The 115,343-nt window shown below is 38.2% G+C and carries 122 protein-coding genes and 1 riboswitch (1 of these 123 running past the window's edge); of the genes, 28 read left to right on the top strand and 94 right to left on the bottom strand.

Annotated elements, in window-relative coordinates:
• From U8D43_RS10335 to U8D43_RS10310, 6 genes are all read right to left on the bottom strand, one after another.
• A protein-coding gene (locus U8D43_RS10335; protein ID WP_335871103.1) for a hypothetical protein crosses the window boundary here: on the bottom strand, positions 1-177 show its 5' portion. The gene continues 24 nt to the left of window position 1, outside the view; only the first 177 of its 201 coding nucleotides appear in the window; it begins with the start codon at positions 175-177; its stop codon lies beyond the left edge, outside the window.
• Between the two features lie 167 nt (positions 178-344).
• Entirely contained in the window at positions 345-1,364 is a 1,020-nt protein-coding gene (locus U8D43_RS10330) for an SMEK domain-containing protein (RefSeq protein WP_335871102.1), read from the bottom strand.
• Between the two features lie 196 nt (positions 1,365-1,560).
• On the bottom strand, positions 1,561-2,559 hold the full coding sequence (locus U8D43_RS10325; RefSeq protein WP_335871101.1) for a hypothetical protein: 999 nt from the start codon (positions 2,557-2,559) through the stop codon (positions 1,561-1,563).
• A gap of 151 nt (positions 2,560-2,710) precedes the next feature.
• Positions 2,711-3,727 carry a hypothetical protein gene (locus U8D43_RS10320; RefSeq protein ID WP_335871100.1) on the bottom strand — a complete coding sequence of 339 codons (1,017 nt, stop codon included), beginning with the start codon at positions 3,725-3,727 and terminating at the stop codon, positions 2,711-2,713.
• A gap of 66 nt (positions 3,728-3,793) precedes the next feature.
• Positions 3,794-4,777 carry an HNH endonuclease gene (locus U8D43_RS10315; RefSeq protein WP_335871099.1) on the bottom strand — a complete coding sequence of 328 codons (984 nt, stop codon included), beginning with the start codon at positions 4,775-4,777 and terminating at the stop codon, positions 3,794-3,796.
• A gap of 282 nt (positions 4,778-5,059) precedes the next feature.
• Complete coding sequence (locus U8D43_RS10310; protein WP_335871098.1) at positions 5,060-5,824, bottom strand: DUF2089 family protein; 765 nt, start codon at positions 5,822-5,824, stop codon at positions 5,060-5,062.
• A 271-nt stretch (positions 5,825-6,095) separates the two neighbouring features.
• On the opposite strand from U8D43_RS10310, the gene U8D43_RS10305 reads away from it, so the two are divergent.
• The gene (locus U8D43_RS10305; protein ID WP_335871097.1) at positions 6,096-6,611 is read left to right on the top strand and encodes a hypothetical protein; all 516 of its coding nucleotides are present in this window, start codon (positions 6,096-6,098) and stop codon (positions 6,609-6,611) included.
• Positions 6,612-7,976: a hypothetical protein gene (locus U8D43_RS10300; RefSeq protein WP_335871096.1), complete on the top strand. Its 1,365-nt coding sequence runs from the start codon at positions 6,612-6,614 to the stop codon at positions 7,974-7,976. It abuts the gene before it with no gap.
• Positions 7,977-8,036: 60 nt separating this feature from the next.
• Here the strand turns inward: U8D43_RS10300 and U8D43_RS10295 are convergent, their stop codons facing one another.
• From U8D43_RS10295 to U8D43_RS10095, 41 genes are all read right to left on the bottom strand, one after another.
• Entirely contained in the window at positions 8,037-9,404 is a 1,368-nt protein-coding gene (locus U8D43_RS10295) for a recombinase family protein (protein WP_442893592.1), read from the bottom strand.
• Positions 9,313-10,596 (bottom strand): recombinase family protein, encoded by a 1,284-nt coding sequence (locus U8D43_RS10290; protein WP_335871095.1) that lies wholly within the window; start codon positions 10,594-10,596, stop codon positions 9,313-9,315. The genes U8D43_RS10295 and U8D43_RS10290 overlap by 92 nt, the downstream gene beginning before the upstream one ends.
• 77 nt (positions 10,597-10,673) lie before the next feature.
• Entirely contained in the window at positions 10,674-11,657 is a 984-nt protein-coding gene (locus tag U8D43_RS10285) for an N-acetylmuramoyl-L-alanine amidase (protein ID WP_335871094.1), read from the bottom strand.
• Positions 11,641-12,066 carry a phage holin family protein gene (locus U8D43_RS10280; protein ID WP_335871093.1) on the bottom strand — a complete coding sequence of 142 codons (426 nt, stop codon included), beginning with the start codon at positions 12,064-12,066 and terminating at the stop codon, positions 11,641-11,643. Before U8D43_RS10280 ends, U8D43_RS10285 begins: the two co-directional genes overlap by 17 nt.
• A gap of 76 nt (positions 12,067-12,142) precedes the next feature.
• Entirely contained in the window at positions 12,143-13,204 is a 1,062-nt protein-coding gene (locus U8D43_RS10275; RefSeq protein WP_335871092.1) for a hypothetical protein, read from the bottom strand.
• A gap of 2 nt (positions 13,205-13,206) precedes the next feature.
• The gene (locus U8D43_RS10270) at positions 13,207-14,361 is read right to left on the bottom strand and encodes a phage tail spike protein (RefSeq protein WP_335871091.1); all 1,155 of its coding nucleotides are present in this window, start codon (positions 14,359-14,361) and stop codon (positions 13,207-13,209) included.
• Positions 14,358-16,958, bottom strand: coding sequence for a phage tail tape measure protein (locus U8D43_RS10265; RefSeq protein WP_335871090.1), 2,601 nt, complete (start codon positions 16,956-16,958; stop codon positions 14,358-14,360). The genes U8D43_RS10270 and U8D43_RS10265 overlap by 4 nt, the downstream gene beginning before the upstream one ends.
• 57 nt (positions 16,959-17,015) lie before the next feature.
• Positions 17,016-17,192, bottom strand: a complete 177-nt coding sequence (locus tag U8D43_RS10260) for a hypothetical protein (RefSeq protein WP_335871089.1) — start codon at positions 17,190-17,192, stop codon at positions 17,016-17,018.
• 11 nt (positions 17,193-17,203) lie between these two features.
• On the bottom strand, positions 17,204-17,620 hold the full coding sequence (locus U8D43_RS10255) for a hypothetical protein (protein WP_335871088.1): 417 nt from the start codon (positions 17,618-17,620) through the stop codon (positions 17,204-17,206).
• Positions 17,621-17,637: 17 nt separating this feature from the next.
• Entirely contained in the window at positions 17,638-18,519 is an 882-nt protein-coding gene (locus U8D43_RS10250) for a major tail protein (protein WP_442893588.1), read from the bottom strand.
• Complete coding sequence (locus U8D43_RS10245) at positions 18,520-18,864, bottom strand: hypothetical protein (RefSeq protein ID WP_335871087.1); 345 nt, start codon at positions 18,862-18,864, stop codon at positions 18,520-18,522.
• Entirely contained in the window at positions 18,861-19,295 is a 435-nt protein-coding gene (locus tag U8D43_RS10240) for an HK97-gp10 family putative phage morphogenesis protein (protein ID WP_335871086.1), read from the bottom strand. The genes U8D43_RS10245 and U8D43_RS10240 overlap by 4 nt, the downstream gene beginning before the upstream one ends.
• 4 nt (positions 19,296-19,299) lie before the next feature.
• A complete protein-coding gene (locus U8D43_RS10235) occupies positions 19,300-19,635 on the bottom strand; it encodes a phage head closure protein (protein ID WP_335871085.1) in 336 nt (111 codons plus the stop codon).
• Positions 19,632-19,943: a head-tail connector protein gene (locus tag U8D43_RS10230; RefSeq protein WP_335871084.1), complete on the bottom strand. Its 312-nt coding sequence runs from the start codon at positions 19,941-19,943 to the stop codon at positions 19,632-19,634. Before U8D43_RS10230 ends, U8D43_RS10235 begins: the two co-directional genes overlap by 4 nt.
• 14 nt (positions 19,944-19,957) lie before the next feature.
• Positions 19,958-20,179, bottom strand: a complete 222-nt coding sequence (locus U8D43_RS10225; protein ID WP_335871083.1) for a head fiber protein — start codon at positions 20,177-20,179, stop codon at positions 19,958-19,960.
• A gap of 10 nt (positions 20,180-20,189) precedes the next feature.
• Positions 20,190-21,383, bottom strand: a complete 1,194-nt coding sequence (locus U8D43_RS10220; RefSeq protein WP_335871082.1) for a phage major capsid protein — start codon at positions 21,381-21,383, stop codon at positions 20,190-20,192.
• 13 nt (positions 21,384-21,396) lie between these two features.
• Complete coding sequence (locus U8D43_RS10215; protein WP_335871081.1) at positions 21,397-22,080, bottom strand: head maturation protease, ClpP-related; 684 nt, start codon at positions 22,078-22,080, stop codon at positions 21,397-21,399.
• Between the two features lie 3 nt (positions 22,081-22,083).
• Positions 22,084-23,301, bottom strand: coding sequence for a phage portal protein (locus U8D43_RS10210; RefSeq protein WP_335871107.1), 1,218 nt, complete (start codon positions 23,299-23,301; stop codon positions 22,084-22,086).
• 71 nt (positions 23,302-23,372) lie between these two features.
• On the bottom strand, positions 23,373-24,077 hold the full coding sequence (locus U8D43_RS10205; protein ID WP_335871080.1) for a hypothetical protein: 705 nt from the start codon (positions 24,075-24,077) through the stop codon (positions 23,373-23,375).
• 104 nt (positions 24,078-24,181) lie between these two features.
• On the bottom strand, positions 24,182-25,774 hold the full coding sequence (locus tag U8D43_RS10200) for a terminase large subunit (protein ID WP_335871079.1): 1,593 nt from the start codon (positions 25,772-25,774) through the stop codon (positions 24,182-24,184).
• Positions 25,719-26,201 carry a phage terminase small subunit P27 family gene (locus U8D43_RS10195; RefSeq protein WP_335871078.1) on the bottom strand — a complete coding sequence of 161 codons (483 nt, stop codon included), beginning with the start codon at positions 26,199-26,201 and terminating at the stop codon, positions 25,719-25,721. The genes U8D43_RS10200 and U8D43_RS10195 overlap by 56 nt, the downstream gene beginning before the upstream one ends.
• Before the next feature lie 73 nt (positions 26,202-26,274).
• Positions 26,275-26,490, bottom strand: a complete 216-nt coding sequence (locus tag U8D43_RS10190) for a hypothetical protein (protein ID WP_335871077.1) — start codon at positions 26,488-26,490, stop codon at positions 26,275-26,277.
• 62 nt (positions 26,491-26,552) lie between these two features.
• On the bottom strand, positions 26,553-26,765 hold the full coding sequence (locus U8D43_RS10185; RefSeq protein WP_335871076.1) for a hypothetical protein: 213 nt from the start codon (positions 26,763-26,765) through the stop codon (positions 26,553-26,555).
• A complete protein-coding gene (locus tag U8D43_RS10180; RefSeq protein ID WP_335871075.1) occupies positions 26,758-26,997 on the bottom strand; it encodes a hypothetical protein in 240 nt (79 codons plus the stop codon). The genes U8D43_RS10185 and U8D43_RS10180 overlap by 8 nt, the downstream gene beginning before the upstream one ends.
• Positions 26,990-27,742 carry a hypothetical protein gene (locus U8D43_RS10175; RefSeq protein ID WP_335871074.1) on the bottom strand — a complete coding sequence of 251 codons (753 nt, stop codon included), beginning with the start codon at positions 27,740-27,742 and terminating at the stop codon, positions 26,990-26,992. Before U8D43_RS10175 ends, U8D43_RS10180 begins: the two co-directional genes overlap by 8 nt.
• A 124-nt stretch (positions 27,743-27,866) precedes the next feature.
• Positions 27,867-28,181, bottom strand: coding sequence for a DUF6329 domain-containing protein (locus U8D43_RS10170; protein WP_335871073.1), 315 nt, complete (start codon positions 28,179-28,181; stop codon positions 27,867-27,869).
• A gap of 6 nt (positions 28,182-28,187) precedes the next feature.
• On the bottom strand, positions 28,188-28,385 hold the full coding sequence (locus tag U8D43_RS10165; RefSeq protein ID WP_079525441.1) for a hypothetical protein: 198 nt from the start codon (positions 28,383-28,385) through the stop codon (positions 28,188-28,190).
• Between the two features lie 71 nt (positions 28,386-28,456).
• A complete protein-coding gene (locus U8D43_RS10160) occupies positions 28,457-29,701 on the bottom strand; it encodes a site-specific DNA-methyltransferase (RefSeq protein WP_335871072.1) in 1,245 nt (414 codons plus the stop codon).
• Positions 29,691-30,128, bottom strand: a complete 438-nt coding sequence (locus U8D43_RS10155; protein ID WP_335871071.1) for a helix-turn-helix domain-containing protein — start codon at positions 30,126-30,128, stop codon at positions 29,691-29,693. The genes U8D43_RS10160 and U8D43_RS10155 overlap by 11 nt, the downstream gene beginning before the upstream one ends.
• Before the next feature lie 348 nt (positions 30,129-30,476).
• Positions 30,477-30,830 (bottom strand): HNH endonuclease, encoded by a 354-nt coding sequence (locus U8D43_RS10150; protein WP_335871070.1) that lies wholly within the window; start codon positions 30,828-30,830, stop codon positions 30,477-30,479.
• A 195-nt stretch (positions 30,831-31,025) separates the two neighbouring features.
• Positions 31,026-31,457: a DUF1492 domain-containing protein gene (locus U8D43_RS10145; protein ID WP_335871069.1), complete on the bottom strand. Its 432-nt coding sequence runs from the start codon at positions 31,455-31,457 to the stop codon at positions 31,026-31,028.
• An 18-nt stretch (positions 31,458-31,475) separates the two neighbouring features.
• Positions 31,476-32,858 (bottom strand): SNF2-related protein, encoded by a 1,383-nt coding sequence (locus tag U8D43_RS10140; RefSeq protein WP_335871068.1) that lies wholly within the window; start codon positions 32,856-32,858, stop codon positions 31,476-31,478.
• Positions 32,855-33,133 carry a PDDEXK family nuclease gene (locus U8D43_RS10135; protein ID WP_335871067.1) on the bottom strand — a complete coding sequence of 93 codons (279 nt, stop codon included), beginning with the start codon at positions 33,131-33,133 and terminating at the stop codon, positions 32,855-32,857. Before U8D43_RS10135 ends, U8D43_RS10140 begins: the two co-directional genes overlap by 4 nt.
• Positions 33,134-33,377: 244 nt before the next feature.
• A complete protein-coding gene (locus U8D43_RS10130; RefSeq protein WP_442893591.1) occupies positions 33,378-35,789 on the bottom strand; it encodes a virulence-associated E family protein in 2,412 nt (803 codons plus the stop codon).
• 179 nt (positions 35,790-35,968) lie between these two features.
• Positions 35,969-36,766, bottom strand: coding sequence for a phage antirepressor (locus U8D43_RS10125; RefSeq protein ID WP_335871065.1), 798 nt, complete (start codon positions 36,764-36,766; stop codon positions 35,969-35,971).
• A gap of 22 nt (positions 36,767-36,788) precedes the next feature.
• Complete coding sequence (locus U8D43_RS10120; protein ID WP_335871064.1) at positions 36,789-38,738, bottom strand: DNA polymerase; 1,950 nt, start codon at positions 38,736-38,738, stop codon at positions 36,789-36,791.
• 5 nt (positions 38,739-38,743) lie between these two features.
• Positions 38,744-39,289: a DUF2815 family protein gene (locus U8D43_RS10115; protein ID WP_335871063.1), complete on the bottom strand. Its 546-nt coding sequence runs from the start codon at positions 39,287-39,289 to the stop codon at positions 38,744-38,746.
• A 17-nt stretch (positions 39,290-39,306) separates the two neighbouring features.
• Positions 39,307-40,470 carry a DUF2800 domain-containing protein gene (locus U8D43_RS10110; RefSeq protein ID WP_335871062.1) on the bottom strand — a complete coding sequence of 388 codons (1,164 nt, stop codon included), beginning with the start codon at positions 40,468-40,470 and terminating at the stop codon, positions 39,307-39,309.
• A 51-nt stretch (positions 40,471-40,521) separates the two neighbouring features.
• The gene (locus U8D43_RS10105; RefSeq protein WP_335871061.1) at positions 40,522-40,851 is read right to left on the bottom strand and encodes an rRNA biogenesis protein rrp5; all 330 of its coding nucleotides are present in this window, start codon (positions 40,849-40,851) and stop codon (positions 40,522-40,524) included.
• On the bottom strand, positions 40,826-41,014 hold the full coding sequence (locus tag U8D43_RS10100; RefSeq protein WP_335871060.1) for a hypothetical protein: 189 nt from the start codon (positions 41,012-41,014) through the stop codon (positions 40,826-40,828). The genes U8D43_RS10105 and U8D43_RS10100 overlap by 26 nt, the downstream gene beginning before the upstream one ends.
• Positions 41,015-41,221: 207 nt before the next feature.
• Positions 41,222-41,479 carry a hypothetical protein gene (locus U8D43_RS10095; RefSeq protein ID WP_335871059.1) on the bottom strand — a complete coding sequence of 86 codons (258 nt, stop codon included), beginning with the start codon at positions 41,477-41,479 and terminating at the stop codon, positions 41,222-41,224.
• A 158-nt stretch (positions 41,480-41,637) separates the two neighbouring features.
• Here U8D43_RS10095 and U8D43_RS10090 point away from each other — a divergent pair, with 158 nt between their 5' ends.
• The 3 genes from U8D43_RS10090 to U8D43_RS10080 are packed head-to-tail and all read left to right on the top strand — an operon-like array spanning position 41,638 to position 43,499.
• On the top strand, positions 41,638-42,003 hold the full coding sequence (locus U8D43_RS10090; protein WP_335871058.1) for a helix-turn-helix domain-containing protein: 366 nt from the start codon (positions 41,638-41,640) through the stop codon (positions 42,001-42,003).
• Positions 42,000-43,055 (top strand): ImmA/IrrE family metallo-endopeptidase, encoded by a 1,056-nt coding sequence (locus U8D43_RS10085; protein ID WP_335871057.1) that lies wholly within the window; start codon positions 42,000-42,002, stop codon positions 43,053-43,055. The genes U8D43_RS10090 and U8D43_RS10085 overlap by 4 nt, the downstream gene beginning before the upstream one ends.
• Before the next feature lie 51 nt (positions 43,056-43,106).
• Complete coding sequence (locus U8D43_RS10080) at positions 43,107-43,499, top strand: hypothetical protein (RefSeq protein ID WP_335871056.1); 393 nt, start codon at positions 43,107-43,109, stop codon at positions 43,497-43,499.
• Positions 43,500-43,644: 145 nt separating this feature from the next.
• Here U8D43_RS10080 and U8D43_RS10075 read toward each other — a convergent pair whose 3' ends face one another.
• The 17 genes from U8D43_RS10075 to U8D43_RS09995 form a co-directional block, all read right to left on the bottom strand.
• Entirely contained in the window at positions 43,645-44,178 is a 534-nt protein-coding gene (locus tag U8D43_RS10075; RefSeq protein WP_335871055.1) for a hypothetical protein, read from the bottom strand.
• Between the two features lie 69 nt (positions 44,179-44,247).
• Positions 44,248-44,493 (bottom strand): hypothetical protein, encoded by a 246-nt coding sequence (locus tag U8D43_RS10070; RefSeq protein WP_335871054.1) that lies wholly within the window; start codon positions 44,491-44,493, stop codon positions 44,248-44,250.
• Between the two features lie 29 nt (positions 44,494-44,522).
• Complete coding sequence (locus tag U8D43_RS10065; protein ID WP_335871053.1) at positions 44,523-44,738, bottom strand: YdbC family protein; 216 nt, start codon at positions 44,736-44,738, stop codon at positions 44,523-44,525.
• A 15-nt stretch (positions 44,739-44,753) separates the two neighbouring features.
• Positions 44,754-45,467 (bottom strand): hypothetical protein, encoded by a 714-nt coding sequence (locus tag U8D43_RS10060; RefSeq protein ID WP_335871052.1) that lies wholly within the window; start codon positions 45,465-45,467, stop codon positions 44,754-44,756.
• Between the two features lie 53 nt (positions 45,468-45,520).
• Positions 45,521-48,769: a type I restriction endonuclease subunit R gene (locus U8D43_RS10055; RefSeq protein WP_335871051.1), complete on the bottom strand. Its 3,249-nt coding sequence runs from the start codon at positions 48,767-48,769 to the stop codon at positions 45,521-45,523.
• 25 nt (positions 48,770-48,794) lie between these two features.
• The gene (locus U8D43_RS10050; RefSeq protein ID WP_335871050.1) at positions 48,795-48,998 is read right to left on the bottom strand and encodes a hypothetical protein; all 204 of its coding nucleotides are present in this window, start codon (positions 48,996-48,998) and stop codon (positions 48,795-48,797) included.
• 12 nt (positions 48,999-49,010) lie between these two features.
• Positions 49,011-50,348 (bottom strand): restriction endonuclease subunit S, encoded by a 1,338-nt coding sequence (locus tag U8D43_RS10045; RefSeq protein WP_335871049.1) that lies wholly within the window; start codon positions 50,346-50,348, stop codon positions 49,011-49,013.
• Complete coding sequence (locus tag U8D43_RS10040) at positions 50,338-51,855, bottom strand: class I SAM-dependent DNA methyltransferase (protein ID WP_335871048.1); 1,518 nt, start codon at positions 51,853-51,855, stop codon at positions 50,338-50,340. Before U8D43_RS10040 ends, U8D43_RS10045 begins: the two co-directional genes overlap by 11 nt.
• A 17-nt stretch (positions 51,856-51,872) precedes the next feature.
• On the bottom strand, positions 51,873-52,466 hold the full coding sequence (locus tag U8D43_RS10035; RefSeq protein ID WP_079288972.1) for a helix-turn-helix domain-containing protein: 594 nt from the start codon (positions 52,464-52,466) through the stop codon (positions 51,873-51,875).
• Positions 52,467-52,715: 249 nt separating this feature from the next.
• Positions 52,716-54,098, bottom strand: a complete 1,383-nt coding sequence (gene rlmD, locus U8D43_RS10030; protein WP_335871047.1) for a 23S rRNA (uracil(1939)-C(5))-methyltransferase RlmD — start codon at positions 54,096-54,098, stop codon at positions 52,716-52,718.
• Positions 54,095-54,580: a DNA-3-methyladenine glycosylase family protein gene (locus tag U8D43_RS10025; protein WP_335871046.1), complete on the bottom strand. Its 486-nt coding sequence runs from the start codon at positions 54,578-54,580 to the stop codon at positions 54,095-54,097. The genes rlmD and U8D43_RS10025 overlap by 4 nt, the downstream gene beginning before the upstream one ends.
• Positions 54,581-54,589: 9 nt before the next feature.
• Complete coding sequence (locus U8D43_RS10020) at positions 54,590-54,757, bottom strand: hypothetical protein (protein WP_335871045.1); 168 nt, start codon at positions 54,755-54,757, stop codon at positions 54,590-54,592.
• Positions 54,758-55,356: 599 nt separating this feature from the next.
• On the bottom strand, positions 55,357-56,148 hold the full coding sequence (gene pdaA, locus U8D43_RS10015; RefSeq protein WP_335871044.1) for a delta-lactam-biosynthetic de-N-acetylase: 792 nt from the start codon (positions 56,146-56,148) through the stop codon (positions 55,357-55,359).
• Between the two features lie 96 nt (positions 56,149-56,244).
• Positions 56,245-56,553, bottom strand: a complete 309-nt coding sequence (locus tag U8D43_RS10010; RefSeq protein ID WP_335871043.1) for a hypothetical protein — start codon at positions 56,551-56,553, stop codon at positions 56,245-56,247.
• Positions 56,554-57,096: an SDR family oxidoreductase gene (locus U8D43_RS10005; protein WP_335871042.1), complete on the bottom strand. Its 543-nt coding sequence runs from the start codon at positions 57,094-57,096 to the stop codon at positions 56,554-56,556.
• 107 nt (positions 57,097-57,203) lie between these two features.
• Positions 57,204-58,739 carry a fumarate hydratase gene (locus tag U8D43_RS10000; RefSeq protein ID WP_335871041.1) on the bottom strand — a complete coding sequence of 512 codons (1,536 nt, stop codon included), beginning with the start codon at positions 58,737-58,739 and terminating at the stop codon, positions 57,204-57,206.
• 499 nt (positions 58,740-59,238) lie between these two features.
• The gene (locus U8D43_RS09995) at positions 59,239-59,418 is read right to left on the bottom strand and encodes an SE1561 family protein (protein WP_335871040.1); all 180 of its coding nucleotides are present in this window, start codon (positions 59,416-59,418) and stop codon (positions 59,239-59,241) included.
• Positions 59,419-59,530: 112 nt separating this feature from the next.
• Between U8D43_RS09995 and yfkAB the strand changes: the two genes are divergently transcribed.
• Positions 59,531-60,649, top strand: coding sequence for a radical SAM/CxCxxxxC motif protein YfkAB (gene yfkAB / locus U8D43_RS09990; RefSeq protein ID WP_335871039.1), 1,119 nt, complete (start codon positions 59,531-59,533; stop codon positions 60,647-60,649).
• Positions 60,650-60,701: 52 nt separating this feature from the next.
• Here yfkAB and U8D43_RS09985 read toward each other — a convergent pair whose 3' ends face one another.
• A complete protein-coding gene (locus tag U8D43_RS09985; RefSeq protein ID WP_335871038.1) occupies positions 60,702-61,502 on the bottom strand; it encodes a YfkD famly protein in 801 nt (266 codons plus the stop codon).
• Between the two features lie 420 nt (positions 61,503-61,922).
• On the bottom strand, positions 61,923-62,981 hold the full coding sequence (gene cax / locus U8D43_RS09980) for a calcium/proton exchanger (protein WP_335871037.1): 1,059 nt from the start codon (positions 62,979-62,981) through the stop codon (positions 61,923-61,925).
• Positions 62,982-63,064: 83 nt separating this feature from the next.
• Between cax and U8D43_RS09975 the strand changes: the two genes are divergently transcribed.
• Positions 63,065-63,487, top strand: a complete 423-nt coding sequence (locus U8D43_RS09975; protein WP_335871036.1) for a pyridoxamine 5'-phosphate oxidase family protein — start codon at positions 63,065-63,067, stop codon at positions 63,485-63,487.
• 10 nt (positions 63,488-63,497) lie between these two features.
• On the opposite strand, the gene U8D43_RS09970 is transcribed toward U8D43_RS09975, so the two are convergent.
• Positions 63,498-63,887: an OsmC family protein gene (locus U8D43_RS09970; protein ID WP_335871035.1), complete on the bottom strand. Its 390-nt coding sequence runs from the start codon at positions 63,885-63,887 to the stop codon at positions 63,498-63,500.
• A gap of 378 nt (positions 63,888-64,265) precedes the next feature.
• On the opposite strand from U8D43_RS09970, the gene U8D43_RS09965 reads away from it, so the two are divergent.
• On the top strand, positions 64,266-65,459 hold the full coding sequence (locus U8D43_RS09965) for an MFS transporter (protein ID WP_335871034.1): 1,194 nt from the start codon (positions 64,266-64,268) through the stop codon (positions 65,457-65,459).
• A 287-nt stretch (positions 65,460-65,746) separates the two neighbouring features.
• Here U8D43_RS09965 and U8D43_RS09960 read toward each other — a convergent pair whose 3' ends face one another.
• Positions 65,747-66,688, bottom strand: a complete 942-nt coding sequence (locus tag U8D43_RS09960; protein WP_335871033.1) for a DMT family transporter — start codon at positions 66,686-66,688, stop codon at positions 65,747-65,749.
• 246 nt (positions 66,689-66,934) lie between these two features.
• Here U8D43_RS09960 and U8D43_RS09955 point away from each other — a divergent pair, with 246 nt between their 5' ends.
• The 3 genes from U8D43_RS09955 to U8D43_RS09945 all read left to right on the top strand — a co-directional run bounded on the left by U8D43_RS09955 (position 66,935) and on the right by U8D43_RS09945 (position 69,282).
• Positions 66,935-67,087, top strand: coding sequence for a hypothetical protein (locus U8D43_RS09955; RefSeq protein WP_335871032.1), 153 nt, complete (start codon positions 66,935-66,937; stop codon positions 67,085-67,087).
• A gap of 11 nt (positions 67,088-67,098) precedes the next feature.
• Positions 67,099-67,287 carry a hypothetical protein gene (locus U8D43_RS09950; protein ID WP_335871031.1) on the top strand — a complete coding sequence of 63 codons (189 nt, stop codon included), beginning with the start codon at positions 67,099-67,101 and terminating at the stop codon, positions 67,285-67,287.
• 69 nt (positions 67,288-67,356) lie between these two features.
• Positions 67,357-69,282, top strand: a complete 1,926-nt coding sequence (locus U8D43_RS09945; RefSeq protein ID WP_335871030.1) for a heavy metal translocating P-type ATPase — start codon at positions 67,357-67,359, stop codon at positions 69,280-69,282.
• A 207-nt stretch (positions 69,283-69,489) separates the two neighbouring features.
• Here the strand turns inward: U8D43_RS09945 and U8D43_RS09940 are convergent, their stop codons facing one another.
• Positions 69,490-70,302, bottom strand: coding sequence for a YihY/virulence factor BrkB family protein (locus U8D43_RS09940; protein WP_335871029.1), 813 nt, complete (start codon positions 70,300-70,302; stop codon positions 69,490-69,492).
• 17 nt (positions 70,303-70,319) lie between these two features.
• Positions 70,320-70,790, bottom strand: coding sequence for a YtxH domain-containing protein (locus tag U8D43_RS09935; RefSeq protein WP_335871028.1), 471 nt, complete (start codon positions 70,788-70,790; stop codon positions 70,320-70,322).
• A gap of 295 nt (positions 70,791-71,085) precedes the next feature.
• On the opposite strand from U8D43_RS09935, the gene U8D43_RS09930 reads away from it, so the two are divergent.
• Positions 71,086-71,307, top strand: a complete 222-nt coding sequence (locus tag U8D43_RS09930; RefSeq protein ID WP_335871027.1) for a DUF1128 domain-containing protein — start codon at positions 71,086-71,088, stop codon at positions 71,305-71,307.
• Between the two features lie 152 nt (positions 71,308-71,459).
• On the top strand, positions 71,460-71,615 hold the full coding sequence (locus tag U8D43_RS09925) for a hypothetical protein (RefSeq protein WP_335871026.1): 156 nt from the start codon (positions 71,460-71,462) through the stop codon (positions 71,613-71,615).
• A 664-nt stretch (positions 71,616-72,279) separates the two neighbouring features.
• Here the strand turns inward: U8D43_RS09925 and U8D43_RS09920 are convergent.
• Together U8D43_RS09920 and U8D43_RS09915 are read right to left on the bottom strand one after the other, a co-directional pair.
• Positions 72,280-73,200: a pseudouridine-5'-phosphate glycosidase gene (locus U8D43_RS09920; RefSeq protein ID WP_335871025.1), complete on the bottom strand. Its 921-nt coding sequence runs from the start codon at positions 73,198-73,200 to the stop codon at positions 72,280-72,282.
• 11 nt (positions 73,201-73,211) lie between these two features.
• Positions 73,212-74,306 (bottom strand): carbohydrate kinase, encoded by a 1,095-nt coding sequence (locus tag U8D43_RS09915; RefSeq protein WP_335871024.1) that lies wholly within the window; start codon positions 74,304-74,306, stop codon positions 73,212-73,214.
• 191 nt (positions 74,307-74,497) lie between these two features.
• Between U8D43_RS09915 and U8D43_RS09910 the strand changes: the two genes are divergently transcribed.
• Entirely contained in the window at positions 74,498-75,967 is a 1,470-nt protein-coding gene (locus tag U8D43_RS09910) for a methyl-accepting chemotaxis protein (protein WP_335871023.1), read from the top strand.
• A gap of 35 nt (positions 75,968-76,002) precedes the next feature.
• On the opposite strand, the gene U8D43_RS09905 is transcribed toward U8D43_RS09910, so the two are convergent.
• Positions 76,003-77,322: an FAD-binding domain-containing protein gene (locus U8D43_RS09905; RefSeq protein WP_335871022.1), complete on the bottom strand. Its 1,320-nt coding sequence runs from the start codon at positions 77,320-77,322 to the stop codon at positions 76,003-76,005.
• A 976-nt stretch (positions 77,323-78,298) separates the two neighbouring features.
• On the opposite strand from U8D43_RS09905, the gene U8D43_RS09900 reads away from it, so the two are divergent.
• Positions 78,299-78,454 carry a hypothetical protein gene (locus U8D43_RS09900; RefSeq protein WP_335871021.1) on the top strand — a complete coding sequence of 52 codons (156 nt, stop codon included), beginning with the start codon at positions 78,299-78,301 and terminating at the stop codon, positions 78,452-78,454.
• 389 nt (positions 78,455-78,843) lie between these two features.
• On the opposite strand, the gene U8D43_RS09895 is transcribed toward U8D43_RS09900, so the two are convergent.
• The 3 genes from U8D43_RS09895 to U8D43_RS09885 all read right to left on the bottom strand — a co-directional run bounded on the left by U8D43_RS09895 (position 78,844) and on the right by U8D43_RS09885 (position 81,392).
• Positions 78,844-79,227 (bottom strand): hypothetical protein, encoded by a 384-nt coding sequence (locus U8D43_RS09895; RefSeq protein ID WP_335871020.1) that lies wholly within the window; start codon positions 79,225-79,227, stop codon positions 78,844-78,846.
• A gap of 81 nt (positions 79,228-79,308) precedes the next feature.
• Entirely contained in the window at positions 79,309-80,979 is a 1,671-nt protein-coding gene (locus U8D43_RS09890; RefSeq protein WP_335871019.1) for an acyl-CoA dehydrogenase family protein, read from the bottom strand.
• Between the two features lie 53 nt (positions 80,980-81,032).
• Positions 81,033-81,392, bottom strand: coding sequence for a MerR family transcriptional regulator (locus U8D43_RS09885; protein WP_335871018.1), 360 nt, complete (start codon positions 81,390-81,392; stop codon positions 81,033-81,035).
• Positions 81,393-81,690: 298 nt separating this feature from the next.
• Between U8D43_RS09885 and U8D43_RS09880 the strand changes: the two genes are divergently transcribed.
• The 7 genes from U8D43_RS09880 (at position 81,691) to U8D43_RS09850 (ending at position 87,249) form a co-directional block, all read left to right on the top strand.
• On the top strand, positions 81,691-82,920 hold the full coding sequence (locus U8D43_RS09880; protein WP_335871017.1) for an aminopeptidase: 1,230 nt from the start codon (positions 81,691-81,693) through the stop codon (positions 82,918-82,920).
• A 322-nt stretch (positions 82,921-83,242) separates the two neighbouring features.
• Complete coding sequence (locus U8D43_RS09875) at positions 83,243-84,124, top strand: BMP family lipoprotein (RefSeq protein WP_335871106.1); 882 nt, start codon at positions 83,243-83,245, stop codon at positions 84,122-84,124.
• Between the two features lie 13 nt (positions 84,125-84,137).
• Positions 84,138-84,524, top strand: a complete 387-nt coding sequence (locus U8D43_RS09870; RefSeq protein WP_335871016.1) for a hypothetical protein — start codon at positions 84,138-84,140, stop codon at positions 84,522-84,524.
• A 36-nt stretch (positions 84,525-84,560) separates the two neighbouring features.
• Positions 84,561-85,265 carry a methyl-accepting chemotaxis protein gene (locus U8D43_RS09865; protein WP_335871015.1) on the top strand — a complete coding sequence of 235 codons (705 nt, stop codon included), beginning with the start codon at positions 84,561-84,563 and terminating at the stop codon, positions 85,263-85,265.
• A complete protein-coding gene (locus U8D43_RS09860) occupies positions 85,204-85,695 on the top strand; it encodes a methyl-accepting chemotaxis protein (RefSeq protein WP_335871014.1) in 492 nt (163 codons plus the stop codon). Before U8D43_RS09865 ends, U8D43_RS09860 begins: the two co-directional genes overlap by 62 nt.
• A 323-nt stretch (positions 85,696-86,018) precedes the next feature.
• Positions 86,019-87,026, top strand: a complete 1,008-nt coding sequence (gene mreBH, locus U8D43_RS09855; RefSeq protein ID WP_335871013.1) for a rod-share determining protein MreBH — start codon at positions 86,019-86,021, stop codon at positions 87,024-87,026.
• Positions 87,027-87,084: 58 nt separating this feature from the next.
• Positions 87,085-87,249, top strand: coding sequence for a hypothetical protein (locus U8D43_RS09850; protein WP_335871012.1), 165 nt, complete (start codon positions 87,085-87,087; stop codon positions 87,247-87,249).
• Between the two features lie 1,358 nt (positions 87,250-88,607).
• Here the strand turns inward: U8D43_RS09850 and U8D43_RS09845 are convergent.
• From U8D43_RS09845 to U8D43_RS09830, 4 genes are all read right to left on the bottom strand, one after another.
• Complete coding sequence (locus U8D43_RS09845; RefSeq protein WP_335871011.1) at positions 88,608-89,282, bottom strand: ABC transporter ATP-binding protein; 675 nt, start codon at positions 89,280-89,282, stop codon at positions 88,608-88,610.
• Between the two features lies 1 nt (position 89,283).
• Complete coding sequence (locus U8D43_RS09840) at positions 89,284-90,318, bottom strand: ABC transporter permease (RefSeq protein WP_335871010.1); 1,035 nt, start codon at positions 90,316-90,318, stop codon at positions 89,284-89,286.
• Positions 90,319-90,551: 233 nt separating this feature from the next.
• Complete coding sequence (locus U8D43_RS09835; RefSeq protein WP_335871009.1) at positions 90,552-91,922, bottom strand: sensor histidine kinase; 1,371 nt, start codon at positions 91,920-91,922, stop codon at positions 90,552-90,554.
• Complete coding sequence (locus U8D43_RS09830; protein WP_335871008.1) at positions 91,919-92,593, bottom strand: response regulator transcription factor; 675 nt, start codon at positions 92,591-92,593, stop codon at positions 91,919-91,921. Before U8D43_RS09830 ends, U8D43_RS09835 begins: the two co-directional genes overlap by 4 nt.
• 73 nt (positions 92,594-92,666) lie before the next feature.
• On the opposite strand from U8D43_RS09830, the gene U8D43_RS20975 reads away from it, so the two are divergent.
• The 3 genes from U8D43_RS20975 to U8D43_RS09820 all read left to right on the top strand — a co-directional run bounded on the left by U8D43_RS20975 (position 92,667) and on the right by U8D43_RS09820 (position 94,107).
• Positions 92,667-92,906 carry an L-lactate permease gene (locus U8D43_RS20975; protein ID WP_442893590.1) on the top strand — a complete coding sequence of 80 codons (240 nt, stop codon included), beginning with the start codon at positions 92,667-92,669 and terminating at the stop codon, positions 92,904-92,906.
• Between the two features lie 325 nt (positions 92,907-93,231).
• Complete coding sequence (locus U8D43_RS20970; protein WP_442893589.1) at positions 93,232-93,561, top strand: L-lactate permease; 330 nt, start codon at positions 93,232-93,234, stop codon at positions 93,559-93,561.
• Positions 93,562-93,855: 294 nt separating this feature from the next.
• On the top strand, positions 93,856-94,107 hold the full coding sequence (locus tag U8D43_RS09820; RefSeq protein WP_335871007.1) for a hypothetical protein: 252 nt from the start codon (positions 93,856-93,858) through the stop codon (positions 94,105-94,107).
• Between the two features lie 880 nt (positions 94,108-94,987).
• On the opposite strand, the gene U8D43_RS09815 is transcribed toward U8D43_RS09820, so the two are convergent.
• The 8 genes from U8D43_RS09815 to queF form a co-directional block, all read right to left on the bottom strand.
• A complete protein-coding gene (locus U8D43_RS09815; RefSeq protein ID WP_335871006.1) occupies positions 94,988-95,428 on the bottom strand; it encodes an SRPBCC domain-containing protein in 441 nt (146 codons plus the stop codon).
• 15 nt (positions 95,429-95,443) lie between these two features.
• Entirely contained in the window at positions 95,444-96,529 is a 1,086-nt protein-coding gene (locus U8D43_RS09810; protein ID WP_335871105.1) for a nitric oxide synthase oxygenase, read from the bottom strand.
• Positions 96,530-96,736: 207 nt separating this feature from the next.
• Positions 96,737-98,263 carry a flotillin lipid rafts scaffold protein FloT gene (floT, locus tag U8D43_RS09805; protein ID WP_335871005.1) on the bottom strand — a complete coding sequence of 509 codons (1,527 nt, stop codon included), beginning with the start codon at positions 98,261-98,263 and terminating at the stop codon, positions 96,737-96,739.
• 10 nt (positions 98,264-98,273) lie between these two features.
• A complete protein-coding gene (locus U8D43_RS09800) occupies positions 98,274-98,810 on the bottom strand; it encodes an NfeD family membrane protein (protein WP_335871004.1) in 537 nt (178 codons plus the stop codon).
• Between the two features lie 19 nt (positions 98,811-98,829).
• Positions 98,830-99,498: a PspA/IM30 family protein gene (locus U8D43_RS09795; RefSeq protein ID WP_335871003.1), complete on the bottom strand. Its 669-nt coding sequence runs from the start codon at positions 99,496-99,498 to the stop codon at positions 98,830-98,832.
• Positions 99,499-100,180: 682 nt separating this feature from the next.
• Positions 100,181-102,058, bottom strand: a complete 1,878-nt coding sequence (gene abc-f, locus U8D43_RS09790) for a ribosomal protection-like ABC-F family protein (RefSeq protein WP_335871002.1) — start codon at positions 102,056-102,058, stop codon at positions 100,181-100,183.
• 191 nt (positions 102,059-102,249) lie between these two features.
• Entirely contained in the window at positions 102,250-102,381 is a 132-nt protein-coding gene (locus U8D43_RS09785) for an RAxF-45 family protein (RefSeq protein ID WP_335871001.1), read from the bottom strand.
• A gap of 408 nt (positions 102,382-102,789) precedes the next feature.
• Positions 102,790-103,287, bottom strand: a complete 498-nt coding sequence (queF, locus tag U8D43_RS09780) for a preQ(1) synthase (protein ID WP_335871000.1) — start codon at positions 103,285-103,287, stop codon at positions 102,790-102,792.
• Positions 103,288-103,361: 74 nt separating this feature from the next.
• Positions 103,362-103,408, bottom strand: a riboswitch (PreQ1 riboswitch).
• Positions 103,409-103,677: 269 nt separating this feature from the next.
• Here queF and U8D43_RS09775 point away from each other — a divergent pair.
• Entirely contained in the window at positions 103,678-104,253 is a 576-nt protein-coding gene (locus tag U8D43_RS09775; protein WP_335870999.1) for a beta-class carbonic anhydrase, read from the top strand.
• A 48-nt stretch (positions 104,254-104,301) separates the two neighbouring features.
• Here the strand turns inward: U8D43_RS09775 and U8D43_RS09770 are convergent, their stop codons facing one another.
• The 3 genes from U8D43_RS09770 to U8D43_RS09760 form a co-directional block, all read right to left on the bottom strand.
• Positions 104,302-105,714 carry a DUF4179 domain-containing protein gene (locus U8D43_RS09770; RefSeq protein ID WP_335870998.1) on the bottom strand — a complete coding sequence of 471 codons (1,413 nt, stop codon included), beginning with the start codon at positions 105,712-105,714 and terminating at the stop codon, positions 104,302-104,304.
• The gene (locus tag U8D43_RS09765; RefSeq protein WP_335870997.1) at positions 105,692-106,231 is read right to left on the bottom strand and encodes a sigma-70 family RNA polymerase sigma factor; all 540 of its coding nucleotides are present in this window, start codon (positions 106,229-106,231) and stop codon (positions 105,692-105,694) included. The genes U8D43_RS09770 and U8D43_RS09765 overlap by 23 nt, the downstream gene beginning before the upstream one ends.
• A 248-nt stretch (positions 106,232-106,479) precedes the next feature.
• The gene (locus U8D43_RS09760) at positions 106,480-106,926 is read right to left on the bottom strand and encodes a GyrI-like domain-containing protein (RefSeq protein ID WP_335870996.1); all 447 of its coding nucleotides are present in this window, start codon (positions 106,924-106,926) and stop codon (positions 106,480-106,482) included.
• An 858-nt stretch (positions 106,927-107,784) separates the two neighbouring features.
• Between U8D43_RS09760 and U8D43_RS09755 the strand changes: the two genes are divergently transcribed.
• Entirely contained in the window at positions 107,785-108,528 is a 744-nt protein-coding gene (locus U8D43_RS09755) for a methyl-accepting chemotaxis protein (RefSeq protein ID WP_335870995.1), read from the top strand.
• Here the strand turns inward: U8D43_RS09755 and U8D43_RS09750 are convergent.
• The 3 genes from U8D43_RS09750 to U8D43_RS09740 form a co-directional block, all read right to left on the bottom strand.
• Positions 108,491-109,606, bottom strand: a complete 1,116-nt coding sequence (locus U8D43_RS09750; protein ID WP_335870994.1) for a hypothetical protein — start codon at positions 109,604-109,606, stop codon at positions 108,491-108,493. The genes U8D43_RS09755 and U8D43_RS09750 overlap by 38 nt on opposite strands.
• Before the next feature lie 795 nt (positions 109,607-110,401).
• Positions 110,402-112,366, bottom strand: a complete 1,965-nt coding sequence (locus U8D43_RS09745) for a beta-propeller fold lactonase family protein (RefSeq protein ID WP_335870993.1) — start codon at positions 112,364-112,366, stop codon at positions 110,402-110,404.
• A gap of 14 nt (positions 112,367-112,380) precedes the next feature.
• On the bottom strand, positions 112,381-114,474 hold the full coding sequence (locus U8D43_RS09740; RefSeq protein WP_335870992.1) for a hypothetical protein: 2,094 nt from the start codon (positions 114,472-114,474) through the stop codon (positions 112,381-112,383).
• 254 nt (positions 114,475-114,728) lie between these two features.
• Here U8D43_RS09740 and U8D43_RS09735 point away from each other — a divergent pair, with 254 nt between their 5' ends.
• Positions 114,729-115,025 carry a hypothetical protein gene (locus U8D43_RS09735; RefSeq protein ID WP_335870991.1) on the top strand — a complete coding sequence of 99 codons (297 nt, stop codon included), beginning with the start codon at positions 114,729-114,731 and terminating at the stop codon, positions 115,023-115,025.
• The last annotated feature ends 318 nt before the right edge of the window (positions 115,026-115,343 follow it).

Raw genomic sequence — 115,343 nt, 5'->3', positions numbered from 1 at the left:
AAACTTATCATCTTCATCTTGATTTAACACTAAATCCGTTGCACGGCCATCAAGTCCATGCCTTTTACAATAACCTCTAATGGCATCACGAGACATTCCCATGGATGCAGCTATCTTCTTATAACCTATACCTTGATACCTCATAATCTTAATCAGTTTTCTTTGCTCATCATTCATGTTTACAACACCCCTTAACAAACAGTAGCCTAGTAATCACTCGGAACAAGCTATTTGTCAATGAGTTTGAGAAATATTGTTACTTTTTATATTTGTAGTTATCCCTCACATTAGACCAGCAAAGAACAGCATAATTAAGACCTCCAAAATATGATGAACTTAAATTCCTAATTTAGTTGTCTAAAGTTAACGTTTAAAATTAAATCTTTTAAGGACCTACCATGTTGTTGACAGAAATTATATAGGTCTTTCATCGTTTCATTTCCTTCGGAATCTATATATTCAAGGATAAGGATTTCATTATATTCCAAACTAGTTTTATCAATTAATTGTGAACGACGAAGAATATCAATTTCTTCTTGTAGTTGCTTGTTATCTAAACATAACCTTCCCTTTAATAAAGCTACATTAACCTCTATTCCGGATGTATTCGATTCTCCTTCATTAGCTTGCATTGCGTAGTATAAAAACCTAAGAGTATTTTCAGGTAATCCCTTAAGAACTTCTGCAAGGTTTTCTAAATCTTTTTTGAATTGTTTTCGTGCACTTATATCAACATTACAATAAGTTATAAAGGTGTTAGCTGTAAATTTATCTACTGTTCCAGGTTCAAAGCTATAAAGTGGCTGTTTAACCTTCTCAATAAATTTATTAATATTTTCATCTATATATCTATGTATTCGAGTTAGATCATCACTTTCTTTTTCGTTAATGATGAGAAGTAGATCATATATATCTTGAATGATGATTTGGTATTTGTGCTTACCTATAGTGACATCAGCATAATACGTATTATAAACACCTTTTTCAAACTGGTATGGGTCCTTTTTCCCTGGAAAGAAGTGTTTTTCTCCAACAACAAAGTGCAATAGAGTGCTATATTTTTTAAACAATTTCTCTTTTTCAAATTCATATATAGTGTGCTTAAGCTTTTGCTTAGTACCGTCAGAGGTAATCTGTACTGAGTATTCATTGGATTTATCAGCTAGATCAATACCAGGAAAATTACCTTTTAAGATTTTCAAATTCAAATTGAAAATAATATTAAACAATTCAGCAAAGAATGGCTCACATACCTTATTTACATGATGCCAGCCTAGTTTATTAGAGCTAAACTTTATATAATATTGAAGCAGGGACAATCCTTTCATAATGTCCTCTATTTCCCTTTGCCTTTTAATTATCAACTTCTTCCCTTCTTTCCCCTATTTAATATACGACGCTCCTTTCGCAGTATCGCACTAGTTTATAAATTTGATGGCTTCTTTTTTATTTTTTCGATTAATTGAACTACTTTATTCATATGCACATTAACTCTTCTTTTTATACGAGCAAATCTTCTAATCTTTTAACCTTTAGTTTTAATTACAACAAATGATTATGTCACCTTGGGGTATGAGTAGAAATTATTTGATTCCTCGCATTCACCTGAATTTTCTTCATAATATCTATTAAAGAGTCTTCCATAATATCTATATACATATTGGGCTTTACATAAATCTCTGCAAGACACGAATATAGGAAATCACTTTTCCTTACTATACGCAAGGGAAAAGGTAACAATTTCAATCTTGTTTTTGCCAGAGTATCATCAATCTCCTTTATTCTATCAATCAACGCGTCCACCAAATTTTCTTCTGCTTTAAATTCTTCAGTTTGTATAAGATTTTCGTTTGTAGCTTTGATTAGTGGATCCCTAATTATGAAGAGTAACACCGCTGGAAATTCCTTTAAGTACACATGAAATTCAATGTGATTTCTTAATCTATTTTCAGGATTTTTGATGGACAACATATTTAATTCCGAAGTAATAAAATCTCTCCACCTCCTCTTCGTTTGTATGTATTTGTCATAATTGAGGGATTTTATTCCGTTTTTTCTATAAGTCGTTACATAGCCGACCATTTGAGGAGCGTTAAACATAATAGCACTTACAGTACGATGCGTAGCACCTGAAAAATAAATATCATCCTCTAAAAAATGATCAAATTTTGGAAGGCCATCTCTTAAAAGCGGCTCTTTAGTGGAGTCAATATAAAAATGGTGTTGATATGCAATACCATTATTTATTAGGCTATTTAGGTTTTCTTGTATACGTCCGCCATGAAGAGATTCCCGTTCAATCCGAAGCTCTCCTGTGACAGAAAAAAACAACTCGTATATCGATCTATTAGCAGTATGCCAGCCAGTGTTAATACCCCCAATTTTACTGACATCCACATCTCTAAGTTTTCGTGACGCATCATCTGTATCTACCCTGTCATAAATTAAAGAGTACTTTTTATGACTCTGTAAGATTCGGTCCTTCATAGACTCTACATAAGTAATAGTAATTCCTTGCTTACTCATATCGTTTATCCATTTGCTAATAATTTCCCCCATTAATTTTCTCTCCTAACTGCAATATGATGCAAAGCTATAAGTGCTATGTACAAAGATGTTGATCTCTGCTATCCATCAAAAGACGGTTGCTACATCATCAATTTCACTTATACTTGCCTTGGGATTATGTCGGTTATCCTCAGTCCCTTTACTATTGTAGTAAACCACGGTTTTGATAGGAAATTACCTTTTCCTTCAGCATGTTTATCCATTTTGTTTTCACAGTAGCCAACGTCTCAGATGGGTTATTAGCAATGCATAAATGCATAAAATTTAAAAATTGTTTAATTAACAATCGAGTAGTGTTTTCTAATTCCTCACGTTCCACTTTCGTGATATTTGAAAAATCGCCATCATGCAATGACTCTGACCTAAATTTGTAAAAATCTTTCATCTTTGTATAAGCAGATATAACATCAGTATCAGTGTTATATAACGCAACAGCTGTCCGTTTAGATAAACGTTGTTTTTTATTCCGACAATTTTTTTCGAGCATTAACATTTCCAAAGAGGTTGTAAATTGTTCAAATGCTGTTGCTGCATCAATTTGCTTAAGACCGAAACAAAACTCATCAATAATATTTTTGGAAAGATTAAAGCAGCAGTCATACTTAATTGAAAAATTATTATAATCCTTAGCTTCATCTTCGCTTAAGACATATTTTTGTGGATTAATTGTATTAGCATCTTTAATCAAAATGGTGTTAGTGAACGTATTATTACCTATAAAATTGTACTTGTATTTAAAATAAACCTTATGAATTCCTATATTACCCGCCTTAAACACTTGGAGTTTTGAAATAGTTTTATTTATATGCTCAAATTCATTATCCATATATTTCTGAATATCATTATTAAAAAATGGCTCAGTTGTAATACTTATTTTGTTCCCTTCCACATTTCTTTGAGCAACAAAATTATCAGTCTTCTTAAAACACATAAAATATATTGGTTCATCTTCACAAGATTCGTCTATTAATCTGGAATTATAATAATCGGTACTCAATTTATTTTGTCCATCAACTATATCCTTAAAATATATAAAGTCTTCGAGTTTTATTTTTTCTATTGAGTATCCGTTACCAATATTTACGTGAGAAATACTCTCATCAGTAGTCAATAAAATACCATCAACTGTAACATCTACATTAGTAGAATAGCTATTCATTTAGACCCCTCCCTATATAAAAAAATTCATAGACATTACTCTTAATCAGCAATAGCTAAAAGAATTTTAATAATAAGTCAACAACTTTTCGAATGTTATTTCTATGCCAACTTGTTTAAGTAGATCTTTCCTTTGTTCATATAGCCTTTTCAGTACACCTTCAATATTAACCCCGTAGTGCAGAAGGTTATGACAATGGCTGCATAAGGAAACTATATTTTCTTCAACATCTAGTGAATACGGGAAATCAGAATGACAACTTAATGGAATCAAGTGATGAGGCTCTGTATATGGATTTCCGTCTCTTTTCCTTATAAAAGTTGGATGTTCACTGTTATATTCACATTTAAAATTCGCAATCTTAAGTGAATTAACTGCAACATTTAAATTCCTAGGATAAGAATTGCCACCCTTAGAATTAGACTTCAATTCAGCCTTTTCTTTCGGTTCTCCATTATATGTAGTTGTGTCATTATTACTTATCTCTAAATCTTTGATGCTTTCTATTAATTCAGTATCATCAAGAAATTGCATTTCGTCAGCATCTAAAAGCCCAAATTGTTCTCTTAATCTATTTATATGATTTTTGTCACTTTTATCTTCCTGAACTAATTCTGTCTGTTTAAGTAGGTAGGTTGTCAATTCTTTATTTAATGCAAACAAATATCCAGTGTTCCCTCTACCAAGTGAATTAAAAGGGGCGTTATGGTTAGGCTGCAGCTCCATTATTTTAATTCGATGATCTGATGTTATAATTGGACTTTTAATCTCAAAGTAATCACTATCTACTCTCCAACCTTCATCTTCCCATAATTTTTCTTCTTGTAACTCTTCAGGCTGTAAAGCAGAATAAACATCGGAACTAGCTATGCTTACAGCAATAACTTTTTTATTAAAACTATGAATTATTAAATCCCCTTTCCTGACCTCTTCCATACGGTCCCAATGTGACACTCTACCGCCATTCTTATTTCTTTTGGGTGCCCACAAGTAACCACCTGTTTTTTCTTTTAAATAGCTTTTATTTTGAAACACAAAAAAATAGTTCATTACTACCTCCGTAAATAATATTTTTAATAGAGACATCATTCTCGGCATGTTAATGTTTTTTTATTATTGCATACAACCACTCTTCCTCGCCTCTACCTTTCCTTACATCAGGAGTAACCGAAATTTCAATAATCTCTAATTGGTGAAAAGGCTCTAATAATAAATTCAAACTTTCCTCAGTTAAATTAGTAAAATACCTACCGTATCTTTTACCGTTACTTTCCCTTCAAAGTCTCCATATTTAAAAGAAACGCAAAAAGTATCCATCAGACTTCGATCTTACTATCTCATTTCCTCTAAGAATTCTGGATTTATTGACAGATAGCCACGTTCATTTTTACAAATATCTGCCCAATCTAAAACTGCTGCAATTACAAACCCAGGGCCGAAAGCAGTTTCACCTTCCTCTACACCATGAACTTTGTGAGCAATATATCCTTCGACTGAATTTAAAGAAAGATCATCACTTCCAAGTTTCGCTCCTGAACGAGCCTTACCTTTCACTGCTTTACCGCCATTCTGAATAACAACTTCAACTGCAGCATCAAAAGCTTCCCAGACCAGCTGATTTGCTGGTGGAATTTTTGGAGAAATCAGCCCCTTCCCACTAACGTCAAACCATATTTCGCAAGGATCTCCCTGTAACAATTTGATTGTAGTTCTTCCACCACAGGCATTCAGCTTTTCTTTAATTCTAGTAATTATCAAGCTGTCACTAGATTCCACTTGTAAAGAGCTTACGGTAGGCATATCATTCCCCATCTCCTTTTCATCTTTTTTATCTTCAATTCCTAATTTCTTCACAATCTCAGACATTCTCCTCTTAACAGCTGGATAGGACATACTTTTTTCTTTCTGAACAGCCTTAAAGTTACCATGGTACTTTAGAAAAGTTACTACAAAATCAAATTCATCCACAGAAAGATAATCAAATTTACTAAGCCCAAAATTCCCCGTTAACTCTACATCACAATCTTTACATACGAGGCGTGCTGCAATTAAATTATTTCTACATCTTGGGCAATGGGTCACTATATCTTTTTCCATATTATCCCTCCATTTATGTCCATTATATTTTAAAAATTTAAAATTCTCAATGTAGTTAACAATATTATTTATTACTACTTTCATTTTTTTATTTACTAAATAGTGTTGTGATACCTTTTCAAATGAGTCAGCTTTAAATCAAAGAAAACATTAAATTGGTAACAATGAACTACCTTGCTATAATAAAATTGCATATTATAGGCAATTTTTGTTTTATAGATCTCATTTTAAACTTCATTATTTAAAAATTTCATAAAAGGGGGTAAGGTAAATGAACTTTAAGTCCATAGATTCACTTCAACCAATCGTAAATGTAGTAAATGAAGCGGGGGCTGCGGTACATGATAAAAGCAGAACCATTTTTAATAGCCCATTAGGTGAAGTCGTGTCAGGCGCTTTAGGTGCCGGAATCGGTGGTGCTGCTTCTTTTGCAGCGCTGTATAGATTAGGTACGGTTGGACTCAGTGCAGATGGTATTAAATCGGGTCTAGCAGCAGCTGGCGGTATTGTTGGTGGCGAAAGGGTAGCTGGATTTTTTGTGTTGGCTACTCCCGTAGCTATTTTAGCAGGTGGAGGAGTGGTTCTAAACTCCCAACTGAAAAAGAAAAAATTGAAAGAAGAAAAAGAGCGTTTATATCAAGAGACTATTCGGAAGAATAATGCGATCATTATAGCCTTAAAAGAGGAAGTTAATGCAACAAAAGAAAGGGCAGATTATTTAAACGGATTAAATATTTTGTTACAGCAAGCGCTTAAAGAACAAAAGGCCGATTTGGGAGGAGTATAAATGGAGAAATTCAAGTACTCAGAATCTGAAAAGGATATGAACAAGGTCTTAAAACATCATCATGACATACTAAAAAGTACCCCTTCGCTCGAAGCGGCTCAAACCAAAATGAATGATAGTATTGTATCAAGCGAATCACTACTAAAGGAATTAGGGTTCGGAGATCGACTTGAGCATTTAAAAAACAATCCACCCCAGTCAACCAAACAAAAGCAGGTTGTCCGTATGCCATCTTGGGAAGAAATAGTAAACGATGCAAGAAACTCTGTTCCTGAAGAGGTTGATTTACGTTCATTTTTCACAGAAGAAGAAATAAAATCCAATGAGCGATACTTACAACAACTAAGAGAGGAATTTAACAATATTCATAGATTAGACCCCATCGATTACTCTATCTGCATTACCGCTGGTATTTTAGCTGCTGCAGTAGATATTTTTTTAGTTGGCATTCCTGAAAAAACAAAAGGTGGAATAAGCTCTGGTCCATTATCTAACTTTATTCGGCAAAAATTTGATGAGGCAATTCCGGCCGATAAAATAAAACAGTTGGAGAAACAGTTTAAAGTCCCGTATGACGCATCAACTAACTATAATTTAAATGAATACGTTGATGGCTTAAGCAGCTGGTTTCATCGCTATCATTCTCTGGGACATGATCCAATTTTAGGTTTTATTTTTGGAGTCTTTGATATTATGACAGGTAGATTCACAGCAATAGATCGGAACGGAAAAGTAATTTCTCAAATTGTCAGAGACGTTCCTGAGGGCATGACCATATTTAAGGCAATTAGCCAAGTCTTTGGGCATATGAAATCCGATGTTAACACTTCAATGGGACTACCAGTGCCAATGATGACGCTATTTAACAAGCTACATTTTGGATCGATTGGAAAAGAGGGTCTGACAATGGCGGAAATGGCAAGAGGAATGTATGCGGAAGGCTATGATTTCAAACATTTTTGTTCTATGTCAATTCCAACTATGATTATTGAGGTTATTGTTAGAAATTCTTACTTTATAAAAAGATTAAAAGAAGGTCATTCCATAAAAGAATCCATACCGGTAAATGGTATTCGGAGAAAAAAGCCAAAACTTCAAACGATGCTTTTTATTTCACATACAATATGTACTGCTGCCAATGGAGGAAAAGTATACTTTACCGAAAACCCTTTAGCTATTAACTATACTGAATGGATGAATTTTACAAAGTATTCTTTATCTCAGCTTAAATGGACACTCTATGAAAAGCCTAACCTTCGAAATGATTATGTAGATGGAAAACTAAATGAAGAATGGGATAGCCTCCAATCCATGATTAATGATACCTGGGATACTATGAATCAGGATTATATTGTTATAAGGTAAATGAAGATATGAAGTAACCATCTTTCCAGATATTTGGCTTGATGGTTACTTTTTTCAATCTTATTCAATCTGGCACTCAACTTCTGTTCCATCTAGCAAAGTCACAATCACCTTTTCTTCCTTGTAGACTGTCATCTTTTCCACTAGTTTAAAGAATAAATTCATATCAAAATTTTCAAGTGGTTTGGCCTTTGTTATGATTCCAATAAACTGCTTGGCTTTATATTTCTCGAGTTGATTCTCGCTTGTTTTCTTTTCCTCCCACTTTTGAATAAAATACTCGCTGTTTTCTAAGATAGCATTAAAAACATTAATGAAAATTTGGTAGAGTACTTTATCTTCAATGTGCGTGTTGTTGCAGCTCTTTTTCCCTTTCTCTGCATACTTCTTGTTACATCTCCACACTTTCCTTCTAAATCGATCATCATTGGAGTTCCAAATCTTTCTGCCAAATGCGCTGCTGCAATCTCCGCATATCACTTTTCCTGCAAATGGGTTATCGCTGGTTCCATAATCCACTCTTTTAAATCTATGTTTCTCAGCAAATTTCTTTTTTCTTTCCATTTCAAGCTGGACAGCTTCCCACATGTCTTTATCAATAATCGCAGGGTGATTGTCTTCCACATAATATCGTGGTACTTGACCGGTGTTCTCTACCCTTTTCTTGGTTAAATAATCAACGGTGTAGGTCTTTTGAAGAAGGGCATCGCCTTTATATTTTTCATTACTCAACATCTTTCTAATACTACCTTCATACCATTTGGCTGTTCCATTCCAGTTTGGAACATGCTCTTCCTCAAGCTCTCTAGCAATTCGATTTGGCCCTTTCCCATCAAGGTAGTCTTTAAATATCCTTCTAACAATCTTCGCTTGTGGCTCGTTAATGATCAAATTGCCATCTTCATCTTTGTCATACCCTAGAAATTTTGTATGGTTGATGGCGACTTTTCCCTGCTCAAATCGTCGCCTGATTCCCCAGGTAGAGTTCTCTGAAATAGATCTACTCTCGTCTTGGGCTAGGCTGGAAAGGATACTTAATAATACTTCACCCTTCGCATCTAATGTGTTTATGTTCTCTTTCTCGAAAATAACGCCAATTCCTAAATCCTTTAACTGCCTCACAAAATTCAAGCAGTCCAATGTGTTTCTCGCGAACCTTGATATGGATTTCGTGATGATCATGTCAATCTTTCGATTCTTACAATCCTCTATCATTTTGTTAAATTGCTCGCGCTTTTTCGTATTGGTTCCTGAAATCCCCTCATCTGCGTAAATTCCTGCCAGTTCATAATCGGGATGGTTTGAAATGTAGGTTGTATAATAATCGACTTGGGCCTCATAACTTGATAACTGTTCTAATTGGTCGGTTGACACTCGGCAGTATGCTGCCATTTTCTTTTTCTGGGGTTCGAACTGTTCTGAACTGATCTGGATGTTTGAGCTTGCTGGTATAACGGTAATGTTTTTTGCCATTCCTCAAGACCTCCTGTACAAGCGTTTCTTCTTTTATATTGAGCTCTCCAACAACTTCATCATCAATCTTTGTTCCTGGACAGGCATTTTTTCCATTCTTTATATAGTTACTACATTGCCAGACTACTTTTTTGCATGGAAGTTTGCTATTCCAAGTCCTTCGTTTCAAAGTTGACCCGCACTTTCCGCAGAAAAGCATTCCTGTTAGGGGATATCTATTTTGATACTTGCTTTTATCTCCTGTATTTCCCTTTGCTTCTGCCCGGACTTTCATTTCTGTTTGAACTCTATCCCAAGTTTGATTTGGAATAATCGGTGGGTGATTCTTTTCGATATAGAAACTTTCAACTTTCCCATCATTTCTGACAGTGCCTTGCTTTAGATGATGGGGTGTATAATATTTCTGTAGGATGGCATCCCCCTTGTACTTTTCATTTTTTAGTATGTTTAAGATTGTGCTCTCTTGCCAGTTGCCACCTGCAACAGTCGGTAGCCCATCGGCATTTAATTCTTTGGCAATCGTGAATGCTCCTTTGCCCTCCAAGTATTGATCAAATATCCGTTTGATAATTTCTGCTTCATCCTCATTAATAACTAAATTCCCTTGTTCATCTTTGTCGTAGCCGAGAAACCGATTTGTGTTTATCATCAGTTCGCCTCGTTCGAACTTCTTTTTAATTCTCCACTTCACATTTTCACTAATGTTTTTGCTTTCTTCTTGGGCAAAAGATGAGAGGACGGTAAGCATCAACTCGCCGTCCCCTGATAATGTGTTAATATTCTCTTTTTCAAATCGCACTTCAACACTTAGATCCTTCAGTTCCCTGACCTTTTGAAGTACCACTGTTGTGTTTCTTGCAAATCTTGAAATGGATTTTGTGATAATTAAATCAATCCCACCTTGCTTTGCGAGTTCTATCATTTTTTTGAATTCTGGGCGTTTGTCAGTAGTCCCGCTTATACCGCGATCTGCAAACACTCCCACAAATTCATACTCCGGGTTTGTTCCAATCAATCTTTCATAATAATTAATCTGGTTTTCTAAAGATTCACCTTGCTTTTCATGATCAGTTGATACCCTAGCATAAGCATATACTCTTTTCTTTGTGTCTTTCACAATGGTTGGTTCTATAATTCTAACTCGCAATGAAGGCCATCCTTTCTATCAATTTGGTACTACCATATATCACTCTAAAGGCCTAAATAATCAAGTTAATAGAACCGTTATTCAAACTTAATAAAGCCATCAAATCCTGCTTCTCTTAGCTTTTTAAGTATCGCCTCTGCATTGTCTTTCTTAGAAAAGGCACCCACCTGTACTCGATAATACTTATTTCCTTTTGACGGTTTTTCTGTTTTAGTAGATGAATTAATTAGCGTTAGAGCATCCTTTTCAATCCAACTCATGATTCCAGCAGATTCTTTGCCATTGTTCTTACCAATGGTTTTTCCAAGTAGAACACAAGGCTTCCCACCTTTAATAACTGGTTTTCCATTTGAAACTATCTGGGTCACTTTGTGATACGAACCTGTTTTTACCCATGATGGAATTCTTGCTCCACCAGGGAAATACTTAGCTGTTGATGATTTTACTTCCACTACATCACCAACCTTAATGCTAGATGATGTTTCCGGATCAGGATTTGTTTCATTTAAAGCTGCTTTCACCGCTGTACGAAAAGTATCCATATTCTCACCATGCTTAGGGAACCAATGCATCACATCAGAGTGATTACTTGCAATCCCCTTCTTGTGCCCTTCTGAATGACAAAGTATATCTCGTTCAGTGAGATTATAAGTTCTACACAACTGAACACAAAGCTCTACGGCATTTTCCCAGGCTTTTCTAAAGTAGCTCTCATTCTTTTTGACGTCATAGCCAACCATCGCAGATCCTCTACCATAAGAAAATCCACCTGGTTCACAAATTTCAATTCCGATATGCGTGTTGTTAGCCCTGCCACCAGAATGCCATCCCCGATGGTTCCAAGGAAGGTACTGCCAAACTTCTTTATCATCAACGAAGGCATGAACTGCAACTTGCCTACTCGTTTCTCCCGCTTGGTATGATTTATTCCATCGGCTAAACCAATCCGCAGCCATTACACCAGGTGTTGCTGTGGAATGAATCATAATCCCTTGAGGTGAAATCTTTCTCCCTGCTTTATAACAGTCGTTTTTGGTCATGAATCTAGTATTTAGTTTCATCTTTACCATCTCCCTTTTTTGCTTTCAACTGAGCCAAGATATCCTTGAGTTTTTCAGGAACAGGCAACCCAATTCTAGAGGCATTTTCGATAATGCTAATCCCCTCATTTGAAAGATAAAAAAAGATGACCGCTGTGCGTATGGCACTACCGTCACCAATAATCTGACTATCTATGATATGAGCCACTCCTACTAAGAAGAAAATCAGCACTTTCTTAAAGATACCTTTTGCTCCGATTTCACTTGAAAGGCGCTTTTCTATGATTGCACTCATAAGGCCAGTAATATAATCAATTACTACGAAAGCAATAAGTGCGTACAAAAAACCATCTAAGCCACCAAGTGCCCACCCAAACCAACCACCAAAAGATACAACTACAACTTGTAAATATGCCCATAATTCTTTCATTCTCAAATTCCCTCCCCACTACCTAACTTCCAATCTATTTAAAAAAGAACCCCACAAGGTTCTTGAGTTTTCCATTTTAATACTGTGCATAGTAAACATAGCCACTAGCCTTCACATAGAACCCATCGCCAGGAACATAGATTGCACCACCAAATGTATCGTAAGTCGATGTTGTAAATCCCGGTTGCTCAACACCTTCCCAAGTCAAACCATCAACAGATACATAAAGCATACTCTCATTAAACAGAGCAAACTTACCCCAGTCGGACATCCAAATGATATTCTGCGGATTCGGTATATTATTATTGGCAAGATCCCCAACATGAGAAAGGTTCGTTTCCGTTATCTCAGTGGCACTGTCATTCATTACACATAGTTTTACATCATAGATCCCATTTACATAACGGTATTTCATGACAAACAACTTGTCGTTTACAGATCGGATAAACATATAAGATGTTTCATTTAAATCTTCTGGAATGGTAGTTGTCCATGAACCCGGACTAGCAGAGCTTGCAATAGCAATTGATTTGTCTCCGCCTACAATCCCGACAAAGTTCCCTTTATGAGTCGTAAGGTATTTAAAGAAAGGGACCGATGACCCATCTGAACCTACCAACGTCCAGGCTGTTCTTTCCGTTAGTGAATCAAAGCTGTAATAAACCGGCGACTTGTAATACCACCAACTGACAACTCCAGACCCTCTGGCCATATCATATGCACCAGTTGTCATGGCATTCTGTGCATTTTGACAGTATCCCCCGTTATGCCAAGTGATGCCATCAAATGAAGCCATTATATTAGCAAACCCCGTAATCTTGGCTAAAAATACACCTCCACCGGAATAGAGGATTTCTGGTTCACCGTAACTCCACCAAGATACATCTACTACTGTCCATTGGCCGGTTGTTTTGTTGTAATAGGACATATAGGGTGTTTTGGCATGGTAGACGGCAATCTGTGCGTTGCCATTATCGTACACATTGATTTGCTTTTCACTTCCATACTGTGTATAACCAAAACTACTATAGGTTTTCTTTGTCCAATTCAAGGTGGGTATAGGAAGAAGGAGGCCACCCCGGCCACCAAATGCAGTCCAGATGGCTAATGTATTATTAAAATTTCGATCGTAGCTCATCCTTATCCCACCACCTTATTAATTGCTGTAATCCTTCCACTGCTATCAGTTGTGTAGTTGTAACTTGCTGTTTCTCCATCTACATACGTTACTTCAAACCTTGCTGCATCCACTAGTAATGTAGAAACCTCTTTGAGTAAAAGCTCTGAAAAAATATCATCCAAAGTGATACTTGTTATTCGCCCACCAGTATCCGTAGCGTAACTGTATTTCGCATGATATTGATGGGTGTCTCCCTTCTCTACTTCATAGGTCACATTAATAAAACCGGCATCTATAGATAGACTTTTAACTACTGTATAGGAAACTCCCAAATCATTTACTTGAGTCTGAAGCCCATCTACTGAACTACCAACCTGCGTTAAAGAAGTTTCTACAGAATTCATCGAGCTTCCAATTCGGTAAAATGTATCAGAAATACTTGGTCTGTATCGACCAACTTCTACCCGAATGTCATACCGATAGAAAGGGTTATATTCCAGTGATATAATTCTCGTTTTCACATCAATGCCTAGCGGTCTAAAAACAATGTGAACATTATCCCCTACAGAGAGGCTTAAGAGCTTAAAGAAGGAAATGTGGTAGGAGGATGCGTTCTCCCTTGAATCATGGGAAACAGAAACATCAGTAACGTTTTTGCTATCCATGACCACTTTGTATTCACTGCTCCCCCGATGACTTTTAATGTTAATTTGATAACCATCGTACTCGATTTCCCCACCCAAGATGGCAATGTACTGCATAAGAGCAGACCTTCTTGTCACCTCTTGGTTAATCTTCATGGTACAACTTTCACTAAACTCTACAATCCCAGCTGAAAAAGGAGTCCCAGACAATAACTGGTTTAATCCAGCTGTCGGGTTTCCTGTAAAATCAAATGTATCAATTTTATAGATCTCATCATTTAAGATGTACGACACATGCTCGCAAGTTACGGAACAAACAGGAAGACTGCCTTGCAGTGACTTTGTTATTTGGACGATTTCAAAATACTGATCATTTAGTTTGGCTAGCTGCTTCGTCTTTAAAGCAAGGGCAGATTTGGCCAGCACCGTAAACGATAGTATAAATTCACCTTCCAGTGCTTCTCGCAAATTGGCGGACATCACTTTTCGGATGGTTTGTATTAATGTAGATCCTGCATAAATTTCTATCATGACCCTGCAACCCCTAAATTTCTCACCGTTACAGTATTTTGATTCCACTGTAGCTGGGCAATAATCCGAGTTAAAACAGTCCCATCAATGGTAAGTGGAATCGTAACATCTAATAAAGATCCATTACCTCCATTAGCCGAGGCATTGATTTGACTGTTTAAATCCATGTCAAAATCGGTTGGAATAGCTCCTTCCATATCTTTTTCCACACCTCTCATGGCATCGGTGAAACCAATACCAATTCCAGCACCCATGTTTTCACCGATACCAGCAAAGACTTTTGAAGGAGAACGAATACCAAGAACACCTTTCACGTTGCTTACAATCCCACCAACAAAGTTACTAACCTTATCTCTTATCCAACCAATCATCGAGGATATTCCGTTCCAAAGTCCTCGAACAATATTTACACCAACCTCACCTATCGAATAGACCGATTTTCCAAGGCCAACTACGAGAGCAGAAATAATCTGTGGCAATTGTGCCACTAACTGCGGAATGGCCTGAATTAGCCCCGCTGCTAACTGAATAATTAACTTAATTCCCATTTCAACTATTTTAGGAAGGTTACTCGTTATAAAGTTGATAATCGTCGATATGATTGTAGGAAGAGCTTCTATTAATCTAGGTAATGCATTTAATAGCCCTATTGCTAAACCTTCAATAATTTTAAAAGCTACATCCAACACCAATCCGAGGTTGTCTATAAGCGTTTGTACAATTAAAATGACTGCTTGAACAATCGATGGGATAAGGTTTGGCAGGGCCTCAGCAATACCAGTGGCAAGAGTAACAATCATCGTTAGAGCCGCTTCAATCAATGCTGGAAGGTTAGCAATAATGCCATCGACCAAAGTTAAAACCAGATAAAGTGCACCTTCTGTGATTTGAGGTAAAGCCTCAATCAATCCCTGAAGAAGAGTGGTTACAATCTGCATGGCTGAATCAATAATGGTAGGCAGATTATCTATTATGGCACCAGCAATAGACATTACAATTTGAAGGCCTAGAGTAACCAATTGAGGGAGTTGTTCTGCAATGATTTCTGTAATCCCAGCAACTGTCTCCCCAATGACTTCTGAAATTTTATCGAAATCTCCATCAGCCGCATTTATACCATTTGATAGATTTGAAAATAGATCCGTAATCCCTGATGAGACTTCACCTACTGCTGGTAAAAACACACCTTGCAAGGAACGTTTCACACCTTCAATTCCATCGGTTAAGTTGTCGTATTTCACTTCAGTTATTTGGGCTAATGCATCACCACTAGCTAAAGTACTGTCTTTCATGTTGGAGAGAACAGGTAGAACATTTGCCTCTAAATCTTCAAACTGAGTACCAAATAACTGCACACCAACCGTATTTTTCAGGAGCGGATCCTCAATTTCCTGAAGTCTTTGAACAACACTGTAAAAAGCATCATTGGCAACTTCTCCACCCTGAGCAAACTTACTGGTCATTTCTTCAGCATTTAGGCCTAAAGCAGTGAAAGCTTCCATGCTCGTTTTGCTTCCGTCTTTTGCCCGGATATTGAACTCTTTAACGGCATCCCCGACCTTATCGATACTAAACGCTCCACTTTCTGCACCGTTTACTAAACTAGCAATGAACTCATCGGCGCTAAGCCCAAGAGCAGAATATTGAACAGAGTATTCATTAAGCGTATCTAAAAGATCTCCATTTTTATCAGCACCATTTTGAGCACCTGTTGCAATAATGTTATAGGCTTCCTCTGATGAGATACCGAAGTTTTTCATTAGAGCACTTGCTGCCCTGGCTGACTCCTGTATTTCAAAGCCAAAGGTATCCCTTAGAGCAAAACCGGACTCAGTGGCTTTTTCTAATTCTTCACCCATGAGCCCGGTAACTTTTTTCACTTCAGAGATACCTCCAGCAACCTCTTCCAAGTTTTCACCGAAATTATGCTTGTACACGTTTTGGGCAATCTCACCTAACTCTTCCAGTTCAGCACCTGTTGCTCCAGTTGAAGCAGAGATCTGATTAACCGCCATATTATACTCATCACCAAGCTTGATAAGGCTAGCCCCAGTTGCAACAGCAGCTGTTCCAATAGCAGTTACTGCAGCACCTATCGTCACTCCAATTCCCTTTAGCACACCACCTACTTTTTCAAAGCGGTTAGCTGCGTCTTCTGTTTGCTTTGCAGCATTCTCAACTTCATTAGCAAACTCTTCTACTTCACCCTCTGCGGCATTAGCACTATCGCCCATTTCATCAATCGATTGATTAGTTTTATCTAATTCCCGCTCCATCTTGATCAGGTCAGACTTAGCATTATTAAGTTGGATCTGCCAGTTTTGAGTTCGTTTATCTGTTTCTCCAAAGGAGTCTGCAGCATTTTTTAGAGCCTTTTCTAAAGTACCGATTTTGTCTTTCTGGGCATCAACTTTCTTGTTTAGCACATCACTTCTAGCCGTTAGTGCCTCCATCGACTGGTCCTGCTTATCAAACTGTGAAGTTACTAGATTCATTTCGCTTCCTAAAACTTTGAAACTGCGGTTAATATCTCTTAGGGAATTCTTAAATTCCTTCTCACCTTCAACACCGATTTTTAGACCAAAATTATCTGCCACGTTTCCACCTCCCTTCCCCCAAAAATAAAAAGACACCCATTCGCTGAGTGCCTTCTTCTATATTCCAATCGGTATTACATCATCAATAGATACATCTTTTCTTGGTTTTGCTATTCCGTTAAACTGCTTGTGACATTCCCATAAATCCATCAAGTACCCTAAAGGCATCAACCACACTTCATTTTCTCTACGGTTTAATAATGCCGTTCCATAATAAATAAGTCGGATAAACAACTCCTCATCGCTTACCCGACTTCCACGTTTTTTGATGGTTCACTCTCGATATGACGTTTTGTACCTTTCATCATGCTAGCCATAATCGCATTCTTATACTCTGCTAATTCAAATGGAGTGGTTAATAGTTCGATTTCTTCTTCCGTCAGCAGGTCTTGCTTCGCATCCCGATTCCTCAAGTTATGAATCAAAATTGATTGATTAGCCAACAAAGTGATCAGCCAAACTACTTCATCTAAAGCCAGTTCAAAGTCCTTTGTATTCATCAGTTTGTTCCCTAGATTTTCAAGACCACCATATCTCTTCGCAATTTCTTTTGTAGCCTTGGTTGTCAAAATTAACTTATAGTCTTGTCCACCTATTTCTATCACAGCACTTCGTTCATCAGCTGCAGGATCAATATCCAAAGGTGTTGTTTCATTTCCCATCATTAATCCTCCTTAGTTTAAGATACAGTTACTGTAGCCACAGTCGTAGTAACATCAGAAGCACCCGTTGAGCTCAGCACACAGTAGTAATAGTATGTTCCAGCAATAAGAGTTGTCGGAATATCAAAGCTTGCTGATGTTTCACCATTGATAACCGTACCGCTTGTAGCACTATCTACTGTGTTTTCATACCATTGATAGGTCACTGGATAGCTTGTATTTGTATCCGCTACAACAGATAAACTTCCAGAAATGCTACCTTCCGTTACATTTGTTAAATTAGCTGGTTGTGTCGTAATCGTAATGGTCGGTGTTACTGGTGTAAAATCCGGCTCATAAACAGTGCTAAACCAGTTAGTAATGGTATCTTGAGCAACGCCATTATCACCTTCTGTGACTTCAGCTTTCCAAGGATGTTTACTTTCTGCATCCAGCTTATTTCGTCTAAACACTGTTCCTTCTATGGTGGGACTACTAAAGGTAATCGAATCACCTTTCGTTGCAAGACTCGTTGTAGGAATACTAAAAATAACTCGATATAACCAAAAATAGCGGTACTTTCCATTCGACTTTTTAGCACGAAAGCCAATCGCAACTGGATTCCCTCCATCCTCACTTCTTGATACGACAACATTGTTGCTATCAATCTTTGAACCTGTTAAATCCTGCGCCACGATTGAGCCAATATCATCAATCCCAAGGCTTAATGTTCCACTCTTAAATTCCTTTACCACTTCAGATGCGCCATCATCGGCATATAGAATTGCTTCAATGAGCTCAACACTTAATTCAGCTGTCATGGCTTTAGCTAATATTTTAGGTGTTCCATAACTTTCAACACCATTTGTATCTTCGGTGATTTGGGCATAATATAATTGATCAAGTCCTATTGTAGCCAACTAAATCCCCTCCGTTTCATATTCTTTCATTACGTCAATAGCGTAATGGTGATATTTTGTATCATTCTCAAAACCGATATATTGTCGATCTGTAATCGTAATTTCTCCTGATAAAATTGCTCTAGTCAGTTGTTCCTTAAGAGCTAAATAATTTTTCTTTGAAAATAGGGATAATCTTGCTTCAGCGATAACCGTATGCGCTTGGTTATCCGCATAGAATTCTAATCTATCTGCCATAGGTGTAATGACTACATATTCATCAGGTGGTCTTCCTGAGAACGCACCTGTTTCAATCGGAATGCCGATGGGTTCTAGTATGCTATTTAGTTCATTTAATAAGCTCATAGTTTCCCAATCTCCTTATCCAACGCTTTCTCCATTGCTTCAATACATGCTTTTCTTGTAGCCGACTTTGTTGGTTTTAACCAAGGTTTAGGCGGTTGACCTGATTTTCCATATTCCAAAACAGCTGCTTTTAAAGCATTTGATACGCCCTTACTATCTTTATTAGTTGGGATCCCAACACGGAGAGTCCAGTTACCCTTATGATCTAAAGTAGGCTTTGTTGTTTCTAAGGATTGGACCAGTTCTCCTGTAGATTCAGAAGGTTCCTTTGTCTCTTCTCCAATCCTAGCAGTTAGATTGCTTTTGGCTTTCTTAATAACAGGATCTGCACCAGCTTGTAAAACTCTTGGTGCAATATTGTCAAATTGGTTATTGAGTTTAGATAGCTTTTCTAAAAATTCATCAGGCATTTTAAATGTAGCTCTAGCCATCCTATCACCCCTTTGACCCAACCGTTTTCTCAGCCAACACTTCTACATACATCCCTTTTTCCTTCAAATCTTCAACACTCAATATGTTGTATTGCTCGTTTTGGCAATCAATCTTCATTTCTGTTGTGATCTGAAAGCTTCGAGGTTTTCTAAACCGAAAAAGCGATGTAGCAGTTGAAAAACTTGCTCGATTCTTCCATGCTTCGTTACCATGCCTATCTTCTTTATAAGCACGTAATGAAGCTATAATTGTATCTTCTTCAGTCGAAAAGCCTTCTCCATCTTTCATAATTCTAGTTTCAACAATGTTTACTAGAGTTCTCATTTTCCCAAAACTCATATGACCACATCCTTATTAAGTCGAAGGAGCATATTGACCACATTCCAGACTTGCTTACTCGCTTCTACGTTGTCAGCAAAATAGCCACCAGTACTACCATCCCGACTTTCATAAAAGTGAGACGATAGCATGATGACTGCTTGTTCGGTCGTTGGATGCATAGGGGTTTCTTTATAATAACCATCTAGCTTCTTTTGATAACTTTCTGCATAGGCAATGGCAGCAGTGATGAAGCCAGAAAGCAGAACATCGTCTTCATTATGATTTAAAATAAGGTTCTGTTTTACCTTTGATAGCAATTCCTCCATCACCGTCTACCTCCTTATACAGATTTCATTAGCCCCGCCGCTTTCAGCTTTGCTAGTAGAGCATTAAAGTCAGTAACAAGCCCAGCTACATCTGCAGCAGTACTATCTGCTTGAAGTGCAGCTGGACTTAATGGTGTTCCATCAAAGGCTAACTTACCTTCGGGAGTTATATCTATTTCCCCACCGATGACCGTTCGATCTCCACCTTGTTCGGTATAATTTTTTACATTACTCATGAACTACCACCTACGCTTTCTGTTGAAGCACTTTAATCGCTTCAGGAAGAATTAGCTTTCCATCTACCCGTTGTGTTGCCTTAAATCCAACTTGCCCCGTTGCTGCATATAATTCATTTAATCGTTGGAAAGAGCGTCCTTGGCGATCAGCAACCCAGTAGTAACCAAAATCACCGAAAGCAATCGACTTAGCGCCTGCTGCAACAGTTGGAACATAAGCTGAGGTTTTCACTGGTCGATTTAAAATCGTATCAGGTTGCCCTGCTTGGACTGAAGGTTGCCATAAGTATTGACCACTTCCGTCTTTTAACTTTCTAAGCAATTTAACTGTTGCATCATTCATCACAAAGACGGCCTTTTTACGGTAAGGCGATTTCAGTGAGTAGAATAAATCCATAATCTCATCCACTGAAACAGCGGTTGCTGAAGTGGCTGTCACCCCTAATTCTGCGCCACCCGTTGCATTAAAAATGCCAGTCGGTTTTCCGGTACCATCTCCAACAAAGAAAGCTTCTTCTTCTCTGGCACCAATCCGTCTGGCAAATTCTTTTGCAATATACGATTCAAGATTAAACACACTGTCATTCAATAATTCTTCCGAAACTTTAATCATGGTTGCGAGCTTATAGGCCCCAATTGAAACCTGACCAAAGCTATCATCTGATTCTGGAATCAACCCTTCTTCATCAACCCATGATGCGGTTCCTTTTGAAGCAACAACCGGAATTTTTCGATCACCTGATGAAGTCGTAATGACCTTGGCTAATGATCGGAAGATATTTTCCTCTTCTAGGGATTGAATCAGTGTTCTTTCAAACTCATCTGGAGCTAGGTAACCACCTTCTGAATCCGTCCCAACCTGGAGTGCATTCTTTACATCATAATTACTTTTGTTTCTCATTGCTTTCCAGAACGATTCTCTGTATTCATCCGTAGCTCGTCCAGCTTTTTGCCCCTCAACACCCGTTGGTTTTGATGTAATTGGTTGGTTAACCGGCTTGGATAGTTCTAGGTCAATGGCCTGTTGTCTTTCCAATCGATCGATTTCCTTACCAAGATTAACAACTTCTGCTTCCATCTTCTCATAGGTAGAGGTATCTTCAGCGGAAAGAATTCCGTCTTCCCCTCTTTTTGAATCAAGAAATGCCTTCGTTTTCTCCCATACTTTTGCTCGTTTTTCACGTAGTTCTAATACTTTACTCATTCAAATCTCCTCCTTAAAATTTCAAGAGGTCTAGCCTCTTGTCCAATATGGTGATGTCTGTTCCTGTTTTCTTCTGTGGCAGTTTGTGTAAAAAGGAATTCACAACTGCCATCTTGTTATAAATAATCCCTTCATCGGATGAGTCTTGATTACTTCCTTCTTGGAACATAATTGCATCAGCAAAACCAAGCTCCACCGCTTTTTTGGAATTAAACCAGCTTTCATCATCCATCATGTGTGAGAGCTTAGTCCTGGAAAGACCTGTCTTCAGTTCATAAGCGTTGATAATACTTTCTTTTACTTCACTCAGCATCTGGATCGCCTTTTTCATTTCAGCTGTATCGCCAAAAGCAATGGTCATCGGATTATGGATCATCATCATAGAGACGGGTGACATATGAACTTCCCCACCTGCCATCGCAATGACTGAGGCAGCACTAGCGGCTATTCCATCAATCTTTACAGTTACATCTCCTTTGTAATCCATAAGCATGTTATAAATTTGACTCGCTGCAAATACGTCGCCACCTGGTGAGTTGATCCAAACCGTTATGTCTCCACCATCATTGATTAGTTCGGATTTAAATTGTTTGGGTGTCACTTCATCACCAAACCACGAATCTTCAGCAATCACTCCATCAAGAAAAAGTGTCCTGCCTTCCTCGTTTTTGACCCAATTCCAAAATTTCTTTTTCAAGGCTTATCCCTCCTTGTATTTTTCTGTCCATGCTCCTGCGTTTGACATATCAACAAAATTTCCGTTGACTAAATATTTATCTCCACCTTGCTCTTCAGGAATCATGTTCATTTCTTCAAGTTCTCGAATGTCATTGGCAGACATGACCCCATTTTGTCGCATGATTTGATAGAATTGAGCTCTTGAACCTGCATCTCCTCGGAGTCGTCCATTCAGATTAAACTTGATAAAGTACTCTTTCTTATCGGTTTCACTTAACAGAGCCTTCTTCATAGACTGCTCAATTCTTGTCACCCAAGGCATAATGGTATTATCGATAAAGCTAATAGACTGATGTTCAATATTACTAAAAGTCGCTTTATCAAGGTTTGCCACTAAATGGGGTGGGACTCGAAAGATTCTACAAATCTCTTCCGTTTGAAACTTCCTCGTTTCTAGAAATTGAGCTTGTTCTGGTGGAATGCCGATGCTTTGAAATTTCATGCCTTCTTCAAGGACTGCAATACGATGGGCATTGCCACTTCCTTGGTAGACTGCATTCCAGCTTTCTCGAATTTTCGCAGGATCCTTAACCACACCAGGATGTTCTAAAACACCACCTGGATTAGCGCCATTTGCAAAAAACCTAGCCCCATATTCTTCGGTTGCAAGGGCCATTCCAATCGCATTTTTAGCCATTGCAATCGGTGAATACCCCACAAGACCATCAAAACCAAGCCCTGGAATATGAAGAACCTCTTCACTCCGAAGGATTACCGAGCCTGTGTCTTTTCTGTATTCATAAAAAAGTTCACCAGTAGATGTTCTATCAACTGTCATCCGATCAGGCAGTAGAGGGTAAAGAGAAAGCACATTGCCTCTTCCATCCCGGATAATCTGTGCATAGGCATTTCCCCATAATAAAAGATGACTCATCAGTGTTTCTCTAAACACAAACGAAGTCATCTCGGCATTTGGCTCATCATGGAGCTTATAATATAAACTGTTTTCCACTGCTTTTTCCTTACCATTGTCAGTGTATCTGTATAGATGTAGCGGAAGACTTGCAATGGTTTCTGCAAGGATCCGGACACAAGCATAGACTGCAGTGGTCTGCATTGCTGTTCTTTCATTAACTGTTTTTCCACTTGTCGTACTGCCAAAGAAAATACTGTAAGTACTTCCTAAAAAGCTGTTCTTTGGTCCATCTCTTGATTGAAAAAGTCTAGATATCAATGGTATTTTCACAAGGTTCACTCCCATGAGTAGTAAATAAAAAATCGCCTGCAAATTACAGACGACCAATGTGAAGATTATTCTATTGGAATCAATGTCCTTTTCATTTCATTTTTTGAAATATGACTGAATAGATAGTCCATTATGATATGAATATTACATTGAATTTGGTAAAGTTTTAAATCTAGTTCACCTAAGAAGGCTTCATGTTGAATATCTTTAGAAAGTAAATATCCTCTAATTTCCTTATTTCCTCTAAGCGATTGACATGCTAAACGATGGTTTCCATCAATTATGATATATGGTGGACGTGACATGAATACTCTTTCATCAAGTTCTACGATAAAAATTGGCTCTTCATTGAATCTATCTAAATCTAAAGTGTTTTTATTCACAGCTCCGGGTGCAATACAGTGTTCTATGTCCTTTATCTTAAATGACTTAGGATTTAACTTGTGTTTTTTTATTACCTTTTCAGTTTTTGGAATAGACCAACTTAAATTATAGAAATCACCATTTGGTAAACCTATATTATGAGTATAGGTTTCATCTGTACCCACCTGAGTATAAAGATTTAACAGATCATCCATCGATGCACCTGAATTGAATTTATCAAAACCCTGTTTTTTAGTCGCTTCAGATATTTTTCTTTTATACTTCTTTATAATTCTTGGTAAGTCCTCTAAAGTATTTATTGGTTCTAACCCATTTTTTTTAAGAATTGAGTAATCTGCAAAACTATCAAGGAAATTATCAATTTGATGGTATTCCATTATAAACACGTTATCCCCTCCCAACTAAACGATATTCGGAGGGTTGGAATATTATTCATCAAAAGTAGTACAAATGTCTGTACACCAAAAGTATTATCCAATGTGAACTTGTACTATAGAATCAATATTCCTCGACCATCATAAACACTCTCTCTATTTTCATTCCTGATTGCCCGATCCAGTGCCATAATCAATGCAACAGCTCCATCAATACGTTCAGTACTTTTTTCTTTATCAGGCTTTATGTTTCCTGCGGGGTCGGTTTTGACAAAAATGTTATCCATCATCCACCTTAAAACCGGGTTACTACCATGAACAATTCTTTTCTCAAGGGTAATCTTCATCAACTCTTTAGATGCTGGCGACATATCCTTGTATCCTTGCCCAAAAGGAACAACGGTGAAGCCCATTCCTTCAAGGTTCTGAACCATCTGTACAGCGCCCCATCTGTCAAAGGCAATTTCCTTAATGTTGTACTTTTTCCCTAGTTCTTCAATGAACGCCTCAATGAACCCATAATGAACGACATTCCCTTCAGTCGTTTTGATATAGCCTTGCTGCTCCCATATATCGTAAGGAACATGGTCTCTCCTAACTCTTACTTTCAGGTTTTCATCTGGAATCCAAAAGTAAGGCAGAACTATAAATTTCTCAGCATCTGTCCTTGGTGGGAAAACCAATACAAAAGCCGTAATATCAGTTGTGCTTGACAGGTCAAGTCCTGCAAAACATTCTCTTCCACGAAGACTATCAAGATCGACTGGATCATCACAAGCGTCCCATTTCTCCATTTGCATCCAACGGGTCGATTGTTTCACCCATTGATTCAGTCTCAGTTGCCTGAAGATGTTTTCTTCAGCTGGATTTTCCTTCGCACTAATAAATGCATTTCTAACTTTCTCTATGTCAATGGTATGGTCCAATGATGGATTGGCCTTATACCAGTTCTTTTCATTAGTCCAATCATCATCATCTTTTATTCCGTAGATGACTGGATAAAATGTGGGGTCAATCTTTCTTCCCTCCATAATGTCCACCGCTTTTTGATGGATTTCATAACAAATTGAATTTCGGTCTGTACCAGCTGTTGTAATTAAAAAGAACAGTGGCTGAAGACGAGCATCCCCGGAACCTTTTGTCATAACATCAAATAGCTCTCGGTTTGGTTGAGCATGTAGTTCATCAAAGACAACGGAATGAACATTCAAACCATGTTTCGTGTATGCTTCAGCAGATAATACCTGATAAAAGCTATTGGTAGGTTTATAGACTAGCCGTTTCATTGACATAATGGGCTTGAATCTCTTCCTAAGGGCTGGTGACTGATCTACCATCTCCACCGCAACATCAAACACAATCGAGGCCTGTTGCCTGTCAGAAGCACAACCATAAACTTCTGCTCCCCATTCATTATCAGCACAAGTCATCAATAAAGCTACGGCAGCGGCAATTTCACTCTTTCCATTTTTCTTCGGAATCTCAATATAAGCTGTGTTGTATTGCCGATATCCATTTTCTTTGACCGTACCAAATACGTCTCGGATGATTTTGTCCTGCCAAGGTAGAAGGTCGAAAGGAACCCCTCGCCACTGACCTTTTGTGTGCTTTAGGCAGTTGATAAAGTTAACGGCATGCTGAGCCTTTTCCTCGTCATACACCCTTACCACCACCTTGAAAGAGCATAAATTCCATCGGGTCTTCTGCATCGTTTGGTTTGTCAGCCACAATTCTAGTCCGTGATGAAGGAGTTAATCCAAATTGCTCACAGAAGCGGTTCATGGTCTTTAAATAACTCTGGGCAATTGAAACCTGCGGCACCTGTTGCCAATATCCTGAAGGGGTTTTGACAATGGTTCCATGCTTGGTGATAAACTCTTCTGCTTCTTTCCATCTGGCATAGGCTTGGCAATATCCCGCAAAGGCAGCCATATCTACTTCAGTCAGGATTCCTAATTGCTCTAGTTGTTTGACCATTCTTCGCCACTCTTTCTTGGCTTCTGGTTCCAGCCAAGATGGGCATCTTGGTGCTTTCTTTTCAGGCTTCGGTTCCTTCTGATTCAGATCACGCTTCCCTGGGTTGCCTTCTAATGCCTTCAGTGCAGTTGGCTTCGGTTTCCTTCCACGTTGAGCCACAGGCGCCACCTCCTTTCAAATTTGGCATAAGAAAAGAGCCTACCTCCTGATAGACTCCAATTGATTCATTCCCTTAGTTCTTCCATATTTCCATCTTGAATTCTCCATTAAAAACCATCCAGCGCACTTCTCCATCTTCAAGTTGTAGGACTAACATTCCCGGCAAAAGATACATCTCATTTTCTTGGTATCCCGCTGCTTCTAGATCCCGCTTTTGCTGAACTAGCAGTTCCAAACCTCTTACCGCATCAACATTCCCCTGTAACATCTGAACCATATCTCTGGTCATTTAAACAACCTCCCTGTGTTTTGGTATGTCTATACATCACTCTAAACACAGGGATTATCAAGTTAATTATCACCTTTAATGCCTTTATAATTGTAGTTGCCTTTCTTAAATTCCTTATGTTCAGCTTCGACCGCCTCACCATAATCGGCCCGCTTGGATTCCTTATCCTTGCACGTTAAGCAAATGCAATCGGTATTGTACATGGACATAATCCGTCCACTTTTTAAGCTGCCGCCACAGCGATCACAATATGTTTGTGTAAAAAATTTATCCATCATGCTTCACCTCAGAACTGTACTTCTTCCTTGTTTCCTCAATGAATGTTTCAAGGACGCTAGCATTCGGATCCAAGTCCTCTTCATTGTTCCAAAATTGGTCCAAATCCTCTAGCAAGTCGAGAATGGCCATAACTCCTTCTTTAGCATCCGCTTCGCCAAGGACGACCTCTTTTTCAATGATGGTTGCCTTAAGTCCCTGAATCATTGCTTGGTAGATTTGCTCATTCATTCGGCTCACTCACCTTTCTAAAGGCTCCACTTCCTTCAAGGTTTTGCAGGAGCACCTTCCTCGTGGTTTTGTACTCAGGGCCATTCATCCCAAGTCGAATCAGCCAGGTTCTGAAGGCATATTTCGGATTGTCATCCTGTGCTCGTTTGAAAGTGGCTCGCTTTTGCTTTTTGGCATTTTGGTTGATGAATGCGGTAAGGTCTTGAAAGGCTGCAATTTTCTCTGAATCCAAGTTTTGCGCTGCTAGTTTGATAGTGAAGGTTTCCTTTTCAAAATCGAAAACTAAGCCTGGAATCCTCTCAAGGCCAAGTTCATCGAGTGCCTTCTTAAACTCCTCAATAGCGCTCGTTTCCTTTTCATCAAAATCCTGCGGAAAGGTTTCATCTATCAACGGCTCGTTTGTTTCAAACGCCATCATGATCAAGTGCTGTTTGCTAAAAAGCATGTTTATTAGATTTCTTAATGTGTTTCCGGTGTGGCCCTCAAGCGGGAGCGTTACCTCAACCCCATCCAAATCGAGAACCGCAGGCTGTTCCTTACCTGTTTCTTCTTCAGGCTCTGGAGGATTAATTATCTCTTCAAAGGATTTCACTTCTCCGGCTGAGTTTGTAATCATGCCCTTCCTGTCAATAGTGTAGGTTTCATTCTCGGTTATAATTTCGTAGGCAAAGGTTGGAACGTTTAGATACTTGGGTTTCACTCCTAAAAATTCTCCTAGCTTTTTGACCATTTCTTTTCGATCCATTTTCACTACCTCCTGTGTTTTGGTGTAGTACATATATCACTCTAAACACAAGTAATAGCAAGTCATTCCTGACCAAAATGCGTATATTTATAGACCAATAAAAAAGGCCCGTTAAGGCCCCATTCTAGTCGTTTTCAATTGCTGTATATCTTGGATAACTATAGCCTTCACTGTTCACTAGAACTTTTTCACCCGTATCTTTATTGATCACTCTAATGCAGCGGGCCTCTCGCTTCTTATTCACTCCACCGTCGTCCTCTGTGATCCAAGGCTGGTCATTAAAGAAGTCGTGCGCAAAGGTATGAAAATCCTTATCTTCTAACTCCACTACTTTTGTTACGATGTAGGTTTGACCTTGCTGTCCTTGCTTAACGGCTTCTTTAGTGATTTCCTTCAGCTCCGCTAGATTACTAACTTTCCTTCCAAACAATGCTTTCATTAATCATCACTCCACCTCAACGTATTCCATGATGATTTGGAGGGCTTCACCATAGGAGCTGGATGCCATCACCCGCTCACTGACTTCTTTAACTTGTTCTTCTTTTCCAGCTTCTTTTAGCGCCCTACTCACTCGCCCAAGGATGGAAAAGATATTGCCGTCCTCGCCAATAAGTTTGACTGATGGTTTATGGTTTACTTCCATCACTCTGCCTCCAATCTCTTCAAGGTAGTAGCATATTGCCATACACCTTGAGGTATAGCAACTTTGTTCGTCTATAATATTTCGTCTAATACAGGTTTAGGAACATCTGAATACGATAGCTTCTCCCCGTCTCTTTCCAAGAAAACATTTGCATCCGTTCCCACATGTTCGATATACCGTTTGACAATCGCATCCGCATATTTTTCATCCAGTTCAATTGTGTAGCAAATTCGATTCGTTTGTTCGCAAGCCATAAGTGTTGAACCACTCCCGCCAAAAGGATCCAGGACGATGCAATTGCTCATGCTACTATTTTGAATCGGGTAGGCACACAAGTTAACCGGCTTCATCGTTGGATGAAGAGCATTCTTCGACGGTCTATCAAAATTCCAGATAGTACTCTGTTTTCTATCTGCATACCAATTATGTTTTCCATCCTTCAACCAACCAAATAGAATCGGTTCATGTTTCCACTGATAAGGACTTCTGCCAAGTACAAGGCTTTGCTTAGCCCAAATACAAACACCCGATAAGTAGAAGCCTGCATCCTTGAATGCCTTTCTGAAGTTGTAACCTTCCGTATCCGCATGGAACACATAGATGGATGCATCCCTTTCCATACTAGCAGCCAAATTCTTATAGGCTTTGAGTAAGAAGTTATAAAACTCTTCATCTTTCATGTTATCGTTCTGGATACTACCTGCTTGTGAAGAGTAATTGACGTTATAAGGTGGGTCCGTTACGACAAGGTTTGCTTTCTGGTCATTCATAAGAACTTGATATACTTCTTGATCTGTACTGTCCCCGCAAACTAATCGATGCCTACCAAGTAACCACACGTCACCTTTTTGGGTAATAGCAGGTTCAGCTAATTCCTTTTCAACATCAAAATCGTCCTCCGTAATATCTTTATCATGAACCTCGTTAAAAAGCTGATCGATTTCTGGTGGTTCAAAACCTGTAAATGAGATGTCATAGTCCAAGGACTGCAAGTTTTGAATGAGGTCAGCTAATAGCTCTTTGCTCCACTCTCCGCTAATTTTATTTAATGCAATATTTAGAGCCTTCTCTTTTGTCTTATCGACATTGATAACCACACAGTCGATTTCTGTAAAACCTAATGTCATTAAAACTGTAATTCTTTGATGGCCACCGACAACCGTCATATCCTTATTAACAATGACAGGTTCTACATAACCAAATTGTTCAATACTGTTTTTAATCTTCTCAAATTCGCTATCGCCCGGTTTCAATTTCTTCCTGGGATTATAGCTAGCAGGAATTAAATCTTCAATAGGTAGTTTTTTAAACTCCATCTTCCTCACTCCAAAATCTTGATTTGATATAACAATCGTGACTGCAGAACTTTCTCTTCTTGTTCCCATAGCAATTGAACTCTTTTTCACACTGCGGGCAGGTATAGTGGTAAATAGCTGTTTCATTTTTATTTCGTGCCTGAGGATTTTCTTTCCACCACTTCCGGCGACATTCATCCGAACAGAACTTCCGAGCCCTTCCACGACCTTTTTGGTTGATTGGGTTCCCGCAGCAAGTGCAGAGTAGATGATTGTTCATTTGCTCTTTCACATTTAATGCAACAACTCTGGAATCACCAGCAAGGCCATTCCTTTTACAAAACCCACGGATGCTGTCCCTGGATTTTCCAAGCACTGCGCCAATAGCCTTATATCCAACCCCTTTAAGCCGGAGGTCATAAATCGTCTGTCTTTCTACTTCGTTCATCTCTCACACCCCTTTCTGCGTGAACCGTATTGAAAATGGCAATAAAAAAACGCCTAAGTCAGCTATTTTTCAAGCTCTTACTGGCGTTAAAATGACATTTGTTATTTTTCGATTAAAGTGGCTCAAACCCTAGTGTTTATAAGGACTGAGCCATTTTTGTGAGCATTTCTCTATATAACCTCTGTGCAAATTTAAAAACGATTGAATCCCTTGCGCCTGTTGATGTTTTTGACTTGTATCCTCCATCCAATGATACCCCCCTTGTTTAATTCCGCGAAAATTCACGTGAAGGGGGCGCGCGGTCGCCTGATAAAAGGTTGTAGAGATTTGACCTCCCCTACCCGTCCATTAAAAAGAGTAAACAGGATACTGATCTTCTGTTCTTGTCTTTCTGTCATGACATCTCTTACACAAAGGTTGCCAGTTGTTTTCATTCCAGAACAGGCTCTGGTCACCTCGGTGTGGTTTGATATGGTCAACCACCGTAGCTTGAGTGAGCTTTCCTTTCTGCTCACAGCGTTTGCAAAGAGGATGGGCGTTCAAGAATCGTTTGCTCGCTTTCCTCCAACGGTTATCATAACCACGTTCACTTGCATTAGCTCTATCATCTACATGAAGCTTCGCATGAAACTCACAGTACTTATCATCGGTCAACAAAGGACAGCCGTTGTGTTTGCATGGCTTCTTTGGTTTCTTTGGCATTGTTCTCAACTCCATACTCAATTAAAAAAGCCCCGAAGGTTTGTCCTTCAAGGGCTGTTGTATGATACTTCTATAGCTTATACTCTATCACAGGGAGAGGGTGGCTTAACATGGCTTTTCATGGCGTGTTTATTTCTCCAAACAAAAACCCTCAAAGGACTCTAGCCTTCAAGGGTGATGTGGGTACTCTTGTTTTCATATGCATTCCACCGTGTTGTTTTCTAATCGTTCCGTTGCTTCCTTCAATGCTTTACGATGTAGCCGGTAAACCCAACGTACATCGTATCCCATCATGGCAGCTACTTCTTCCCAAGTGCTCCCACTAAGATAGCGAAGCTCAAGAAGTAACCGGTGAGAAGGATTTTCTATTTCAGATACGAAGGTTGCCAACTCCCGCTTTAAATCAATCAACTGATCAATGTCGTCATTGATTTCTTCCTCCAGACTCATTAACTTAACGAGAGCACTTTCCATCGGGGATTGCTGTTTTGTACTTTGAACCTTGTCATCCTGAAGGACAGATGTTGTCTTTAAAGCAAGGTCCCGTAACATGGAAACCTGTTCTAATTTACTGTTTATTCTTTGGTCCAGCTGAAAAGCCTGGGATAAATATTCTTTAGCATCCACCATCAATTCCTCCCGTCTTTACGATCCATGTGGCAAACCCTCTTTATATCGATTCATTCTTGATTTCACTGCCTCAATAAGAGCAGCTTGGCTCACGTCTTTATCTTCTAACGCTTTCATCACTCGCTCATCAATGGTGCCTTTGGCAATGATATGGTGAATGACGACCGTTTGTTTTTGCCCTTGCCGCCACAATCTTGCATTGGCTTGCTGGTAAAGTTCAAGGCTCCATGTAAGGCCAAACCAGATGATGATGTTCCCACCAGTTTGAAGGTTCAGCCCATGACCAGCTGATGCTGGATGAGCTAGAAGGACTTGAACCTTCCCTTGATTCCAATCCTTTATATCTTGATCCGATTGAAGGATTCTCGGCTTCAATTTCTTTAGGTGTTTTAATAGCCTGTCCTTATCATGCTGATACCCATAAAACACAAGCATTGGTTTTCCACCTGCAACTTCAATCAATTCATCCAACGCTTTTAACTTTTCATCATGAATCCGCTTCACTTCACCGTCTTCATCGTAAACAGCACCGTTCGCCATTTGTAATAATTTATTAGCTAGTACTGCTGCAGATCCAGCTAATACATCCGCTTCTTCAATCGATAAAATCAATTCTTTTTCTAATTGATCATATTGTTCTTTCGCCTTTTTCGACAATTCCACTGGTATCACGTTGTCGATTCTTTCAGGTAATTCGAGGTAATCTTTGGCCTTCATACTCACGCAGATATCGGAGAGCTTTTCATAAATCGCATCTTCGGCTCCATCTTTTAACTTCCATGTGTAGACGATCATTTGATTTCGTTTATCCGGAAGAAAATATCTCTCTCGGTAACCAGTGACTGTTTTGCCTAAACGCTCTCCACCGTCGAGTAAATAAATCTGTGGCCACAAATCAATCAAACCGTTTGGTGCTGGGGTTCCTGTTAGTCCAACCAATCTTTTAATAAAAGGCCTCACCTTTTTCAAAGCCTTAAACCGCTGGGCCTTTGAAGATTTAAAGCTGGATAGCTCATCGATAACCACCATGTCAAAAGGCCAATCGGCATCAAACCAATCCACGAGCCAAGTGACATTTTCTCTATTGATGATGTAGATGTCAGCTTTTTTATATAGTGCAGCTACCCTTTGCTTTTCACTACCGAGCACTTTGGAAATTCTAAGGTCTTTCAAATGATCCCACTTTTCCACTTCTTCTTCCCAAGTGGTACTCGCTACTCGGAGCGGAGCAATAACCAACACCTTCGCCACATCGAAGTAGTCATACATCAATTCCAAAATGGCCGTTAGGGTGGACACTGACTTTCCCATTCCCATTTCAAGAAAAAGTGCTGATTTCTCCTTTTCGATAATCCACTGTGTGGCATAGTCCTGATAATGATAAGGTTTATAATTCAAAGGACCATCTCCTCTATCATCTGATCGACAGCCCCATAGCTATCAATCTTATAAACTTTAAAGCCTAAAGCTTCCAGCTGTTTTTTCCTTTTTCGTTGTAATGCTCGTAGCTTCTTAGCCGGTGCCTTTAATTCCACAAAGGCGACCTTTGAGCCGTTAAAGAGCACCAACCTGTCTGGCACGCCTGCAAAACCGGGCGACACAAGTTTCAAAGCCAGCCCGCCATTTTCCTTCACTTTCATTTTGAGCCTTTTCTCCACGCTCGCTTCATTCATCTATCATCACTCCAAAATGAAGGTATACACTCCAAACCCAGTATCCATGCGGTTTTCAAATAGTTTGTATGCCCTGTATGCCTTTTTTAGATGGACCCATACATATGAGTGTATTAGGCAGTATATATTACTCTCTATTACTTCTATTTTCTTTCTTATATAGAAGAAGGTATACAAAGTATAAATAGTATAGAAGCTAGTAATCATAAGGGTCACGGTGTATACTTTCAATCATTTTCAAAGTTTACATGTATACAAGTTCACGTCGAAATCCTTTTTGCATACCATACGTTTTATCAAATCGAACAGAGCTCACCCTTTTCCACCCTGGTGTATGTTGGATGATCATATTAATTTCTTTGGCATCATATCTGGTCATGATCGATACATCCTTTTGAAAAAGCTCCTCCCAAACCATCTGAGCACACACCTTGCTTAGTTTCATGGTCTTATCAGACTCAGAACCACCCATGTCCATATGCAAATAGGCTCTTCTCGTACCGATGTCAAGGTCATACCAATTCATCGGAACCTCGGTTTCCAAATACGTTCGAATGCTTTCTGCAATTGGATTCTCCTGTGTATGAGCAGCTTGAAGTTCCCGAGCCTTTTCCTCGATGTCTTTGCTTAAAGCCAAGGTCTCTCCCTTTTCATACAGTACCTTCGCCTCCGCCCAAACTTGATCAACTTCCTCTTCAGTTAAATCATCCCACATGTTTTTACTACCACCACCGTTAACCGTAATCGGCAAAAAGCGACGGTTCCCTGTCGGATCATTTAAAAAGTCATAATCATTGGTAGTTCCAAAGAAAACACACTGCCGTTTAAATGTTTCATTATGCCTGCCATAAGCAACTCGAAAGGTATCCTCGGACTTCGAAATAAAATGTTTTACCGCTTCCGTTTCTACTTTCTTTGTTGCCGTCAGCTCAGCCATTTCTAAAATCCATGCACCTTGAAGTTGCTCATAGGCTTCTTTGCCTTTCACAGTAATTAAGGAATCCGAGTGCCATTCTTTGCCTAGGAGCTTAATAATGTAACTTTTCCCAACACCTTGAGGGCCAACAAGGACTACGCAGTAATCAAACTTTGTACCTGGACGATAAATTCTTGTGACTGCCGCCAATAAAATCTTTCGGGTAAACATTCGGACACATTCATTATCATCAGCACCAAGGTAATCGGATATCAAGGTTTCAATCCGTTTTTGACCATCCCAAACGAGATCATTTAAATAGTCCTTAATTGGATGAAAGGCATATTTCACTGCCACCTCACTCCAAGCGTCGGCAATAACACCCGCTCCTTTTATGCCATAGACTGAGTAAAGATAATTTCGCAAACTGGCATCATCTGTATCAGACCAATACTCCCCTCGCTCCGCACTTCTCCATGGCAAATCATCTTTAATGACAACCCGATGGACAAAATCGTTCATCGCGATTCGGTCCTTTAAAGCTGGATCGTTTTCAAGAATCAGGATGACATTCGGTGCACTGGAGGCAATATTTCCTTTTTGATCCCTTGTTAATTCCGATAGCCACTCCATCTCTTCTTCTTCAAAATCACCTGCAGCAAGGCTCAACTGTTCTTTACCTAATGTCAGTTTTACCTGCTTATCCCTTAAGGCTTCTTCTACCATGGCTTTATAAGAAGGCAACCGGTTGATTGGCGTTCCCTCTTTGACTGTTTCATCAAGGTCACCAAATAGATGCATTCGAACCAAATCAAAAGCATTACATAACCTTCCACCAATCGGGTCCGTAGAATGGTGAGAATAGGCAAAATCACCATCTTCATAAACCACCACCCCGCCCGCTGTGGAACCAGCTGAATATGTGTATCTATTCGGATCCTCACAAGGGACATAAATATCATTTAAATATTTCTCAATCACATCCACGACAGAGTACGTCCGGCAAAAAGCACCGACCACACCTTCTTTTGATTTAGGATCACCTTGCCTATCAGCGAGCTTCTTTCGCTCGTGAACAGTTCTTGAGCTTTCCGGCCAGTAAGAAGAATCTCTCCAATCTGGAAATCTAGCCAAAACAGTATCTGGATCAATCCATGGCTCGTCCAATACTTTAAAGTCAAATTCACCATCAGATGATGTCGATGGCCAATACATCAGCCGGTGTACTTGATAGGTGGTATCATCGAAAAAATCTATTCCGAGGTCAGCAGCAATCCTCCTTGCAATCGGTACATATTCATCGGCGGTAACTGGCCTGGATAAAGGAATAACTAATCTTAACCTTGGATTCTTCGGATGGTGTTTATGAGTAGAGTACATGGCGCACCCGTAGCCAAACATGGTCTCAACAGATGCCCACAGGTCCCCTTTCACAAAATCTGCATCAAGGGACACGATTTGTCGCCAAACCACACTGTCATGCTTCCTTCTGCCGCCCTTTAAGGTACCACCGATAAATCCACCAACATCTTTTATTTCGTCTTGCTTTGATTTGGAAAGCTTTTTATATTCCTCGTAGGTTTCATGGGTTCGAACCGTACTACTTAACTTCTGAACAACCTCAGACCAAAGCAAATCTCTGTTTTTCCAGTTCAGTTCTTTTCTGTTTCGTCCAGTCGCAATGGTGAGATTACCATCGTGTTTTAGTTTGTGATCTTTTCTTTCACTTGGCTCTTTCACATCCACCAATCCTCCTGCGTATCACCTTACGAAGGCCTTTTCTGGCTCCTTCCAAATCACTGGAGAGAGCCTGGCCTTTAAGTGTTTTAATGGTCTGCTTTGGTAGTACATTTCTATACTTTTCTAATTGGGATACAAATTTTACAGTTTCCATGTCAGCCAATCTCGACACGTCCCTGCTATGCAGATTTAGTAGAACGTTCAATTAACGGCACTAATCCTTTCTCTCTCTTAAGCAACTCATAAAGAAACAACCGCCCCTTTTGAGTCCAATAGGTGTGCATTACATTTCTTTCAGCATCAATGGCATGGGTTTTTGATTGCGTGTAGCCCATCTCCGCATATTTTTGATAAAGCAGCCATGTTTTTCCCATTTTGAATTGAACGCCTAACTCATGAAGAACCGCATTCAGTTTTCTTGCAGATAGACCGTAATCCTTCGCAATAATGCTTATTGGTACAACCGATTTATTCTGAAGAACCAGATCATAATACGACGCTTTCGGCTGCAACTCACCGATAATTTGTTTCTGTTGGGCATTAGCAAGTTTTAGCTTTTTTGCTTCTTCTTTAGCTTCCTTATATTCCGTAAAAAGCTTAATGCCGAGATCCGGGTTTTTAAGAATGTCATCAAGTAATGATTCGGAAGCGTACATTCCGTGTTTTCGGATATCTGGTAGCACTTCATCGAACACCCAACGTTCGAATTGCTCTGCTGCCGGAAGTTGCGATTTCACAATCAAACGATAGAGGTCCCCTTCCGGGATGAAATTCTTCTCAATTTGCTTGGTTGGATTCTGTGGATGGGGTACTCCGTATTTCGCGGGGTACCGACAGTGCTGCTTGATTGCTTCATGAGGTTTCACATAGCCAAGCATCTTTGCACATTCCGTTGCAGGAAAATACGCTTTACCGTTTACCTGCATAACACGTAACTCACCAAACATTTCATTTGAAACTACCTGTAATTTATTCATTATCAATTTCCTCCTGTTCAATTTAATCTTTCTTGTAATAGAAAGTTTCAAAGCTATCCGCACCTAACGGAAGCCCGGGTGCCCATTCAACTGGTTGTCCCATTAACACTTCAACATCTTCCATGGAGCCCGTCCCAATTGGTACATCAAGAACCACTTCATCATGGACATGAAAATTTATATGATATCCCGCTTCATCCAACCGAAGCATGGAAACAGCAAGACAATCTCTTGCAATCGCCTGAATAATATTCTCCGTCAACTTCCCTCCATATGTGGGAATCCCACCCCACTGCTTGGATCTTTGCTCTGTTCCTTCATAAGTTAGTTGTTCTTTACCAAAACGCTCATCAATTCCAATTTTCGGTCTTACATAAGCAAGAGAACGACCGGATGGAAGCTTGATAAATAAAATGCCTTTGGTGTAATGAAAGGTAAGCCCATACTGTATCTTCACTACTACTTTTTCCTTCACAGCTTTAAGTGCTGCCGCTTCGATGGCCCACCAGAGTTTCACGATATTTGGATTAGCATCTCTCCAAGCAGATACCAACTCTGGTAGTTCATCTTCGGTTAGTCCCATTTCAATAGCTCCCATTTGCATTAAAGCTCCTTTAGAACCGCCGTAGCCTAGAGCCAATTCAGCAATTTTCCCTTTCTGTCGAAGCAGGCTTCCTTTATCGATGGTTTCAATAGGTACCTTGAACATTTGAGCAGCTGAGGCCTCATATATTTTTCCATGTATTTGGAACACATCCATCCTCCAACGCTCTCCTGAAAGCCAAGCAATCACTCTTGCTTCAATTGCTGAAAAGTCAGCTACAATAAAACGGTTGCCCTTTGATGGAATAAAGGCCGTTCGGATTAATTGCGATAATACGTCCGACAAACTATCAAAAAGAATACTTATCGTTTCGTAATCCCCGGATTTCAAAAGACTTCTAGCAATGTGTAAATCGTCCAGACTGTTCCTTGGCAGATTGTGAATTTGTACAAGTCTCCCAGCCCAACGACCTGTCCTACTCGCACCATAAAATTGCAGCAACCCCCTAATTTTTTGGTCGAGGCAGACGGAACGCTCCATAGCTTCATACTTTTTCACCGATGTTTTGGACATTGCTTGTCTCAGTTCCAACAGCCGCTTCACTTCCGAATTTGCCACTTCGTCCATTAACGCTTCGACATTTTTCTTAGCAAGGCTATCTACTTCTATCCCTTGCTTCATTAACCAACCTTTTAATTGCACTGGACTATTTGGATTCTCTAATCCTGTTAAAAGGATAGCCTCATCAAAAAGCTCATCCTGAAACGATTTATCTGCCTGAATAGCATTTATGACTAGGCTTTTATCGATAAGAACCCCTTCATCATTGATTTTCTGGTCTAGCTCCCAAAGCTTCTGTTCGACTTTTGAAATAGGGAAAGCCTCGAGTTTCTTTCGGATCTGCCTTTCAACTTCAACGTCCTGTTTACAATACAGCTTAAAGGTGTTCCACCTATCCAAGTCATGTTCTGGTAGATTTCGAGTTCTACCCTCATTCACTTTGGTAGGTTTACATGGAACCGAAAAATAGCGAATTAAGGATTTCCCTTCCTTCAGTTTCTGTTCTTTCAACTTGAGACATTTGGCCACACCATCGAGATATCCAGGCAAACCAAGCATTAAAGCGTGAACAGATGAACACCGCCATTGGTCAGGTGGCATTGGTTTGTTAAAGTGCTTGGCTAAACACGTTCGTTCAAAGTTTGCATTGTAAGCTGTTTTTAACACATTTGGATCTGTCATCGCTCTTTCAATGTCATCCGGTATCTTCTCACCAGATGCTAAGTCAACAATTTGTACCTCTTTATCATCAACCGCATAGGCGAAAAGAAGAATTTCAAAATCGACTGATTCACTGTAGGCATAGACCCCGCATTTCACGAGGTCCGCCTTACTGTAAGTTTCAATATCAATTGCTAATAGCTTCATAGATATCAACCTAAAATATCGTCATCATCGTCACTGTCATCAGCAAAATCGGCTTCTGCACTGCTTCGGCCACCAAGTGGATCTCCATCAGTAGTCTTCATAATGTTTTGAAGTCCCGCCGCAATCCCCTTATTTCCATTTACGTTGTAAGCGTAGAAAGTCAAACTGACTCTCCCATAACACCCTGAGTAAAACTCGCTTTGGTCCATGATTGGATTTAAGTCTGCATCCACAATGCCTGGCTTAATCTTGCTATTTGCATTAATGAAGTAGGAATCTGCATAAGCCTCATCATCTTCGCGGTCTACATCACCGTCGCGCAAGGGGCTCTTCAAGTTCGAAGGTACCTTACCACCAAACTTGTCCATGTTTTCTTGAGTCGCTTTTTGAATCGCATCTTTTACCTTTTTGATGGTTTTTTTATCCGACTTCGGAATAATGATGCTTTCCGAATACTTCAAGTCACTTCCATTAACGCTGACTGCTTGATGTACATTTGCATAACTGAACCGTACTGGGTTTTCCTTTGTTCCAATCGTAATTTTTACCATGTTTTAGTTCCTCCTCATTATTGAAAATCTACTTCTGGTGAAGCTTTTAATTCTGGTCGCTTGTCCTCTTCAGGGACGAGCTTAATTTTCCCCTGTGCCTTTGTTACAAAAGAACCAAGCAACTCTTCAAACTCCTTTTTACCAAGTTCTTTCTCAAGGACGGTGATTGTATTTAATGATTTCTTGTAAATGACATCAGTGTTATATCCCGCAGCTGTGAGTGTGTCGATTACCGCTTCTTCATCACTATATTTACGACTTCCTCTGCCCTCTACGAGTTTCATTCCTGGCCATTGCTTGTTTTCATTCACTGACATTGATAAGGCAAATTCTTGAACGGTTTTCGCCCAACTGATCAGATCATCAAGAGAAGTTAGAATTTCGACCACTTCTTCATCTGTCAGTAGTGGCGGACTTTGAAAATCCAAGCGTGCTAGCTTCATATTTTCTTCTGCCCTAGCCCTACAGGATGCTTTAGCCTTACACCACCTGCAATGCGAGCCAACTACAAATGGTCCCTTACCAGCAAATGCTAGTTCTGCCTTTGGGCGGACTTCACTTTCGGCCCATTCCAACAAGTCATCTATCTGTATTTCATCAGTGGAAATGTTATCTAATCTTGGTTGTACAATCGTCATCAGTACTGTCTGAATGTCATACAACATGCCAAACCCGTGTATCGCACCTAATGCATAAAGCCTCATTTGTTCGTTCTTTTCTGCGGAAACCGAGATCCCCTTCCCCCCTTTTAAGTCAACAACCTCCAAAATCCCGTCTGAAATAATCACCACATCCCCTGTTCCAAACCCTTCAGGAACCCACGGACTAAAGTCCAACCGTTCCTCAATAAGGATGAGCGGGTCTATGTTTCTTGCCCTAGCTTCATTAATTTTTTCAATGACAATATCCACATAACTATGGACGGCTTGTTCAATTTCCTTGTTGTAGAATTGATTCTGTTTCATTTGCTTTAGCTTTTTGTTGAATTGGGCCTTTGTTATTCGTTTGAGGAAATATAACAAATGCCATTCGCATAGCTCATGCATGAATGTACCCTCTTTAGCAAAAATACTCGTTTTCTCTTCAAATTGTTCACCCAGTCGGATACTTCGTGTACATTTTAAAAACATGCCTGACTTAGAGGCGCTTAATATGGCATGATCTCTTTTCGAATGATTCATAGAATAGAAGAAACCTCCTTTCCCATTTGACACCGATTGCTTTCTTCTTTATCAAAGCTTGTCCGCTTTTTCTAACAGTTCTGGGTATCTTTCAGCTGGGATATCGCTCAGCTTTTTTGCTCCAAAGCTAGTAATAAGCTCTTTGACTTGAACCTGTTTTCCGTCTTGGGCTAGTGCTGCTAGTTTAGCTCTGACATCTTCAAAACCTGGTAGTTTAGCTTTTGGAGGTTTAGCCGGTTCCTTCTCTTTATTGGGTTGCTTCCTTACAATAGTTGTTGCTATTTCGTTTTGACTTTCAAATGAAAGCGCTAGGGTTTCAATACTACCTGCAACATTTCGCAAGTCATTCACGATATCAAGCATTAGTTTGGTTTTTCTCATTTTTCTGTTCTCCTTCCTTTTTATTTTGTTCATCTAGCTGATCCAGTCGATTTGCTTGTCTTTTAGAAACGATACTAATGGCAGTAAGAACACCAACCATTTCTTCTTGCAGTTCTTTGTTAAGAGCTGTTGGCGAGTTTCTTTCCTTTGCTTGAATTGTCATCGGCTCTCACCTCCTCAATTTGAATAAAGCCCTTCACTTATTAGCCAATGGGAAAGGTATTTTGGAAACCAAAATCTCAAAAAATATTTATATTTGAAATACCTCCTCAATAAATAGCCAATGAGGATGGTGGTTTGTTAACCAATTCAGAAAAAAATATTTCAACCTAAAAATCCTTATTTGTCATCTCACATTTTTTCGTTTCACCTATTTAACATGTTGATTTAATTCAACACTTTCCACAAAAAAATAATCTTCAAATGGCTCATTTGGGTATGAATTTTTGAATTTCACAATAAATTCTTGCCCTACTGCACTATTTTTCTTCTTTATTCTCCATAACTGTGAACGACTAACATTTAACTTCTTTGCCATTTCAACTTCTGTCATATCTCCTTGCAGTTTTAAAAAGTTTGATAGATTTAATCTAATATTGCCTGCATTACCTTTATTGCAAACTATCATTATAGAATCCTCCCCTCTATTCTAGATGTGTTGATTTGATGTTACACAAATAATATCACGGTACGTTCCATTGATTCAACAGCTTACGCAAATTTATCCAGAAATGTTGCATCAATGTTACACTTGTACTATAATTAACGTAAGAAGGAGGTGCTATTATGTCTAATAATTCTACAAACAACGAGATGACTTTAGGAAAATATATTGCTATTAAAAGACACGAAAAAGGATTAAGCCAACGTGAACTAGCAAAAGACACGAAAGTCAGTCACTCTACCATTTCTAGAATAGAAAAAGATGATGGTATCTCTCCTGATAATGCTACCTTGAAAGCCCTGGCATCAAGGTTGGGACTAGACTACAACTATTTACTAGCACTTAACAAATCAATTGATGATGAACCTGAGATAAGAATTATTCAAAGAGCGGCTAAAAAGATGGACGCAGCACAAAAGGAAAAAATGTTAAAAGTCCTGAACGCTTCCTTTGATGATTTATTCAAGGATGAAGAGGGTGTTGAATGATTGCAAACTATAATCGAGCAGTGATTGAAAGCATTAACACTTTACAAGACTACTACGACTTAAACCAAGCTCCTATTGATTTAAGTATCATATTAAATTCTCTTTCAAGAACCATACGATTATGCTCTTACACGGAATATGCAAAAATATATAACTTAAGCATTAAAGATATAATTGATTATTTCGAGAGCGACCTTGGTGCTTGTATTTATAATAAAAAACAGGAAAAATATATAATCCTGTTTAATGACACCCAAAACAATCCCCAATTGGATAGATTCACAATAGCCCATGAACTGGGCCATATTTTTTTAGAGCACCATCAAGAGGCTAATACAGATACCCTGCTCAAAAAAAATCTATCTATTGGGCAATATAAAAAATTTGAAAACGAGGCAAACTGTTACGCACGTAACCTACTCTCTCCGATTCCTCTTGTTGATCGGATCACAGATAGTACGCCTCGAATCTCCATACATGATATATCAGACGCTTTTGATATATCTTATACAGCAGCTCGAACGAGGCAGAATCTTTACCGAGAAGACTGCCGACGTATGAATGGTGATTACTATAATTACTTTAAAAGCTATAATATTCTCTTTGGATATTACTCTACTAATTGTAATAACGGTGAGATTGATATTTCTGAGTTCTGTAAAATCTGCGGAGAGAAAGATAGCATTTTTGAAAAAAGCATTAACCGTACTTTTTATACTGGCGCTCAGGTAAATAATGAAAAACGAGTAGTTGAATGTCCGAAATGTAGTAATGAGATATTCTCTGATGAAGCGAAATTTTGTAAGATTTGTAGCACTCCACTATATAACCATTGTGAAGGTCATCCTATTTTAGATTCTTTTGGCAATGAGATGGACCGAATCTATCATATCAGTGATGGTAGTGCACGTTATTGTAAGGAGTGCGGTTCTAAAACAATATATTACAATAGAGGGCTTTTGAATAATTGGGAAGAGTCAACACAGCTAAAATACTCAGAAGTATCCCAACATTATAATATTGTGGCAGAAGCGAACGGTTCAAAATACTAAAATGATTATTCCCTTCTATATACTGGTACAAACTAAGGAGAGATATTGAACATGAGATATGAAAAGAGATTCGCTGTTGATAATAATATGAGAGTTGTTCAATGCCCGAAGTGTGAAAACGAAGTATTTTCAACTAACGCCGGCCATTGTAAAATATGTGGAACGAAGCTTTTTAACGGATGTGAAGGTGTCCCAGAATATGATGATCACGGTTATGAGGTAGCTCGTCCGATTCATAACAATCCTGGTAATGCACGATATTGCGAAACATGCGGGGAACCTACCTACTTCTTTAAACAAGGATTTCTCAAACCTTGGGAAGAGGAGAAGGCCGATTTGGAAGAAAGTAGTGAAATGGAAATCTTAGATCACAGTACCCTAGATGAGGTAGCCGTAACTACTCAACAACCATTTGATATTGATGACGGGGATCTACCTTTTTAACAGATAACATAAACTGAATATTTTAATTGATATAAATTCGGATAACCATTAGCTAATCCACTGTTGTCTTGCATATATGGTTATCCGCTAAATTAACCGCTAAATTAACTCTTCTGGGAGTGCATTTCTATATACAAGCAGGTAATTAATCCGGATAAGGAAGTCTCGAATCAATAATTTCAATAAACACGCTAAATTTATCTATACTATTTAAAAACTCTTGAGGAGTAGCTATATCTTTGTCATTAAAAGCATGAATTGCATTGCGTCTTTGTTGGATGCTCTCAACCCAATCATCCCATTCTGAACCTTGATCCCACAATATCCCTCTACTAAATTGTTTTAATCCCTCGAAGCGCATATCATTAGGCTCGACCAACTTGCCTTTATACATGCGGGGGTTTCTTAAATAATCTTCATAATATACACAGTAAAATAATTTTAGCCACCCTTCAACCAAGGTTCCGAGGTTTGCCCATGCAAGTAAAAGTTCACCTTCCGTTAAGAAATACCCCTTTTCAACCCATATATCTAAACAATCTGTAAGATCTCTCAACCAATCCAATCGAGCAGCAGATAGTTTGTTTACTACTGATTCAGGAGCCCATCCAATTGGTGATTCCCAAAATGTAAAAGTATTATAGGATTTTTCCTTTATATCAAAAATAGAATTCCCCATATTCCTTCCTCCTAAAAACATGCAAAAAATAACTGAAAGATTGAAACCTTCCAGTTACAATTTAAACTACTATTCTCCTTGACTACCGAATATCTCTGAAAACCGATCTTCCACAGAATCTTCCCCGTGTTCAATTTTATATATTAATCTAGCAATCATTTTTTCCAACTGCTTCACATTGGTAGCAAGATATCCATCCATTTGAGCATTTGATAATTCATATACTCTTCCATTCTCAAGTTGACTTAATTTATTCTTAATTTCTAGTAATTCGTGGCTGTACTTATCAGTTACATTTACAATTTTTTCAGCCATATGATCCTCCAAGTTGAAAATTTAAAAATTTATCTTTTACTTAGTGCAACCACCAGATTATCCAATTCTTCCTTGGACAAAGTAACCCCTTTCCCCATCTTCTCATGATTAGGGCCCCAGTCACGAATATCGTACTTTGGCTCACGTCCGTTCCAACTAATTAAGTTTAGCTCTTTGGTCCATCCTTTTGCTGATTCTGAAAGGACTGCTATTTGTTCCGTAATTTCAAATTTAATATCTGCCACAGTACATTCCTCTCCTTAACTATGTCGATCAGTGTAATCCGCTTTTAAATAGACTTTATATTCATTTGACTTATAACCGTATTCTTTTAACAGCTTAAGCAACAGGTTTCTAACACCATTCCCACTAATGTTGGTTTCAACAAATATCTTATTACTAATTAATTTTGGTTTTCTTATTTCACTTTCTTGTTTTGAAAAATACTTACGCTTCTTACCATTCATGGCTGGTTTATTTTCAAAGCTCATAAACTTATCCTCATCTACAGTAATAAGCAATTCACATGTCTTAATAAGCATTTCCTGCCAAGTTTTAACTTCAATGATTTGCTCATTATTAATACGAAATCCAAAGGGACGTTTATGTGTGAAATTTTCATAAAGAGTATGCTCAACTTTTGTATCAACTAAATAAGCTGAGTAATCCGGGAGGGAAGCAGTTTCAACAACTTCTTCCTCACCTTCAACAATATTTTCATTCGAAGCATCCACTTCTAGTAATTCTATAAAATGCTCAATTTTTTGTTCATACTGATTAATTTCCTCTCCTAATTCTGCGAAATGTCTAACTCCATCGAAGTCTCTTTTGGTATAAGCCTGACTAACCTGACCATTAATACTATCCATCGTATCGTTAATCGCTTCCTTAAGAAGCTCAAGGCTTTCTGATAAATCAATTGCTTTATCGGGAAACCCCTCTTTAATCGCAGTAATCAAATCTCTAATATCCATTGGCCCACCTACCTTTTTATTATTTCAAGTAATTCATAGGTGTCAATTTTATATCAAACGTTATAATCTTCCCCTGCTTCTGCTGCTCGGAATGACTGTAAATCTTCAACCTTAACATTTCCACACATTAATTCCGCCTGTCTCATAACAACTTCTAAAGCATGCTTCACTTGTTTTGGTGGATAGTCATATTTTTTTAGAAGTCGTTTGATGATTCTTCTCATACCAGCTTGAGCGCTTGTTCTTACATGCCAATCGATAGAAATATTACGTTTGATTGCAGCCGTTAATTCATTTGCAATTTTCTTAAGTACATCATCGTCCATTAACTCTTTTACAATTTCATCAGATGTGAGCGCATCATAAAAAGCAATTTCATCTTCATTCAATCCAAGATCTTCTTCTTCCTCACGTGCCTTTTTCATTTCCCTCGCCATCCGGATTAACTCTTCCATTACTTCGGCATTCGTAATCGCTTGATTTCTATACTTATTCAACGCCTTTTTGAGCTTATCAGAGTACTTTTCAGATTTGACAAGGTTTCTCTTTTCCATTGTCTTGATGTTGCCTTCTAAAAGTTTCTTCAGCATTTCAACTGCTAAGTTTTTATGATTCATCTCTTTTACTTCTTGTAAAAACTCTTCTGATAAAATAGAAACTTCAGGGCGTTTCATTCCCATCGCATCGAATACATCAATAACTTCTTCTGAGATAATTGAACGCTCCAGTAATTGGTTAACTCTTGCCTCTACTTCTTTCTTAGACTTCTTTTGCGGTTGCTTTACTTCTAATTTTACTAAGCTAGCTTTTACCGCTTTAAAATAACTCACCTCAAATGCAGCATTCTTTCCTTCATCAGTCGCTGCACATAAAGAATGGGCTTTTGCTAATTCTGTCGCAATTTGCTTGAAGTCTTTTTGTTCTTTTTCTGGCTTACCAAGTATAAAGTTCATGCCACCGACAATTGCTCGCATTCTACCAGCTTGTGATGTCCCCATAAATGCAGAGTAATCAAAGCCATGCATCATATCACGAAGAATTTCTAGTTTCTCTGTCATCACCATAACAGCTGCAGAGGTATCAATACCTGTACTCTTTTTATCACTTTCAGTATATTGATTTAGGGCCTTTTTCAAAGCTTCAAGAATTCCTAGATAATCGACTACAACTCCGCCAGCTTTATCTTTAAAGACACGATTTACTCGTGCGATGGCTTGCATTAAGTTATGGCCTTTCATTGGCTTATCAATATACATTGTGTGCATCGATGGAACATCAAAGCCCGTTAGCCACATGTCCCTAACAATGACAATCTTTAGTTCATCACTATTATCTTTCATTCGTTTAGCTAAAGTGTCTCTTCGTTGTTTTCCACCAATATGAGGTTGTAGCTTTTCATCGTCGCCAGCTCCTCCGGTCATCACTACTTTAACCATTCCTTTATTGACATCATCGCTATGCCAATCAGGTCTCAATGCAACAATTGCATCATAAAGTTCAACACAAATACGGCGACTCATACAAACAACCATTGCCTTTCCATCAATTGTTTTGGTCTTTTCTTCATAATGCTCCACGATATCTTTTGCTAATTGCTTAATCCGGTTAGGGGAGCCAACAATTGCTTCTAACCTAGACCATTTTGTTTTATATTTCTCTCGATCGTTATCTTCTTGGCCTTCTGTAATTTCTTCAAACTCATCATCAATTTTCTTCAATTCTTCATCGTCTGTCTCCAGCTTAATAATCCGGTTCTCATAATAAATCTTAACTGTCGCTTCATCTTCGACTGCTCTTGTCATATCATATATATCGATATAATTTCCAAAGACAGCTGGAGTCGATTTATCTTCTAATTCAATAGGGGTTCCAGTAAACCCGATGAAAGAAGCATTAGGGAGTGCATCTCTTAAATACTTTGCATAGCCAAACTTCACTTCACCAGTCTTTGTGTTTGTTTTAGCTTCTAACCCATATTGGCTACGGTGAGCCTCATCTGCAATAATGATCACATTTCGGCGATCAGTTAATACCGGCATCTCTCCCTCATCCGGTTTAAACTTTTGGATCGTTGTAAAAATAATCCCACCAGACTCACGATCATTTAATAGATCATATAGTCCATTCTGTTCTTTTGAATTATCCTTCGCTTGTTGCTTTTTCTGTTCATCTGTTAGCTTTCTTACATGGGCTTGTTTTGGTGTTTGTCTTAATACATCACGAGATTTCCAAAATGTTTGATATAGCTGATCATCTAAATCATTACGGTCTGTAATGACAACAATAGTTGGATTATTGAGTTTTTGAACAAGCTGAGCCGTATAAAACACCATAGAAAAACTTTTCCCTGAACCTTGTGTATGCCAAATAACACCGATTTTTCTATCACCAGATTCACTAGAAGCTTCTTTCGTATGATCAACCGCTTTTTTTACAGCAAAGTATTGATGATAAGCAGCTAGAATTTTCGCAATGGTTTTCTTGTCTCCAATTTTCTCGCCGTCCTCATCTTTCTCTTCTTCCTTTGTTTCTTGAAATAGAATGAAATTTCGAATGATGTCTAGCACTCGTTCTTTTCCAAGCATTCCTCGTAGCATGACTTCATATTGAGGAACATCTAAAGATTCGATGTTTTCACCGTCAATCGTTCTCCAATTCATAAACCGTTCTTGATTAGCAGTGATTGTCCCCGCTTTTGCATTAATACCATCTGATAAAATACAAAACGCATTATAGTTAAATAAAGAAGGAATATCTCTCTTATACGTCTGAATTTGCTCATAGGCATTATCAATACCTACATTTTCATCTGTAGCTGACTTCAATTCAATCACAACTAGAGGAATACCATTTATAAAAAGGATTAAATCTGGCCTCCGTTCCTCATGTTCTACGATTGTAAACTGATTGACAGCTAAGAAATCATTGCGTTCTGGATTTTCGAAGTCCACCAAAAAGGCTTTCTTCGTTCGGTTATTCCCATCCTCACGAAAAGACACTTCAATCCCTTCTACTAAAAGTTGATGGAAAAACCGATTATTCTCCTCTAAAATTGGACTGTTAAAAGCGATAATCTTACGAAAAGCCTCATCCAACGCTTCTTGAGGTAGATTTCTGTTTATTTGAAACAGCGCATCCTTTACACGCTGTTCCAGTATAACTTCTCGATAATCTTTTCTTTCAGGACGTTCTCCATCACAACTAATTTCAGGAGCAAAAATATAGTCATAGTCTAGTTCCTGCAAAATTTCTATTGCAGCTTCTTCCAATTTATCTTCGGTGAAATTTTCTAAGAGGCTCATACGCTTCCCCCTTTTCCAACAACCATTATTTGAAAAACTTCTTCATTAACTTAAAAATATCAAATGTCGTTTTCTGATACACCTTGTTGTAAGCATACTTCTTAGGATTTCGTAACCATCCATACCCTTTTGGCATTTTTAAACCAGCCCGATGAACGACCTGCCGCTTGATGATAGTTCTTGCTGAGATTCTCTTCTTTAAGCTTGGCTTGCGGATTCCAAACTTCAAAAGTGCATCTCCTTAATTTTCGAGTCGTACTCGGATTTCGCCGGACATTAGTTTAGGGAGTAAAGTGTCGCGGGTTTTCGATAATTTTAAATTTTCATTTCCATTTATTTGAATCATATCTACAATAGGTCTTATAAGATTGTCGAACCTTTTAACTAGTTCTATTCCCGGTGAAACTATTTTAAATCTATCTAAGAATGAGTTTATATCTAAGTTTTTTATCCCGGTTGTCCCATTTTCAAATTGAAAGAACACATTCAAGTCATATAACATTTTCCAATAAAAATAAAAATAATACATGTACTTAGGGTCTTCTAATGTGATTGCCCTACAAAAATTCGTACACACAAAATCTTCATCGTATTTACTTAACATTAAATCATTAATATACGTAATCCGACCCGTAGATTGTGTGGGGCTTCCTCCTGAAATCTCAACTACTATATCTCCAGATGTGAGCTTCTTATTTATATGATTTTTTTCAAGTATATACCTTTTTGGTAAAGCCCCTCTTCTACCCTCTCTGACTTCTGGAATGTCAGCCCCTCGAAGACAGTACACAGCTTTTTTATAGTTGCCTTGCTCATTTTCTTTGCCCCAGTCTCCACCTAGAACATTGCTTGTAAAACTTCTAAACGTTGTTACTTCCCAATTCTTAGGAATCATTCCCAACTCACTTTTAACCATTTCTCCACCACTAGTTTTATAGGGATTTCCATTATCATTAGGAAATTCAAAATCCACAAACCATTGTTTAAAAATGGCCTGAGCCATTTCCTCAAGTTTATTATTAATTAGATTATTGGTTTCTATTTTTTGATCCAAAGCGGAAAAAATTTGTGCAATGACCTTTTGCTCATTTATCGGCGGCAGTTGAACACGTATTGTCTCACCTAGCCTAATTCTTGATAATTCAGTTTGGCCTGTTGAACCTTCAGCAAGATTTTCAATATTTGGTTGCTGCATAAAAAGATTATATCCCAAGAATTCAGGGGATACTTTTTCATTACCTCTAACAATCGTAACATGAGAATCAACAGTCATTTTATCATTTATACTCTTCACCTGGGCAACCCTACCTAAAGTACCCACACCAGTTGAATTGATTAACACATCATAAGATTTGAGGTACTTATGCTCAGGTATTTTTCTTTTTTGGGGATTTGTTAATCTAGATAAGTCTAAATTTACAATGTTATCTCTAATGCATTTTTGGTTTATTACAACTACACCATCTTTTTCTGTATATGATGGAGTTATGCCTCTTGAGATTAATTCACATACATCAGCTAACTTAACTTCTTCCCATACAAATTCCTGATCTGATTTGGTAAAAGTTCTAGAATTCATATCCAATCCCTCCTAGATTTTTTCTAATCTCTTCTTCTAGGTTTCTGGATTTATTAAAAAGTTTGTTTAAATCATTCGTCAAGTTCTCCATTTTCTCTTCAAAAGGGATACCATCGTCTTCTATATCACCAATTCCAACATATCTTCCTGGCGTTAGAACATAATCATGCTCTTTTACATCATCTAGGTTTGCTGATTTACAAAACCCCTTAATATCATCATAATCACCATCAATATTTCTCCATTTGTGATATGCATCAGCAATTTTTTCAATATCATCTTCTGTTAATTCTCTATGCCTTCTATCAATCAGCACACCAGAATTCCTTGCGTCAATGAAAAGAATCTCATTTTCCCTACTTCTAAATTTCGGATTACTCTTTTTATTCCTGTTCAAAATCCAAAGTGATACGGGAATTCCGGTTGAATAGAATAGTTTGTCAGGAAGAGCCACAATTGCATCAACAAGGTCTGCTTCTAATAGGTTCTTCCTAATTTCTCCTTCATTAGAAATATTGGAACTTAAAGAACCATTAGCTAGAACAATTCCCGCAACTCCATTTGGCGCCAAATGATAAACCATATGTTGTAACCATGCGTAGTTTGCATTTCCCGCAGGTGGAGTCCCATATTTCCATCGAACATCGTCCGTTAATTGGTCGCCCCCCCAGTCACTAATGTTAAATGGTGGGTTTGCAAGAATATAATCAGATTTTAATGTCTTATGAAGGTCTTCGTGAAATGTATCTGCATGATGTTCTCCTAAATTTCCATCTAACCCCCTAATTGCTAGGTTCATTTTACAAAGCTTCCAAGTAGTTGAGTTTAGTTCTTGTCCATATATTGAAAGGTCGGAGATTTTTCCATGATGTTCCTCGACAAACTTTTCACTTTGAACAAACATACCACCGCTTCCACAACAAGGGTCATATATCCTTCCTTTGTAAGGTTCAATCATTTCAACCAATGTTTTTACTACACTTGTTGGTGTATAGAACTCTCCTCCACCTTTTCCTTCAGCACTTGCGAATTTACCGAGAAAGTATTCATAAACACGACCTAGCAAATCTTTTTCACTTTTATCATGGAGCTTAATAGTTGAAATTAAATCAATCAATTCACCTAGGCGTCGTTTATCAATTTCTGGTCTAGCGTAACGTTTATCTAAAACCCCTTTTAAATCTGGGTTTTCTTTTTCAATCTCAATCATCGCATCATCAATATATTGACCAATCCTTGTGTCCTTAGCATTATCCTTGATAAAACCCCATCTTGCTTCTTTAGGAACCCAGAAAATATTCTCAGCTTCATATTCATCACGATCTTCTTCAAAGCCGTCCCCTTCTTCAAGAAGCTCATTATATTTTGTTTCAAATTTATCAGAGATGTACTTTAAGAATAAAAGCCCAAGGACAACGTGTTTATATTCACCCGAGTCCATACTTCCTCTTAATTTATCTGCCGCTTTCCATAACGTTTCTTCAAATCCAATATTCGCTGTTGCCATATGCTTCTACTCCTTCTCTAAAAGTTATTATCATCAAGAACTTCAAAAAGCTCACTTTCAAACTCATCTTGTTCCGGCCCAGTTGAAACCCAGTCAGGTAAAACTTCTAAATAATGTGCTAGGGCTTCAATGGTTTTATGCAAAATGACTTCGTGTTGTGATTTTTCCAGTAACTCAACAATTAGTTTAAATGTATCTAAGTTAGGATGATCATCCACTATTTCCATTACCTGTTTGAACCTTGACACCAACTTTGCTTTTTCAATATTTCGCTCGATGGTATTCATTTCTTCTTTGTCATAAACAGGTACTCCAACGATATCATTCACTTCACCAATTAAAAACTGCTGTTCATGATTTTTAATAACTGGTTTTAAATCTTGTTTTAGTTTTTCCTTTTGGATCTCTAGTTTTTCAACGTCTGATAATTCCTTAATGAAATATTCTTCCTCAACTCCAAAAATATCTACTAATATCGGAAGGTATTTTTTGGGAATATTTTGTTTCCCTTTAATCCATAAGTTAATGTTTTGTTTTCGTATTCCTAGCCTTTCTGCCAATTCCATGTGTTGCATATTGTGTAAGTTTAGAATATATTCCAGTCCAATCAATGAACCACATCCCTATACTGATAAATCTTTTACTATTTTAGTGTATTTCATTTTATTGTCTGAGTCAATAAAAATCCCCTTTCTTTTGGAAATAAATTTTTCGCAAAACTAACTAATCATCTTATGTTCATTTATTCCGCGTAAAAGTAAGACCCCGGGGGTCAAAAAATCCCTCGAACCATTAGTCCGAGGGAACATAAAACACACTTCAATATTCAGTTAAAAAACACTAAGCCTATTGATACCAAGCTATTTTAACTCTATCAACGCCACGCACTCGACGTGCGCGGTCTGCGGAAACATATCCACTGGCTGAATATACTTCACATCATATTTGGAGCTTAACACTTTAATATCGCGTGCAAGCGTTGAAGGATTACACGAAACATATATCAGCTTTTTCGGTCTCACCGCTAAAATGGTTGCTAAGAATCCATCCTCACAACCCGTTCTCGGTGGATCAACCACTACCACATCTGGACGCCAGCCTTCTTTTTTCCAACGAGGTAGCCACTCTTCGGCTGTTCCTACTTTATAAATCGCATTCTTCACACCAAATTTTTCCGCATTTTTCTGGGCATCTTGAATTCCTTCTGAGACCACGTCCATGCCGCGAATTTCTGCTGCACCGTCTGCTAGCCACAAGCCAATCGTCCCAACGCCACAATAAGCATCGACGATTTTCTCCTTGCCGGTAAGCTGGGCTGCCTGCTTCGCTTCATTATAAAGCTTGACGGTTTGGGTTGGATTCAATTGAAAGAATGCACGAGCGGATAGTTCATACGTAAAGTCTTCTAACTGCTCTTCAATCACTTCTTTCCCTGCTAGATGATGCGTATCTTTACCGAAAATAAGGGAGGTTGATTTGGGATTGACATTTTGCATTACTGATACGACTTCCGGAATCCTTTTTTGAATCTCAGCCACAATGACTTCTTTTCTGGGCAGGTCTTTTTTCACAGTAACCAATACCACCTGAATTTCCCCAGAAGTAACGCCAACTCTTGTTACGATCGTTTTGACAATGCCTTTTTTCGTTTTTTCCTGATAAATTGGCACTTTAAAATCAGCTAGTATTCTTTTGACAACATTCACTACTTTGTTGACCTGTGGATGCTGGACGATGCATTCAGGGATGTCGATCAGTTTATGAGAGTTTAAGCTGTAGAGTCCCGTTATCACTTTTCCTTTGTTAATCCCCACTTGGAATTGACTTTTATTACGGTAATGCCACGGGTTTTCCATTCCGATGGTCGGACGAATTTCTAGTGTATCTAAATCAAATTTCGTGTGCCTTTCCAGTGCTTGAATCACGATGTCCCGCTTTTCCACAAGCTGCTGGTCATACTCTAAATGCTGCAACTGACAGCCTCCGCATTGATGGTAAACAGGGCATGGTGGCGTTGCACGGTGAGGGGATTTTTTGCGAATTTTGATGACCTTTCCTTGCGCAAATTTATGTTTAATGTCCGTTGCTTGAACAACGACTTCTTCGCCTGGAAGAGCACCGGGTACGAAGACGACTTGCTTTTTAAAATAACCCACACCCTCTCCGTTGATTCCAAGACGTTTAATCGTTAAGGGGAATTCTTGCCCCTTTTTAATGGCTATGTTTGTTGTTTGTGCTTTCATTTCTTATCACTTCCAGTTTCTATACTTCTCCATAAATAAAAGGAGGCATAACTTAAATACGGTTCCCAGTTTTTTTCATATTGGGTTAGTTCTTCAATGGTCGGTTTACGATTTAGGCCATACAGCTTTTTGACCGCATTTTGTATCCCGATATCCACGTTCGGAAAAAGATTCGGGCGACCAAGTGCAAACAATAAATAATTCTCTGCGGTCCATAATCCGATTCCTCTAATCTTCGTTATCTCGCTGATCACTTCACTATCTGTTAGTCGTTGGAGCCTATCTAATTGTAAATCACCGCTTGCTATTTTTTGTGATAATCCGATAATATACTCTGCTTTGCGGGTACTTAATTTTAGCTCCCGTAATTCATCGACAGTGAAGGTAGCAACTTTATCTGGAGATGGATAAAACCACACTCCATCTTTTTGTCGCCCATATGTATGAACAAAGCGTTCATTCAGCCGTAAAGCCAGTGTCATGGTGACTTGTTAACCCAAAATACATTTTATTAACGAACCATAAGGACTAAATTCTAACACAACTGGCGTACCACTGTGCTCTTGAAAGATTGATTTTAAGTCTGTTTCTCTGAAATAATGGGAAATTCCCTGTAAATCTTCGTTCCATTGAAAAATTTCTGCCATTCGAGTTAGCACTTATTTTTTCACCTGCTTATTCTCTGCAGAAACAAACAGGGCTGGGCTTGCTTCCGACCCTAGTGCCTTAATCGTGATTACTTCATCTTCACTGCCATAGTAGGGAACTTTTAAGATTCTGTTTTTTCGATCAATACAATGCAATGCAATGGATCTAACTCTAACCCTTCTAATATTCGGTCAAAGTGATAGGGTGGAACCAATTCGATTTTTTCTACTCACATAGTCTTCACCTCTACGAGACAATTTCCCGTATTATATCCTGGTGAAACGCTTGATTCAGAGTGAGCTGTTCGTATCCTGTCAATTTTATCCACTAGAAGGACGTACAATACCTTTAAATAAGAAAAGCGTCTAGAGCTAGACACCAATCAAACTCACAAAATTTTCTTATCTTTCAAAAAGTCTGTTTTCGCAAAGATTGTTTCTACTCGCAAAAGATCAAAAACTTTATATAGCTACGCTTCGAGGCATCTTTCGTATCATTTGGTAAGTGATTCTGAAAAAAACGAGCTTCAGTCAGAAATTCATCTTCAACCAACAATCAATACGGAAAAACCTTCAAAAAAGGCTGACCAAAGGCCAACCCCACTGTCTCGTTATTCCATAAGTAGCGGATTTTTTTGTTGATTGTTGACCATATAATAATCCAGACTTTCAAAACTATACCCCTTCTTCTTGATGTCTTGAATTGCTTTTTCAAGTGCATCCGCATTATCTTTTGAGACGGTATGAAGCAAAATAACCGCGCCAGGATGAAGTTGACGCATCAAATTGTTATAGGAATATTTCCATCCCTGTTGCTTATTGGTATACCAATCCACAAAGGCCACTGACCAAAACACATGAATATACCCTTCTTCTTTAGCCACTTTTAATACACGTTCACTAAAAATCCCCCGTGGCGGGCGAAGATACATCATTTCTTTCTGCTTCGTTAGACGAGCCGTTTCCTCTTTGACCTTGCTGAGTTCTTTGCGGATTTTCTCATCTGAAATCGTTGTGAAGTCAGGATGGAACCAAGAATGATTCCCAATAATATGACCTTCCTTCACCATTCGTTTGACAAGGTCAGGGGCGCTTTGTAAATAATGACCGGTAACAAAAAAGGTTGCCGGTACTTTTTCCTTTTTTAAAACGTCTAAAATCTTCTCCGAATAGCCATTTTCATAACCATTATCAAATGTTAAATAGACAATTTTCTTATCTGCAGGACCTTTGTAGAAAGCATCGTATTTCTTTAAAAGTGCTTCATATTCAGGTGCTTGGGCAGGCTGTTCATTCTTCGCTTTTTTAAAGCCCCAATGAATCGGGGAATTCGAAGCACTTGCTGGGAGACCATTTTGAAATATAAAGAGAACTGTTAAGAGAAGATAGATTATTTTTCGCATATACTTCCTTCTTTCTTCCGTACTTTACAAATAGGATTTGTTAGAAGGATAGAAACATACACGTTAAAAGCTACCAGTTATTTCTCCAAGTAATGCTCAAAAATATTCTTTAAGTTGATGTTTTCCATAGGTCGGCGCTACGGCATTACTTGTCATGGCATGATAAAAGAAGGAAAGCAAACCGTATTGGTGTTTATTTATTATTTTTAGTCCGCCTAAGATTGGAAGGAATAGTATCGGTGAAATATGAGTGATTTTCCCTTTTTTATTTGCTCCTCGAAAGGCTAGGTCAATTATTTCTTTATGTGAATATACATCAAGTCCACCTGCATTAACGGTCACATTCGCTTCTTGTAGAGAGTCTACACATATTTTAACTAAATCTGCTCCGTGAATAGGATTCATTTAGTTTAATCCATTTCCTGGTAAATTGTCTCTTCCCTTTCTAGCCATCTGGAGAATCGCTGTAAGGTCTGAAAAATAGCCTGTTGGACGAATCACAATATGATCCAGTTCTGAAGCTATCAAGGAGGTTACGAATTTCTCTTTTGCGTCAGTAAGTCCACTCTTCCAATTGTCTTCCTTAAAAACATGTACATACAAAAACTTTTTCACGCCACTTTTTTCGGCTTCTCGCAAAATATTGAGATTTCCCTGAAAATCTACCTGTTCAAAGCTAACCTTATCTTTTTGTCTTGTAATTCCTAATGAGGAAAATACATAATCCATCCCATCACAAATTCCTTGCATTGTTTCTGGTTTTGTCACGTCACAGCTAACAAATTCATCGATATACGGATAAATAGCTGGTTCCAAATATGGTCCTTCTGTTTTGATTTTTTCTTGATTTCTGACCATTGCTCGTACGTAGAAACCACTCTCTTTCAATTCCTTCACCACAAATCTCCCTAGATAGCCTGTCCCGCCAGCTACTACTATCTTCTTCACCTTTCTCTACTCCCCTCATTAAATGAACCCTTGTATTCTTCACATTGACTCTCTTGTGCCGGGAGACAATCGAAAAAGCCGCCTCCTATTGAGACAGCTCTAGTTAGTTAAAATACGCGCTCGGCAAAATTAGCAAGCTTTTCTAAAGAAGACTTGTCGATATCTTGGTGTAAGCTATTTCCATGAGAATCCATCGTAACTACTGCAGTGAAGCCTTCTACCTGAAGATGCCACATCGCCTCTGGAATCCCAAACTGCATCAAGTCGACACCTTTAACCTCTTTAATACAGTCGGCGTAATATTGTGCTGCTCCTCCGATGGCATTTAAATAGACTCCACCATGTTCATTTAAAGCTTGAAGGGTTTTCGGACCCATTCCGCCTTTTCCAATGACCGCACGAATGCCGAATTTCTTCATGATATCGCCTTGGTAAGGTTCTTCACGAATCGAAGTTGTTGGTCCAGCAGCTTTTACATGCCATTTTTCGTTTTCATCTTTTAACATAACTGGTCCACAATGGTAGATGATTTGCCCATTTAAATCGATTGGCGCTTCGTGGTCAGATAAGTGTTTATGAATCGCGTCTCGACCTGTGTACATCATTCCATTAATTCGAACAACATCTCCGACTTTGAGCTCACGAACTTTTTCCTCTGTGAGAGGAGCTTGTAGAGTGACAACCTTCGCTTCTTCTTTGGAAGCGGCTGATTCCTCTTCATCCTGGAGGTTAACAAGTTCACCTTCCTGATACAGCCATTCTTGAATCGTACCGGAATCACTTTGAATTTTCACACCAAGTCGTCGGTAGGCCCAGCAATTGTACGCAACCGAAACAAAAAAGCTTGCAGGAATTCGGTTCATTACGCCCACTTTACAACCTAACAGCGTCGTTTCTCCGCCAAATCCCATTGTTCCAATTCCTAACTCATTTGCGTGCTCCATCACATATTCTTCTAGTTGACGCAATTCTTCAACTGGATTGGTATCCTCGACCGTGCGGAACAATTGATTTTTCGCTAAATCATAGCCTGATGAACGATCGCCACCAATTCCCACTCCGATAAATCCTGCGGAACACCCTTGTCCTTGGGCTTGATAAACGGAATGCATGATACATTTTCGAATGCCATCCAAGTCTCGACCTGCACGACCTAATCCCTCTAATTCACAAGGCAAACTATATTGAATGTTTTTATTTTCACATCCGCCACCTTTTAAAATGAGGCGAGCATCAATATAGTCTTCTTCCCATTGCTCAAATTTTATCACTGGAGTTCCTAAGCCTAGATTGTCTCCGCTATTATCACCCGTTAAAGAATCTACGGAATTCGGGCGAAGCTTTCCATCTTTTGTTGCTTGCACCATGGCAGAGTAAATTGCTTCTTTTATGTGAAGTTGATTCACCCCAACCGGTACTTTAATTTTAAATGTTGGTAAACCTGTATCCTGACAAATCGGTGAGACCTTGTCATCAGCCATTTTTATATTATTTGAAATAGTGCTTAAGCTCATCGCTGAACGGGTTCCAGCACTTTCTTTTTCTTTTGCTAATTTTATGGCACGTCGAACGTCCTTTGGTAGATTCGTTGACGTTTCCACGATTAATTCATACATACTCTTCTCTAATTGTTGACTATTCATGCCTTATTCTCCTTCCCTTTGCGTTCCATCTATTTATTTAGATTAAGAAATTTCACAATATTACTTTTCCATTATACTCCGTTAAATAGCTTGTTTAAAGTATCCTTTTGAAAACGATTTCAGATTCCTTAATAAACCGATAGATAATCATTCTCTTACTTTCATCAATTTCATAAGACCTATATAATGCCATCAGGATACAACATATAGTTGAATTGAACCCTCTTCAACTTATAGCTAGTTAATGAAATTGACTCACTTAAAGGTTATATTCGTATACATGCATGCTCTTTAGTCAAATGTTTGATGACATCCTCCATTTTGCTGTCGATTCCCATCAAACAGACAAAGAGATACCCCTAAACAAAGCTATATCAACATTTATGGACTGGTTCGAAATGCAACAAACTTTGGCAAAACAGACTTTTTAAAGATTGCTCACACCCATACAAGATGTCTTACAAGAAAAAAGAGCCCCCATCAGGAACTCTTTGCTACGTTAATTTTTATTAAACTGATCACATTTTGTTTCAATGTCGTCAATCATTTCGATTAGACGATCAATATCTGCTAATTCAATATGTTCTGGTTCAATGGAATCCAAAACATCATCAAACATATTTAAGCGAGTTTTCAAATAATCTAGTTGTGAGTCTTTATCTTGTACAGCGTTACCCAAGGAAATCACTCCTTTCTTTCTCTTTACTATCCTATACAATAATGTTCAGGTTGACAAGAGTGTTAGAGTTTTCAATAATGAGGAACATATGTGTTCAAAAGGAGAAAATGAAATGACTAATATACTTAGAACTACTCTTACCCCAAAGACCGATCCTTGGGAAGCTTATTTAGATGTTCAGGAACATGGAAAAATGCTTTTATCGAATATCGAATTTACAACTACAACCCTCTGCAATATGCGTTGTGAACACTGTGCTGTCGGCTATACCCTTACACCAAAAGATCCCGAGGGACTCCCTATTTCACTAATTATTCAAAGATTGGATGAAATTCCTGAATTGCGAACTTTGAGTATTACCGGCGGAGAGCCAATGCTTTCGAAAAAATCGGTAGAGAATTACGTGCTGCCTCTCTTAAAGTATGCCCATGATCGTGGGGTTCGAACGCAAATTAACTCGAATCTAACACTGGACTTAGATCGATATTTACAAATTGCGCCCTATCTTGATGTCCTACATATCTCACATAACTGGGGAACAGTAGATGATTTTATCGATGGTGGATTTGCGATGATGGAGAGAAAGCCTTCTCGAGAGCAACGAGCGAAGCTATTTAACAGAATGATTGAAAATAGTCGGGCGTTGGTCAAAGAAGGAGTTATCGTTTCAGCTGAGACGATGCTGAACAAACGAACATTGCCTCATATCGAACACATCCATCAACAAATAACGGAAGAAATGCTCTGCCAGCGACATGAGATTCATCCAATGTACCCTAGCGATTTCGCTTCAACGCTTGAAATCCTATCTCTACAGGAAACGAGAGAAGCGATTCATCACTTATTAGATTTTCGTAACAAGGACGTCTGGATGTTGTTTGGTACCTTACCTTTTTACGCATGTAGCTCGATCGAGGCAGATCGAATTCTACTACAGCGTCTTTACCAAAGTGAAAATGTATCTGTTCGAAATGACCCCGACGGCCGTTCGCGTTTAAATGCAAATATCTTTACAGGGGAAGTAATTGTGACAGACTTTGGAGATGCTACCCCACTTGGAAACATACAATACGACTCCTTACCTAGTGTGTATGAGAAATGGATGGAGACAAAGTTAGCTAAAGAACTCAATTGTCATTGTTCTAGCGTAAAATGCCTTGGACCAAATGTTCTTGTGAAAAATATGTATTATCCAGGAGAAGATTTCTCGAAGAAAAAATCATTCATCTAATTGCTAATTTTCCCGATTAAACAGAAAAAATCCAGCCTTATGGCTGGATTTTTTATCTAGGTTGTTCCGAAGCAAGGAATCCAAAAGATAAATGATCTTGGAGTGGAATCCATGCACCGATCCCCTGTGAAGTTACATTTTTCACAACGATCGTCCGTTTCGATCCTTTCATCATGAGATACACTTCACCATATGTTACTTTTCCTTTTTCATTAACTGCAGGAACATATGAATATAAGTAACCCAGTCGCTTTGCTGGTATATTGTAAACCTGATCTTTCTTCGTCCCTGCTCCTACGATGGTTTGGAAAGAAAGTGGGAATTTTGTTCTTTCCATCGCTTTCAAGAGCATCATTTTCTTCACGTCATCCGCTTTTGCTACCTTGGCTGTCAGTCCACCTTTAATCACTTTTTGAGTTTCTTGAACATAATGAATTTGATAATTGCCTTTTCCACCACGATTATCATAGTAATTTGTATTTACTTTTTGATATTCCCAGTTGGTTGAGGTTTCGCTCGACTCATAATTTAGTGGCCATTCCCCTAAATAAACCGTTGCCCGTAACCCGATAGAAAAAGGAGTTTTATTCATCGTCGTTTCGTTTAACATCCGGATTAGATTCGGGTTTTCAATTTTCACATCGGACGTATTGATCAATTCTTCTGTTAATTCACTAGGCTGTAAATAAGGTAAGTCTTGTGTAGGATTTGGGTAAGTATTTTCCTTCCCAATATTTAAGACAGATGGTGGAATTTCGTGTTTGGCTTCTGGCTTTGGTTTAGCTGCATAGGTTGTGGGTTGGAATATACACAGACTAATAAGCAATATACCTAATATTAGTTTAAATTTCATGCTAATAAGCTCCTTTCAAAAACAAGTCTTCAAGTCGCTTATAGCTTCTCCTCTTATAAGAAATTTATCCTCAATAAAAAATTATTTTTATAGTTATTAGAATATTTACATTATTCAGTTAATGTTGTATACTAAGTTTATTACTACAAAAGGAGGGATTTCCGGTCTTATTACACCCATAATAAAGGAGGGTAGTGTCTGAAGAAGCATGAAGGAAAAATGTTTGTGAAGGCAAAATTAATGAAGAATAGTCTCCTAACATTTCACTATTAAATAACTCGGCTCAAGTGATTAAAACAAGCCGAGTTATTTTTTGTTTTGAAATCCAAAATTTCTCGTTAGGAAAGAAGCAAGAAGTCATACGATTCAATGGTTTTATTCCTATTCAAATAGCCACAATAATTGCGAAAACAACCATTTTTAAAGGAGGTAAAAGCCGATCCCCATAATAATGTACGCTGCTAAAAGGGTCAATCCTTCAAACCAATTCGTTTCTCCATCATTAGAGATTGCTATTGTAAGGAGGACGGCGGTGACCATCGCAATCAATTCTGGCAAGGTAAAAACCAGCGCCATTGATTGCTCATAAAACAAGGAAATAATCACTAATACAGGTGCCACAAACATTGCGATTTGCAGTGTAGAGCCCACCGCAATTTCTACAGCAATATCCATCTTATTTTTATACGCCATTACAATAGCAGAAGCGTGTTCAGCTGCGTTCCCCACTATCGCGACAATGATGACCCCGATAAATAACTCACTCCAACCAAAGTTTTCTCCTACTGCTTCAAATGTATGAACAAGATTCTCTGAAACATAGGCAACGGCAGCTGTTGCGATTGCTAAAATCGACAGAGCTTTTCGTTTGCTCCACTCTGGTTGTTCCTCGTGATGCTCCGCTCCGGAATTATCCACATGCTGATAAACTCCTCGATGAGTAACTAGTTTAAAGAACAGAGCGGCTAAATATAGCGCAATGAGGATGACGGAAATTCCTATACTAAGGGTCATGGTACTTTTTGTATCTAGTGAATTGGCAAACACTTCTGGTATGACAAATGCCACAATGACCGCAAAAATTAATAATCCTGAATTGTGCCGGGCATCGAATACGTTAAATGTTTGACGCTTAAATTTTAATCCACCAACAAAGAAACTTAGTCCAGCAACTAATAATAAATTCCCAAGAACTGACCCCGTCAGTGAGGCAAGAACTACTCCAATTAATCCTGCTTTTAAGGCGAAAATTGAAATAATTAATTCTACTGCGTTTCCAAAGGTTGCATTCAGTAATCCACCAATTCGTGGTCCAGATACAATGGCTAGACTTTCTGTCGCTCTTCCCATATAGCTGGCTAAACCAATAATGGTAACACAATATATAACAAACATAAGAACATAAGACCAGTCCATCAATGAACCAATCACTGATAAAGGTACTCCTACTAACACAATCAAGCCAAATATTTTACCCATAAACGATTTCCTCTCTTTCCTTTTGTTTATTTTTCAAAAAATAACACACAGTAATATAGATACTATTTAAAGGAGGAATTTCCTTGCAAGAAGATCTCAAACAAAAAATACTCTCTATAATGGAGCAAACGACAATAGGTACACTCGCTTCAATCGTCGAAAACAAACCCTTTTCTAGGTATATGATGTTTCAGCATGAAGATGTCACGCTCTATACAGCAACCAATAAACATGCTCATAAAGTAGAAGATCTTCGTACAAACCCCGATGTTCATATTTTGTTAGGCTATAGCGGGGAAGGGTTATCTGATCAATACTTAGAGATTGCTGCTAAAGCTGAAGTAGAAACGAACCAAGACTTAAAGGAAAAATACTGGAACGACTCCCTGAAACACTGGATTCCAAGTGCGCATGATCCAGCATACTTATTACTGAAGCTCGTCCCATCTTCCATTTTGCTTTATGAAGGAGCTGGGAAAGACCCAAAAGAGTTATCCTTAGACTAACCTCATTAGGTTAGTTTTTTTCTATAAGTTCAAACGTTTCCTCTACTTCAATGGCTCCAACCACTGATTGAACCATTGAGCAATTTTTCCTCGTCAGCTCCATCGCTTTTTCTACCTTTAATTGATCAAGATTATTGCCGGTAATAATAAAATGAAGATGAATTTTTTCCACACGATTTGCTTTCTCTTCATTTCTATCTACCCTCGATTGAATAGAAATATCCGTAAAATCCATTCTCTTTTTCACTAAAATATTTCTTAATACACCACCGCTACAGACTGCAATAGAGGATACTAGTAGCTGATAGGGACGAAAACCATACATTTCATCGCCAGATATAGGCAATTCTCCAAATGGTAGATTTGTGGTAAATCCTCCCTCTTTCATGTTATATTCCATTAAAACCGACTCCTTACGTTTTTTTATGTACAAAAAGAATTGTATATGAAATTGATCTTTGTTGCCAAATTACTGAACAATGCGTTAACATCGATAAAGGCATTTAAATATTGCCGACCGTTCTGCTTTATTAATGGCAGTTTTCGAATGGATTGTTGCTATATGTGCCAAATTATGCCTCTTGATATAGCTGTTTCCGCACAGTTTGTTGTTTCTCGAACTAGTCTATAAACGATAATTTTGCTTTATTTCGAGGCATCTTTTCGTCTATTTTTGAAGGAAATCAACAGTGAAATGGAGGATTCAATCAAATATTAGATGAGATAGCCACAATGTATACGAAAAGAGTTATATAAATTGAAATAGGAGCTTTTAAATATGAATAAAAGGTTGCAAAACCGTTTTCGGATATTGGTTGGGATTGTGGCAGTTTCAGGATTTTCACAAGGAATGCTTCTCCCGATTATCGCAATTATTTTTGAAAAAGATGGTATTTCTTCTTCCTTAAATGGACTACACGCAACGGCATTATATATCGGGATACTATTCGCATCTCCTTTGATGGAAGTACCGCTAAGAAAGATTGGTTATAAACCGATGATTTTAATCGGTGGAATTGTCGTGGTAATCAGTTTGTTCTTATTTCCTGTATGGAAATCCTTTTGGTTTTGGTTTATTTTGCGGCTTCTAATTGGAATTGGAGACCATATGCTCCATTTTGCTACGCAAACATGGATTACCTCCTTTTCACCTGAAGCAACAAGAGGTCGAAACATATCTATTTATGGTTTATTTTTTGGCCTCGGCTTTGCCGCTGGACCAATGTTAACCAAGCTCGTCGATGTTCACGAAGCACTTCCATTTATTATTTCAGCTGGAATCAGTTTTTTGCTATGGATGTCTGTGTTTTCGTTACGCAATGAGTACCCAGAAGAAACGGAAATGCAAACCAGTTCTTTTTTACATACTTTCCAACGCTTTGGTCAAGTATGGAAATACGCTTGGATCGCCTTATTACCTCCCTTTGGATATGGCTTTTTAGAAGCTTCACTGAATGGGAATTTTCCAATCATCGCTCTTCGGAATGGTGTTGATATCGGTGCTATTGCAATTATCTTACCGGCTTTCGCAATTGGAAGCATTGTGTTTCAACTACCATTAGGCATTATAAGTGATAAATATGGTAGACAATCTGTTCTCCAAACAATCTTATTGATCGGGGCCGTTTGTTTCTTCTTTGCCGGAATTTGGAGTGACTCGGTCCTTGGACTTATCCTTACCTTTTTCTTCGCAGGAATGTCCGTTGGCTCTATGTTCTCATTAGGAATAACGTTTATGACTGACTTGCTTCCAAAATCATTGCTTCCTGCTGGAAATATTATGTGTGGTGTTTTCTTTAGTATAGGAAGTATGGTTGGTCCTATTCTTGGTGGTGTGATCATTCAATTTTTCCCAGGATCCAGTTTCTTTTATTTACTTAGTACGATGCTCTTCTTAATATTTATTGGTTTGATCTATTTCACCTTAAAAACAGCTAGAATCCAAGCTAAATCAGAGGCAGGAGCTCGGTAAGAAAATTACAAGTCGTATGAAGCTATTAGCCAAAACCAATTTAAACTATATCCTTTCTAAGATTTTGAAAAAGGTGCATTTAGCACCTTTTTTAATAATTTTATGCACGACTTCCTCCCTTTTGTGCATCACTTTTGATGATTTGTGCACGACTTTCTCCCTTTTGCGCACCACTTCTGATGATTTGTGCACGACTTTCTATGCTTCTGACACCTAGTAACCAATTTCCACTAAATATACCATCCCTAAGAAAAAAACGGCTTATAAAAAGCCGTTTTTTACAAGATTCAAATAGCCATTTTATTCCTAGGTTGCCGCTTTTTTTTGTTTACGATAATGATTCCTGAAGTTACTAATAGTAGTCCAACTAACACGAAGAAATGGACACTTTCATCTAACAGGACTGATGATAAGAAAACACCAAACACGGGAACTAAAAATAAGTACATTGATACTTGTCCCACAGCATTGTATTTCATCACATTATTCCACAAAATAAAACCAGCGGATGATAAAAAGGCCAAGTAGAGTAGGATAAACGCACTCTTCATCGTAAACACAAACGGAAATATTTCTTGAGTCATCACAAATCCCACCAGAAACAATCCTAATGATCCAAACAGCATTTGATAGGAGGTTAAATACCCTACCTCAAATTGTCTCGCTTCATTCCTCGCTAAAATATTTCCGAACGCTCCAACCAACATTGCGCCCATTAATAAAAACTCGCCTAGTCCTAACGATAGCGTCAAGTCACCTCTCGTTATATTGACTAAAATAACACCTGAAAAACCAATCAATAATCCTATCGATTTTCGAAAATTAATTTTGTCATTGTTATACATAAAGTGAGCTAAAAGAATTTGAAAAAAAGAGGTAGTTCCCGCAATAATAGACCCCTGAATCCCTGTGGATAAACTTAAACCAATATAAAATAATACGTATTGTAGGAATGTCTGAAAAAAGCCAAGCTTAATCATAGGTCGAAAAGCAGTAAGTCTAAGCTTCATATTGCGTTTCATTACGGTGAAAAACAAGAAAATTAACATGCCTGCCAAGAAAAAGCGATAACTCGCAAAGAGCATTTGTTCACCAATTTCATTCGACTCAATCTGTAATAATTCATAGCTCAATTTTATAAAAGGAAAAGCACTCCCCCATAAAAACGTCGCACCCACAGCAGCAATAATGATCCCTAATGGGTGAGTGAAAAATTTTTCTACTTTCATTTATATACCACCTTCAAATAATATAAGAACGCTTCTTCTTTTCAATGAATACATTGTATGATACGATGAAGATAAATCATAATATTCTGTACCACATAAAAATCTTTACACCAATTCAACATCTTAAACCTTCCATAATTTGCTGTCACCCTAGAGGTGGCAGCTTTCGTTGTTTAAGAAGAGAAATGAAGATGAATATTATTCTCAATAGAAAAGCGGAAGTGGCTGCCCTGCGGCGTCAGGCAAATGAAAAATCCGGAGGTGATGCCTGCATCACTGGAGGGTTATTCATTTGACCCCGAGCCGCAAGCCACTGCAGCTGGATCACGAATAGCGGAAGTGGCTGCCCAGGGACGGCAGGCATCTGGCAGAACACGCAGTGTAGCCTGCTTCACGTAGGGGACTGACAAATGCCCGAGTCCCTAGCCACTGCAGCTGGACACGAAAAGCGGAAGTGGCTGCCCTGCGGCGTCAGGCAAATGAAAAATCCGGAGGTGATGTCGGCATCCCTGGAGGGTTATTCATTTGACCCCGAGCCGCAAGCCACTCATATGATAAACAGAAGGAGCTACCCTAGCCTTAAAAATCATCACATCTGATTATTAATAACTAAAATGCTGAAATCCAACTTACAAAAATAGTCCAAATTGAAACGGAGGATCAGAAACATGAACTCACAATCGCTCTCGATGAAACAAAATAATCAACCAGAGAACACATCAACTATATTTCAAAAAATATTGCCACATATTGAACTAATAACGGCATTATTAAGTGGAGTTTTCATCTTCACTGGATGGATACTCGATCGTAATGAAGCAACTACTGCTTCCATCACCTTCTATTTATTAGCCTTTGTCATCGGTGGCTTTTTTAAAGCAAAAGAGGGTATCGAAGACTCCATTCAAGATCGAGAACTTAATGTAGAAATGCTAATGGTTTTAGCAGCCGTCGGTTCGGCAATTATTGGCTATTGGACAGAAGGAGCTATTTTGATCTTTATATTCGCAGTCAGTGGTGCACTAGAAACCTACACCATGAATAAAAGCCAAAAAGAAATCTCGTCTCTTATGGAGATTCAGCCTCAGGAAGCCTTACTTGTTAAGAGTGGACGCGAAGAAAAAGTTCATATTTCTACATTAGTAATTGGTGATCAAATTTTAATTAAACCTGGCGAGCGTGTACCTGCTGATGGCAAAGTCATCAAAGGGCAAACGACAATTGACGAATCTGCCATCACCGGCGAAGCAGTTCCCGTCACGAAGCTAGATCGTGATGAAGTTTTTGCTGGAACAGTGAATTTAAATGGATCGATTACAGTCGAAATAACCAAGGCAACTAATGAAACCCTTTTCCAAAAAATCATCGAGCTCGTTCAGTCGGCACAAAGTGAAAAATCTCCTTCTCAATTATTTATTGAACGATTTGAAGGAACATATGTAAAGGTCGTTTTAGTCGTTGTGTTTATTATGATGTTTCTTCCTCATTTTGTTTTAGGATGGAGTTGGACCGATACTTTTTACCGAGCGATGGTGCTGCTCGTTGTAGCTTCACCGTGTGCTTTGGTTGCTTCTATAATGCCCGCCACTCTCTCGGCTATTTCCAACGGTGCTCGTCACGGAATTCTCTTTAAAGGTGGCATACATTTAGAGAACTTAAGCAATTTAAAAGCCGTTGCTTTTGATAAAACTGGCACCTTAACTCAAGGAAAACCCGTTGTGACGAACGTTAAAGTTTATGATGGTTTAGACGAGGCCACCATCATTCAACTCGTTGCTTCCATTGAAAATCAATCTAATCACCCTTTGGCTCAAGCGATTGTTCGGTACGGTAAAGTGACCCATAACATTCATTTATCTCAACCTGATTCTTTAGAAGATGTCTCAGGTTGGGGTGTAAAAGCAAGAATAGAAAAAAGTGATTGGAAAATCGGAAAAGCCGAATTTGTTGGTAATCAGGACGCCGAGACCTTTAGTCTACAAGAAGGTAGTACGTGGGCTACGGAAGGTAAAACCATTGTTTATGTAGCGAGAGATTCCCAAGTTGTTGCTTGCATTGCCTTAAAGGATGTTGTTAGAGAAGAAACTCAGAAAGCTTTGAAAATGTTAAAAGAAGAGGGTATATACACAATCATGCTTACAGGTGATAGTGAAAAAACAGCAATTGCAATTGCTGATGAAGCCAATGTAGATGAATATATATCCGATTGTTTGCCCGAAATGAAGGTAGCTGAGTTGAAAAAGGTGATGGATCGGTATGGTTCAGTCGGGATGGTAGGTGACGGAATTAATGATGCTCCCGCTTTAGCGACAGCTAGTGTTGGGATTGCGATGGGAGAAGGAACCGATGTCGCTTTAGAAACAGCCGATATTGTGTTAATGAAAAATGATTTACCTAAAATTGCAGAAGCTATTCGCCTCTCTAAAAAAATGCAGCGAATTGTGATGCAAAACGTAATTTTTTCTATCGGAATAATTATGGTGTTAATTATCTCCAACTTTCTGCAAGTCATTGACTTACCATTTGGGGTCATCGGTCATGAGGGAAGCACTATCCTTGTCATTTTGAATGGGTTACGATTATTAAGAAACTAAAAAGCACCGGCATATGCCGGTGCTTTTCTAATGGTAGCCGTTTTGTCCATTTGCTGAACTTGAAGTCTTGTGCTTGGGCTTATGCTTACTGTTTTGTTTCGTACCGCCATCTTTTTTCGTTTTTTTAGTCATTTGAAACCCTCCTTATTGGTCACTATCCCCTTTACTAGTATGTGCTTATTTTTTGAAGACTATCGACTTTTTGACCTAACAGTTATTATCTTTTCTAGCTTGAAATAATGCATTTACCTCTCCACCAATTAGTATAATAATACCTGATAAATATAACCAAACCATCAAGACAATTATTCCCCCGATACTCCCATAGGTAGCTGAATAATTACCGAAATTACTGACATAGTATGAAAATCCGAACGATACAACTACCCAGCCGACTGCTGCAAATATTGCTCCTGGAAATGCGCTCGTACAACTGATTTTTTTATTCGGAGCGAGGAAGTATATAACAACAAAGATGATAAATAAGAGAAACGGCGTTAAAGCCCACCTGATACTTTCCCAAATAACCGCAAATAAATTGGAAAAACCAAGCTTTGAAGATATGTATAAGCCAATCTGTTCACCAAAAACAGGAAGTAACAACACAATAAAGAACACAAAAATCAAAGCTAGAGTTAGTAAAATCGACACACCTATTTGAATGAAGAATGGACGTTCTTCTTCTACATCATACGCACGGTTCAGTGATTTTATTAGAGCATGTAACCCCCTTGAGGCTGACCAGATGGTAGCAAGCAAACCGAATGATAGTAGCCCAGTATTCCGTTTACTCATTACTTCATTCAGAGTTGATCGGATGAGATTCATCGTATCACCTGGTGCGAAATCGTGAATGACACTTAAGATATCTTCTTCAGTAAAAGGCAAATACGATAACAGTGTTACAAAAAAAATAAGCAAAGGAAAAAGAGAGAGTAGGAAAAAATAAGCTAACTGGGCTGCAAACCCAGTCAACTCAGAATTTTTCACACTCTCTCCTAGTTCCTTTAAAAAACTCATATAGGATGCCTGCTCTCTTAGTTGTTTTGATAAGTTCTGATGTTGTTTCCAGACTCTGAAGGAATATTACGATTCACTCTATCGCTAGTAGTATAATCAGTATTTTCCATTTCATTCGTGTTATTTAGAGATTTCTCTTCGTCTTGGAACACTTCTTTATAACTTTCTTGAGACTCCTGAAGATTGTTCTTCGTTTCTTCTAGGACTTCTTTCACTTGGGGAGTTACTTCATTACGCAACGTTTCGAATTTCTCATTTACAAATTTCACATCTTCATTTAATTGATCTGCTGTTGTTTTGAATTTATCATATAAATCTTTCATATAGTCACTCATTTGTTTTGGGTTCTTTGAATAATGTTTTATTTGTTTTCCACTTTTTTTAGTTCCGTCAACTACACCTTCTCTTGTATTACGGTCCAACATCGAAATTGCTCCACCAATAATTGCTCCATAAACCATTCCTTGAACTAACCTGTTTTTAGCCATTTATAAAACCTCCGTTAATTTTTTATCCCATTTTCATATTAATACAACGTTTTATATGATGTGGAAATACTTCTGTATACTACTTTTATGAATTCTTCATTTATCTGCTTCTGTATTCTTCTTCCCACTTTGATTAGTAATGAAACATTTTTTTCCAACGTTTCATATAAGAAAATTACATATATACTTGACTCTCTTTGCTATCTTTTATAGACGAAATGAAATTATCTCTGTAAGATAAAAGTAACTTAAAAAGTAAACAATCTGTTTACTTACTGTAGAAAGGGCGATCAAAATGGATTTAAACACAAAAAATAGAGAAAACATGGTTTTTATGTTAGATGAAATTAAAACAAAATTACGTATGGTAAACGAAGGGGCAGTTAATTCCAGCGATTTCAACCTTGAAAAGTATGAGGATATTAAAGACATGTATCATTACGTCATGAAAAAACCAACCTTCAGCCCAAACGAAATGCAATCCATAGTAGAAGAAATAGGAGACTTAAGGAAATAAGAAAAGCGGAAGTGGCTGCTCAGGGACGGCAGGCATCTGGCAGTACACGCAGTGAAGCCTGCTTCACGTAGTGGGCTGACAAATGCCCGAGTCCCTAGCCACTGCAGCTGGATCACGAAAAGCGGAAGTGGCTGCCCTGCGGCGTCAGGCAAATGAAGAACTCGGAGGTGATGCCTGCATCGCTGGAGGGTTATTCATTTGACCCCGAGCCGCAAGCCACTGCAGCTAGATCACGAAAAGCGGAAGTGGCTGCTCAGGGACGGCAGGCATCTGGCAGTACACGCAGTGAAGCCTTATTTGTCCCATAGCTGCTACCCGCCATCAAGACGAACACTTTCTTGAGAGGTTTTCACACCCTATAAACCTAAAAAAAGAAAGAGTGGAAGCCATTCTTTCTTTTTTTAGGTTTTTTCATTTATCATTCACACACATTGTCAGAAATTCTCTATCTTCAGAAAATCGGTGAGGTGAATATCTGCTTTAAAGAGTTGTATCTCCTTTTTATTCACTTTTACCATGGCATATTCTTTTTTCAAATCCTAGATAAGTAGAATTTTGGATTAAAATAATATTTGACCCATCTCTAATCGGAGTTGGCTCATGGAGTTTTTCCACTACAGCTACATCGGTCCCCATTTCGCTAATTTCAGAGCAAGGCTAAGACTACAATTCCTCTACTACATTCCTTCTCCCTATATAAAGTGATCTTTTTCAGAAGGAAACTTCTCGATAAGCTCTTTCATATTTAGGTGGAAAGCGGACAAAATCTAGGATTTTGGTGAAATTTCCCGAGAAATACATCATATCTGTTTCAAAAATGAAGAAAGAAGTCGTTTGGGTTTAATAATCAGAATATAAAAAGCGCAAGGATAATACGCCTTGCGCTTCATTGATGCAGCAAAATCTTTGGATCCTCTAACATTTCATTCAAAATGACTGATCGAGAGAATAAATTCAATCTCGTTGATAAAATTAAATTCCTACACTCTCTTTGTAGAATTGTTTTGCTATCAAGGAACCGATTAATGCATTATGTTTTACAAGAGCAATATTAGCCTCAAGGCTCTTACCTTTTGTCATTTCTTTTACTTTTCCCAATAGAAAAGGAGTCACATCTTTCCCAATAATCCCTTTTTCCTCTGCCTCCGTTAAAGCACCCTCGATAATGGAATGAATTTCGTCTCCCATTGCTGATTCTTCCGGAATCGGGTTTGCGACTACTAATCCACCTTTAAGTCCTAAATCCCATTTAGTTTTCATTACATTAGCGACTTCTAGGGGAGTGTCTAGTGTGTAATTTACAGAATAGGCGCTATTTCTCGTGTAAAAAGCAGGAAGAGTTTCTGTTCCATAGCCAATAACCGGCACACCTTTTGTTTCCAAATATTCTAAGGTCAAACCAAGATCTAGAATTGACTTGGCACCTGCACAAATTACAGCTACATTTGTTTGTGCTAATTCTTCTAAATCAGCAGAAATATCTAATGTCGCTTCTCCGTTTCGGTGTACACCCCCGATTCCACCGGTAACAAACACCGAAACATCGGCCATTTGTGCGCAAATCATGGTCGCTGCCACAGTCGTTGCCCCTAAGGTTTTGGAAGCTAAAACAAAAGGCATATCTCTTCTGCTAACCTTAGCAACGCCTTCCGTTTTCCCTAAGAATTCAAGCTCTTCATCAGAAAGGCCGATTTTTATTTTTCCGTTCATTATCGCAATGGTTGACGGAATAACTCCATTTTCTCGTAAAATAGATTCTACTTCTTTTGCAGTTTTCACATTTTGTGGATAAGGCATTCCATGCGAAATGATTGTTGATTCTAATGCTATAATTGGTCTACCCTCTTGTTTAGCTAGTAATACTTCTTCTGAATACTCCAAATAATTTTCCATAATGCACTCCCTTAGTAATACTGTTTATAGACTTTTTGTATATTGTCCTTACTCATTTTCCGTGAGACTGTATCAGTGCTTTGTAATGTTACATAGGAACAGGCCATCCCTAATTGTGCAGCTTTTTCTGCTTCTAGTTCATGTACATGACCATAAATGATTCCAGCAACCAAGGAATCACCTGCCCCTGTCACATCCTTTACTTCTATTGTGGGGGGGAGAATGACCGACGCATTTCCATCTCTCGTATAATAGATAATTCCTTTTTCTCCACGGCTAATGACCACTCGCTCCACACCACGATTAATCAATTTTTTTGCTGCAAGAAAGAAGTCGCTATCTTCAATTAATTTCGTATTTAAGAGCGACTCTGCTTCTTCGTGATTCGTGATTAACCAAGTGGTGCCCGTTAAATTCTCTGGTAGTTTTTTCACTTTTGGTGCTGATACCGGAGCAATTGTCACAGGAATTTTTTCATATTTGCATCGCCTAAGTATGTACCTAATGACCTCAGGTGAGAAGTTTGTATCCAGTAAAACCATTTCCGCTGAGGAAATGGTCCCCCACTTCTTTTCAAAATAAGTAGAATCTACATCATCGTAAATACCCATATCAGCAATGGCGACAAACATATCTCCACTATTGGTTAAAATAGCAGAATACGTTCCTGTCGTATGCTTAGGAAGGATCGAAACATGATCCATATTTACATACGGTTTGGTTTCGTCTATAAGCCATTTTCCTTCTGCATCATCACCCACGACACTCAAAAGAGAAACATTCATCCCTATGCGCCCCAGATTCTCGGAAATGTTTCTCGCAACACCTCCTGTAGATTGGAAAGAAGTTGCTGGATTGGATGTACCTTGTTGAAGCTCATTTTCCACCTGAAGTTTTCGGTCTACATTGGCTCCTCCAATACAGACTACACCTGTCTTTTTCGGTAATACGTAAGCCCTTCCAAGAATGAGTCCTTTTTTCATAAATGAGGATATATAGCCTGCTACTGCTGATCGAGATAAACCACTCAGTTCTGATAACTCATTTTGACTAATAAATGGATTATTTTCAATTAATTCCAACAATTGCTTCTCTTTGTCGTTCATATCGTCCCCCCTCGAAACATTTGTCTTTAGTATAAACTTTTGTTAATAATTAAACAATTGAATATTTTCAGGTAATTATGTATTTTCTTTGACTTTTTCTGATAATCAGCACTTTAAAGATTGAAATTTGTCATTTTGTGACGATATATAGATTAAGAGTGCAGATTTCCACTACAAAGGAGCCATAAAACATGACTTTAGATCAACTGATTACCCAGGATCGTACCAAAAAGAACGCATTAATGTTTTACACGTATTTATTATCACTTGTTTCCGCACTAATTTTTACAATTTTAAATGAAAGTCCAATCCAGACTATATCCATTTATGCGATTGAGCTTGTTGTGTTTATTCTGTTTTATGTTCTATTTCAATTTTTATTAAAGAAACCTATTTTCTTCCCGTACTTTAGCATTGTTATGATCTATGGAATGTGTATCACTTCTATTCTCCTAATAGGGGGATCTATGAATAACTTTTTCATTTTATTCTTTCTAGCTGTTTTTTCAACCGTTCACTTTAATCCGAGAATTTATGGCTTAGGACAGGGATTTGGAATTATTTCACTAGTTTTAAACAATATTTATGCGACAGAGAACTTGAGCGAAATATTCCCTTCAATCCTTCTTGTTTATAGCTTACTCGCAATTATTTTAGGAGTATTGATTCGCCAAAATGGTCGTCAATTCAGTCATTTGAAAGAATATATTGCAACAGCTGAAGCGGAAACGACTAAGAAGGATGAGCAAAAAACATTTCTCGAAAATGAACTCTCTTTAATCTCCTTCGGTATCTCAAACATTCACACACAAATTCAGAATCATCTAGTGTCACAAAATGAGATGAAAACCGCTGTGTCAGAAATTTCTGCAGGAAGTTTGACCCAAAGTGACCAAATTAATAGTATTGCTTCCATTTCAGAACTGACGATGGAAAAGATGAATGATTTGGCCAAAATGGCCGACGAGCTTTTCACTCATACAGGGGATGCGACTGATATCGCAACTTCAGGATCGGAGAAGGTTTCGGAGCTGAAAGGAAATATGTATGAGTTGAGTACTTTTATCCATGAATTAAGCGATACATTCACTGAGCTCACAAATAAAATTGAAGAAACAAATAGCTTTATCGGAAATATTCAAAATATCACTGAACAAACCAATTTACTTGCACTTAACGCTTCCATCGAAGCGGCTCGAGCTGGAGAAGCTGGAAGAGGATTCTCTATTGTGGCCGATGAAATCCGAAAGCTCGCCGAAATGACGAGCAATACAGCACAGCTCATTACAGTAAACCTTTCTTCTGTAAACATGGCCAATTCAAGTGCCTTAGAAAAGATGACTTTGAGTAATAGTAAATTAAATGAAAATCTCTTAACAACGGACCAAGTTGTCGGCTCTTTCACCAATCTTCGTGGAAAGTTATCCCTTATTCAAGGTCAATTCACCCAATTGGCAACAACTGTTAATGAAGTGAATGGCCGAACCGTAGATGCCGAGCTTTCTACAAAAGAACTTGCGGCTGTTTTTGAGCAAGCTTCAGCTGGATTAGAAGAAATTTCAGCCACAATCGAAACATTGAACGAAGACAACCAAGCAATTGCTCAATACGTAGAGGAAACTGTTCAGAGTGCTTCAAAAATCCAAGAAAAAATATCATAATTCCCACATAAAAAGGTGTCCATTTGGACACCTTTTTATATATCTAACGTCAGCTGACTTGAGTTTTCTCCCATTGATAAGTCTGTTTTCTTCTGAGAGGATCTTACCCTTTTGGCTTTCGAAAATTCTTTATGATAATCAAAGACTGGAGATGGATAATTAAGCGCAAAGAAACCCGGATATAACCATGGCTCGTGAGTATATTTAGCAGGAATTTGCTTTAATTCAATCACATGACGCTTAATAAACTCACCATGTGGATCTATTTTTTTCCCTGTTTTTATTGTATGCATGAGGGGTGAACGCTTAACATATTGATTCAACTTTGCCCAATGACTCGGAGGATCATAGTCTATGAGCATTTTGGCCAATGAGAACCCGATTTGCTCTTTTTGTAGTAGTAGAAAATGATGAGCAAACGAAACAACAATTTCTTTTAACTCTTCCTCTATATGACCCGTTTTTTGTAGCGACCTCATGATAGCATCAATAATTGGAAAACCCGTCTTTCCTTGCTCCCAATTAACCAATTCCTTTGAATCTATCTGCTTCTCTACTCTTTGTACAGGCTGTTCCATAGAAATTGAGCCTAAGTTACTTGTCGCAAGTAGCATTTCTCGAGCAAATAATTGCTCAAGAAATGGATGTACAGCTGAATCTTGACTAGACTGAACTTCACTTACTTTTTGCCAAATCATTCGAGAAGAAATATTTCCCCAAGCTAAATAAGAAGTGAGCCGATAAAAAAGATCCTCTGCTTTCAGACTCAATTTCAGGGTATCCTCAGCATTCTTCTCTCCCCCCTGCTCTCCAAAAACAATCAGTTCTCCTTGTAATAATTTTTCGAAGCGGAATAAACTCTTTACGTCTTCAAAAAAACCAATGGGTAGCTCTTTAGGCGAAAATATTTTTCTAGGAAGTGATTTTATAGGCTGGTTCATCTTCTCCAGCCATTGTTTCTTTCGCAGTTTTTCATATTGTTCAATCTCTGAATAATAAAAGCCTTTTTCCTGAATCCATTCTTTAACAAAAGCATTTCGGTGATTAAGTAAAGTAGATCCCCCCTCACAATAGGACCACAAATGAAATACCCCATATGTATGAGCAAGTAGAGACAATACTTCATTCATTTCACCAATGTAAAAAGCCAGTCGACCGCCTATATTTTCAAGCTGAATTTTTACATCTTCTAGTCCTTGAATAACAAATCGTAGCTGGCGCTTAGACATTCCAGAAGACTTCCAAACAGAAGGTTCAACCACGTATAAGATGAGTGTTTCCCCAGCTGAAGCTGCATCCAACAAAGGTTGATGATCTTTTAATCGCAGATCTCTTTTTAACCAAACAATATTCACCGTATCCGCTCCCTTAATGAGACAAAAAACGTTTAATGTACTTTATTCATACCATTTACACTCATTTTGTCAAGCCGCCTGTTACTAACATGCGTCTCTTTCACTATCACAATCGTCATAGATTTTAGCTTAAGACTGTTTTTTCTAATGATTTTTGCCCTTCTACCAGTCGAAAAACTGTAAGACAGCTTAGTTTCGAGACATCTTTCCGAAATTATTCTGATACAAACTCAGCAAAAAAGAATACCCCAAAGTTTTAGATACTATGGAACTAATGTATAGGAAGCCTCAAAATTCAATACTCTCGCCCCGAGAAGAAATATGTTTTCCGCTTTTTTACAACTTCATATCTTTATTCTACATTATTACAGGCCTTGATGATTTTTGTGCAGAGTTGCTTGGATTGGAAATCGACAGTGGAATGGAGGAATTAGTCAAAAGCAGATGAAATAGCCACAATGTAAACGAAGTCCATACTAAAATAGAGGAGTCTATCAGGACTACCCATTAAATCAATAGGAATCAGGAGCTAGACCCTGCTACCAATTAGTCAACGATAAATGAACCTCTTCTTATTTTTGAATTAGCGGAAGATTGATCATTCCCCTGCCCCTAAAGTGGTTATATCACTAATGTTCTTATTCCATTAAAGCGCACGATTCACGATGATTGAAATTCAAGGTAATGGTGTAAGCTGTGAATCACCTGCTCCTTTTTTTGGAGTACTGAGACTAACGGGATTGAATAACAATAAAATTAGGATCTATCTTCGCTTCCCCGTACCTAGTTCAAAAGCCTAGTAGTTATTAATACCAGTATTAAGCCCACTTGAAAAATAACCTTACTCTATTATTTATCCCGTTATACAAAAGAACCTCTACAAGATAAGCTAAGGAGATACTAAGAAAACAAAACACGCATATCAACATAATTTCAATTTTTATATCCATACTAATATCGAAAGGAGTCGATGGATATGGGCAGAGGTAAATCCTTTAACCACAAAAAGAAAAATCACCCAGGAAACTTTCCGGAAAATGCGATAGCAGAAAAACATGCCAAACAGAAAATAGAAGACCAAGAGTATCTTGTGACTCAAGAAGCGTTTAAAAACCGAGTCGATGGTGATTAGAGAATTGTGTTTAATATGTTGATCTTTGTTTAGAAAGCTACTTTTGTGAGGATATTGCTTTTCATAGCAGGAAGTAAACCGTAAAAAGATTGGTTTAGGGCATATTCTCGGAAGAAATCATTACCAAAATAAAGAATTCCATTGAGGTTAGTATTGAATAGCAACAATGGACACAAAAAGTATCCATTGTTGCTTTTTCATCATACTTTTGATTAAATCCTCCAATTCACTGTTGATTTCTATCAGAAATAGACGAAATGATGCCCAAAACAAAGCTATATTGTAGATGATCAACTGATCCGAAAAACAACAAGCTTTGCAAAAACAGCCTAATAAAAAGAAAAAATGACTTATGGGCAGCCTATTTTCTGCTCATAAGTCATTTTCTCTTACTTTGAATATTTAAATGTTAATAGGACGAACAGTAGAAAGCTGATTAATAATGTACTTCCGCCCGCAATATAAAATACCATCGTAAAGCTTTCCGCGAATTGAAATGGATTTACATTATAAAAATACATTCCCAGTGTCAGCCCAATTGATCCAAGAATAGCTGTCCATACATGTAAAAAAGCCAGTTTGGATTTTTTCGGTACATCATATAATCGATAATAGGTGGAAAAAGCAAATAAGCTTAACCAACCAACAACCAAAATATGAGCATGAATCGGACGAAACTCATAGGACCCTGCTCCAGCCATATGCGAGCCCATAAACGCTCCAATTAGCGCGTAAATTGCTGAAATTCTTAATAATAGTGTGGCGTGTGACAATTTTATCCCCCCGACTCAATCTTCCATCTATTTCAGCCTCATTATATAAGGGAATGATTCATTCGTCTAGGTTTAAACCGTTTATACCCCTTGATGTGCTTTATGCAGAACAATATCATCAAAGTATTGATGCCCTAACAATTTTTCATCTTTCCACTCTTCTTTCTGCCATGTATCACGAAGAAATACTTCTGCTACTTTTCGACTTCTTGGTGTTGAAATAACCTTTAATATTACTATGCTCTCATAAATATATGTCATCAATCTAGCTATTCTTTTGCAATGATAAGTCTGAACATCTTCTGAACTATTCATGCTGTATTCCGTTAGCTCCTTTAATTGCGCTAAACCGGAAATAACCTCTTTCCCTATTTGCTGTTGCTCAGTTGTTAAGTGTGAGTATTCTTTCTCCATTTTTTCAATAAACAAGGCATGGGCTTGATAACGGTTCATCAGTCTCAATACCTCTAAACCTAATACATTGGCGGTTCCTTCCCATACGGTTAGTACTTGTGCATCACGGAGTAAGCGAGGAGTAACAAAATCTTCAATATAGCCATTTCCACCATGCATTTCAATCGCTTCATGGGCAAAGTGAATCGATTGTTCAGCTGATTCTTTCTTCAATAAAGCAATCAAAAGGCGGTTCAATACTTTTTCTTCGTCTGTCGCTGAACTTCCTTTCTTCATAACTTTTTCAAATAATGAAATCAAGGAAAAAATTGCTCGTGTGTCAACTTCATGCTTCACAGACATCTTCACGAGTGATTCACGAATCATCGGATAGCTTGTAAGCCTCTTGCCAAACGCCTCTCTTTCCATTGCGTAGGTTTTCGCTTCCTCATACGCTCTTTTCATAATGCCGATAGAAGCGATTGCGTTGCAAACTCTTGATAAATTCAGTGCTTCCATCATATAGTGAATTCCTTTTGCAGCCTCTCCTACTAAATAAGCCTCCGATCCTTCAAATACAATTTCAGCAGAAGGAACCGCACGAACACCTAGTTTATCTTTCAAGCGCCGAATGGTGATTTGATTTACAGAACCGTTGTTGTTTCGCCACGGAACTGCGAATAAGCTCAAGCCTCTCGTTCCTTCTGCAGCTCCCTCTCTTCGTGCTAAAACCATCGCAACCCCACAAGCTCCTGCATTCGAGGCAAAATATTTTTCACCATATAACTGATACGAGCCGTTCTCCGTCAGTTTTGCACTCACAACATTGGCTCCGACATCAGAACCTCCTTGTCTTTCGGTTAAGAATGTCGCTCCCTCATATAGTTCAACTTCCCCCGTTGAAAGAATATGAGGTAAAAAGCGGTTCTTAACTTCGTCACTACCATAATGATCGAGCAGATAAGCGGTAGCCATCGTCAACGTAACGGGACAATAAAATCCTGGTTCTGATTGAGAAAGTAAGTATCCTTGCGCAAAAGAATAAGTATAGTTCCCTGTTCTCCCTAGCAATGGTATCGCCTTATGAATATACCCAACAATTCCTCGCTCATACGTATCACGAATCGTTTGTTTGTATCCTTCATTGAGCCATACCTCAGACACATCATTCCCAAAGCGATCATATTTTAGCAGTTTTGGCTGCCCTTCACGATCCGTATGTTTCGCTCGTTCATCTATCTCCGTACCACATAACTGACCGTATTCAGTTAGCTCTCCGTCCGCCCATTGAAAGAAATCATCCTCTAACTGATGTTTTAAAATGTCTTTTAATAGGGAATCATTTTGATAAAAATTCATATTTCTCTCTCCTCTCATTAATCAACACTCCAGGATGTTCTTTCTATGATGAGTTATTTTAATTGCCGCAGATGCTCTAGTCTTTCTTCCATTTCTCTTTTGATTTTGTCAAGCTCACTAATTCTGTTTGCAATTTGGCTTACTTTTTTTTCACCATATTGAATTGTTAGGTCGAGCTGTTGCTTCCCAGTTGGATCCTGATCAAAAAGTAAAACCATTTCCTTTATTTCGTCTAGACTAAATCCATATTTTTTTCCGCGAATGATAAGCTTCAGCCTCGTTACATCTTTCTTTCGGTAAATTCGTCTCCCGCTTTCTCGTTTTGGAGCAAGCAACTCTAACTCTTCGTAATACCGAAGGGTTCTTGATGAGAGAGAGAAATCTTTTGCTAATTGTGAAATCGTTTTTTCCATAGACACACCTTCTTTACATCCTATTTTATCATTGACGTTAACGTAAACTTCAACTGAATTTTTTGACTTGTAAAAAACTATTTTATGTTCAGTCATCTATGAATTTTTGTATATGGTCCGATTAACCTGAGGGAAATACTGGTCATACAAGTCCACTCACTGTCAATCAATAGGCTTATTCAATGGATTGAGGAATATATGGTTGAAGAAAGAATCCGAAAACTCAGAATCAAAAATTTGCATTCCTAGGTAGCCTTGATACAATGAGTAAGACTACATATTAAAGGAGAGGAAAAAAATGAATAATTTTCAACAAAATCTTGAGAAATACGCTGAGCTTGTCGTCAAAGTTGGCGTGAACATTCAAGAAAATCAAACCTTAATTGTGAATGCTACGATTGACTCAGCAGAATTTGTCCGATTAGTCGTAAAAAAAGCATACGAAGTCGGCGCAAAAAATGTGAACGTATTCTGGGGTGACGATGTTGTTTCACGCTATACATATGATTTAGCTCCTGATGAAGCATTTACTGAATTCCCTAAATGGCGTGCAAATGCCTTGGAAGAATACGCTAAAAACGGGGCTGCCTTCATGTCAGTTGTTTCTTCTTCACCGCAATTATTAAAGGGCGTGAATCCTGAACGGATTTCGAATTTCCAAAAAGCAGCCGGTGCTGCTATGAAAGAATACCGTCGCTTTATTCAATCAGATAAGGTAAGTTGGGCTGTTGTGGCTGCACCTTCAGAAGATTGGGCTAAACTTGTCTTCCCAAATGAAGACAATGACCAAGCTGTAGAAAAGCTTTGGGATGCGATTTTTAAAGCTGTCCGCGTCGACCAAGCTGATCCGGTCGTTGCTTGGAAAGAACATGATCAAGCTTTGCATCAAAAAGTCGATTATTTAAATGAAAAAAACTATCAAAAGCTTCATTACACAGCACCTGGTACTGATTTAACGATCGAACTTCCAAAGGGCCACCTATGGGTAGGAGCAGGGAGTGTCAATGAACAAGGACATACCTTTATGGCCAATATGCCAACAGAAGAAGTTTTCACTGTTCCACTAAAAACAGGAGTAAATGGCACAGTTTCTAGTACCAAGCCATTAAGCTATGGTGGGAATATTATCGATAACTTCACTGTTACGTTCGAAAACGGACGTATCGTGGACGTTAAGGCGGAGCAGGGCGAAGATATTCTAAAAAATCTTGTTGCGACAGACGAAGGCTCTCATTATTTGGGGGAAGTTGCTCTAGTTCCTCATCATTCACCAATCTCATCATCTAATGTTTTATTTTATAACACATTATTTGATGAAAATGCCTCCAATCATTTAGCCATTGGAAATGCCTATGCATTCTGTATAGAGGGTGGGAAAACAATGTCTCCAGAGGAACTAGATGAAAATGGTCTAAATTCAAGTATTACTCATGTTGACTTTATGATTGGTTCAGAAAAAATGAATATTGATGGAATTAAAGAAGATGAAACAAAGGAACCTATTTTCCGCAACGGAAACTGGGCATAAATTCATTAATTTTTCAGCCAGTTGAAGCTCTTGCTTCAACTGGCTTTTTCTGTGTTCTTATATTACAATCCCCCATTAAACCTTCACCTACAATTTGAAATTTCCACAATACTTTTTCTTCCAATATTCCTTTATTTTATCTAACAAAACAAGTTCTTCTGACGATATAACTATCGAAACACAATCTCACAACTTTTCAAATGACATTAGGAGGTACAACATGAAAAAAAATTATATATTGGTTATAATTTGTGGACTTTTGCTCCTAGGCGGATGCACCCCATCCTGATCACCACATTCAAAGCAGGAAAAAGAGTATAAAATTGGTATTTTACTATCCGATGTTGGATTAGGCGACGAGTCTTTTAATGACTCTGCTTTTCGAGGTCTGGAGAATGCACGAGATGAATTAGGTGTTCTCTTTGATTATAGAGAAGCTATAGACGGGAATAATGAAGGGCAGTTAGAAGAGCTCATCAAGCAAGAAAATGACCTTGTTATCAGCCTTGGCTTTGCCGTACAGGAGGCTTTAGAAAAAGTCGCACAGGAAAAGCCCGAGCAACGCTTTTTACTTATCGATGGAATCTCAGAGCTAGAAAACGTGACTTCTGTCTCTTTTATAGAGCATGAAGGAAGCTTTCTAGTTGGTATGGTTGCAGCCATGACCACTAGGACAAATAAAATAGGATTCATCGGCGGAGCCGATTTCCCTTTAATTCATAAATTTGAAGTCGGTTTTACACAAGGAGCAAAGTACGTCAATCCTGGAATTGAAGTTTTCACTGATTATGCAAACAATTTTGGAGACGCCGGATTAGGACGTACTATTACAAAAAAACAAATGAAGATTGGGGTTGATTTCATTTATCCTGCTGCTGGATATACTGGATTTGGAGCGCTTCAAGCCGCTCAAGATGCAAATGTATGGGGGGCAGGCGTTGATTCCGATCAATTTTTCATTGCTGAAAAAGCGGTGGTTACCTCGATGCTAAAAAATATTGACGTTGCTGTATATAATATTACAAAAGAATTATTAGAGACGGGAACACTTTCTCAATCCGTATATGAATTAGGACTAATTGAAAATGGGGTAGCTTTGGCACCGATTAGAGCTCACGAACTGTTACCTGAAGAAGTGAATTTAATAGAGTCAGCACGTGAAAAAATCATTTCTGGTAGCCTGACTGTACAGTCAACCAAGTAAAGGAGTTTCAACAATGACATTACGAAAAAGACTATTAATTATTGGCCTCGTACCTTTGATTCTTTCATCATTAATTATTATCTCGATGGTTGTTCAAATGAATAATGTTCATACCTCTGCCAAGGACGATGTAAAAGTCCTCTTAAATACAGAAGTACTAAAAGGTGATTTGAATATAACCAAGCAAACCCTATCCAACTATGCTCATAATCCTTCTGAAGCAAACAAAACAGAGGCATTAAATTTTTTAAAATTAGTAAATGAAGATATTCTCGCTTTAAAAGAAAAACTGACTGATCCAGTTCAAGCAACTCTATTAAGTAAAGTCGAAGGGAAATTTAATGACCTTAATTCTGCCACGAATAAGGCATTCAAAGAAGAAAATCAAGCAGAAATCTAGCGTCAATCCATCCGTTTCTCTGGTATCCTTAATGATATGTTTTTATTAGATAAAGAAGCCAAAGAATGGTACGAAGCATTAGTTGAACAAACCGAGCGAAAAATTGCCCTTATTATTACCATTTCAATTATTAGCATGGTTGTTCTTATCATCGTTTCTGCCAGTCTTTCATGGGTTCTATCAAGACGAATTGTTCGTCCACTGAACGAAGTTGTCAATCAAGCGGAAGAAGTTGCCTTTGGTAATTTAGCCGTTCAACTTGCCGATGATGTAAATGAGAATAGCCATTACGAAGTTGATAAATTAAAAATCGCCTTTAGAAACATGGTCGAAAATCTTCGTCAAACCGTTTCGTCTGTGGATGCCATTAGTGTAAAAGTCAATGAATTCTCTGACGAAGTTACCTATCAAATGAAAAATTTAAATGAAGGCAGTCAAAGTATATCTGAGGATATTCAATCAACTGCTTCGATGATGAATGATATGATGACAGAATTCGAAAAGAACCGCACGGAAAGTGAGAAATCATCTCAAGCAAGTAAGTATGCACTTGAATCCGTTGAACTAGGTCGACAGTCTGTTCAAAAACAACTTCAATTTGCCACCGAACTCTCTTCATCTCCCCAAAATATCAAAGGGGATGTTGAAAAATTCGCCCAATATACAGGTGAAATTGAGAATGCCGCTAAATCTGTTCGCGAAATTGCGGATCAAACCAACTTACTTGCCTGCAGCCCTTGAAGCTGGAAAAGGTTTCGCAGTGGTAGCGGAAGAAGTCAGAAAGCTTGCTGAGGATTCAAGTCGATCGACTCATTCGATTGCTACAATGGTAAACAATATTAAGAATGGGATTTCAAACATTGTTGCTTCTACTGAAACGGGACATCATTTAACAAAACAACAAGTAGAATCAATGAGTGAAACCGAGAGTGCATTTGAAAACATCTCTACTCAAGTATCTGATATCTACAGTCAAATAAACTCCTTAAGTGCAGGGATGAACACTTCAAATAAGATGACATTAGAGGTCATCTCGGCAGTTACCGAAGAAACAGCAGCGGGAACAGAGGAGATTTCAGCATCTACCGAAGAACAACTACGTGCGTTTAAACAATTGGACGAACGGATTCATACCTTAAATAGCATGACCGCCGAAATGAAAAAAGGTTAGATCGTTTCACACTTTAAACAAAACCACCTTGGCAAGGTGGTTTTGTTTTGTTTCATACAAATCAGTACCCCATTCACAAGTCTAAGAAATTTACTAAACCAAATAAAATATTTTTACAAACAGATTAAGTAAATATTACAACCAAACCTACTTTTGGACCGCTTTCCTTACGTTATCAAGGTATTCAGGCGTTTTTTGCTTCTTCACTCTTGTAACAATTCTTTTTGCGTAAAATTATCCAATTGATTGACGGTCATATAATCAGGGTACCGGGTAGAAACAATATAAAGATAGTCTATTTTTACACTTGGAGGAAACATATTATGTTTGGAAATACAGAATTAGGAATCGACTTAGGCACGGCAAATATTCTTGTTTATAGCAAAACAAAAGGTATTATCTTTAATGAACCTTCCGTCGTAGCGATTAATACAAAAACGAATGAAGTACTAGCCGTCGGACATGACGCTAAGCATATGATTGGAAAAACCCCTGCACACGTTCAAGCAATCCGTCCGTTGAGAAATGGAGTAATAGCAAATTTCCAGGTTACTACCGAAATGATAAAATTAATTATGAAAAGAGTCGGCAAAATAGTAGGCTTTAATTTTAGAAAACCGGACCTTGTCATTTGTACCCCGTCAGGAGCAACATCAGTCGAGAGAAGAGCAATTGAAGACGCCTTTAAAGTAGCAGGAGCTAGAAGTGTCACATTGATCGAAGAAACACTTGCTTCTGCAATAGGAGCAGATCTTCCTGTCGATGAACCAATTGCAAATGCTGTGATTGATATTGGTGGAGGAACGACAGAAGTAGCAATCCTCTCCTACGGGGGCGTAGTTGACTGTAATTCCATTAGAGTAGGCGGAGACCAAATGGATGAGGACATCATTCAATTCGTTAGAAAAAAGTACAATGTTTTGATTGGCGAAAGAACCGCTGAAGAAATCAAAAAAGAAATAGGTTATGCACTAGTCGATCATGAGGAACAATTCATCGACATTCGAGGTCGTGATTTAGTTTCCGGATTACCTAAAACCATTACCTTGTCTTCTTATGAAATTCAAGGAGCGCTTAAAGAATCATTATTAAATATACTCGATACAGCCAAGACAGCTTTAGAAAATTGTCCACCAGAACTAAGTGGTGACATCGTCGATCGCGGAATCGTCCTAACCGGAGGAGGAGCATTAATTAACGGGATACAAGAATGGTTTCAAAAAGAAATCATCGTCCCCATTCACATTGCACCGAACCCACTAGAATCAGTGGCAATCGGAACAGGAAAATCCCTATCCATCATAACCAGACTACAAAAAGCCATAAAGTAACAAGAAAAGCGAAAGTGGCTCGCTTTGAGGCGGCAGGCAAATGAAGAGCTCGTAGGTGATGCCTGCATCACTGGAGAGTTATTCATTTGACCCGAGCCTCAGAGCCACTGTAGCTGAATCACGAAAAGCAGAAGTGGCTCGCCCAGCAGCGGCGGGCAAATGTTATCCAACGGAGAAGGTCCTGACCTTTGGAGTTGGATGTTATTTGTCCCATAGCTGCTAGCCACTGCAGCTGGATCATGAAAAGCAGAAGTGGCTGCCCAGGGACGGCAGACATCTGGCAGTACACGCAGTGAAGCCTGCTCATTTAAGCCGCCATAGAACCAGTTTATACCAGGTAACGAGGAGAAACAGAAACAAAAGTAATAACAACGCAAATCGAGTATGTAATCGCCAAGATTATATACTCGATTTTTTATTATTGCACTAAGTTCAAAAATTTATGGAAGAGAGCCGTAAAGAAAATAAGCTAATTGCCAGAAAAACATTCGAAATGATTCGAACAAATCACCCGAAGTCATTCTAATTCAATATTTAGGTTCTTATGCGAAAAGCAACTTTCTTTTTGCACACAGCCTTTTTAAAAACAGATTTCGTAGTTATTATAGACATAAATATAATGATCACTTCGTAACAGTATTTATTTTCAAAAATGAGTATGCCGTTAGCTCAGAAAGACTCACTGTTTCAGTTGATATAAGATTCTCTTCCTGACTTGCAATATCGTTGAACTTTCAATTTCAAACTAGGTTATAGATTTCCGCTCCAGGCACTCGCTTTCCGCGGGGCGGGCGGTGAGCCTCCATGGAAGGTTCCGTTCCAGTGGGTACGGAACCCGGGTGCCGTTCCAGTAGGTACGGCACCTGGGTCTCACCTGTCCCGCTAATCCCGCAGGACATTGAAAGAGCATCTAGAATTCACATCGCACGAAGGAAATGACACGTCATTTTCGAGGAGTCGAGTGCCTTCCGCTCCAATTTTTTAAGTATACAAATTAGTAAAGGCTTATATAAGGTCCTAGTTCTCGTAGATTTTCATTCGCATTAAGTCCATAGGTTGAAAGAAATAGACTATCCATCGGTCTCTTAAAGGGGGGATGTACAATCAAAGTTTTACTTCTTTCAATTCATATTCAGAAGGATCATACTTTCCTTTCTCACAAGTAACTCAAACCTATCTTACTTGAGTCTTGGTAACATTGTCAGCAGTATCTATCAAAATAACGAATCGCTTCCTGAAGTAAATCATAGAAATAATTGAATTTGTCTTCTTTTTTGAACAAAGTTAATCCAATTGGAGTCATGTACCATTTCTGTGAATGATGGTGCAGCTATCGGATTTCCATTTCGATTCCAAGTGTGACTTGATAAGTGTTTTTTAGCTGTGCTAACGGATTCACTACAAGTTCGATAAAATGAAAAACTTTTATTAAAGCGATTAAATAAACTTGTTCATAGTAAACTTCTTCAAGTACTAGACTAGCATTGCTTTCGTCAACAATCTGGACATCTTTTTGGACATCCTTACAAAATTCTGAGCAAAAGGGATACTCATTTTTTCAAATAAAAAAAATTTCAGGCTTCACTTCACCAATCCGTCATTCATTTTAACAATACAATCAGCATAAGAATACATTTCTTCGTCATGCGTTACCATCAATGTTGTTATGTTCAATGTTTTGGTTAAATTTTGGATTAATTTCATAATCTCTTTAGATTTCTTTGAGTCTAAGCTTGCAGTCGGTTCATCTGCAAATAACATTTTGGGTTTATGAATGATTGCTCGAGCAATCGCAACACGCTGCTTCTCCCCACCAGACAAGGAAGATGGGTAGGAATCTTTTCGGTGCCACATACCGATTGATTTTAGAAGATTGACAATTTCTATTCTTTGCTCACTTTTCTTTAATTTTGAATCAGAGACATCAAACATGAGCATCAGTTGTTCTTCTACTGTGAGAAAAGGAACGAGATGCGCAGACTGAAACACGAAACCGAAATCACTTGCTCTTATTTTACGTACTTGCTCTTGACTCATTGCAGTCAAATTTTTTCCTTCGAATCGTATTTCTCCGTCTGATGCAGATTGAAGTCCTGCTGCAATTGTCAGAAGCGTACTTTTACCTGAGCCAGAAGCACCCACTAACGCTATGATTTCTCCTTTTTCAAAAGAAAGATTAACTCCCTTCAATACCTCTTCCTTCACGTTACCATTGGTAAACGTTTTTCTAATTTCTTTAATGGTAAAAATTGACATGTTAAACCTCTCCTTGTTGAATCGCTTTCAACGGTTCAACCTTTTTGATTTGGATACCTGAAAATGTTGCCCCTATAAATCCAATAATTAGGAAGACAATTGACAAGCGGATAGATGATTCAACTGTTAAACTGAAAGGCATTCCTTCAGGTGCAATCACATTAAAACCTTGACTGAAGGCAATAGATAAACCAAGTGAAATGATAGAAATAATAAACATTTGAATCCACATCATTTTGAACAGAGCACTCGTTTTTACACCTATTGCTTTTAGAATGCCATACAACCCAATTTTTTGAACATTCAACATGTAGAAGAAGATAGCAAACAACATCCCGCTAATAACTACTAAAAACCACACAATCATATTTAGGGACAATTGCTCAGCATTGTAACTAGGAATGGTATTAAGAAACTGTTTATCCGAGAAAGACTCTAATCCTGTAACAGCTGGAACTTCATTCCCTTCAGGAACAAAAACCATTTGCATTTCATTCACCCTATACATTTCTTTGTAGTTCTCTATGTTGATAAAAGCGACAGGTGCATGGCTGTATTTTTTTTGATCAACAAAACCTTTGACAGTAAACTCACCACTCAATTGGTTGTTCGTTAAAGTATCTCCGACTTTAATACCTGCGTCTGCCAATGAGCGATTCAGTATGATTTCCCCATCTTTGACATCTTTGAATAATTTTGAATCGGTTGAACTGACAAAAGCGACGCTTCGTTGTTTGTCGTAACCATCATTCAAAAAGCCCATTTGAATGGAGAGCGCTACTGCATCCTTATGTTCGGTCAACATTTTGTCTTGGACATTACGCTCTATTCTGGACAAATTGTACGTTCCATCTGCATCGGCATTCAGATAAAATTGACCATCTGGAAAATCTTTAATCAACCCAGCATTATCTTGTGATAACCCATTCGCCAACCCCGAAATAATAAACGTTAGAAAACTAATGAGAAAAATGATTGAACCAAGTATCATAAATCTTAGTTTACTCTTCCTAATTTCTTTCAATGCCATGTTCATAAAGATTCCTCCGTTTTTGATATCTTAATTCAATACAGCTTGAGTGAACGCAAGATGCACAAAAAATTATATTTTTGTTTGTTGTTTAGGTTATTTAACTACGTATCGAACCATGTTTCTTTCAAACGGTTCATCAAATTTGGAACCAAAAACATCCCCGCCAAATGGCTGCAATTAAAAATGCTCACAACCCTAGAATAGGCTGTGAACATGAACGGAAGGTTAACTTTCCTTTACAATATAGGAATTTTTACTTGAACGGTGGTATATTCAGCGAGGACACTTGAAATTTCAACGGTTCCCTTATGTAAATCAATGACTTCTTTAACAATGGAGAGGCCTAATCCAGATCCCTTTACTGAGCGCGTACGTGCCTGATCAGCTCGGTAAAATCGTTCAAATGCGTGCTTAGTATCCATTACTGACATGCCGACACCTTCATCTTGGATATTCAAAATCATATATTCAGAGGTGGATGTCATCCGAACTTCAATTAATCCACCATGATCACTGTATTTAATAGCGTTGGTCAGTAGATTCTCCCAAACCGTTTGAAGAAGAACCGCATTTCCTTTAAGGCATATAGGTTCCAACTGAACCGAAATTCCAATATCCTTTTCATCGAATGCATAACGAAGGTGGGAAAGAGTGTCCCGCAACTGTTGATCGATAAAGACTTCATCAACAAGATCGGCTGATTCCGCGTCAAAAGATGCCAAAGTTAACAATTGTTTAGTCAGTAATGACATGCGGGTTGTTTCTTCTTGAATAACGCTGGAATACTTCACTTTTTCTTTCTCACTGATGTCGTTTTTCTGAAGTAAAGGCAAATAGATACGTATCGTATGGAGCGGCGACTGGATATCGTGTGAAACGTTATGAACAAACTCTTTACGCTTTAGAATGGAGCGCTCAATTTGAGCCCGCATTTTTAAAAACTGATCAGCTAAACGACCAATTTCATCCTTTCTATTAATAGATAGCGGAACATCGAACGTTTCATCTCCCATCTTCTCTGTTGCTTCTGTCAATTTTGTAATCGGTTGAATCAACAGGCGTGCAACTATCAACATACCGATAAAGCTTAAGATAATAATACCCACAGCTAGTCCGCCAAATAATAGATGGAGCTCTTGGAAAAGAAGTTTAATATTCGGACGCAAAAAGAGAGCATTTCGCTCACCATCAATTTCTATAGGCACACCTACTGTATTCTTTAATTCATTCGAAAAAAAACCAGTGACAAAGGTTTCTAACGGAAAATCACGGATTCCATTAAAAATCTTCCCATTTAGTACTCGTTGAACGTTCGAATCACTGATCGTCTCATCACGGAATTCCCCTCCATACCGGTTCACATTATCACCATCTGTAATGTAAAGTTGATAGCCCGCCCCACCAAGCAGATTAAGGGTTTCTTCAACTTGAATTGACTCTTTTCCATCTAAGTATTTGGCGAAAGAAATAGCGATGGCCATGTTTTTTTCGTTATTTTCAACTTTCAAATATTGATGATAATAGGTATTCATTGTGAAAAAGGCTATCATACTGCTGACTAACATTGTCGCAAAAGTAAACCAAATAAACTTGACATAAAGACTCATTTGACCACCTCAATTTTGTAGCCAACACCCCTTATAGTTCTAATTTGTACATCTGGGGCGAATCGTTGTAAGCGTTGCCTTAGTCGTTTAATATGAACATTCACAGTTTGTTCAAGTCCTTGAAAATCAATTCCCCAAATGCGTTCGATTATTAATTCCCTGCTAAGCACTTGTCGGGGATTTGACGCAAGAAGTGACAACAGCTCAAACTCCTTTAGCGGGATCAGCAGAGTTCCTTTCGATGATCGCACTTCATAGCTTTTAAGGTCAATTACAAGAGAACCAATGGCTAATAAGTGGTCCTCTGGATGATTATACCGGCGCAAAACCGCTTTTATCCGGTACAATAGTTCTTTTGCCTCAAATGGTTTTACGATATAATCATCAGAACCAGCTAAGAAGCCACGCTCTTTGTCTTCAATATGATGCCGTGCTGTAAGCAAGATAACCGGTAGATTATTATGGGAACGTAGAATTTTTGTTAGTTCAAACCCATCGATGCCTGGCATCATAACATCTACTACTGCTAAATCCACCGATTCGGTTTCCAGAATCAATAAAGCTCTATCCCCAGATGTAGTTTCAATCACACTATAGCCTGATTGTCTAAGTTCCTTTCCCACAAAGTTCAACATATGGATATCATCATCAACTACTAATATCTTAAACAAATAAATCATCCTCTTTCCCTAAGCCTTACAGATTCTTTGGAATCAATCGTTTTGAACTCTCTTTTTATGGGCTCTGATCGCATGCTTTGTTGCTCTAGCATATAAAAAAGAGATTATCTCAGCTTGGTCACCATTTTATATTTTAACGGGGTTTATCATTGTTTGGAGTCTGCCATTCTTCAAAGGTTTATTCACCTTAGGAGGTCCATTGAACAGCACAACTCTGCTTTTCCCAATAATATTTATTAAACTCATGAAACGAGAACCACCAATGATTTTATGGATTAAAATGATCTGTGTTTTGTTTGAGTAAATTCAGAATTTGTAGGATTTTTTCACTTTCATTACCTACACCCTTCCTAATTATACCCGAACGGAAGTAAATGTACGAACGTTTGTTTCGGCTTGTGTGTTGAACATTTGAGATGGCAAAGTCCTTCCTTTGTTCGAGGCGAGAATACCCCACTTACTCAATGGGCTTCGCCCTCCTCATTCCTTGAAGGTAAAGGTATTCTCGCCTATCTTAGATAAAAACTTACAACAAGAAATCATTAAATAGAAATCAACAATGAAGTAGAGGATTTAGTCAAAAATCAGATGAAATAGTCACAATGGATACGCAAAGAGCCTTCTAAAGCATCAATAAGAGAGAGGGGTTCACTACGCTACTAGAGACCGGTAAAGAATTTTCAGTTTCAATTTTCACTGTCTGCATTATTTTAGGATTTTCCTTTATTGCTAACTATTCAGGAATATCACCTTATCTAGGTCTAGTCCTTGTTAAAACGGGTGTCTTATTTCCCTCTGTTTCTCCCATTCTTGGCTTGGTAGAAGTATTTTTCACTCGATCTGTTGTTTCAAACAATGCCCTATTTGAAAATTTACAACCTGTCACTGAAAGTCAGATTGGCATGGGTTCTTCCTTATTAATCGCCTCTAATTCTAGTGGTGGCGTCCGTCGTCGCTAAGCTTATCTCACCTCAATTGGTTGCCGTTGTGACTACGGCCGTTCAAAAATGGGGTCAGTAGTTGCCTTGTTTAAAATGACGATTAAATATAGCATGGTCTTTCTTTTATATTTCAGTGTGGTTACGTACATATTATCATTATTATTTGTAAAATTATCCCTTTAACTACATCCTATCAGCTATAAAAGGGGTTTGATTGTTATGTTAGAACTAAATTGACTAGTATGAGTATGAAAGTTTAGATTTTTTGGAAGAGTAATAATACAGCACAATCTAATTTAAGTAGGTGAATCAATGAAGGCGAAACAGTTAGAGGAAATGTTTGATTATTATGGTTACGATGATTTATATCAGCGCTTAAAATATCCCATATCCATAAGCGGAATTCTTGAGGAAGTAGAGGAAGATCAATTAGAAGATTTTTTTCAGGAGTTCTCCTTCGATGAACGGCCCCTTTTCTTTGATGAATTTAAATATTGGATTTCTCTCTTTTTAATGTATCGGAAGAACTTCCATCCTGAAATGCTTGATAATGATCATCATTAAACACAGTTTTCTCAAGGCTGTTGTCGCAAAGCTTGTTGCTTTTCGAACCAGTCTATAAACGGTGACATAGCTGTTGGATTAAAACAAAGTTTAATTGTTTTGAAGAAAGTCGTACCGTTTATAAAAAAGATGCGATGTCTTGAAAAAAGTTAAACCGTTTTAGAAGGTGAACATTTAAGCAAACTTTGCTGTATGAAGATATATGAAAATTTTTGATTCAACTTTTTTATAAAAATTGTACACTAATTCACAATAAAAGAAGCCATTTTGATCAATCTTTTTTCAAATTGGCTTCTTTTTGTTAGCGATATTATTAAGGTTTATTAGTTGTTTTGATCAAACTTTATTCCAAACCAACAATAGCTTTGTTTCGGGTATCATTTACGAAACGCCCTAGTCCTAGCCACTGCAGCTAGATCTGTCTATTTTTGATGGAAATAAACTGTGAAATGGGCGATTTAATCAAAAATCAGATGAAATAGCCAAATGTGTACGAAAAGAGCCTTTCTCAAAGATTATTGTTCTTTCCGCAGGTTTACACCGCAGTAAAAATCTTTGAGAGTAACTTGTCTCATATTCCAGAACGGAATCACTGAAAAAATGAAAGATTCCCTTGATGAGTGAATGAAACCGCAACAATGTATACGTAAAAATCCTAGAAGCTCGGCAGTTACAATGAGAGCGCTGAAAAAGTACCATTATTGAGAAAAAGAAGCCCGGAACCTACTATATATTGGTTTTTGGCTTTTTTGTTTTTTCTATTTTGATAGAAATCCCCAGAAAAAAAGGGACGTTTTCATTACCCTTAGCATAAAGTCCGTAGGTTTGTACTTTGGACTTGAAAAATTATGCTACACAAAGATAAGTGTGTAAGATTTTTTTATCCTTTAGCAAATGCGCCCATTCTCAGATTGACCCCATCTTCTTGGTAGGCTTTTAAGCAAGTAACCATATGAACCCATCCTGTTGTCTGTTGTCCATACCTTTGGATTCCTTGCTCATTTGCCTCCCAACCACTTTCTTCAATGGTTACAATTGTTTCAGAATTTCCATCTCTTGTAAACGAAATGTGTACGGTTGTCTCCACGCCGCTTGCGGACCATTGAAAAGAAATTACTTTATTTTTTTCAACCTTTTGAACGTTTATTTTATGTTCAGCGTTAAAATCCGCCCAAGTCCAGGTAACCGGCTTGCCCTCATCTAAACGAGCTGTTCCAGAAGTAATAAAGTACCTCGACATTTTTTTTGGATCAACGATACTCTCATATACTTCTTCTATTGGTTTAAGAATTCTCATTTCCACGTGTGCTTGAAGCTTCATTCTCTCCACGCTCCCTTAAAATAGTTTTTCTTGATAATAATAGTTGGTTGCTTGCCAAGTATTATCGTACTCTTTATGAAACACATGAGTCGTTGCAGGTGAAACAGGTGGAATAAGCCATGACCAATCACCAGTTAATTCACGGTTTTCTTTCATCTCATTTTGTTCAAATTTACGAAATTGACCCGCAGCAGTATGGTGATCGACAATACTAACTCCTGCTTCTTTAAACGAAAAAAGAACAGCTATATTTAGTTCAACAAGTGCTTTGTCTTTCCACAACGTCCATTGCTTTGAGGTGTCTAAGTTCATACAACTCGCTATTTTCGGTAATAGATTGTAACGGTTTTCATCAGCTAGATTTCTTGCTCCTATCTCTGTTTCCATATACCAACCGTTAAACGGAGCAGCCGTATAGTGTATCCCCCCAATTTCTAAGCGCATATCCGAAATAATGGGGACACCGTACCACTTTAACCCGAGATCCTGAAACCAAGAAAATTCAGGATGTGACAAAGTAACTTCCAACGCAAGCTGCTTCGGTGCCTCTCGCCAAGCCAGTGGTTGTTCATCTGTTCCAATCACCCAAGGTAAGAGATCAAAGGACGTTTTTTCGCCCTTCCAGCCAAGTTCTTCACACATTTTTGTGAACGTCATCGACGACGAATCTCCAATGATACTATCGTCAGTTGTGTAACCTGCATAACGTAATAATTGATGATTCCAAATCCTCACATCCTTCTTACCATTTGTTGATGGGCGAAAGATTGTGATAGTGGGGCGAATCTTCCCATCGTTTCCAGCAAATCGAATATGTCTCTCCAAAGCAGCAAATATTTCGTCAGCTTCGGTAGCATCTCTTTCATCAAACACATGGAGTGAATTCCAAAACAATCGGCCGATACAGCGATTACTATTCCGCCAGGCCACTTTTGCTCCGTGCTCAAGCTCCTCGAATGTATGAACATATGTATTTGTTTCGTTAATTTCTTCTTGAATATCTTGCAACCTTGAAGCTATATCCTCTTTCTTGTTCAACTCTGTATAACATAATGTAATAAATTCTTCAGCTTGTTCAAACAGTGCTCTTGCCACTTTAATCTTCCTTTCAATGAAAACTAGATGTTTCTAGCATAATGCATATCAGCTAAGTTTTCATAATCTTAATGATTTTTTTCTGCATTCTTTTAAGAGGCCATGGCTTCTAATTCAGGTGTTGATAGAATGATAGACATTTCCATGTTTTCTCATTTCCTTATACATAAAAGAAAAAGATCACTCCCCCAGAGTGATCTTTCCTGACAAACTTTATTCTACATCATGATTTTGTTTCGACTCTTTCAAATCATGGGTAAGTTGATCAATGCTTTGGCGCACATTTCCTTTTCCTGACAGATTCTCTAAAAGCTCTCTTACATCAATTCCAGAAGAGGCTTTTAACGTTTCTTGCATTGTAGACATAAGGTTTGTTGCATATCCGGTTACCTTGTTTGCTCCGCCACTTGAACTGTCACTTCCTGTATCAACAACCGTAATTTTATCGATATTGGCAAGAGGACTCGCAACTTGTTTCGCATACTCTGGAAGCATTTTCAAGACCATATCTAGTACGGCAGCTTCTCCGAATTGCTCGTATGCTTCAGCAATTTTCCGTTTTGCTTCCGCTTCAGCTAAACCTTTTAAGCGAATAATATCAGCATCTGTTTCCCCTTGCGCACGCTCAGCATCGGCTTTGGCGACCCCATCAATTCGAACACGTTCTGCTTCCGCTGTCGCCATCGCTTCAATGCGGTATTTATTGGCATCGGCTTCCGCCATTTCTCTCGCTTTATTCGCAGCAGCGGCTTGTTCGACGGAATAACGATCGGCGTCTGCTTTTTTCTTAACTTCGGAATCATACTGGCGTTCACGACGTAAGATCTCTTTTTCTTCCAGTTCGATTTGCTTTTGACGCTCAATAATACGGATTTGCATCTCTTGCTCAGTTACTTCTTGTTTCGAACGAGCCGTTTCTAGGTCATATGCTTGGTCGGCTCTTGCTTTCGCTTTATCTTGTTCTTGGCGATACTCGGCAATTTTCATTTTATTCGATTTCTCTGCTTCGGCAATTTCGGTTGCACGTTCTAATTCTGCTTTTTGTGCATCTTTACTTGCTTCGGCACGCTTAATACGGGTTTCTTTTTCTGCTTCAGCAGTCGCTATATCCGCATCACGTTTCACTTGAGCAATTCGTGGCTTCCCTAACGAATCTAAATAGCCGTTTTTATCACGAACATCTTTGATGGTAAAAGAAACAATAATCAAGCCCATTTTCGCTAAATCCTGAGAGGCTACTCGTTGTACTTCTTGAGAAAATTTATCGCGATTTTTATAGATCTCTTCTACGGTCATGCTTCCTAAAATCGAGCGTAAATGACCTTCAAGTACTTCACGTGCTTCATTTTCACGATCTTCTTTAGGCTTACCTAAAAATTGCTCGGCGGCAGTCGCAATTTCTGAGATTGACCCACCAATCTTGATAATAGCTGTTCCATCCGCCATCACAGGTACACCTTGTTCTGTGTAGACTTCTGGTGTCGTAACTTCTAATTTACTTGATAACAAGCTAAGAGGCTCTGCTTGTTGAAACACTGGAAGAAGAAACGTACCTCCTCCGCGAATGATTTTTATTTTATTTCCAGATTCATCAATATGAACATTTTTGCTCCCAAGATAACTTCCTGTCACAATCAAGGCTTCATCTGGCCCAGCTGTACGGTATTTGGATACAAATACACCAATGAGAGCTAACAATAAAAAGACAACAATTCCTATTACAATATAAAGTTCGATCATATAAATTCCCCTATCCTAATAATTGTTCTGTATCATGTGGTACTACATAAAGCACACCTTTTTTTATATCAATCACTAAAACTTTCGAACCTTCACGGATTCCTTCATTATCAAAACTAGCGGCTGGTTTTGAGATAACCCCACTGACTCCATCTAAAATCACTTCTCCAAATCCATCTTCTGGAACTGAAATAATGACCTTACCGACTCTTCCTTTCAACGACTCTTCGGTGTAAACCAACGATCCTTCTGCCGAAGAAAGTGGAATTAAGATGAATACATTTAATAACGTAGTAAACAGTAGACCCAGTGCCAGGGAAATAACGATAATAATCAGGCTATTGAAACTAGTCAACAACTCAAATAAATAACCACTTGCCGAGAAAAATGTTAGAAAGGATAACACCAGCGTAGGGTTTAAGAAATCAAACGTACCGAAAATCCCATCTAACATATCGCCAAACAAAATATAAAGTAGTGTGAAACTACCTGAAATAATCAAGATTGTTAAATATATAGATTGTAATGAAGTGCCGAAAACCTCCATTGATTCTCACCCTTTATGGCTATTGATTTAATTGATCTTTTAAACGTTGTAGCTCTATGTCGATTTCACTTTCGCCACCTAAATCTTTTAATTCCTGTTCTAAGGACTTATTCATCGTTTGCAGTTCCTCTGTCGTATCGGCAAGTGCTTCGGATTGAAGTACTTTTTCTTCCATGCGTTGAAATCCTTTTCTAGCACTCATTGTATTACTGGTCGATAAGCTACGATTAATACTTGTTTTTGATTTAGCGGCTTGCGCTCTGGATTTCAAACTGTCTCGTTTTAGTTCCAGTTCACGCCATTCCGCTTTCATTACTTTTAATTTATCTTTTAAATCGACGACGAGTTGAGCTGTTTTCTGATGAATAGAGATTAACTGGTCTAATTCTTCTAACACATGCTTTTTGTCTTGAAGTGCACGCTTTGCTAAGTCTTCACGGTTACTTTTTAAGGCTTCAATTGCTTGACTTTCTCTTTTTTCTGTTAATAATTTAGCTTCTTCAATTTTCCGACTCAATAATTTTTCTTCTGCCATCATTTTTGCTGTAGCTTTTTCTGCCTCGACAATTTCCTGATTCATTTCGCGCAGATATTGCTCAATCATCACGACTGGATCTTCTGCTTTATCAATTATTGAATGGAGCTCCGCACTAACAACGGTTTTGACACGTTTAAATAATTCAAACAAGGTAATTCTCCTCTCTCATTCTCTTTATTTTGATACTTTATTTACGAACAGGAAGACAGAAAGATTCACTAATTCAAAAAATATTTTCTTCTTGGCGATACAGATTTTCATGATTTATGACGTAGACGACTTCGTGCACAAAGTCGAATTGAAGCTCCCAAGCCCAGGAAAGATTTAATCAAAAATATGATGAAATAGCCACAAGTTATACGAAATGAGCCTTTGATAAAGTTCTTAGCCTTGTCCGTGCGTGTACCAATGTTCAAATACATTTTTCACCTTATCCACTCCTTTTTTCCCTATGTATTCACTACAAGTATACAGAATTCCATCCACTATTTTACAACTTTTTAAAAACTCCACTCAATTTTCATTTTTTGTATAGATATCCGTTCCCCGTCAAATGGTAAATACCTTTAGTCAACAGTAGAAAACGAGCTTATTAGAATAAGCTCGTTTCTGATAAGTTTGTAGTTTTATGAAGGCTCTTTTCGCATACTTTGTTGTTCTAGCATACGAAAACGGATGGAAACACGCTATTCTTCCCTCATTTCGTGTTAAAAAAGTTGCGAAAAGATGCCCGAAGTCAATCCCCATCATAATAGGAGGGCTCATTCGAAAAACCGCAATCTTTGCGAAAACAGCCTTTATGAAAGATTCTCTTAGTAAAAGGATAATCTTTTTACAGTAATCGTTCCCACTGCTGATAAAGTGCATCTCGATGCTTTTCTTTTTCCTGTTTCTCTTCATGAAGCGATTGCAATAGTTGGACGTCCGTTAGAGTGGTCATTTGGTTTTCTAATTGTGTAATCGCTGTTTCCATCTCTAGCAGCTCTTGTTCAATTTCTTCAATTTGTTTCGTTGACGTTTTTTCTTTATTCTCGCTCTTTACGACTGTACTTTCTGACAGTTTTACTGCTTTGGATTCTTCTTCTCGAGGACGAACCACAGCAAGCTTTGTTCTTGCCCAAGAATACGGTCCAGCAAATTGGTACAGCTTTCGATCTTCAATCCAGTACGTTCTCTGAAACAGTTTATTTAAGAAGTAGCGGTCATGGGATACAGCTAAAATAGTTCCTGGAAAATTCTCAAGAGCTTCTTCTAATACCTCTCTTGATTCAATATCAAGATGATTCGTCGGTTCATCTAAAAGGAGTAAGTTCAGATCTTGATACATCAGCTGGGCAAGACGTAATCTCATTTTCTCTCCCCCGCTTAAACCCGATACCTTTCGAAAAACAGCCGGGCCATAAAATAAAAAGCGGGCTAAAATATGTCTAGCTTCCCCTTCAGTAACGGGAACTTCTTCTCGAAACACATCAATTAGTTTCCTGTCACTATCAAAATTAGAATGCTGTGATAAATAGCCAACCTTCACGCTACTTCCAAGTCTCACCTTACCGGTAGTAGGCTGCTCTTCATCCAAAAGCATTTTAATGATCGTCGATTTCCCAGACCCATTTCCCCCAACAATAGCGGTCCGTTCTCCATATTGAACCAACATATCCGCCTCATGAAACAAGAGCCTGTCTCCAAATGATTTTGCGACGTTTTCAAGTACGACCACATCTTTCCCGCTACGGTCTTTTTGTTGAAATTTAAGATCGATTTTTTTAGCATCTATGATCGGCTTCTTTAGTTTTTCCATTCTTTCTAACGCCTTTTCCATACTTTTGGCTCGACGAAATAATTTTTCACTCGGTGGATTTGCTTGGCTAGCCCATTCCCGCAATTTCTTAATCGTTTCCTTCATTTTTTTTATCTTCTTTTGCTGTTCTTGATAATGATGAAATTCATGCATTAATTTTTCTTCTTTCTCTTGGACATATTTTGTGTAATTTGTATGGTACACATGAATTTCCCCGTCTTCGAGATCCATTATTTTGGTCGCTACTTCATCAATAAAATAGCGATCATGGGATATCAACACCACCGTTCCTTTATAGTCACGAAGAAATTCTTCGAGCCACTCCACAGCATGGACATCTAAATGATTTGTTGGCTCATCTAATAATAGAAGATCTGGTTCTTTCAGGAGTATTAACGCTAAACAAATTTTGGTCTGCTCTCCCCCGCTTAAAGAATGAAAAGACTTATCTAGTAAGTCCTGAATATTTAATCCATTCGTTACTCTTGCAATACTAGCTTCGATTCCATAGCCACCTCGAATCGTATATTGTTCTTGCATCTGACCGTAATTCTGCAGCATATGATCAATATTCTCAGGGTTATTACTCATTTCCTGTTCAACAGCTTTCATTTGTCGTTCCATTTCCTTTAACTCAGAAAAAGCGGTTTCTAAAACTTCTAGTCCGGTCATATTTGTCGGATAGGTTGGAATTTGAGCCAAATATCCAATTTGTGCTCCTTTTTGTAGGGAAATATATCCAATATCTGGATGATATTGTTTAGCAATCAATTTGAATAAAGTCGTTTTACCTGTCCCGTTTCTACCTACTAAACCAATTCGGTCTCCTTCATGAATTTCAAGAGATATATTTTCAAAGAGGATATTTCCTCCGTACATTTTACTAATTGCATGCACACCACATAGTATCATCGTTAATTCTTCCTTTCTTATCCTTTGTAATTAACTCATCTTGAAATGGTCATAAACACTCATTTCCGCCCTTAAATGTGTTGAACATAGTAAGAAAAGATGCCCCAAAACCACCTAAATAAAAAAGAGCCACAGGAAAGAAATACTTTCCCGTGACTCTTATAAGGAATATAAGGGGGTAAAGAGAGTTTCTAACAGGTTGGTCTCACTATGAAATTGTTGAAAAAGGGCAGACTCATCCCCTCAACAATGTTCACATGAAAAATCGCACGACAAATATGGATGTATGCCAAGAATTGTGTGCGTAGTCCAACATGTTTCATCTCTTTTCCCCTCCTTTAACGACAGAATATATGGATATTATATAATTTTCTAATAACTTTGTGCAAGTTTTTTTGAATTTTTCTCTACTTAATGCTCCTTATTGTCCAATAATTGATCAATATCAATATAGTGTATAGGGCATTTCCAAGGTTCTTGTGCCAATTCTACAGTGTCCTCTAATACTTGATCGATGTCCATTGTACTATGCCTCCCCTATTTTTAGTCGCTTCGCTAAATCACTATCTACCATAGCATTCGCCTTTACAACTTAAGTTATGGGGGTTGCATACCCTTTCTTACAGATATCTCAAGCCAAACTAGCAAAACTGACATCACTATCATCTGGTTATTAACCCATATAAAAGTCCCATTGCCGCAAATCGCAACAGTGGGATTTTTTGTTTCCCTTATCGATTATCAATCGTTTCAGGATATAAATCGTGATTCATTAAGCGATAAGATGCCATCTCTTCATACTTCGTGCCTGGTTTTCCATAATTCGTATAAGGATCGATCGAGATTCCACCACGCGGCGTAAATTTCCCCCACACTTCAATATAGCGAGGGTCCATTAGCTCAATCAAATCGTTCATAATGATATTCATGCAATCCTCGTGGAAATCGCCATGATTTCGAAAACTAAATAAATAGAGCTTTAATGATTTACTTTCTACCATTTTTTGATTAGGAATATAACTAATATAAATCGTCGCGAAATCAGGTTGGTTGGTTTTCGGACATAAAGAAGTAAATTCCGGACAATTAAATTTAACAAAATAATCGCGATTTGGATGTTTATTATCAAATGATTCTAGAACCTCTGGAGCATATTCAAATGAATAGTTTGTTCCTTGATTGCCTAGTAATGTAACTCCATCTAATTCTTCTTCTTTTCTTCCACTCATGTCATTTCCTCCTAAGAAGCCTAAGAAGACAGGTCGGTTTCACTACTCTTAACTAAAGCTGAATCAATGTATTCAGACTCATAGTTTTTTATAGAGGGTTATTGCTATGAACCTCTCCCATCAATAGGCGGGTATTCTTTTCACATGTATTAATACTAGAAAAACCTTAACTAGATGTCAATAGGCTAGTACTGGCAACTGAATGAATTTCATGCAACCTCAACAATTACTAGTTATCCTAATCAAGATAATTCTGCAGGTAGCGTTTGAATAGTATTTAAGAACATTTTTTGTGATTTTCGGGTATCTAAATTTGGACACTGCAGCAAGAGTGTGTAATATATATATAGTAGGAATAATTCCAAAAACACTTAATTATGAGGTGAAGCGATGTCTATCTTATCTGAAATACTTGATTATAATAAAATGTTTGTTGATGAAAAAAAATATGAATCTTTAATTACTACTAAATTCCCCGATAAAAAATTAGTTATCTTAACCTGCATGGATACACGCTTAGTCGAACTAGTCACACGTGCGATGAATATGAAAAACGGCGATGTCAAAATCGTTCGAAATGCAGGTGCGGTTGTGAATCATCCGTTTGGAAGTATTATGAGAAGTCTATTAGTTGCGGTCTATGAGCTTCAAGCAGATGAAATCCTTGTAATTGGTCATCATGACTGCGGGATGAGCAGTCTTGAAAGCGGAAGTATTATGAGCAAGATGACTAATAGAGGCATTTCCAAGGATACGTTTGATACATTACAATATGCCGGCATCGATTTGGAGGGGTGGCTTGCTGGTTTTTCCAGTGTAGAAGAAAGTGTTGTCCATAGTGTTGAGATGATACGGAACCATCCTTTGCTTACATCCACTGTTCCAGTTCATGGGTTAGTGATAGATCCTGGGACGGGGAAACTGGATACTGTCGTAAATGGCTATAATGTACAAGCAAAAGAGTAATTCTGAAAAAGCTAGAGCATGGAGAAATCTCCATGCTCTAGCTTTTTCCTATTGTATATTAATTTTTATCGGCTTTAGTTTATTTGGAGGCTCATTCAAACTTAAGGTCCCAAAGCCAACCATAATTGAATAGTTTCCCCTGTCAGCCTCGTCCTCTAGTTGAACTGGAAATTCGGATTGAAAATGCCAATTTTCTTTGTCTATTCGAACGGTTTCATCACTACGAATTGTACCATTTATTGATTTATTCATATCCAATTCGCCACCCTCATCGAATATGATATTCTCGGTTTGAATAAGCGAAATATGATCCGCAAAATTTTCGATAATATCCTCTCGAATTCTGTCTGGACTGACACCCTGTATATGATAATCGATACGGACCTTATTCTTGTCTTGTTCCACTTTGTTTACTTTAATTGTATAATCAAATCGATTACTTTTAACTAAAAACTCACCTTCCTGGTCTAATGTCAGGACCGTCGGCTGCTCAGTATGTCTAATTTCAGGATAGACGGTTAAATATTCCACCTCCTGATTTACTTCTTGATTGATCGTAAGGCGGTTCTCTTTCATCACACCTACTTCATTTTCCTGACTAGATAAAATATTTCCAGCGTGTTTCGTTATAACATTATTACGATCATCATAGATTTTAAAATCAATTTGATCATATTTAAGATCATTTGGATAGAATGTTGTGTAGTCTATGACTGTCGTTGCCTGTCCTTTAGATAACGTATTTACAGTTAATGAATATCCACCGGCTAGCTCATTCTCTGAATTTAACTGAACCGTTTCATATGGCAGACGCTCAAGGGGAATCTCAAACTGCCAGGTCCCTTTAATGCCTGTTATTCTGGTAAAGGTAACTGGAAGTGTGAATCTTTCTGGTAAAGTAGTCTCACTGCTAGACAATTCTATCGCTGCAATATACCCGTTCCCTTCTTGTTCTAACTGGCTATGACCACCTGACCATTGTTTCTGTTCCTTCCCATCAAATAGATGGAAACTGTAGCCGCTTTCTGGCTCTCTCTCACGATCAAAATCTAATGTAACATCTTCCCCTTCAACATTAAAAGAAAGGCCCACTTTATCCCCTTCATAATAAGCATCCATTATCGTAATATCCACACCATTATTTGAAGCTGTTTCATTCAAAGCCGTAACTAATTGTCTATTGGATAATTCAGCACCCAATTCAAGATTAAATTTCTCATAAATCGATCCAATAAATGGGACTGATGCTAAGACATTTGAAACAGGTGAGAAATATAGTCCAGATACTAAAAAAGCAGAGGCTGCAATAGACGTAATCCATGCATATTTTTTTATCGACTGTTTTTTCTTCGGCTTTTTTTCATTTTTTCCCTGTTCAATCCCTTTGCTAATAGCTTGAAATGCCTCTTGCTCCGGAAAATCAATTTCATTCATTTCATCATGAAAATAAGCTTTTTTCACTATTGTTCGCTCCTTCCAAAAGATCTTTCAACTGTAATTTTGCTCTGCGTAAATAGGTTTTTACCGTGTTTTCTGGTTTATTTACCGCCTCAGCAATCAAACGAATCGGGTAATCATGGTAGTAAAATAATATAATTACGGTTTGATAGTCTTGACTTAATGTAGAAATCGCTCGAATTAGATCCACCTTAGAGTCAATGTCAGGAGCTTTAGCCGCGGGTGCATGCTGCATGACCTTTTCATCACAGACCAGCTTTTTCTGTTTTTCTAACATATCAATGGCTGTTCGAATGAGGATCTTCGTTAACCAAGTTGAGAAGAACTCTGGATATTTGAGCTGTGCAATCGATATAAATGCTTTATAGATGGTTTCTTGCAATACATCTAACGCATCCTCCTTATTCCTTACATAAAGAAAAGCTGTTTTATATAGTTTTTCACTTTCATTTTTCACAAGGATTTCAAATGCTTTCTCGTCTCCCGTGATGGACTTTTTCACAAGCTCAAGCTGATTCAATGGAAAACCTCCTTTCACCTATTAGAGCTTCCATCTATTAAAAAAGTTTCAGAGCATATCTAGTATTATCATTTAGTACTTAACATCGTCCTATTTCTTATAGGTATTGGGGACAATGACCATTCATCGTCAAAGGATTCATTCTTGTACGAAAAGCCACAATCATTGCGAAAACAGCCTCGTATTAAAAGAACCTAAAAAAAGAACACATTGACGTGTTCCTCCACTAAATCCATGATAGATTATGATTATATCTCTTCACTTTTTAATGGCAAGAGGATTTCCATCTCTGGAGCATCACGATAAGGGTTATAGCCAATAGGATAGATTTCTACATGCTGAATATTATCTACTCTTGGTTGAAATCCTTGCTCCTCAACCCAGCGGTATAACTTTTTATAGCTACTCATCACATCTGTGCCTGAGTGCTGCATGCTCGCATACTGCATCTTGGGTACGATAATACTTTCCAGATCGATTTCCTCATCATCTTGAACAGCGTACCCCACATAATACGCAAAACCATTTTCATGATGATTGTTCGAAACGCCATATACTTCTCGGTTGATCTCGTCTTGCTTTAGATCACTTAATTTTGAAAATAATTCCTTAATCCCCCCTAATTGAGCTTCTTCAAATGTGCCTTCCCATTTAAATCCTATCACTTTAAATTCGTTTAACCGAGTCAATTCCATTTTAATCCACTCTCCTTCCAATTGATTTGTTTAGTCGTGACTTTCCCCTCTCCTCTTCTTTATTTCTGAACAGGTAGTAGAATTCCTTCCTAAAAACCGAAGCTCTTGACTGATTTTCTTTTCTTTAGACCGTTTTCACAAAGCTTTATTCGGATCCTTTGTTGTTATTGAATGAAAAAATGCTGGAGAACAGCTCTATTTATCAGAACGGCGACCGTAAAAAAAGAAAAGCGAGAATCTTTACAAAAGGCTCTTTTCGTATACATTGTGGCTATTTCATTTGATTTTTTATTAAATTGCCCATTTCACTGATGATTCCCGAAACAAAGCGATATCACCGTTTATAGACTGGTTCGAAAAACCACAAACTTTACCAAAATAACCTTGAGAAAACAACCTTTCACAAAGATTGTTGTTTGCCCGTTCACTCACCTATTTTGAGTTGGCCCACTTCTAGCCATTTCTTTGTACCATTAGAAGGTGATGTTGAATAAAATGTCCGATTTCCATTCCTAAATTCACTCTATAACAGCATTTAATCCAAAAAAAAACGATCGTTAAGCTCACTACACACCGCACCCGCCATTCATGCAAAAAGCAATGTTAATTCCAATATTGGTATAAACCTAATTTGGGTGGGTCAAACATCCTAATTTGGTGAGACTTAAATTTGCCTTTTCTCATACAAAAATCATTCCTAAATGCTAGTAATTTACGCTTATTTCCACACCTAACGATGGCCAATGTCGAGAAAGACACTTCATTTTTCTTTTCATCTTGTAACACGGGTTACTTTTATCCTAAGAATTATCGCTTATAATAGAATAAACATACTTCTACATAGAGAGGAATTACAAAATGAACACAAACCAGAGCTTAATCTCAAAAGCACAAGGAGTCATGAAAGAGCAAAAAATAATCATGGAAAATTTCTTAACAGATGCGGACTCCATTGTGAATCAGTCCCAAACATTAGCTAATCTTTCTGACCAAATTAAAGAACAAGTTAGCTTGGCTGCTACTAAATCAAACGAAGGTAAAATCATGGTCCATGAAACATTATCGGAAATAGGTGAAGTAGAATCAGAAGCAAGTCGATTACAACAACGAGTTCATTCTCTTGGATCTTTATCCCAATCGCTTATTACGATTATTTCATCTTTACAAAAAATTTCTTCGCAAACGAATTTACTCGCGCTAAATGCATCGATTGAGGCGGCAAGGGCAGGCGATGCCGGTAGAGGATTTAATGTCGTGGCCCAAGAGGTACGCAAACTATCCGAAGAGAGTACAAAAGCTACAAAACAAGCGGAAAAATCGATTGACGATATTCTAAAAGAAATCGGTGCTGTGGAACAAATCTCCACCGTTTCTGCTCAAAAATCTAAAAATAGTATTCAAAAAGCACAAGAAACGGTGGGTAAATTTGATGAAATTAGCGGGGCTATCGCCATTGTTGAATCGCAAAAAGAAGAGCTTGACACGCTCTCACACTCTTTAAAAGGCACGAGTAATCATGCTAAAACTTTAAGTGAAACCATTGCTAAAAATCGTGTTTGGATTGCTAAAGGATTAGACCAAGCAGAAGTTGAACATAATTAATTGTCCATAAAATGATGGGGGGCACAGTTAATAATACATGTGGTGCTGGACCGTACGTATTCACCACCGAACGCATCCCGTGCATACACACGACAGGAGCATTCATCATAAAAGTCCAGCCCGCAATGGCTGCAACTAATTTTTCATGAAAAACAAAATTGGGAAACAGCTTCAGAACTAAAAATAAAGCGATTATCGCGATCAAAACTAATTTCACAATCACCAGTGAAAGCTGAGCTTCTTCAGCATGAGAGAGAAATAGCGGAAATTGACGATAAATGACCATCGAAATATAGAAGTATAAACCAATCGTACCGATCTTCTGTGCTCTACTTGTAAGTAGCGACACTTTCTCTTGCTGGGCACTTCTGACCCAAATCCCGTAGCCAAAACCAATTATCATCGCAAGTACGAAGTCAAATAGAAATGGAATCTTGTCTTGAATCCAAACACTTTTCACGAAGACGATCCCTATCGAGATAAGAAGAAAGAGAAGGAATGTATATGCAGACTTCTTGCTTACACTTTTGTCAAACTTGTCCAACACGATTTCTTCTAATGCCCCCCTCAAATAGTGTCTCATCATCATTAGAATAATCGGCGTCAGATAAAAAATAATCACCATTTGAGTCGCACCAATATGAAGCACTGTACTTCGATCCTCTAAACCAATTATCCGTTGAACAAGTTCATCATTATAGGCAAAGAAAACCGGGTGAAAAAACCACGCCCATTCTGTTTGTTGTAAGATTCTTGACAAGAGACTGAAAAGGATGAGCAAAATGGAGCTATAAACCCAAAGCTTTCCCATTCGCTTCCAATGAAGCGATGTAAAGACTGTTCCCATTATAATCCCTAACGTCAACACGAATAACACAACGCTCACCCTCTCCACAAATGGAGAAAAAGAATACGTTGCACCAAATAAATTTTGGTACAACGTATTCCCTCCAATCAGGAAAAAAGTCGCTAGATAAGGGGTAGTAATAAAATAACGAGACAATGAAAATCGTGCTACAAAGCGATAGCTTATAAATAAAATACTACTTAAAATCGAAACCGTTATGAAAATCGACATGGAAGTGTACTCCTTAATATGGTTCTGCTAACCCGATTTTTTCGAGTTATCCCCCTCAACTCCGGGCTATTTTTATTTTTTTTAAGGCTCTTTTCTCATTCTTTGTTTCTCTAGTATATAAAGACGGATGGTAACACTGCTTTCTTCCATTCTTTCGGATTAATGATTATGCGAAAGCAACTTTTACAAGACTAACGGTGAAATCGAGCAATGATACATACCGAATCAAGTATTTTTATCTCCACTCATATTCTAAAGACTTATTGCTAATACTTCTGTAATCAAGATTACATTACTTCATCAGAATATAAAAGATAAACCGGTATTTCATTAGTAGGAAGAAACCCAAGATTTGAAGCAAAGTGCTAATTATATTCAACTTAAAATAAAAATTTAAGTTGAGGTCACTTACACGCATCCTCGTATTCTTACGATACAATCAGAAAAAGCCATTCAGCGAACTGAATGGCTTTTTCTTACGCTTTACTGTTACTTTGACTGGAAGATTCATATTTCGGATGATGCTCTTGATTTTCTGCTTTTTTTGATTAGGCTCTTTTCGTATCCTTTGTTGCTATTGGCACAAAGAAAAAACAGGCAGTAAGGTTTTTCCGACTAATTTCTTACCTTTTATTTAGAAATGGAGAATTTTTCATGAGGAAAAGAGCACGAAGTCATACAAATCATGGAATATATTCCTATTCGAAAAGCCACAATCTTTGCGAAAACAGCCTTTGATTATCACCCTAGTCTCCTTTTTCTCTCTTGACGGCATGATGTAATCATCCTATATCACTAATCCAGTGTTCGAACGTATTCAGCAATTTTCAACAATTCTCCAGGGGATAAAATCGGAACTTCTTGATAAATATGACGTTGTATACTCTCTTCAATTGTTTCAGCACTTCCATCATGAAGATAGGGAGGTGTCGCCCAGACTCCGACTAAAGTGGGCGTGTCAAAGGATTGACCATCACGTGGGTTAGCCCCTTTTGCTCTTGCATCCCCACTTGATGAAACATCGAAAAGATTGGCCGTTCCTATGTTATGAAGGTATTCTTCAACACTGGTCGTTAATTCTCCGCTCTGATTAGTGGCTAACACACTATCCGTATAGGTTGCTCCACCATGACAAGCTAAACAATTTCCTTTTCCCTCAAATAATTCTCTTCCTTCTATCGCCACATCACTCAGCTCACCCTCTTCTTTAAAAGGAGATTGCGGGGGAGGAAATGAACTTGGATTTTGTAAAAAGGCAAATAATGCATCATACATTGCCTCCACTTTTTGCGGAAGCGGTTCACTCGGATTATAGTCCATCATGCCGCCCATTTCTCCTTGAACGGTGAGGAGATAATCGGTAAAATCGTCACGGCTTCCATCCCACATAAACAAACCTGTTTCTGTCGTTAGAACATTACTCGGTACGTTTCGCTGTCCTTTTCCGGTCATAAATGTTAATCCATTTATCTCTCCGTCACTATGACAGCTCGCACAACTCATCCAATTATTACCAGTTATGTCAGCAGAAAATTCATCGCTATTTCCACTATAGAAAATTGTCTTTCCTTCCCGGATAATCGGTGTTAATGGATCTTTCGAAATGAGCTTCACATTATCTCCTTGAAGCTTTGCACGTGAATAAGACGAATCGCCTCCGGTTATAACCGTTGCGATATCATGTGTCATGGCATTATGAATAAATAACTTTTCACCAGTTTTTGCACTAACCAAGCCTCTTGGATTATTTCCAGTGATTCTCCGTAAAACTTGCGTAGCGTTCCCGCCCCGTGCGAGATTAAAAACGACAAGGTCTTCACTACCTGACATGATAACAAACGCTTTTTTCCCATTCTCACTAAACTCTACATCGTAAGGATTCGATACAATGAATGTTTCATTTTGCGAATTTTGAACATTAATTTCTTCAAAAAGCTCCTTTCGTTCGTCAATCAATTCAACATCTTGCTCAAGGTCAATCACCGATATCGCCGGAAAAATTGTTTCTTCAAAATGAATCGGTGTATCCACATTGCCTAATAAATGAGGGACCCATGCGGTTTTCCCATCAGGCGCAATGACGAATTGCTCGAGTGTATTTGGAATTCCTTGACTCTTCTTTGGATCTGGATGATTTGGGGAAGTGGCAAGAGTAATGGTTTTGCTCACCTTTTCTTCCTTAGTATCAACCACTGAGATCTTTCCATTTAAATAATGGGGAACGTACAATTTTTCCCCTGAAGCAGTTAACGCTAAGGTTCTCGGACGATCCCCCACCTCAATACGACGATCAACTTTTTCTTTTTTGACATCAATAATCGCTATCGTATTTTGCCGATATTCAGATACATAGAGTGTTCTACCGTCTGGACTCGTTACTAGTCCAAAAGGCTCGATTCCAACTGGGATGGAGGCCATCACTTCGAATGATTCAATTGAAATAACATCAATTTTGTTTTCATAACGACAGGAAACATATAGACGGTCTTCATCTGGTGAGAGTGCTAGCTGAACGGGTTCTCTTCCTACTGGAATCTCAGCTAGAATTTTCTTTGTGGCTGTGTTCATAATGGTGACAGAATTGGCATCCAGATTCGCCGTAAACAGAAGCTCGCCCTGTTGATTTAACAAAATATTATCAGAATGAATATCCTCCGATCGAATGCTGTTGAAGGATGCTTTTTCGTTTCCACCAAAAATACTACAAGCACTAAGTGACAAAACTACGAATGCTGCGAACAGGTAGATAATTTTTCTCATGATTTCCCCTTCTTTTACTTCATTTCGATCGATACAGGTAGTAACACTGGGGAAATACCAAATTCACCATGCCCTGCTTGAATTTGCGGTACATTATCGCCATCACTATTGCCGGATTCATCATTCTTTTTATACGCGTCACCTGTATCCCAAAATTCACTCGCTTGCATTCCTTCTGTTATGGACGGACCATCAATGACCGTTTCGTAAAAGGTAGAATAACGGGAAATAATCGTTTCCTGTTCCAAGGATTCACTCCTAATCTCGTCACCTTCAACATTACTAAGATTTTGAAGCGCTATACGATATACCGCTGAAACAGCCCCTGCTGTATAAGGGGTATAGTCCATTTTCCCAGTGGACGTTATATACGCACCTGCAACTTCATTCCATAATGAATCATCCATTGCAATGTATATTTTTTGCGCAGCTTCGCGATATTTCTCCTCTTTTGTGGCTAAATAGACAGCTGTCAGCCCGCGAATCGCCCCAAGTTGAGCCTCTAAGTTTACTTCTTCCTCCACACCTATTTTTAGGTCATAGCCTTTTGCGACCAAACCTGAATCCATCACTAATTTATCAAGAATCATATCCGCTTGTGCTTTCATCATTACAAGGGCACGTTTCCCTTCATCCGTACCGAGTCCTTCTGCTTCATCTCCACTTCCATAACCTACTGGTAACCCATCGATCGCTCGTTGAAAGATACGTAACGCTTCCATTGTATAACCTGCTTGGAAAGTATCCATCTTGGTTCCTTGTTCTTGACCATCGTGCTCTTGAATAAAGAGACCATGTTCTTCATTAAAATGCATGTAATCAATATTTTTAAAGACTTGTAGAAGTACAGATTGAGTTAAGGTAAATGGATCATTGCTGTTAACATTGTTTTCTTTCGATAAATCGATATTTTCTGCTGGAGCAGAAGGATAAGGGGCTCCGTCAAATAAAGCTAGAAATGCTGGGTTTTTGTTTGGATTTTCTTTTCTTTGATCCGTCATCCCATAAAACTCAGCACTCGGCCAAAGCATAAGCATTTGGTCCATCAGTATACTTCTTTCATCAGTCACGTTGACTGCTTTCGCATTCGAACCAAGTTCATTGCTTTCTTCCACCGCAATTTCATGTGGTAGATACACCAACCCTTTCTCAGGTTGATACGTTTTTGCAAGGTCGATACCTGTTAACTCATCCGTAGCTGATTGGAGAAAGAGATTGTTAGAAATGTAGTCAAGCTTATTCCAAATTTCCTCCGTTAATATTACTCCTTGGAAGCCGTCTGCTGAACTAACTCCTAAGGCAATATTATTGTCATCATCATCTTTTGGAGTAACGGCTTCTAGTTCTTCATCCTCATTAATGGTATGGTATCCTCCCATGAAGTCACCCGCCCATAAGGCTTGTTTTAAAAAAGTTGCTCCGTATGCTGCTGGAACAAGCGTTTTATTCATGCTGTCTCGATCCCATCTTAGTGAATCAAAGTTCACTTGATACATTGGGACATAAGATTCATCTTCATTAGTTGCGTATTCATTGGTGTTCACTTCTGTTATGTAATGGGGGTCTCCACCTGCGTATTCCATAAAGGTAGGAAACATTCCTTGAAATATTTCCTCTTGGGGATACCCAACGGAATCTGCTAACGAATAAAAGCGTTCACCTAGAATCTCTTCTGTGCTTTTTTGTTCTTGTTGAGCCATTGCTTTAATGACTGGTCCATTCACCAGATGTAAACCTAAACCTGATTTTTCAACCACCTCATACATAGCTTCCTCTGAATACTCGTACGATTCTACGCCTGCAGTGTAATCAAAAACAGTGGGTTGATTAATTGCATTCACATCTAATATATCTAAATTCAAACCAAGTGATTCAGCTAAAGGTTCACCTGATAGCTCAAACTCCGCATAAGCAAACATATTTCCCGCTGTGTCAAAATTATAGTTTTTCACTGGTACTGAAATATTCTTTTCATTATTAGCATGACTCTCATTCTTTTGCTTTAGTGATGTTTCTTTCGTATTTTTTTCTTTTGGAACACATCCTGTAAGCAGTAAAGAAAAGGCAAGTGCCGTCGTAGTCATGGTTTTCCACGGTAGTTTTTTCATTTAAATCCCCCTTAATCGATAACGATTTTCATTCGCAATTACAAGTATAGTGTAATTGAAAATTATTCTCAACTATTTTTTTCAAGATGAACCACTTGGGTCTTTCCCCCATACACTGATAAGAAAAACACGTTGCACGAAATCTATCGGCAACAACCATATGACAGAGCTTGACTTATAATCTCGAACAGACAACAAAACCATTTTAATTACTTCTTACTTACTTTTAAATATCAAAAAACTTATCAAAGGAGGTGAGTAGTCTGATTACTCGACTTAAATGGCTTTCCTTTTCCGTAGAACTATTTCTTGCACTTCCTGTTTTTGGTACGATTCTATCTGAAACGATTCCCTACCTACTCTGCTGGTTTGCTCTTTGGCATATAGCGGTACTAATCGTTTCACAAGATGAAAATGAACCAATACTTGGAAGTGTTTTAGGGATTTTTGCTGCTTTTTCAAACTTTTTCCCTGTTTTACGGATCATCGCCCACTCCATTACTGCACTAGTTCTCTTTTTTGAAATTAAACATGGACCAGGAACAGATTAATACCAAAGTCACTTGATCTCTTATCTTTTTTAGTTGGCTGTTTTCGCAAAGATCGTGGCTTTTCGAATAAGAAGGAATCCCTTGACTTGTATGACTTCGTGCTCTTTTCCTAATGAAAAATTCTTCACTTCTAGATAAAAAGGAAGAAATCAATCGAAATAACCCTACTGCCTGTTTTTCTTTGTGTCAAGAGCAACAATGTATACGAAACCCCATGTCCTGTCAGACACCGCAATGAATGAAAATGGGGTCTAGCGGTTTAATGATGCATTAAACTGTTCATCCTGTTAATGCAGGTCTGAGGTCGCCTCTTTTTTG

It is taken from the genome of Bacillus sp. 2205SS5-2 (genome assembly GCF_037024155.1).
Lineage (GTDB): Bacteria > Bacillota > Bacilli > Bacillales > Bacillaceae_K > Bacillus_CI.
The sequence above is the reverse complement of the archived record's forward strand: the minus strand, read 5'-3'. Positions and strand labels throughout refer to the sequence as shown.

Coding starts and splice junctions, on each gene's coding strand:
- U8D43_RS10155 (WP_335871071.1), bottom strand. CDS start 30,128: ATGAACGAAGTAGAAAGACAGACGATTTATGACCTCCGGCTTAAAGGG.
- U8D43_RS10095 (WP_335871059.1), bottom strand. CDS start 41,479: ATGATAGTTTGCAATAAAGGTAATGCAGGCAATATTAGATTAAATCTA.
- U8D43_RS09925 (WP_335871026.1), top strand. CDS start 71,460: ATGAAGAACTCGGAGGTGATGCCTGCATCGCTGGAGGGTTATTCATTT.
- U8D43_RS10255 (WP_335871088.1), bottom strand. CDS start 17,620: ATGGGAAATGAAACAACACCTTTGGATATTGATCCTGCAGCTGATGAA.
- U8D43_RS10085 (WP_335871057.1), top strand. CDS start 42,000: ATGATTGCAAACTATAATCGAGCAGTGATTGAAAGCATTAACACTTTA.
- U8D43_RS10055 (WP_335871051.1), bottom strand. CDS start 48,769: ATGAGCCTCTTAGAAAATTTCACCGAAGATAAATTGGAAGAAGCTGCA.
- U8D43_RS10165 (WP_079525441.1), bottom strand. CDS start 28,385: ATGGAAGTAAACCATAAACCATCAGTCAAACTTATTGGCGAGGACGGC.
- U8D43_RS10160 (WP_335871072.1), bottom strand. CDS start 29,701: ATGGAGTTTAAAAAACTACCTATTGAAGATTTAATTCCTGCTAGCTAT.
- U8D43_RS09845 (WP_335871011.1), bottom strand. CDS start 89,282: ATGTCAATTTTTACCATTAAAGAAATTAGAAAAACGTTTACCAATGGT.
- U8D43_RS10105 (WP_335871061.1), bottom strand. CDS start 40,851: ATGAGAAAAACCAAACTAATGCTTGATATCGTGAATGACTTGCGAAAT.
- U8D43_RS10320 (WP_335871100.1), bottom strand. CDS start 3,727: ATGAATAGCTATTCTACTAATGTAGATGTTACAGTTGATGGTATTTTA.
- U8D43_RS10245 (WP_335871087.1), bottom strand. CDS start 18,864: ATGAGCTTATTAAATGAACTAAATAGCATACTAGAACCCATCGGCATT.
- U8D43_RS10280 (WP_335871093.1), bottom strand. CDS start 12,066: ATGAAAGAATTATGGGCATATTTACAAGTTGTAGTTGTATCTTTTGGT.
- U8D43_RS09970 (WP_335871035.1), bottom strand. CDS start 63,887: ATGGAATATAACATGAAAGAGGGAGGATTTACCACAAATCTACCATTT.
- rlmD (WP_335871047.1), bottom strand. CDS start 54,098: ATGAAAGCACAAACAACAAACATAGCCATTAAAAAGGGGCAAGAATTC.
- abc-f (WP_335871002.1), bottom strand. CDS start 102,058: ATGATACTATGTGGTGTGCATGCAATTAGTAAAATGTACGGAGGAAAT.
- U8D43_RS09815 (WP_335871006.1), bottom strand. CDS start 95,428: ATGAAGCTTCAAGCACACGTGGAAATGAGAATTCTTAAACCAATAGAA.
- U8D43_RS09890 (WP_335871019.1), bottom strand. CDS start 80,979: ATGAATTTTTATCAAAATGATTCCCTATTAAAAGACATTTTAAAACAT.
- U8D43_RS10200 (WP_335871079.1), bottom strand. CDS start 25,774: ATGCAGAAGACCCGATGGAATTTATGCTCTTTCAAGGTGGTGGTAAGG.
- U8D43_RS09955 (WP_335871032.1), top strand. CDS start 66,935: ATGAAAAATCCGGAGGTGATGCCTGCATCACTGGAGGGTTATTCATTT.
- U8D43_RS10045 (WP_335871049.1), bottom strand. CDS start 50,348: ATGAATTCTAGAACTTTTACCAAATCAGATCAGGAATTTGTATGGGAA.
- U8D43_RS10025 (WP_335871046.1), bottom strand. CDS start 54,580: ATGACACTGGCTTTACGGCTGAATGAACGCTTTGTTCATACATATGGG.
- cax (WP_335871037.1), bottom strand. CDS start 62,981: ATGGGTAAAATATTTGGCTTGATTGTGTTAGTAGGAGTACCTTTATCA.
- U8D43_RS09965 (WP_335871034.1), top strand. CDS start 64,266: ATGAATAAAAGGTTGCAAAACCGTTTTCGGATATTGGTTGGGATTGTG.
- U8D43_RS10185 (WP_335871076.1), bottom strand. CDS start 26,765: ATGGATAAATTTTTTACACAAACATATTGTGATCGCTGTGGCGGCAGC.
- mreBH (WP_335871013.1), top strand. CDS start 86,019: ATGTTTGGAAATACAGAATTAGGAATCGACTTAGGCACGGCAAATATT.
- U8D43_RS10075 (WP_335871055.1), bottom strand. CDS start 44,178: ATGGGGAATTCTATTTTTGATATAAAGGAAAAATCCTATAATACTTTT.
- queF (WP_335871000.1), bottom strand. CDS start 103,287: ATGAGTGGAAGAAAAGAAGAAGAATTAGATGGAGTTACATTACTAGGC.
- U8D43_RS09940 (WP_335871029.1), bottom strand. CDS start 70,302: ATGAGTTTTTTAAAGGAACTAGGAGAGAGTGTGAAAAATTCTGAGTTG.
- U8D43_RS10310 (WP_335871098.1), bottom strand. CDS start 5,824: ATGGAAAAAGATATAGTGACCCATTGCCCAAGATGTAGAAATAATTTA.
- U8D43_RS09900 (WP_335871021.1), top strand. CDS start 78,299: ATGGGCAGAGGTAAATCCTTTAACCACAAAAAGAAAAATCACCCAGGA.
- U8D43_RS10285 (WP_335871094.1), bottom strand. CDS start 11,657: ATGAAACTAAATACTAGATTCATGACCAAAAACGACTGTTATAAAGCA.
- U8D43_RS10175 (WP_335871074.1), bottom strand. CDS start 27,742: ATGGATCGAAAAGAAATGGTCAAAAAGCTAGGAGAATTTTTAGGAGTG.
- U8D43_RS09750 (WP_335870994.1), bottom strand. CDS start 109,606: ATGTCGATTTTCATAACGGTTTCGATTTTAAGTAGTATTTTATTTATA.
- U8D43_RS10070 (WP_335871054.1), bottom strand. CDS start 44,493: ATGGCTGAAAAAATTGTAAATGTAACTGATAAGTACAGCCACGAATTA.
- U8D43_RS09885 (WP_335871018.1), bottom strand. CDS start 81,392: ATGGAAAAAACGATTTCACAATTAGCAAAAGATTTCTCTCTCTCATCA.
- U8D43_RS09920 (WP_335871025.1), bottom strand. CDS start 73,200: ATGGAAAATTATTTGGAGTATTCAGAAGAAGTATTACTAGCTAAACAA.
- yfkAB (WP_335871039.1), top strand. CDS start 59,531: ATGACTAATATACTTAGAACTACTCTTACCCCAAAGACCGATCCTTGG.
- floT (WP_335871005.1), bottom strand. CDS start 98,263: ATGATCGAACTTTATATTGTAATAGGAATTGTTGTCTTTTTATTGTTA.
- U8D43_RS10180 (WP_335871075.1), bottom strand. CDS start 26,997: ATGAATGAGCAAATCTACCAAGCAATGATTCAGGGACTTAAGGCAACC.
- U8D43_RS10135 (WP_335871067.1), bottom strand. CDS start 33,133: ATGAATGAAGCGAGCGTGGAGAAAAGGCTCAAAATGAAAGTGAAGGAA.
- U8D43_RS10100 (WP_335871060.1), bottom strand. CDS start 41,014: ATGACAATTCAAGCAAAGGAAAGAAACTCGCCAACAGCTCTTAACAAA.
- U8D43_RS10325 (WP_335871101.1), bottom strand. CDS start 2,559: ATGGGGGAAATTATTAGCAAATGGATAAACGATATGAGTAAGCAAGGA.
- U8D43_RS09840 (WP_335871010.1), bottom strand. CDS start 90,318: ATGAACATGGCATTGAAAGAAATTAGGAAGAGTAAACTAAGATTTATG.
- U8D43_RS10110 (WP_335871062.1), bottom strand. CDS start 40,470: ATGAATCATTCGAAAAGAGATCATGCCATATTAAGCGCCTCTAAGTCA.
- U8D43_RS10220 (WP_335871082.1), bottom strand. CDS start 21,383: ATGAGTAAAGTATTAGAACTACGTGAAAAACGAGCAAAAGTATGGGAG.
- U8D43_RS09960 (WP_335871033.1), bottom strand. CDS start 66,688: ATGAAAGTAGAAAAATTTTTCACTCACCCATTAGGGATCATTATTGCT.
- U8D43_RS10120 (WP_335871064.1), bottom strand. CDS start 38,738: ATGAAGCTATTAGCAATTGATATTGAAACTTACAGTAAGGCGGACCTC.
- U8D43_RS09910 (WP_335871023.1), top strand. CDS start 74,498: ATGACTTTAGATCAACTGATTACCCAGGATCGTACCAAAAAGAACGCA.
- U8D43_RS10305 (WP_335871097.1), top strand. CDS start 6,096: ATGAACTTTAAGTCCATAGATTCACTTCAACCAATCGTAAATGTAGTA.
- U8D43_RS09850 (WP_335871012.1), top strand. CDS start 87,085: ATGCCTGCATCACTGGAGAGTTATTCATTTGACCCGAGCCTCAGAGCC.
- U8D43_RS09820 (WP_335871007.1), top strand. CDS start 93,856: ATGAAGGCGAAACAGTTAGAGGAAATGTTTGATTATTATGGTTACGAT.
- U8D43_RS10170 (WP_335871073.1), bottom strand. CDS start 28,181: ATGAAAGCATTGTTTGGAAGGAAAGTTAGTAATCTAGCGGAGCTGAAG.
- U8D43_RS10090 (WP_335871058.1), top strand. CDS start 41,638: ATGTCTAATAATTCTACAAACAACGAGATGACTTTAGGAAAATATATT.
- U8D43_RS10315 (WP_335871099.1), bottom strand. CDS start 4,777: ATGAACTATTTTTTTGTGTTTCAAAATAAAAGCTATTTAAAAGAAAAA.
- U8D43_RS09860 (WP_335871014.1), top strand. CDS start 85,204: ATGCCGCTAAATCTGTTCGCGAAATTGCGGATCAAACCAACTTACTTG.
- U8D43_RS10275 (WP_335871092.1), bottom strand. CDS start 13,204: ATGAGCTACGATCGAAATTTTAATAATACATTAGCCATCTGGACTGCA.
- U8D43_RS10150 (WP_335871070.1), bottom strand. CDS start 30,830: ATGCCAAAGAAACCAAAGAAGCCATGCAAACACAACGGCTGTCCTTTG.
- U8D43_RS09835 (WP_335871009.1), bottom strand. CDS start 91,922: ATGAGTCTTTATGTCAAGTTTATTTGGTTTACTTTTGCGACAATGTTA.
- U8D43_RS10125 (WP_335871065.1), bottom strand. CDS start 36,766: ATGAATAAATTACAGGTAGTTTCAAATGAAATGTTTGGTGAGTTACGT.
- U8D43_RS10080 (WP_335871056.1), top strand. CDS start 43,107: ATGAGATATGAAAAGAGATTCGCTGTTGATAATAATATGAGAGTTGTT.
- pdaA (WP_335871044.1), bottom strand. CDS start 56,148: ATGCGAAAAATAATCTATCTTCTCTTAACAGTTCTCTTTATATTTCAA.
- U8D43_RS09785 (WP_335871001.1), bottom strand. CDS start 102,381: ATGAAACATGTTGGACTACGCACACAATTCTTGGCATACATCCATATT.
- U8D43_RS10010 (WP_335871043.1), bottom strand. CDS start 56,553: ATGAATCCTATTCACGGAGCAGATTTAGTTAAAATATGTGTAGACTCT.
- U8D43_RS10040 (WP_335871048.1), bottom strand. CDS start 51,855: ATGGCAACAGCGAATATTGGATTTGAAGAAACGTTATGGAAAGCGGCA.
- U8D43_RS09915 (WP_335871024.1), bottom strand. CDS start 74,306: ATGAACGACAAAGAGAAGCAATTGTTGGAATTAATTGAAAATAATCCA.
- U8D43_RS09865 (WP_335871015.1), top strand. CDS start 84,561: ATGTTTTTATTAGATAAAGAAGCCAAAGAATGGTACGAAGCATTAGTT.
- U8D43_RS09755 (WP_335870995.1), top strand. CDS start 107,785: ATGAACACAAACCAGAGCTTAATCTCAAAAGCACAAGGAGTCATGAAA.
- U8D43_RS09775 (WP_335870999.1), top strand. CDS start 103,678: ATGTCTATCTTATCTGAAATACTTGATTATAATAAAATGTTTGTTGAT.
- U8D43_RS09740 (WP_335870992.1), bottom strand. CDS start 114,474: ATGAAAAAACTACCGTGGAAAACCATGACTACGACGGCACTTGCCTTT.
- U8D43_RS10240 (WP_335871086.1), bottom strand. CDS start 19,295: ATGGCTAGAGCTACATTTAAAATGCCTGATGAATTTTTAGAAAAGCTA.
- U8D43_RS09950 (WP_335871031.1), top strand. CDS start 67,099: ATGCCCGAGTCCCTAGCCACTGCAGCTGGACACGAAAAGCGGAAGTGG.
- U8D43_RS09880 (WP_335871017.1), top strand. CDS start 81,691: ATGAATAATTTTCAACAAAATCTTGAGAAATACGCTGAGCTTGTCGTC.
- U8D43_RS10000 (WP_335871041.1), bottom strand. CDS start 58,739: ATGAATAGTCAACAATTAGAGAAGAGTATGTATGAATTAATCGTGGAA.
- U8D43_RS10060 (WP_335871052.1), bottom strand. CDS start 45,467: ATGGATATTAGAGATTTGATTACTGCGATTAAAGAGGGGTTTCCCGAT.
- U8D43_RS10225 (WP_335871083.1), bottom strand. CDS start 20,179: ATGAGTAATGTAAAAAATTATACCGAACAAGGTGGAGATCGAACGGTC.
- U8D43_RS09745 (WP_335870993.1), bottom strand. CDS start 112,366: ATGAGAAAAATTATCTACCTGTTCGCAGCATTCGTAGTTTTGTCACTT.
- U8D43_RS09800 (WP_335871004.1), bottom strand. CDS start 98,810: ATGGAGGTTTTCGGCACTTCATTACAATCTATATATTTAACAATCTTG.
- U8D43_RS10270 (WP_335871091.1), bottom strand. CDS start 14,361: ATGATAGAAATTTATGCAGGATCTACATTAATACAAACCATCCGAAAA.
- U8D43_RS09945 (WP_335871030.1), top strand. CDS start 67,357: ATGAACTCACAATCGCTCTCGATGAAACAAAATAATCAACCAGAGAAC.
- U8D43_RS09930 (WP_335871027.1), top strand. CDS start 71,086: ATGGATTTAAACACAAAAAATAGAGAAAACATGGTTTTTATGTTAGAT.
- U8D43_RS10115 (WP_335871063.1), bottom strand. CDS start 39,289: ATGGTAAAAATTACGATTGGAACAAAGGAAAACCCAGTACGGTTCAGT.
- U8D43_RS09760 (WP_335870996.1), bottom strand. CDS start 106,926: ATGGAATTGACTCGGTTAAACGAATTTAAAGTGATAGGATTTAAATGG.
- U8D43_RS10190 (WP_335871077.1), bottom strand. CDS start 26,490: ATGACCAGAGATATGGTTCAGATGTTACAGGGGAATGTTGATGCGGTA.
- U8D43_RS10235 (WP_335871085.1), bottom strand. CDS start 19,635: ATGAGTTTTGGGAAAATGAGAACTCTAGTAAACATTGTTGAAACTAGA.
- U8D43_RS10300 (WP_335871096.1), top strand. CDS start 6,612: ATGGAGAAATTCAAGTACTCAGAATCTGAAAAGGATATGAACAAGGTC.
- U8D43_RS10230 (WP_335871084.1), bottom strand. CDS start 19,943: ATGGAGGAATTGCTATCAAAGGTAAAACAGAACCTTATTTTAAATCAT.
- U8D43_RS09870 (WP_335871016.1), top strand. CDS start 84,138: ATGACATTACGAAAAAGACTATTAATTATTGGCCTCGTACCTTTGATT.
- U8D43_RS09935 (WP_335871028.1), bottom strand. CDS start 70,790: ATGGCTAAAAACAGGTTAGTTCAAGGAATGGTTTATGGAGCAATTATT.
- U8D43_RS09985 (WP_335871038.1), bottom strand. CDS start 61,502: ATGAAATTTAAACTAATATTAGGTATATTGCTTATTAGTCTGTGTATA.